Origin of the sequence: Pseudarthrobacter oxydans (genome assembly GCF_030812335.1) — a bacterium.
In the GTDB taxonomy this organism is placed as follows: Bacteria; Actinomycetota; Actinomycetes; order Actinomycetales; family Micrococcaceae; genus Arthrobacter; species Arthrobacter oxydans_B.
This window is the reverse complement of record NZ_JAUSSN010000003.1, coordinates 399,049-491,160: the sequence shown is the minus strand read 5'-3', so window position 1 is coordinate 491,160 and position 92,112 is coordinate 399,049. Positions and strand designations below refer to the sequence as shown.

Annotated in this window: 88 protein-coding genes (1 of these 88 only partly in view); 50 read left to right on the top strand and 38 right to left on the bottom strand. The window is 66.3% G+C overall.

Annotated features, from left to right (window positions below):
* Positions 1-746 precede the first annotated feature (746 nt).
* The 12 genes from rplN (at position 747) to map (ending at position 7,899) form a co-directional block, all read left to right on the top strand.
* On the top strand, positions 747-1,115 hold the full coding sequence (rplN, locus tag J2W14_RS07505) for a 50S ribosomal protein L14 (RefSeq protein ID WP_003803789.1): 369 nt from the start codon (positions 747-749) through the stop codon (positions 1,113-1,115).
* 3 nt (positions 1,116-1,118) lie between these two features.
* Positions 1,119-1,478 (top strand): 50S ribosomal protein L24, encoded by a 360-nt coding sequence (gene rplX, locus J2W14_RS07500; RefSeq protein ID WP_307460561.1) that lies wholly within the window; start codon positions 1,119-1,121, stop codon positions 1,476-1,478.
* Positions 1,478-2,059 carry a 50S ribosomal protein L5 gene (rplE, locus tag J2W14_RS07495; protein WP_024366124.1) on the top strand — a complete coding sequence of 194 codons (582 nt, stop codon included), beginning with the start codon at positions 1,478-1,480 and terminating at the stop codon, positions 2,057-2,059. The genes rplX and rplE overlap by 1 nt, the downstream gene beginning before the upstream one ends.
* Positions 2,060-2,149: 90 nt before the next feature.
* Entirely contained in the window at positions 2,150-2,548 is a 399-nt protein-coding gene (gene rpsH, locus J2W14_RS07490) for a 30S ribosomal protein S8 (protein ID WP_307460559.1), read from the top strand.
* Between the two features lie 18 nt (positions 2,549-2,566).
* Positions 2,567-3,103, top strand: coding sequence for a 50S ribosomal protein L6 (gene rplF / locus J2W14_RS07485; protein WP_301226749.1), 537 nt, complete (start codon positions 2,567-2,569; stop codon positions 3,101-3,103).
* 2 nt (positions 3,104-3,105) lie between these two features.
* On the top strand, positions 3,106-3,489 hold the full coding sequence (rplR, locus tag J2W14_RS07480; RefSeq protein WP_307460555.1) for a 50S ribosomal protein L18: 384 nt from the start codon (positions 3,106-3,108) through the stop codon (positions 3,487-3,489).
* Positions 3,490-3,515: 26 nt separating this feature from the next.
* The gene (rpsE, locus tag J2W14_RS07475) at positions 3,516-4,196 is read left to right on the top strand and encodes a 30S ribosomal protein S5 (RefSeq protein WP_307460639.1); all 681 of its coding nucleotides are present in this window, start codon (positions 3,516-3,518) and stop codon (positions 4,194-4,196) included.
* Position 4,197: 1 nt separating this feature from the next.
* Positions 4,198-4,404: a 50S ribosomal protein L30 gene (gene rpmD / locus J2W14_RS07470; RefSeq protein ID WP_307460552.1), complete on the top strand. Its 207-nt coding sequence runs from the start codon at positions 4,198-4,200 to the stop codon at positions 4,402-4,404.
* On the top strand, positions 4,404-4,895 hold the full coding sequence (gene rplO / locus J2W14_RS07465; RefSeq protein WP_091563112.1) for a 50S ribosomal protein L15: 492 nt from the start codon (positions 4,404-4,406) through the stop codon (positions 4,893-4,895). Before rpmD ends, rplO begins: the two co-directional genes overlap by 1 nt.
* 186 nt (positions 4,896-5,081) lie before the next feature.
* Positions 5,082-6,392 carry a preprotein translocase subunit SecY gene (secY, locus tag J2W14_RS07460; RefSeq protein WP_307460546.1) on the top strand — a complete coding sequence of 437 codons (1,311 nt, stop codon included), beginning with the start codon at positions 5,082-5,084 and terminating at the stop codon, positions 6,390-6,392.
* 5 nt (positions 6,393-6,397) lie between these two features.
* Positions 6,398-6,967 carry an adenylate kinase gene (locus J2W14_RS07455; RefSeq protein ID WP_307460636.1) on the top strand — a complete coding sequence of 190 codons (570 nt, stop codon included), beginning with the start codon at positions 6,398-6,400 and terminating at the stop codon, positions 6,965-6,967.
* 104 nt (positions 6,968-7,071) lie between these two features.
* Positions 7,072-7,899, top strand: coding sequence for a type I methionyl aminopeptidase (gene map, locus J2W14_RS07450; protein WP_307460543.1), 828 nt, complete (start codon positions 7,072-7,074; stop codon positions 7,897-7,899).
* Between the two features lie 325 nt (positions 7,900-8,224).
* On the opposite strand, the gene J2W14_RS07445 is transcribed toward map, so the two are convergent.
* From J2W14_RS07445 to J2W14_RS07435, 3 genes are all read right to left on the bottom strand, one after another.
* Positions 8,225-9,571 (bottom strand): ABC transporter substrate-binding protein, encoded by a 1,347-nt coding sequence (locus J2W14_RS07445; RefSeq protein ID WP_307460541.1) that lies wholly within the window; start codon positions 9,569-9,571, stop codon positions 8,225-8,227.
* Positions 9,572-9,640: 69 nt separating this feature from the next.
* Positions 9,641-10,495 (bottom strand): carbohydrate ABC transporter permease, encoded by an 855-nt coding sequence (locus J2W14_RS07440; protein ID WP_307460634.1) that lies wholly within the window; start codon positions 10,493-10,495, stop codon positions 9,641-9,643.
* Positions 10,496-10,569: 74 nt separating this feature from the next.
* Positions 10,570-11,520 carry a carbohydrate ABC transporter permease gene (locus J2W14_RS07435; RefSeq protein WP_307460538.1) on the bottom strand — a complete coding sequence of 317 codons (951 nt, stop codon included), beginning with the start codon at positions 11,518-11,520 and terminating at the stop codon, positions 10,570-10,572.
* Positions 11,521-11,784: 264 nt separating this feature from the next.
* Here J2W14_RS07435 and J2W14_RS07430 point away from each other — a divergent pair, with 264 nt between their 5' ends.
* The 8 genes from J2W14_RS07430 (at position 11,785) to J2W14_RS07395 (ending at position 17,102) form a co-directional block, all read left to right on the top strand.
* Positions 11,785-12,801, top strand: a complete 1,017-nt coding sequence (locus J2W14_RS07430) for a P1 family peptidase (RefSeq protein WP_307460535.1) — start codon at positions 11,785-11,787, stop codon at positions 12,799-12,801.
* Between the two features lie 177 nt (positions 12,802-12,978).
* Positions 12,979-13,200, top strand: coding sequence for a translation initiation factor IF-1 (infA, locus tag J2W14_RS07425; RefSeq protein ID WP_011775571.1), 222 nt, complete (start codon positions 12,979-12,981; stop codon positions 13,198-13,200).
* Between the two features lie 68 nt (positions 13,201-13,268).
* A complete protein-coding gene (rpmJ, locus tag J2W14_RS07420) occupies positions 13,269-13,382 on the top strand; it encodes a 50S ribosomal protein L36 (RefSeq protein ID WP_009358722.1) in 114 nt (37 codons plus the stop codon).
* Between the two features lie 175 nt (positions 13,383-13,557).
* Positions 13,558-13,932 (top strand): 30S ribosomal protein S13, encoded by a 375-nt coding sequence (rpsM, locus tag J2W14_RS07415; RefSeq protein WP_024366110.1) that lies wholly within the window; start codon positions 13,558-13,560, stop codon positions 13,930-13,932.
* Positions 13,933-13,973: 41 nt separating this feature from the next.
* Positions 13,974-14,375 carry a 30S ribosomal protein S11 gene (gene rpsK / locus J2W14_RS07410; RefSeq protein WP_018773682.1) on the top strand — a complete coding sequence of 134 codons (402 nt, stop codon included), beginning with the start codon at positions 13,974-13,976 and terminating at the stop codon, positions 14,373-14,375.
* Between the two features lie 132 nt (positions 14,376-14,507).
* Complete coding sequence (locus J2W14_RS07405; protein WP_024366109.1) at positions 14,508-15,518, top strand: DNA-directed RNA polymerase subunit alpha; 1,011 nt, start codon at positions 14,508-14,510, stop codon at positions 15,516-15,518.
* Positions 15,519-15,595: 77 nt separating this feature from the next.
* Positions 15,596-16,180 carry a 50S ribosomal protein L17 gene (rplQ, locus tag J2W14_RS07400; protein ID WP_307460530.1) on the top strand — a complete coding sequence of 195 codons (585 nt, stop codon included), beginning with the start codon at positions 15,596-15,598 and terminating at the stop codon, positions 16,178-16,180.
* A gap of 31 nt (positions 16,181-16,211) precedes the next feature.
* Positions 16,212-17,102 carry a tRNA pseudouridine synthase A gene (locus J2W14_RS07395; protein ID WP_307460526.1) on the top strand — a complete coding sequence of 297 codons (891 nt, stop codon included), beginning with the start codon at positions 16,212-16,214 and terminating at the stop codon, positions 17,100-17,102.
* Positions 17,103-17,883: 781 nt separating this feature from the next.
* Here J2W14_RS07395 and J2W14_RS07390 read toward each other — a convergent pair.
* From J2W14_RS07390 to J2W14_RS07380, 3 genes are all read right to left on the bottom strand, one after another.
* Entirely contained in the window at positions 17,884-18,366 is a 483-nt protein-coding gene (locus J2W14_RS07390) for a hypothetical protein (protein WP_307460524.1), read from the bottom strand.
* 703 nt (positions 18,367-19,069) lie between these two features.
* Positions 19,070-19,411 carry a hypothetical protein gene (locus J2W14_RS07385; RefSeq protein WP_307460521.1) on the bottom strand — a complete coding sequence of 114 codons (342 nt, stop codon included), beginning with the start codon at positions 19,409-19,411 and terminating at the stop codon, positions 19,070-19,072.
* Between the two features lie 610 nt (positions 19,412-20,021).
* Complete coding sequence (locus tag J2W14_RS07380; RefSeq protein ID WP_307460517.1) at positions 20,022-20,891, bottom strand: sensor histidine kinase; 870 nt, start codon at positions 20,889-20,891, stop codon at positions 20,022-20,024.
* 216 nt (positions 20,892-21,107) lie between these two features.
* Between J2W14_RS07380 and J2W14_RS07375 the strand changes: the two genes are divergently transcribed.
* Positions 21,108-21,878, top strand: a complete 771-nt coding sequence (locus J2W14_RS07375) for a response regulator transcription factor (RefSeq protein ID WP_307460515.1) — start codon at positions 21,108-21,110, stop codon at positions 21,876-21,878.
* Here the strand turns inward: J2W14_RS07375 and J2W14_RS07370 are convergent.
* The 18 genes from J2W14_RS07370 to J2W14_RS07285 form a co-directional block, all read right to left on the bottom strand.
* Complete coding sequence (locus J2W14_RS07370) at positions 21,875-22,345, bottom strand: Hpt domain-containing protein (RefSeq protein ID WP_307460510.1); 471 nt, start codon at positions 22,343-22,345, stop codon at positions 21,875-21,877. The two genes, J2W14_RS07375 and J2W14_RS07370, sit on opposite strands and share 4 nt — an antisense overlap.
* A gap of 130 nt (positions 22,346-22,475) precedes the next feature.
* Complete coding sequence (locus tag J2W14_RS07365) at positions 22,476-23,360, bottom strand: type II secretion system F family protein (protein ID WP_307460631.1); 885 nt, start codon at positions 23,358-23,360, stop codon at positions 22,476-22,478.
* A 7-nt stretch (positions 23,361-23,367) separates the two neighbouring features.
* Entirely contained in the window at positions 23,368-24,297 is a 930-nt protein-coding gene (locus tag J2W14_RS07360) for a type II secretion system F family protein (protein WP_307460628.1), read from the bottom strand.
* 13 nt (positions 24,298-24,310) lie between these two features.
* On the bottom strand, positions 24,311-25,801 hold the full coding sequence (locus tag J2W14_RS07355) for a CpaF family protein (RefSeq protein WP_370871212.1): 1,491 nt from the start codon (positions 25,799-25,801) through the stop codon (positions 24,311-24,313).
* Positions 25,798-26,991, bottom strand: a complete 1,194-nt coding sequence (locus tag J2W14_RS07350; protein WP_307460507.1) for an AAA family ATPase — start codon at positions 26,989-26,991, stop codon at positions 25,798-25,800. Before J2W14_RS07350 ends, J2W14_RS07355 begins: the two co-directional genes overlap by 4 nt.
* Positions 26,988-27,755, bottom strand: a complete 768-nt coding sequence (gene cpaB / locus J2W14_RS07345) for a Flp pilus assembly protein CpaB (RefSeq protein ID WP_307460504.1) — start codon at positions 27,753-27,755, stop codon at positions 26,988-26,990. The genes J2W14_RS07350 and cpaB (J2W14_RS07345) overlap by 4 nt, the downstream gene beginning before the upstream one ends.
* A 43-nt stretch (positions 27,756-27,798) precedes the next feature.
* Positions 27,799-28,827 carry a pilus assembly protein TadG-related protein gene (locus tag J2W14_RS07340; RefSeq protein WP_307460499.1) on the bottom strand — a complete coding sequence of 343 codons (1,029 nt, stop codon included), beginning with the start codon at positions 28,825-28,827 and terminating at the stop codon, positions 27,799-27,801.
* Complete coding sequence (locus tag J2W14_RS07335; protein WP_307460497.1) at positions 28,815-29,207, bottom strand: TadE family protein; 393 nt, start codon at positions 29,205-29,207, stop codon at positions 28,815-28,817. The genes J2W14_RS07340 and J2W14_RS07335 overlap by 13 nt, the downstream gene beginning before the upstream one ends.
* 115 nt (positions 29,208-29,322) lie before the next feature.
* Entirely contained in the window at positions 29,323-29,526 is a 204-nt protein-coding gene (locus J2W14_RS07330) for a Flp family type IVb pilin (RefSeq protein ID WP_307460494.1), read from the bottom strand.
* Between the two features lie 309 nt (positions 29,527-29,835).
* Positions 29,836-30,714, bottom strand: coding sequence for a type II secretion system F family protein (locus J2W14_RS07325; protein ID WP_307460492.1), 879 nt, complete (start codon positions 30,712-30,714; stop codon positions 29,836-29,838).
* 11 nt (positions 30,715-30,725) lie between these two features.
* Positions 30,726-31,667 (bottom strand): type II secretion system F family protein, encoded by a 942-nt coding sequence (locus J2W14_RS07320; RefSeq protein ID WP_307460488.1) that lies wholly within the window; start codon positions 31,665-31,667, stop codon positions 30,726-30,728.
* A gap of 2 nt (positions 31,668-31,669) precedes the next feature.
* The gene (locus J2W14_RS07315; RefSeq protein ID WP_307460485.1) at positions 31,670-33,139 is read right to left on the bottom strand and encodes a CpaF family protein; all 1,470 of its coding nucleotides are present in this window, start codon (positions 33,137-33,139) and stop codon (positions 31,670-31,672) included.
* Positions 33,136-34,335: an AAA family ATPase gene (locus tag J2W14_RS07310; RefSeq protein WP_307460483.1), complete on the bottom strand. Its 1,200-nt coding sequence runs from the start codon at positions 34,333-34,335 to the stop codon at positions 33,136-33,138. Before J2W14_RS07310 ends, J2W14_RS07315 begins: the two co-directional genes overlap by 4 nt.
* A complete protein-coding gene (cpaB, locus tag J2W14_RS07305; RefSeq protein ID WP_307460480.1) occupies positions 34,335-35,099 on the bottom strand; it encodes a Flp pilus assembly protein CpaB in 765 nt (254 codons plus the stop codon). Before cpaB (J2W14_RS07305) ends, J2W14_RS07310 begins: the two co-directional genes overlap by 1 nt.
* A gap of 48 nt (positions 35,100-35,147) precedes the next feature.
* Positions 35,148-36,212 (bottom strand): Tad domain-containing protein, encoded by a 1,065-nt coding sequence (locus J2W14_RS07300; protein WP_307460478.1) that lies wholly within the window; start codon positions 36,210-36,212, stop codon positions 35,148-35,150.
* Positions 36,200-36,670 carry a TadE/TadG family type IV pilus assembly protein gene (locus J2W14_RS07295; RefSeq protein ID WP_307460475.1) on the bottom strand — a complete coding sequence of 157 codons (471 nt, stop codon included), beginning with the start codon at positions 36,668-36,670 and terminating at the stop codon, positions 36,200-36,202. Before J2W14_RS07295 ends, J2W14_RS07300 begins: the two co-directional genes overlap by 13 nt.
* Positions 36,671-36,699: 29 nt before the next feature.
* A complete protein-coding gene (locus J2W14_RS07290; protein WP_307460473.1) occupies positions 36,700-36,894 on the bottom strand; it encodes a Flp family type IVb pilin in 195 nt (64 codons plus the stop codon).
* A gap of 271 nt (positions 36,895-37,165) precedes the next feature.
* Positions 37,166-37,831, bottom strand: a complete 666-nt coding sequence (locus J2W14_RS07285; RefSeq protein WP_307460471.1) for a prepilin peptidase — start codon at positions 37,829-37,831, stop codon at positions 37,166-37,168.
* A 292-nt stretch (positions 37,832-38,123) separates the two neighbouring features.
* Here J2W14_RS07285 and rplM point away from each other — a divergent pair, with 292 nt between their 5' ends.
* The 3 genes from rplM to glmM all read left to right on the top strand — a co-directional run bounded on the left by rplM (position 38,124) and on the right by glmM (position 40,641).
* Positions 38,124-38,567: a 50S ribosomal protein L13 gene (rplM, locus tag J2W14_RS07280; RefSeq protein ID WP_024367145.1), complete on the top strand. Its 444-nt coding sequence runs from the start codon at positions 38,124-38,126 to the stop codon at positions 38,565-38,567.
* 36 nt (positions 38,568-38,603) lie between these two features.
* A complete protein-coding gene (rpsI, locus tag J2W14_RS07275) occupies positions 38,604-39,110 on the top strand; it encodes a 30S ribosomal protein S9 (protein WP_282379850.1) in 507 nt (168 codons plus the stop codon).
* Positions 39,111-39,279: 169 nt separating this feature from the next.
* Entirely contained in the window at positions 39,280-40,641 is a 1,362-nt protein-coding gene (gene glmM, locus J2W14_RS07270; RefSeq protein WP_307460463.1) for a phosphoglucosamine mutase, read from the top strand.
* Between the two features lie 103 nt (positions 40,642-40,744).
* Here the strand turns inward: glmM and mscL are convergent, their stop codons facing one another.
* From mscL to coaA, 4 genes are all read right to left on the bottom strand, one after another.
* Positions 40,745-41,149 carry a large conductance mechanosensitive channel protein MscL gene (mscL, locus tag J2W14_RS07265; RefSeq protein ID WP_307460457.1) on the bottom strand — a complete coding sequence of 135 codons (405 nt, stop codon included), beginning with the start codon at positions 41,147-41,149 and terminating at the stop codon, positions 40,745-40,747.
* 86 nt (positions 41,150-41,235) lie between these two features.
* Positions 41,236-43,173, bottom strand: coding sequence for a hypothetical protein (locus J2W14_RS07260; protein ID WP_307460455.1), 1,938 nt, complete (start codon positions 43,171-43,173; stop codon positions 41,236-41,238).
* A gap of 62 nt (positions 43,174-43,235) precedes the next feature.
* The gene (locus J2W14_RS07255) at positions 43,236-44,165 is read right to left on the bottom strand and encodes a M15 family metallopeptidase (protein ID WP_307460453.1); all 930 of its coding nucleotides are present in this window, start codon (positions 44,163-44,165) and stop codon (positions 43,236-43,238) included.
* A 5-nt stretch (positions 44,166-44,170) separates the two neighbouring features.
* Positions 44,171-45,136, bottom strand: coding sequence for a type I pantothenate kinase (gene coaA, locus J2W14_RS07250; protein ID WP_307460450.1), 966 nt, complete (start codon positions 45,134-45,136; stop codon positions 44,171-44,173).
* Between the two features lie 146 nt (positions 45,137-45,282).
* Here coaA and glmS point away from each other — a divergent pair, with 146 nt between their 5' ends.
* From glmS to J2W14_RS07210, 8 genes are all read left to right on the top strand, one after another.
* Complete coding sequence (gene glmS, locus J2W14_RS07245) at positions 45,283-47,172, top strand: glutamine--fructose-6-phosphate transaminase (isomerizing) (protein ID WP_307460448.1); 1,890 nt, start codon at positions 45,283-45,285, stop codon at positions 47,170-47,172.
* A gap of 4 nt (positions 47,173-47,176) precedes the next feature.
* Positions 47,177-47,524, top strand: a complete 348-nt coding sequence (locus J2W14_RS07240; protein ID WP_024366340.1) for a holo-ACP synthase — start codon at positions 47,177-47,179, stop codon at positions 47,522-47,524.
* Positions 47,525-47,588: 64 nt separating this feature from the next.
* A complete protein-coding gene (locus J2W14_RS07235; RefSeq protein WP_307460444.1) occupies positions 47,589-49,103 on the top strand; it encodes an NAD(P)H-hydrate epimerase in 1,515 nt (504 codons plus the stop codon).
* Positions 49,104-49,214: 111 nt separating this feature from the next.
* A complete protein-coding gene (gene glgX / locus J2W14_RS07230) occupies positions 49,215-51,578 on the top strand; it encodes a glycogen debranching protein GlgX (protein WP_307460442.1) in 2,364 nt (787 codons plus the stop codon).
* Positions 51,575-53,905 carry a malto-oligosyltrehalose synthase gene (gene treY, locus J2W14_RS07225; protein WP_307460438.1) on the top strand — a complete coding sequence of 777 codons (2,331 nt, stop codon included), beginning with the start codon at positions 51,575-51,577 and terminating at the stop codon, positions 53,903-53,905. The genes glgX and treY overlap by 4 nt, the downstream gene beginning before the upstream one ends.
* Before the next feature lie 29 nt (positions 53,906-53,934).
* Complete coding sequence (treZ, locus tag J2W14_RS07220; protein ID WP_307460623.1) at positions 53,935-55,707, top strand: malto-oligosyltrehalose trehalohydrolase; 1,773 nt, start codon at positions 53,935-53,937, stop codon at positions 55,705-55,707.
* A 15-nt stretch (positions 55,708-55,722) separates the two neighbouring features.
* Positions 55,723-56,769, top strand: coding sequence for an L-glyceraldehyde 3-phosphate reductase (gene mgrA / locus J2W14_RS07215; RefSeq protein WP_307460435.1), 1,047 nt, complete (start codon positions 55,723-55,725; stop codon positions 56,767-56,769).
* Positions 56,770-56,957: 188 nt separating this feature from the next.
* The gene (locus J2W14_RS07210) at positions 56,958-58,043 is read left to right on the top strand and encodes an inositol-3-phosphate synthase (protein ID WP_307460432.1); all 1,086 of its coding nucleotides are present in this window, start codon (positions 56,958-56,960) and stop codon (positions 58,041-58,043) included.
* A 136-nt stretch (positions 58,044-58,179) separates the two neighbouring features.
* Here the strand turns inward: J2W14_RS07210 and J2W14_RS07205 are convergent, their stop codons facing one another.
* The 3 genes from J2W14_RS07205 to mshA all read right to left on the bottom strand — a co-directional run bounded on the left by J2W14_RS07205 (position 58,180) and on the right by mshA (position 62,505).
* Positions 58,180-58,962 carry an endonuclease domain-containing protein gene (locus J2W14_RS07205; protein ID WP_307460429.1) on the bottom strand — a complete coding sequence of 261 codons (783 nt, stop codon included), beginning with the start codon at positions 58,960-58,962 and terminating at the stop codon, positions 58,180-58,182.
* A 335-nt stretch (positions 58,963-59,297) separates the two neighbouring features.
* On the bottom strand, positions 59,298-61,160 hold the full coding sequence (locus J2W14_RS07200) for a formate--tetrahydrofolate ligase (RefSeq protein ID WP_307460427.1): 1,863 nt from the start codon (positions 61,158-61,160) through the stop codon (positions 59,298-59,300).
* A gap of 58 nt (positions 61,161-61,218) precedes the next feature.
* Positions 61,219-62,505 carry a D-inositol-3-phosphate glycosyltransferase gene (gene mshA, locus J2W14_RS07195; protein ID WP_307460424.1) on the bottom strand — a complete coding sequence of 429 codons (1,287 nt, stop codon included), beginning with the start codon at positions 62,503-62,505 and terminating at the stop codon, positions 61,219-61,221.
* Positions 62,506-62,636: 131 nt separating this feature from the next.
* On the opposite strand from mshA, the gene J2W14_RS07190 reads away from it, so the two are divergent.
* On the top strand, positions 62,637-63,173 hold the full coding sequence (locus J2W14_RS07190) for a GNAT family N-acetyltransferase (RefSeq protein ID WP_307460421.1): 537 nt from the start codon (positions 62,637-62,639) through the stop codon (positions 63,171-63,173).
* 10 nt (positions 63,174-63,183) lie between these two features.
* Here the strand turns inward: J2W14_RS07190 and J2W14_RS07185 are convergent, their stop codons facing one another.
* A complete protein-coding gene (locus J2W14_RS07185; protein WP_307460419.1) occupies positions 63,184-64,623 on the bottom strand; it encodes a family 4 glycosyl hydrolase in 1,440 nt (479 codons plus the stop codon).
* 82 nt (positions 64,624-64,705) lie between these two features.
* On the opposite strand from J2W14_RS07185, the gene J2W14_RS07180 reads away from it, so the two are divergent.
* From J2W14_RS07180 to J2W14_RS07155, 6 genes are all read left to right on the top strand, one after another.
* Positions 64,706-65,797: a PfkB family carbohydrate kinase gene (locus tag J2W14_RS07180; RefSeq protein WP_307460416.1), complete on the top strand. Its 1,092-nt coding sequence runs from the start codon at positions 64,706-64,708 to the stop codon at positions 65,795-65,797.
* Between the two features lie 446 nt (positions 65,798-66,243).
* Positions 66,244-67,479, top strand: coding sequence for an alanine racemase (gene alr, locus J2W14_RS07175; protein ID WP_307460414.1), 1,236 nt, complete (start codon positions 66,244-66,246; stop codon positions 67,477-67,479).
* Complete coding sequence (gene tsaE, locus J2W14_RS07170; protein ID WP_307460412.1) at positions 67,476-68,099, top strand: tRNA (adenosine(37)-N6)-threonylcarbamoyltransferase complex ATPase subunit type 1 TsaE; 624 nt, start codon at positions 67,476-67,478, stop codon at positions 68,097-68,099. The genes alr and tsaE overlap by 4 nt, the downstream gene beginning before the upstream one ends.
* Positions 68,099-68,770 carry a tRNA (adenosine(37)-N6)-threonylcarbamoyltransferase complex dimerization subunit type 1 TsaB gene (tsaB, locus tag J2W14_RS07165; protein ID WP_307460409.1) on the top strand — a complete coding sequence of 224 codons (672 nt, stop codon included), beginning with the start codon at positions 68,099-68,101 and terminating at the stop codon, positions 68,768-68,770. Before tsaE ends, tsaB begins: the two co-directional genes overlap by 1 nt.
* 107 nt (positions 68,771-68,877) lie before the next feature.
* On the top strand, positions 68,878-69,357 hold the full coding sequence (gene rimI / locus J2W14_RS07160; protein ID WP_307460620.1) for a ribosomal protein S18-alanine N-acetyltransferase: 480 nt from the start codon (positions 68,878-68,880) through the stop codon (positions 69,355-69,357).
* Positions 69,354-70,526, top strand: coding sequence for a tRNA (adenosine(37)-N6)-threonylcarbamoyltransferase complex transferase subunit TsaD (locus J2W14_RS07155; protein ID WP_307460406.1), 1,173 nt, complete (start codon positions 69,354-69,356; stop codon positions 70,524-70,526). Before rimI ends, J2W14_RS07155 begins: the two co-directional genes overlap by 4 nt.
* A gap of 104 nt (positions 70,527-70,630) precedes the next feature.
* Here the strand turns inward: J2W14_RS07155 and J2W14_RS07150 are convergent, their stop codons facing one another.
* Positions 70,631-71,782 (bottom strand): glutamate--cysteine ligase, encoded by a 1,152-nt coding sequence (locus J2W14_RS07150; RefSeq protein WP_307460402.1) that lies wholly within the window; start codon positions 71,780-71,782, stop codon positions 70,631-70,633.
* 124 nt (positions 71,783-71,906) lie between these two features.
* Here J2W14_RS07150 and J2W14_RS07145 point away from each other — a divergent pair, with 124 nt between their 5' ends.
* Positions 71,907-73,673 (top strand): glycoside hydrolase family 3 N-terminal domain-containing protein, encoded by a 1,767-nt coding sequence (locus tag J2W14_RS07145; RefSeq protein ID WP_307460399.1) that lies wholly within the window; start codon positions 71,907-71,909, stop codon positions 73,671-73,673.
* A gap of 72 nt (positions 73,674-73,745) precedes the next feature.
* Complete coding sequence (locus J2W14_RS07140) at positions 73,746-74,564, top strand: shikimate 5-dehydrogenase (protein ID WP_307460398.1); 819 nt, start codon at positions 73,746-73,748, stop codon at positions 74,562-74,564.
* Positions 74,565-74,649: 85 nt separating this feature from the next.
* Here the strand turns inward: J2W14_RS07140 and J2W14_RS07135 are convergent, their stop codons facing one another.
* Complete coding sequence (locus tag J2W14_RS07135) at positions 74,650-75,894, bottom strand: class I SAM-dependent methyltransferase (RefSeq protein WP_307460397.1); 1,245 nt, start codon at positions 75,892-75,894, stop codon at positions 74,650-74,652.
* 56 nt (positions 75,895-75,950) lie between these two features.
* Here J2W14_RS07135 and J2W14_RS07130 point away from each other — a divergent pair, with 56 nt between their 5' ends.
* The 4 genes from J2W14_RS07130 to J2W14_RS07115 all read left to right on the top strand — a co-directional run bounded on the left by J2W14_RS07130 (position 75,951) and on the right by J2W14_RS07115 (position 80,279).
* Entirely contained in the window at positions 75,951-76,382 is a 432-nt protein-coding gene (locus J2W14_RS07130; protein WP_307460395.1) for a hypothetical protein, read from the top strand.
* Between the two features lie 241 nt (positions 76,383-76,623).
* On the top strand, positions 76,624-76,920 hold the full coding sequence (gene groES / locus J2W14_RS07125; protein ID WP_069949240.1) for a co-chaperone GroES: 297 nt from the start codon (positions 76,624-76,626) through the stop codon (positions 76,918-76,920).
* Positions 76,921-76,997: 77 nt separating this feature from the next.
* The gene (groL, locus tag J2W14_RS07120) at positions 76,998-78,608 is read left to right on the top strand and encodes a chaperonin GroEL (protein WP_307460391.1); all 1,611 of its coding nucleotides are present in this window, start codon (positions 76,998-77,000) and stop codon (positions 78,606-78,608) included.
* Between the two features lie 147 nt (positions 78,609-78,755).
* Positions 78,756-80,279, top strand: coding sequence for an ATP-dependent DNA ligase (locus J2W14_RS07115; RefSeq protein WP_307460390.1), 1,524 nt, complete (start codon positions 78,756-78,758; stop codon positions 80,277-80,279).
* A gap of 6 nt (positions 80,280-80,285) precedes the next feature.
* Here J2W14_RS07115 and J2W14_RS07110 read toward each other — a convergent pair whose 3' ends face one another.
* Entirely contained in the window at positions 80,286-81,254 is a 969-nt protein-coding gene (locus tag J2W14_RS07110) for a DUF389 domain-containing protein (RefSeq protein ID WP_307460388.1), read from the bottom strand.
* A 153-nt stretch (positions 81,255-81,407) separates the two neighbouring features.
* On the opposite strand from J2W14_RS07110, the gene J2W14_RS07105 reads away from it, so the two are divergent.
* From J2W14_RS07105 to J2W14_RS07095, 3 genes are all read left to right on the top strand, one after another.
* On the top strand, positions 81,408-83,480 hold the full coding sequence (locus tag J2W14_RS07105) for an acyltransferase family protein (protein ID WP_370871221.1): 2,073 nt from the start codon (positions 81,408-81,410) through the stop codon (positions 83,478-83,480).
* Positions 83,481-83,661: 181 nt separating this feature from the next.
* On the top strand, positions 83,662-85,173 hold the full coding sequence (gene guaB, locus J2W14_RS07100; RefSeq protein ID WP_307460383.1) for an IMP dehydrogenase: 1,512 nt from the start codon (positions 83,662-83,664) through the stop codon (positions 85,171-85,173).
* 109 nt (positions 85,174-85,282) lie between these two features.
* Complete coding sequence (locus J2W14_RS07095; RefSeq protein ID WP_307460380.1) at positions 85,283-87,124, top strand: ABC transporter ATP-binding protein; 1,842 nt, start codon at positions 85,283-85,285, stop codon at positions 87,122-87,124.
* Positions 87,125-87,142: 18 nt separating this feature from the next.
* On the opposite strand, the gene J2W14_RS07090 is transcribed toward J2W14_RS07095, so the two are convergent.
* The 3 genes from J2W14_RS07090 to J2W14_RS07080 form a co-directional block, all read right to left on the bottom strand.
* Positions 87,143-87,649 carry a hypothetical protein gene (locus J2W14_RS07090; protein ID WP_307460377.1) on the bottom strand — a complete coding sequence of 169 codons (507 nt, stop codon included), beginning with the start codon at positions 87,647-87,649 and terminating at the stop codon, positions 87,143-87,145.
* Entirely contained in the window at positions 87,646-88,296 is a 651-nt protein-coding gene (locus J2W14_RS07085; RefSeq protein WP_307460374.1) for a hypothetical protein, read from the bottom strand. The genes J2W14_RS07090 and J2W14_RS07085 overlap by 4 nt, the downstream gene beginning before the upstream one ends.
* A 62-nt stretch (positions 88,297-88,358) precedes the next feature.
* Positions 88,359-89,285, bottom strand: a complete 927-nt coding sequence (locus tag J2W14_RS07080; protein ID WP_307460371.1) for a WXG100 family type VII secretion target — start codon at positions 89,283-89,285, stop codon at positions 88,359-88,361.
* A 301-nt stretch (positions 89,286-89,586) separates the two neighbouring features.
* Between J2W14_RS07080 and J2W14_RS07075 the strand changes: the two genes are divergently transcribed.
* Positions 89,587-90,723, top strand: coding sequence for a GuaB3 family IMP dehydrogenase-related protein (locus J2W14_RS07075; RefSeq protein WP_307460367.1), 1,137 nt, complete (start codon positions 89,587-89,589; stop codon positions 90,721-90,723).
* Between the two features lie 74 nt (positions 90,724-90,797).
* Positions 90,798-92,112 carry the 5' portion of a glycerol-3-phosphate dehydrogenase/oxidase gene (locus J2W14_RS07070; protein WP_307460363.1) on the top strand. It continues 437 nt past the right edge of the window, so only the first 1,315 of its 1,752 coding nucleotides appear in the window; its start codon is at positions 90,798-90,800; the stop codon falls past the right edge of the window.

Below are 92,112 nucleotides of genomic sequence, written 5' to 3'. Positions count from 1 at the left end.
GGCCCGACCTCGACGCCGGAGGGCCGGGATTCCGGGGGAGTGTGGCACCAACGGGGCCAAAAGACTGCCGTGCGTGACGACGTCGGGCGCTGCTGGGCCGTGCTGCCTGTATAGCTCCGGTCGGCCTGGCTGCCGCCGGACCCACGCCGCGGGCCGGGCGTCATGCCCGCGCGCCCGCGCTGCAGGCCGCGCCCACGCCCACGCGTCACGCGTCACGCAGAGCAGGGTTTCGGCCCGACCTCGACGCCGGAGGGCCGGGATTCCGGGGGAGTGTGGCACCAACGGGGCCAAAAGACTGCCGTGCGTGACGACGTCGGGCGCTGCTGTGCCGTGCTGGCTTGTACAGCTCCGGTCGGCCCTGCTGCCGCGCTGGCTGTGTTGCCCTGGACTACCCCGGACTGCCGCGGGCTGCCCCGAACTGCCCTGGACTTTCCGGCATTGGCCTGTGCTGTGGCGGCGAAGCTGTGATATGGGGATACGCCCGAAACGTGCTAAGATTTTGAGTTTGTATGGCGCCCTCTGTGCGCTGTCATCAACCTCGTAAACAATCGTGCCACGGCATAGTGCCCCCTAGCGCCCCGATTCGTCGGAAGCCGCCTGGGAAGCAAATGTTTTTGGCACGGGAGTTTAGGCCTGGTCTGGCAAAATCCAGGCAGGTCAAGAGACACCCCGATCAACCGTTCCGCAAGGCTCATTCCGTAGGAAGATTTTCGGTCTGAGAACCAGCGCGACGCAAGGAGTAAATAGTGATTCAGCAGGAGTCGCGACTCAAGGTCGCCGACAACACGGGTGCTAAGGAAATCCTTACCATTCGCGTTCTCGGTGGATCTGGCCGTCGCTACGCAGGCATTGGCGACGTCATCGTCGCTACCGTCAAGGACGCAATTCCGGGCGGCAACGTAAAGAAGGGCGACGTCGTCAAGGCTGTCATCGTCCGTACCAAGAAGGAACGCCGCCGTGCGGATGGTTCCTATATCAAGTTTGACGAGAACGCAGCTGTGATCCTGAAGAACGACGGTGACCCCCGCGGTACCCGTATCTTCGGACCGGTTGGTCGTGAACTTCGCGATAAGAAGTTCATGAAGATCGTTTCTCTGGCTCCGGAGGTGCTTTAGTCCATGGCTAAGATCAAAAAGGGTGACCTCGTTCAGGTCATCACTGGCGCCAAGGCTGAGCGCGGCGGCGACAAGGGCAAGCAGGGCAAGGTTCTGCGCGTTTTCCCCGAGACCAACCGCGTGCTGGTCGAAGGCATTAACCGCGTAACCAAGCACACCAAGGTCGGTCAGTCGCAGCGCGGCACCAAGACCGGTGGCATCGAAGTCGTCGAGGCTACGATCCACATCTCCAACGTGGCTCTGGTTGACCCGTCCACCAAGAAGCCCACCCGCGTCGGTTTCCGCACCGAGACCGTTGAGCGCGATGGCGTGAAGCGCGACGTGCGCGTCCGCGTGGCCAAGAGCTCAGGGAAGGACATCTAATGACTGAGACTCTCGAGACTCCGGCAAGCAAGATCGTTCCTCGTCTGAAGACCAAGTACGCGGATTCCATCAAGAGCACGCTCGTTGAGGAATTCAAGTACGAGAACGTCAACCAGGTTCCCCGTCTGGTCAAGGTCGTTGTGAACATGGGTGTTGGAGATGCCGCTAAGGACTCCAAGCTGATCGACGGCGCTGTCCGCGATCTGACCCTGATCACCGGCCAGAAGCCGCAGGTAACCAAGGCCCGCAAGTCGATCGCACAGTTCAAGCTGCGCGAAGGCATGCCGATCGGTGCACACGCAACTCTGCGTGGGGACCGCATGTGGGAATTCCTGGACCGTCTGGTCACGCTGGCTCTGCCGCGTATCCGTGACTTCCGGGGCCTCAGCGGCAAGCAGTTCGACGGCAACGGCAACTACACCTTCGGTCTGACCGAGCAGGTTATGTTCCACGAGATCGACCAGGATTCCATCGACCGCGTACGCGGCATGGACATCACCGTCGTGACCACTGCCAAGACCGACGACGAAGGCCGCGCGCTGCTCAAGGCGCTTGGCTTCCCGTTCAAGACCGAAGATTAATCTAGCTACGTAAAAGGTCCGACCGTGCTGGTTTCCCTCCGGGGATGACTGCACGGCGGAAACCGTTATGAGGAAGGGCAAGAGCCCACCATGACAATGACAGATCCCGTCGCAGACATGCTTACGCGTCTGCGCAACGCAAACGCGGCATACCACGATTCCGTGTCTATGCCGTACAGCAAGCTCAAGGCACGCGTTGCCGACATCCTGAAGGCCGAAGGTTACATCGCCTCCTGGAAAGAAGAAGACGCGGAGGTTGGCAAGAAGCTGACCCTCGAGCTCAAGTTCGGTCCGAACCGCGAGCGTTCAATCGCTGGCGTTCGTCGTATTTCCAAGCCGGGACTGCGCGTTTACGCAAAGTCCACCAACCTGCCGCACGTGCTCGGTGGCCTGGGTGTCGCAATCCTGTCCACCTCTTCCGGCCTCTTGACTGACAAGCAGGCCGGCAAGAAGGGCGTGGGCGGCGAAGTCCTCGCTTACGTCTGGTAACGGGAAAGGAAGAGAATAATGTCACGTATTGGACGTCTCCCCATCACCGTTCCTGCCGGCGTTGAGGTCAAGGTTGACGGCTCTGTCGTCAACGTCAAGGGTTCCAAAGGCGAGCTGAGCCACACTGTGCCCAGCCCGATCGAGGTCTCCCTGGAAGATGGCACCCTGACTGTCGCCCGCCCGAACGACGAGCGCGCCTCACGTTCGCTGCACGGCCTGACCCGCACCCTGATCGCCAACATGATCCAGGGTGTCACCGCAGGCTACGAGAAGAAGCTTGAAATCGTCGGTACCGGTTACCGCGTTCAGGCAAAGGGTTCTGACCTGGAGTTCGCTCTGGGCTACAGCCACCCGGTTAGTGTCTCGGCACCGAACGGCATCACCTTTGCAGTAGAGACCCCGACCAAGCTCTCTGTTTCAGGCATCTCCAAGCAGCAGGTCGGCGAGGTTGCTGCCAACATTCGCAAGCTGCGGAAGCCGGACCCCTACAAGGGCAAGGGCATCCGTTACGCAGGCGAAGTCATCCGCCGCAAGGTCGGAAAGGCTGGTAAGTAACCATGGCGATCGCAATTAACAAGAAGCGTACGAACAAGAGCAAGTCTGCCCAGCGCAGCCGCCGCCAGCTTCGTATCCGCAAGCGCATTTCCGGAACGGCTGTACGTCCTCGTCTGGTCGTCAACCGTTCCGCACGCCACGTATTCGTCCAGGTTGTCGATGACACCCAGGGCCTGACCGTAGCGAGCGCCTCCACTTTGGAAGCCGACCTTCGTGCATTCGACGGTGACAAGACTGCCAAGGCCAAGCGCGTTGGCGAGCTCGTCGCCGAGCGTGCCAAGGCTGCCGGAATCGAAGCTGTTGTCTTCGACCGCGGTGGTAACAAGTACCACGGCCGGATCGCCGCCGTCGCTGACGGCGCACGTGAAGGTGGGCTGTCACTGTGACCGAAAATAACGAAAAGGACATTCAGGTGACTGAAGCTGTAGCTGCTCCGGCAACTGAGACCGCTGCGCCTGCTACCACCGACGCCGCCCGTGGTGGCGCTCGTCGTGGCGAGCGTGGCGACCGCGGCCAGGGCCGTGGCGACCGTGGTGGCCGTGGTGGCCGCGATGGTGGCCGCGAAGCCGAAAAGAGCCAGTTCGTAGAGCGCGTCGTAACCATTAACCGTGTTTCCAAGGTCGTCAAGGGTGGTCGTCGCTTTAGCTTCACCGCCCTCGTCGTCGTCGGTGACGGCAACGGTATGGTCGGCGTCGGCTACGGCAAGGCCAAGGAAGTTCCCGCCGCCATCGCGAAGGGCGTTGAAGAAGCCAAGAAGTCCTTCTTCCGCGTTCCCCGCATCGGCAGCACCATTCCGCACCGCGTTCAGGGTGAAGCGGCCGCAGGCGTCGTTATGCTGCGTCCGGCTTCCGCCGGTACCGGTGTTATCGCCGGCGGTCCGGTCCGTGCAGTACTGGAGTGCGTGGGCATCCACGACATCCTCTCCAAGTCGCTCGGTTCCTCCAACGCCATCAACATCGTGCACGCGACCGTTGACGCGCTGAAGCGCCTCGAAGAGCCGGCAGCAGTGGCAGCACGCCGCGGCCTCCCGCTCGACGAGATCGCTCCGCCGGCAATGGTGAAGGCGCTTTTGAACCAGAAGGCAGGTGTCTGAGTTGGCTAAGAACGTGCTTGTCTCCGACGCAAAGTTGGAGATCACTCAGATCAGGTCGTCTATTGGCGGCAAGCAGAACCAGCGCGACACCCTGCGGTCCCTCGGCCTGAAGCGGATCGGACACACCGTTGTCCGCACCGCCGACGCCGTGACCGTCGGGATGCTCAACACGGTTCCGCACCTGGTAAAGGTAGAGGAGGCGAAGTAATGGCAGAGAAGAACACCGCCGAGAAGGCACAGGGCGCCGCTGAGAAGCAGAACGCACTGAAGGTTCACCACCTGCGTCCCGCCCCGGGTGCCAAAACCGCCAAGACCCGTGTTGGTCGTGGCGAAGGCTCCAAGGGTAAGACCGCTGGTCGTGGCACCAAGGGTACGAAGGCCCGCTACCAGATCAAGGCTGGCTTTGCCGGCGGCCAGCTGCCGCTGCACATGCGCCTGCCGAAGCTGCGCGGCTTCAAGAACCCGTTCCGGGTTGAGTACCAGGTTGTAAACCTGGACAAGCTCAACGAGCTGTTCCCGGAAGGTGGCGCAGTCACCGTGGAGAACCTGGTCGAAAAGGGTGCCGTTCGCAAGAACCAGCCCGTCAAGGTGCTTGGCACCGGCGACATCACCGTCAAGGTTGACGTCACCGTCCACGCATTCTCGGCCAGCGCCGCAGAAAAGATTGCTGCAGCAGGCGGAAGCACCACCGCCCTCTAACGAGGCGGCGGGGCAGTTGCCCGTTGTTGGAAACTCCCGGTACCCGGGGCTCAGGCCCAGGGTGCCGGGAGTTTTTCTATTTTCCCGGCCCTGCGATTGTCCGCAGGGCGCGTCCACCCGTTAGACTCGGTTGTTGGGTTTATTTGACCTATCTCACACGACTTTACTTATTACTCAGGAGGACGCTTGCTTAGCGCATTTGGCCGGGCCTTTCGCACGCCTGATCTGCGACGCAAGTTGTTGTTCACGCTGGGAATCATCACAATCTTCCGCTTGGGTGCCTTCATCCCCTCGCCTGGTGTGAACTACCAGAATGTCCAGCAATGCTTGCAGAACGGTCAGACCACGGGCGGCATCTACCAGCTCGTCAACCTGTTCAGCGGCGGTGCATTGCTCCAGGTGTCTGTCTTCGCCCTGGGCATCATGCCGTACATCACGGCCAGCATCATCGTCCAGTTGCTCCGGGTGGTCATTCCCCGCTTCCAGCAGCTGTACGAGGAGGGCGCCTCGGGCCAGTCGAAGCTGACGCAGTACACGCGTTACCTGACGATCGCCCTCGGCCTGCTCAACGCCACGACCCTTGTGTCGCTCGCACGTTCGGGCCAGCTGCTGCCGAACTGCCAGCTGCCGATCATCCCGGACGACAGCATCGTCACCACGATCCTGATCATCATCACGCTGACGGCCGGCACCGGCCTCATCATGTGGATGGGCGAGCTCGTGACCGAAAAGGGTGTCGGCAACGGCATGTCGCTGCTCATCTTCACCTCGATCGTGTCCAGCTTCCCGGGCTCGCTCGGCGCCATCTGGACCTCGCAGGGCCCCGGCACCTTCTTTATGGTCCTGGTCATCGGCCTGCTGACCGTGGCCGCGGTGGTCTTCGTGGAGCAGTCCCAGCGCCGCATTCCGGTGCAGTACGCCAAGCGGATGATCGGCCGGCGGACCGTGGGCGGCACCAGCACGTACATCCCGATCAAGGTGAACATGGCCGGCGTCGTGCCCGTCATCTTCGCTTCCTCGATGCTGTACCTGCCGGGACTGATCTCGCAGTTCAACCAGCCCCAGCCCGGCGAGCCGATTGCACCCTGGGTGGAGTGGATCAACAACAACCTGGTCCGCGGTGACCAGCCGATCTACATGGTGCTCTACTTCGCCATGATTGTGTTCTTCACTTACTTCTATGTTGCGATCACTTTCAACCCTGAAGAAGTTTCTGACAACATGAAGAAGTACGGCGGCTTCATTCCGGGTATCCGTGCCGGCAAGCCGACCGCAGACTACCTGCAGTATGTGCTTTCCAGGATCACGCTCCCCGGTGCCATTTACCTGGCTTTTGTGGCACTTATCCCGCTGGTCGCACTGGTCCTGATCAATGCCAACCAGAACTTCCCGTTCGGTGGCACCTCGATCCTGATCATGGTCGGCGTAGGTTTGGAGACCGTCAAGCAGATTGATGCGCAGCTACAGCAGCGTCACTACGAAGGGCTTTTGCGATGACGAGAATGTTGATTATCGGACCTCCCGGCTCCGGCAAGGGAACGCAGGCGGAGCGCATTTCGGAGCGCCTCGGCGTGATTGCGATCTCCACCGGGGACATCTTCCGCGCCAACGTCAAGGGTGAGACGCCGTTGGGCATCGAAGCCAAGACGTACATGGATGCGGGCGACTTTGTCCCGGACAGCGTGACCAACAAGATGGTCCGCGACCGGCTCAGCGAGGGCGACGTGGAAAACGGCTTCCTCCTGGACGGCTACCCCCGCACGACCGCGCAGGTGGACTACCTCGACGGGATTCTGGCCGACGGCGACCAGAAGCTCGACGTCGTCCTGCAGCTCACGGCCGACGACGAGGAACTCGTCACCCGCCTGCTGGGTCGCGCCAAGGAAACCGGACGCACTGACGACAACGAAGCCGTCATCCGGCACCGCCTTGACCTCTACCACGAGCAGACGGAAGCCGTGGTCGCCAAGTATGCCGACCGCGGCATCCTGACCCGCGTCGACGGCATTGGCGGCATCGACGAGGTCACCGACCGCGTTATGCAGGCCATCAAAGAGGCCCAGGCGGCCTGACCGGCCCGCGCACCTCGAGGCCCCTCCCGGAACATCGGGAGGGGCCTCAGCCATTTGGCCGGCGGCCTTCCCGCGCCGGCACACCCATTGAAAGGAAGTTGCGGATGGCATTCGGCCAGCCACGCATCGAATACAAGACCAACCCCCAGATGCGCTCCATGCACGAGGCGGGGCTTGTCCTCAGCCGGGCCCTCGACGCCGCGGTTGCGGCGGCCGCGCCGGGGAAGACCACCAAGGACCTTGACGCCGTGTTCGCCGCAGTGCTCAAGGACGCCGGTGCCACGTCGAATTTTCTGGGCTACCACGGCTTCCCCGCCACGATCTGCACCTCGGTCAATGAGGAGGTCGTGCACGGCATCCCGGGGGACCGCGTCCTGCAGGACGGGGACATCCTCTCGATCGACGGCGGCGCGATCCTGGGCGGCTGGCACTCCGACTCCGCCCGCACCGTGATCGTGGGCACCGCGGACCCCGAGGACCAGCGGCTCTCCGATGTCACCGAGGCCGCGATGTGGCACGGGATTGCCGCGCTGGCGACCGGCAAGTTCATCGGCGACATCGGCAACGCCGTGGACGACTACGTCTCCTCCGTGCCCGGCAAGGCCCTGGGCATCCTCGAGGACTACGTGGGCCACGGCATCGGCTCCGAGATGCACATGGCCCCGGACGTCCCGAACTACCGCACCAACCACCGCGGGCCGAAGATCCGGCCCGGGCTGTGCCTGGCCATCGAACCGATGCTGGTGCGCGGCAGCATCGAAACGGCCGTGCTGGAGGACGACTGGACCGTGGTGACCACCGACGGCCAGCGCTCCTGCCAGTGGGAGCATTCCGTCGCGGTCCACGACAAGGGCATCTGGGTGCTCTCCGCGCCCGACGGCGGAGCCGCGAAGCTGGCCCCGCTCGGCGTCGTGCCCGTCCCGATCCCCTAAGCCCCCGAACGCGGAGCAACGCTGGCTACGTGCGTTGGCGCCGCACTGGCGACTCGCATTGGCGCCGGCGATGCGCGTTACGGCCGGCGACGCAAAGAATCCCTGGCGACGCCGGAATGTGGCAGCGTCAGGGATTTAGCGCGTCGGCGGAAAGTTGGTGCCGCGAAATTGGCCCCGCTCGGCGTCGCGCCCGTCCCGATGCAGTCTGCGATGCGCATTGGCGCCGGCGACGCGCACCATGGCCGGCGACGCGAAGAATCCCTGGCGTTGCTGGAAGACCGGCAGCGCCAGGGATTCGTCGTAGCGGCGGAGACCGTGCGGGCCGTCAGCTCTTGAGCTTGGGCTTCACGTCTTTGGTGTAAATGCCTTCCAGGGTGGCCTTGAGCGCCGTCATGGTGGCCTGGACGTCGCCCTGCTGGGTGAGGATCGCCGCCGCGGACTTGGCCATCTCCTGGTCCGCGCCCGGCAGGAACACGCGGGCGTTGTCCTGCACGCGGGTCACGGCGAGCTGGTCCATGGCGGTCTTGATCTGCGGGGTGGCTGCCAGTACCGCGGTCATGTCGGCCGAGGTGCGGGTGGGCATGTAGCCGGTCGCCGCGGAGAACTGGGCCGTGTTTTCTGGTTCCGTCATGAACTTCAGGAAGGTCGCGGCGGCGAGCTGCACTTCCTTGCTGACGCCGCTGGGGATGCCCAGTCCTGCGCCGCCGGTGGGGCACACCGGGCTTTCGTTCTTCGGACCGCCCGGCAGGTAGCCGACGCCCACGTTGAACTTCGCGGACTTCAGCACCCCCAGCAGGGAACCCGTCGAGGAAATCGTTGACGAGGTGATCCCCGCCGCGAAGTCATCAGCAGCTTCCTTGGACGAGACCCCGGCCCACTTGTCCTTGAAGATGGAATCCTGGGCCCACTGCAGCGCGGCGACCGACTCGGCCGAATCGCAGTTGAACTTCCACTCGTCGGACCAGCTGCCGCCCCAGCCCCACAGGTTGTTCTGCAGCGTCCAGCCCGCGTAGCCGGCCAGCGCCGGGTAGATGTAGGCGTACTGGGCGCCGGAACTGGCCTTCAGCTTGGGTGCCCACTCGGCAAACTCCTGCCACGTCTTCGGGGCACGGTCCGGCAGCCCGGCGGCCTTGAAGTGGTCCTTGTTGTAGTAGAACAGCGGGGTGGAACGGCCGTAAGGCAGCGCCCACTGCTTGTCCTCGTACTGGTAATCCGCGATGAGGGACTTCTGGAAGTCATCGACCTTGACGTCCAGCTGCTTGATCAGGCTGTCCAAGGCGATGATGTTGCCGTTGGAGTAGTACCGGAACCACCAGACATCCGAGAGCACCACAAGACCCGGAAGGCCGGACTTCGCGGCCTGCGAGGTCTGGAACTTCTGGGCGATTTCCTCATAGTTCGCCCCGGCGGTGACCAGGTTGACCTTGATCTCCGGGAACTTCGCGTGGAACTTCTCGATGATCGCCTTCTCCACGTCCTGGGACTTGCCCGGGTGGTTGGACCAGAAATCGATCGAGGCTGCGGGCTTGACGCCGCTGAAGTCGATGTCGGCGGCCGCGGTCGCAGGCGCGGGGCCTGCGGTGGACGGGCCTCCGCAGGCCGACAGCGCGGCGGCGCCGGCGCCGGCACCTGCCAGTCCCAGGAAGTGCCTGCGGTCAAGATTCAATGCCATGGTGGATCCTCTCGATGATGCTGACTCGTTGAAATGGCTGTGTTTGAGTTGGAGCTTTCGACGGCGGCGTCACCCGGTGACGCTGCCCTGGGTCAGGCCGGCCACGATGTAACGCTGCAGAGCCGCGAATACCAGCAGGATGGGGACGATCACGAGCACGGCGCCGGCCATCAGGATGCCCCAGCCGGAGCCGTTGCCCTCGGAGTTCTGCAGCAGCGTCAGGCCCACCGGCAGGGTCATCGTCTCGGGCCGGTCCGTGATGATCAGCGGCCAGATGTAGTCGTTCCATTCGCTCACGACGACGACGAGGGCCACCGTGGCGATCGACGGTCCGGAGACCGGCGCCACGATCTGCCAGAGGCGGCGCCAGTGGCCGGCGCCGTCGATCTCTGCCGATTCCAGGATGGACGCGGGCAGCGTCATGAAGTGCTGGCGGAGCAGGAACGTGCCGAACGCCGTGCCCAGGCCCGGGAGGATGATGCCCCACAGGGTGTTCTTGCCGCCCATCCCTGCGATCAGGATGTAGTTGGGCAGGATGGATACCTGCGGGGGGACCATCAGGGCCACCAGGATCAGCACGAAAATGATGTTCTTGTAAGGGAAACGGACAAACACGAGCGCGTAGGCGGTCAGGATGGCCAGGAGGACTTTGATGGTGGCGCCCACGGTCGTGACAATCAGGCTGTTCATAAAGAACTGCGCGAACGGGACCGTCGTCATGGCGATGTTGTAGTTCTCGAGGTTCAGGCCCTCCGGCAGGATCTTCAAGTCCATGGTGATGATTTCGCCGGGCTGCTTAAAGGAACTCAGCACCATCCACAGCAGCGGCAGGAAGACAACCAGGGTGCTGAGGATCAGCGGAAGGTAGCCGCCGGCGATGGTCTGGGTCAGGTTGGCCCGCGAGAACGGCCGGTGACGGTGCAGGGGGATGTCGGGCCCTGCGCCGGAGGCGGGGCCGGCATCGGCGGCGGGGTCGGGGCTGACGGGGGAGAGCAGGCTCACGAGTAGTGCACCTTCCGTTCGACGAACCGCAGCTGCAGCACGGTGATGATGAGCAGGATGGCGAACAGGATTACGGAGATGGCCGCCGAGTAGCCGGCCCGGTTGAACGCGCCGAAGGCCTGGAGGTAGGCCTCGTAGATCAGCGTGCTGGTGCCGTTGCCCAGCGGGGTCATGATCCGGATCAGGTCAAACGCCTGCAGCGAGCTGAGCATGGTGGTGATGAGCAGGAAGAATGTGGTGGGGGAGAGCAGCGGCAGGGACATGGTCACGAAGCGCTTGAAGCCGTTGGCCCCGTCGAGTGATGCGGCCTCCATGACATCCTGCGGGAGCGACTGCAGCCCGGCGAGGTAGACGACGGCGCAGTAGCCCAGGTTTTTCCAGACGTAGACGATCATGACCATGACCAGGGACAACTGGGGATCATTGATCCACTGCGGACTCTGCTGGCCGAGCCCGCGCAGCAGCCAAGCGAGCACCCCGTAGCCGGGATCGAATATGAACAGCCAGACGAGGCCGACGCCGACGCCGCTGAGCACGTAGGGGGCGAAGACGGCCGAGCGCGCGAACGTTGTCCCGCGGATCCTGGAGTTCAGGGCCAGGGCCACCAGCAGGCCAAGGACCATGGACCCGCCGACCGTGACCAGGGTGAAAATGGCGGTGGTGCCCAGGACCTTGGTGGCGTCCGAACTCGTGAAGAACGTTACGTAGTTATCGAGGCCCACCACCGTGGCCGAGGCGGAACCCAGCGTCCAGTCCAGCGTGGAGTAGTAGATGTTGTTGAAGAGCGGGAGGTAGGTGAACACCGCAATCAGGAGAAGGTTGGGCAGGGCCAGGGCCAGGAAGACGAAGAAGTCCCGGCGGGTTCTGGCGGACCAGCGGGCACGTGGCGTCGCGGCCGGTTTCGCCTCGACGACGGCGCGGGGCCGGTCGGTCAATTGTCGCGTCATTCAGGTCTCTAACGGGTCCGTGCCTGCCGGGGCAGGCGGGTGGGCGGGGATACCTTGCTATCACTTCACCACACGGTTGGTGGGCAGAACCCCGCACGAGACACCAGTAGAGCTTTGTTGTCCTAGGCTTCGTTGCCCGTTCACGCTGTGTTGCATGCAGTATTACATAACGATCGTTTGGACCACAGACATCTGGGGGCGATTCTTCCAGACGATGGAAAAGCCGACCAGGCGGCGGCGGTCGGCGGGGAGCACAATAGAGCCATGACTGCAATTACTGATGTGCCCGGCCTGAGGGTGGGCCACGCCGGCAGGACGGATGAGGGCTGGCTGAGCGGGGTGACGGTGGTGCTGCCTCCCGTCGGGACGGTGGGCTCCGTCGATGTCCGCGGCGGCGGCCCCGGAACCCATGAGACCGACGCCCTGGACCCCACGACCCTGAGCCGGACCGTCGACGCCGTCGTGCTCACCGGCGGAAGCGCCTTCGGCCTCGCCGCTGCCCACGGCGCCCAGCAATGGTGCGAGGAGAACGGCCGGGGATTCGCCGTGCCCGGCGGCGTGGTCCCGATCGTCCCGGCCGCCGCCATTTTCGACCTCGGCCGCGGCGGGGACTTCGCCGCCCGCCCGGACGCGGCCATGGGCTACGCGGCCACCGCGGACGCCGCCGCCCGCAAGATCGAGCACGACGTCGAACGAGGCAACGTCGGCGCCGGCACCGGAGCCCTCATAGGCAGAGGGACGTACAAAGGCGGGGTGGGAACCGCATCCATCACTTTAGACAACGGCGTCGTCGTCGGAGCCCTCGCAGTGGTCAACGCCCTCGGGTTACCTTTTGGCACATCGCCGCAACAGCCGGAACCCGGCAGCGTGCGTCTAAGCGAGGAACGAGCGAGCACGCCGAGGGTTGCGGCTGCTGCGGCGGAAGCCGCACCGGAATCTGCGCAGCAGGTGCCGCCGCCCGCGCTCAACACAACCCTTGTCGTCGTCGCCACGAACGCGATCCTGGACAAGGCCGAATGCAAACGGACCGCGTCGGCAGCCCACGCCGGGCTGGCCCGGGCGCTGAATCCCAGCCATACCCTCGCGGACGGGGACACCGTCTTCTGCCTCGCCACCGGCGCGCTCGCGCTCGACCGCAGCAGCGAGGCCGCCCGTAACGCGAGCCTCATCACCCTGCAGAGCGCGGCAGCCGACGTCGTGCGTCTGGCCATCCTGGACGGGGTCGCCTGCGCGGAGGCCGTGAGCACGCCGGCGGGCGAATTTGGTGCATACGGACGCTGAGTGCGCTACGCTTGCTGGATTTAACATTCGGGCCGTGATGGCGTAATGTTGTCTGTTGGTTGTCTGCCCTGTTGTGCCCTTTTGGGGCCGGGAGGCATCAGCCAATCAATCAAAAACGTCCGCGGTGATTTCCGGTGCAAGCCGAAGGGCTGCGGCAAACAACAGTTAGCGGAGGGTATGGCCAAGAAGGACGGGGTCATTGAGATCGAGGGCGTTGTGACTGAGGCGCTGCCTAACGCGATGTTTCGCGTTGAGCTCACCAACAAGCACGTCGTTCTGGCACACATCTCTGGAAAGATGCGCCAGCACTACATCAGGATTCTCCCTGAGGACCGGGTAGTGGTGGAGCTGAGCCCGTACGACCTGACACGTGGTCGTATCGTCTACCGCTACAAGTAAACACTGGGCGGCCAGAGCAATAGCCGAAGGCCGGTCCAGCTGACCACTGCAACACGCAAAGGAACGCCATGAAGGTCAAGCCGAGCGTCAAGCAGATCTGCGAAAAGTGCAAAGTGATCCGCCGTAATGGCCGGGTCATGGTGATCTGCGAGAACCCGCGCCACAAGCAGCGCCAGGGCTAATTTCCCTCTTCGGGAAATCCTGGGTTGCTAACCCACGCAAGTAAATAAAAGGCAGCACAAGCTGATCTGGGACGTATGAGCCCGTACAGCTAACCCCCGGTCGGAGGCTGGGGCCGCACGGAATGTGCGGGTGTACTGCCTACGACCTCCGGTTTATTCAAGGAGCACTGCCTCTATGGCTCGTCTCGCTGGCGTAGACATTCCCCGCGAAAAGCGGTTGGAAATTGCGCTTACTTACATCTACGGCGTGGGCAAGACCCGTGCACACGAAACCCTGGCTGCCACCGGCATCAGCGCGGACGTTCGGGTCAAGGACCTGTCCGACGCCGAGCTCGTCCAGCTGCGTGATTACATTGAAGGCAACTACAAGGTTGAGGGTGACCTTCGCCGCGAAGTAGCAGCAGATATCCGCCGCAAGGTTGAAATCGGCAGCTACGAAGGTATTCGCCACCGTAAGGGCCTGCCAGTGCGCGGACAGCGTACGAAGACGAACGCACGTACCCGTAAGGGTCCGAAGCGCACCGTTGCAGGCAAGAAGAAGACGCGCTAAACCGCTCGTCTTCCCCCCGATAACTTTCTGTAGGAGAAATAATGCCCCCGAAGACTCGTGGCGCGGTTCGCAAGCCGCGTAAGAAGGACAAAAAGAATATCGCGCTGGGCCAGGCGCACATCAAGAGCACCTTTAACAACACCATCGTGTCCATCACGGACCCGAACGGTGCTGTCATCTCCTGGGCTTCGTCCGGCGAGGTTGGCTTCAAGGGCTCACGTAAGTCCACCCCGTTCGCAGCCCAGATGGCCGCCGAAGCCGCCGCAAAGCGTGCGCAGGAGCACGGCATGCGCAAGGTTGACGTATTCGTCAAGGGCCCGGGTTCGGGACGCGAAACGGCAATCCGTTCACTGCAGGCCGCTGGCCTTGAGGTTGGATCCATCCAGGATGTAACCCCCAGCGCCCACAACGGCTGCCGTCCGCCGAAGCGCCGCCGCGTCTAAGGCTTTCCAGCGCACCGGTGCTTGCCCGGACCTTCGCGGGTCCGGGCAAGCCCAGTCGCGTTAAGTCTCAGACCGATCTTTCCACCACCTGTGTTGCGTCATATAGCGGATGCTCGCCGAAAGGAAACCTAAGTGCTCATTGCACAGCGCCCCACCCTCTCCGAAGAGGTCGTCTCCGACAACCGCTCCCGTTTCATTATTGAACCGCTGGAGCCCGGTTTCGGTTACACCCTCGGAAACTCCCTCCGCCGTACCCTGCTCTCCTCCATCCCCGGTGCCTCTGTCACGAGCATCCGGATCGATGGCGTGCTGCACGAGTTCACCACGGTTCCGGGTGTCAAGGAAGATGTCACCGAGATCATCCTGAACATCAAGAACCTGTCGGTTTCCTCCGAGCACGACGAGCCGGTTGTTGCTTACCTGCGCAAGCAGGGCCCGGGAGTCGTCACCGCCGCGGACATCGCTCCGCCGGCCGGCGTCGAATTCCACAACCCGGATCTGCACATTGCCACGCTGAACTCGAAGGGCAAGTTCGAACTCGAACTGACCATCGAGCGCGGCCGCGGCTACGTTTCGGCAGCCCAGAACAAGTCCGGCGACTCCGAGATCGGCCGTATTCCGGTCGACTCGATCTACTCGCCGGTGCTGAAGGTTACTTTCCGCGTGGAAGCTACCCGTGTTGAGCAGCGCACTGACTTCGACAAGCTCATTGTCGACGTCGAGACCAAGCAGGCCATCGCCCCGCGCGATGCCGTTGCTTCGGCAGGTACCACCCTGGTGGAACTGTTCGGTCTGGCCCGCGAGCTGAACACCGCAGCTGAAGGTATCGAGATTGGCCCGTCGCCGACGGATGCTGCCCTGGCAGCAGACATGGCCCTGCCGATCGAGGATCTGGACCTCACCGTCCGTTCCTACAACTGCCTCAAGCGTGAGGGCATCCACACCGTGGGTGAACTCGTGGCCCGCTCCGAGGCCGACCTCATGGACATCCGTAACTTCGGTGCGAAGTCCATCGATGAGGTCAAGGCAAAGCTGGTTGAACTGGGCCTGTCCCTCAAGGACTCGCCTCCCGGTTTTGACCTCGCAGCACGCGCCGCAGCAATTGAAGAGGACGACGCCGCTTTCAGCGACGACGAGCTCTAACAAACAGATCTTGGCCTGCCGGCTGGATGCACCACGGTGTGCGCAGCCCAACGGCTTCCATATGAGGAGAAACTATTATGCCTACCCCCGCTAAGGGTCCGCGCCTCGGAGGCGGAGCGAGTCACGAGCGTCTGATGCTCGCGAACCTGTCCGCCGCACTGTTCGAGCACAAGCGGATCACCACCACGGTGACCAAGGCCAAGCGACTGAAGCCGTACGCCGAGCGCCTGGTGACTTTCGCCAAGCGTGGCGACCTGGCTTCCCGCCGCCGTGTACTCGGCTTGATCAGCGACAAGGGCATCGTCCACGAGCTGTTCACCGACATTGCACAGGCAGTGGAGAACCGCAACGGCGGCTACACCCGCATCACCAAGATCGGCAACCGCAAGGGCGACAACGCTCCCATGGCTGTCATCGAGCTGGTTCTTGAGCCGGTTTCCGCCAAGCAGGCAGTTGTAGCCGAGGCTACCTCCGCCGCCAAGCGCGATGCCGACAAGAAGGACGCCGACAAGGCAGAAGCTGCTCCGGTCGCCGAGACCGAAGCCGCTGAAACCGAAGAGGCTCCGGCCGCTGAAGCGACTGAGACTGAAGCAGCAGCAACCGAAGAGGCTCCGGCCGCTGAGGAAGCCCCCGCTAAGAAGGACGAGAAGGAAGCGAAATAATTCGCTGATTTCTTCGCATAGACTTAAGTCTATGAACGACCAGAAACCCGCTGCCCCCGTTAGAGGGGGCGGCGGGTTTTTGCGTGTCCGGCTTGATCTTGCGTACGACGGCGGACCCTTCAGCGGGTGGGCCGTCCAGCCCGGACGCCGTACCGTCCAGGGCACCCTGGAGGAAGCCCTGGCCCTGCTCATCCGCCGGCCGATCCGGGTCACCGTCGCCGGACGGACCGACGCCGGGGTGCACGCCCGCGGCCAGGTGGTCCACGTGGACTTCACGGAGGCCGAGTGGCTGGGCCTGAACCGCGGCGTGGAGCTGGATCCGGCCGTCGCGCTGCTGAGGCGGCTCCGCGGCGCCCTCAGCCGCGGGCTGGGCGACCTCACCGGGTCCATCGAGGTCCACAAGGTCACCATCGCACCCAAAGGCTTCGACGCGCGGTTCTCCGCGCTCTGGCGCCGCTACAGCTACCGGATTGCGGACGGCCCGCTCCTCTGGGACCCGCTGGGCCGCTCCGCCACGCTGTGGCATCAGGAACCGCTCGATGTCGGTCTGCTCAACGAGGGCGCCTCCCAGCTGCTGGGACTCCAGGATTTCCGGTCCTACTGCAAGCCGCGGGAAGGTGCCACGACCATCCGGGAACTCCAGCGTTTCGAGTTCGCCCGCGGCGCCGACGGCGTCCTGGTGGCCACGGTCCAGGCCGATGCGTTCTGCCACAACATGGTCCGCTCGCTCGTGGGATCGGCGCTGTTTGTAGGGGCCGGCATCGAGGCGCCCGGCTGGCTGCACGAACGGCTGATTGCCCGGCAGCGGGACGCCAAGTCCGTGCTGGCGGCCCCGCATCCGCTGGTGCTGGAAGAGGTGGCCTACCCGACGGCCAGCGGGCTGCTGGCCAGGGCCGAGCTGACCCGCGCTAGGCGCCAGTAGCGCCGCCCGCGTCCGCCGGACCCAGGGCATGTCTGTGGGCCAAACGCTGAAGTGCCGGGCGGCTGCGGCCTGGGTGATGTGAAGCGCCAGGCGCCGCGGTCGCAAGTCGTTCGTTGCGGGAGCAGGCCTGGGATTTTGTAGCACCCGATAGATTAAGGTCCCCCAGCTGGAGCCACTAGGCTTTCTCGTAACCCTAGGGATTCGATTCACAACGGTTATGAGACAGGCCAGGCCGGACCAGGCGCAGGGTGGGCCGCCCCAATAGAGTTAGATGTACGGGCTCTTAGCTTCAGGGGACTCCATGCGGAAACAGATATTCACTCCATTACTGGTGGTGCTGCTGGCGGCTTGTGCGCCAGCTGCGCCAGCAGACTATCCGCGGGCCGCCTCTGCCGACGGCCGCTGGAGTGTCGCTGTTGGTTTCCCGGTCTATGAATCTTTGGATACGTGCGCGGACGACCCAAGCGTAGAAAGTGCCATCACGAGCGCCGACATGCCCACTTCCCACCTTGCAGTACGTCTGCATGCAGGATCCTCTGAGGCCGATGCCGTGCGAGTCGCAGAATGCGTGGATCATGCGCTAACCAGCGGGGAAATCACGATCTTTCCCCCCGTATCTGATGCCCCCCGGCTCCTTGGTCGCGAGCTAGTGGCTACCACGTTTCCTTTAGTCCTTCGGGCGCTAACTAGATGCACGAGATGCCTCGCGAAGTAACCTATGGCGGCCCGCAGCTGAACCTCGTGCGGGATGCTCGGTTAGCTAGGGGCCGGAATACTACAGCTAGTCGAGTTCTACGATGACTTTCCCGCCCTCGTAGAAGCCTTCCCCATCCGCCTGGATCATTGCGCCGTTGTTGTTCACGAAGTAGGTCAGAACATGCCCCAGGGCGGCGTAGCCATCCTCGTCAATGTCGGAGCTGGGCAGCTGGGCTGAGACGATAAACCGCGTACTCCGCAGGTGTTTCTCAACGCGCCTTCGGTTCCTTGTGTTTCGCACGTCCTCGAGTAACTCTATGAACTCTTCGATCTCTTCGCGCATGTCGGACTCATCTTTTCCATCGTCGCGATTAATTTCGAACAGGATCGGCGCCTTGTGATCCTTGTAGGCAATACCAACCTGCTCCCAGCTGCCCTCGTCAAGGGAAGACTCGCTGACCGGCGGATCGAGGGCAAGAGATGCTCCACATTCAGCGGCGTATTCAAGGACCGGCCGCAACGGTGAAGGTTCGCCCTTAGTGCAAAATGCTCTGACGTAGTAGCCCACGGCTAACACGATACCGTCGGCAGGAGCGAATGGCACTACCTCAACCGGGTGTCCGACTGGCGATCGTGCACGTTGGCCTGCAACACTCTGGCTTATTCTCCCAACTGATTGAGCACCGTTGGGCTCATTGGGCCTGGGCGGTCCCCGAAGCTCACCCATGCCAAAATAACGACAACTACGATGACCACCAGTAGAAGAGCAACAATAAGAATTACGCTAGGTTTCATACCTGAAGACTAATTAGGGCAGTCCCGTCGCTCACAGCGTCCCGCCGGGCCCGGTTTCGAACCCGTCCCGACAGCCGGTCGGTGACTAGGCGCCCTCTCCTTCCCTATAGGCGTCCTGTGGCGTTCATTCCCTGGCAGCAACGTATAAATCTGGCGCCGGACACTTCGAGCTCCAACGCGGCCTTGTCAGCGACAGCAATTCCCGTGATGCCACGCTCGGCCAACGAGCCGATCACCGAAGCTCGAGTCCGGGCCTGTTCTCACGCAGCATCCAACATCGTCTGCTGCCCATCCGGAACAAATGCGGTCAGGATCAGCATCCATGGCTGCCTCCTTTGGGAACAGGAGTACCGAACAAAAGCACCTTAGTGCAGGGGACGTATCGACGGGCCAGCGTTCAGAAGTCCTCTTCGCAGATCCTGGAACCATAGGGAAGTTTGTGCAGTCAGCTTCTGAAAACGGCACCACGAGCGCCGCTAACCCTGTTTCGAGTTGAGGGTGTAACCGAAGTCTTTAAGAGTGTAAATTCTCCCATCGAGGTCAACGCGGGTGTAGCTAAGATGTGGAAGATTCAGTCCGTTATAGCCGGACCCGAACACTAATAGGGCCTCGGCTGCAGTCTTCATCCAGTGCCGCTTTTCGGTTTCATCATCGAAGGCGCGGTTGACCAGATCTTTAGTATTTCTGTGCGCTTTCGGGGCGCTCCCAAAAGTTAGGAATTTGAAGACAAAGAATGGCAGGCCTGTTCCAGAGTCCACGCCTTCCTCACGCACCGTCGTAAAGGGAATGCTGCATTCGGAATCTACGAGTTTGAACACTCAGTGAAGTATGGGCCGCCCGCGACTAGCCACTTCAAGTAGACGTCAGTGGCCCTGTCGATGACGCGGTGTTCGCGGCCGTCTTTGGTCACTTCGACTTCAAACATGTGTGAATCTCCCCCAGCTAGCGCAGTGCCAGCTATTTGAACCCCCCGGCCAGAGAGCCAGAACCAGGCTCATCCTTACAGGTCAATCTGGTTCCTGTCACCAATACGTCCTCGTCCTGCAGTGGCCAGCCGACTCGGAGGCCGACTATGACGCCCTCATCGGCATGGAGGACGCGCTGGAGGGCGCACTCCCCGCTGCCCATGGCTTCGTGGATGGGCACGACTTCGGCGCAGGCGAGATGAACATCTTCGTCCACACTGACGAACCCCACGAAGCGTTCGGGGACGCGGCGACGTCCCTTGGTGCTGAGCCAAGATGGGCTGAGGTACGGGTGGCGTACAGGCCGACAGGAGGTGATCGCTATGTCGTCGTGTGGCCGGAAACGCTCCAGGACTTTTCGGTGTCGTGATGCATCGTACCTGCTCATCATCCTGGAGACTTCGAAGCCGTAAGGCCGCTCCTTCCCGCGGTAACAACGTCGCGCGGGTTGCAAAAATCGACGCTAGAAGGCAGGCGCCGCCGCTTTGGCGGGAAGCTCCATTGTGAAGGTGCTCCCGTAGCCGGGGCGTGTGCTGCAGGAAATGGTGCCGCCGTGCCGTTCGACGATCGCTTTCGTTATGGCCAGCCCCAGCCCGGCTCCGGGGATCGGGCCCTCGCGGACCGCGGGGCTGCGGAAGAAGCGGGCGAAGACCCGGTCGGCGTCGGCGGCTGTCATGCCCATTCCGTCGTCCTTGACCTGTAGCAGCACCCGGCCTCCCTCGCAGCTGGCCGAGACGTGGACGGTGCCGCCGTCGGGCGAATACTTGATGGCGTTGGAGACGAGGTTGTCGAGGGCCTGGCTGATCCGCAGCGGATCCACCTCGGCCCAGAGCGGAGCCGGAAGGTCCATGGACAGCGAGACCCGGGCGGCCTGGGCGTGGGCCTGGGCCGAACCGAGGCTGGCTTCGACCAGGCTAGCCAGGTCGGTCCGGCGCGGGTGGACGTGCACCGCGGTATCGGCGGACATCATCAGGTCCGAGACCAGTGCCAGCAACCGCTCGGCATTCCGCTGCGCGACTTGGATCCGGCGCACGGTGGCAGGGGAGAGCTCGTCGGATTCGCCGAGGACCAGGTCCAGGTTGCCGATGATCGAGGTCAGCGGGGTGCGGAACTCGTGCGAGACGGTGGAGACAAGGCTGTCCTTGGCCATCAGGGCATCGGCAAGCGCGGTGACCTCCTCGGTGAGCAGCCGTTCGCGGTCGCCGCTGTCCGCGAGCAGGGCGTGAAGCTCGGCTTCCCGGGACCCGGTCAGCCGGACGAGGGCCAGCTGCGCACGCCGCGGCATCCCCGCAAAGAATCCTTCCGGGTTCCGGACCTGTTGCTGTTTACTCAATGAAGCCGCGCTCCTTCCTCGCTGCTCCAATTCAACAGCATGCGTCACGCTAGCTTGACACAGGATGAATATTTGTGGCCGCGGCTGTGCCTAAACGGTGATTCGCGCCATAGCGTGGGTATTCTGACACTACTGTCGCACTTTCAATGCGCTGCAGTACCGACGCGGCCTCTATTGGGGGGTGGATGCCGCATCATCAGAATGTAGAGGGGGACCATGACTGACTTGGGAGTAGCAGTCGTCGTTGAGGACGACGAAGACGTACGTAACCTCGTCGAAGCGGTGCTGAGCCAGGCGGGATTCGACGTCCACGGCGCCGCCAGCGGGCGGGAAGGGGTCGAGGTGGTGCGTAGCCAGAAGGCCAGCGTTGTCACCTTGGACATTGGCCTGAACGACATTGACGGGTTTGAAGTGCTGCGCCAGATCCGGCAGTTCAGCGACGCTTATGTTGTCATGCTGAGCGGGCGGACGGATGAGCTGGACACGCTGACCGCGCTGCACACCGGCGCCGACGATTTTATGACCAAACCGTTCCGCCCGCGCGAGCTCCGGGCCCGGGTAGCCGCGATGATGCGCCGGCCCCGGCAGGAATTCGCCAAAGGCACGCCCCCGGAGCCGAGGACGGCGCCGTCGGCGAGTCTTGTCCTGCCCCAGGATGCAGTGTTTCGGCACAACGGCCTGGTGCTGAACCCGCACACGCGTTCGGTCACCCTTGATGGCATGCCCACCAGCCTGACCCGCAGTGAGTTCGACCTGCTGCACGCACTGCTGAAGGCGGCCGGTGCTGTCCGGACCAAGGTCGATCTGGTGCGGGTGGTGCGGGGAGAGTACTACGGCGCTGATGCGTACATCAGTGAATCCGACGAGCGTGCTGTCGAGGTCCATATCGGCAACCTCCGGCGCAAACTGAAGGAGGATCCGCTGCAGCCGCGCTGGCTTCAGACGGTCCGCGGCGTGGGGTACCGGCTCGCACCGGCGGTGGACTAGCTGTCCTTGAGGTAGCTGAACTGCAGTTCGTCCACGGTTTCGTTACCGCTTTCGGCGACTTCCTGCAGGAGCAGCCGCGCGCGGTTGGCGTCGCGGACACGGATGGCGTCCTCCAGCTCCCGGGCGAGCCCGGCCAGCCGGACCCCGCCGACCATGGCTGAGGACGTCTTCAGGCTGAGCACGGCGTCCAGGGCTGCTGCCTCGTCCCCGCTGCCTAGGGAGCTGGCGAGGGACTGATAGCGCCGGTTCCACATGTTGGTGTAGTCCCGCGCGAATCCCCTGGCCACGGCCGGGCTCTCCAGCTGGGACCCGAGCTCCTGGAGGGCGGTGGGGTCCACGAGCGGGGGCGTCATGTCAGGGCCGGTGTCCTTGGCCCCGGCGGGGGCTAGCCCCGCACCGCCGGGGGAGGCGTCGGCGGAGAGGCCGATGGTTGCGTCGCCGTCGTCTGGAGCACCTTGAAAGGACATGTGTTTACGCTACTGCCTGCCCCGGCCGCTGCCGTGGTCTCCGGGCGAACCTGCGCAAACCCTTGCGCTATCCCGATGGCTTCCTGAGGGTTCCGCCGGAGGTTTCACCCTGCCCGGGAGCTTGTTGCCGTTACCCGCCGCTAAACGTCTCGATCGCGTTGATGACGGCGGGGCCCAGGATGGCAATAAAAAGGACCGGGAAGATGAAGAAGAGCAGGGGGAACAGGATCATAACCGGAAGCTTCATGGCCTTTTCCTCGGCCCGCTGCCGCCGCTTGACCCGCATGACCTTCGCCTGGATCCGCAACACCCTGCTGATGGCAATGCCGTAGGTATCCGCCTGGACAACGGCCTGGACAAAGCTGCGCAGTTCGGGGACGCTGGTCCGCTCCGCGAGGGCCAGGTATGACTCGCGGCGGCTCCTGCCCACCTGCATGTCCTGCAGCGTCCGGACGAGTTCCTCGGCGAGCGGGCCCTTGCCGTTTTCCCCGGCGCGGGCCATGGCTCCTTCGAAGCCCAGACCGGCCTCTACCGAGATGAGCATCTGGTCGAGGGTGTTGGCCAGTTCCAGCTGCATGGCCGTCTGGCGCTCCTGCCCCTTGCTGTAGAGCAACAAATCGGGGATGAAGTAGCCCAGCAGGGCCACAAAGATCCCCACCAGCTTAATGATGGGGGTGGAACCCGTGGCGCCAATGTACAGGCCCAGCAGGGCACCGGCCAGGCCCAGCAGGGGCTTGGCGGCCAGCACACGACCGAGGGGAAGGGAGACCGGTCGGCCTGCCAGGGAGAGCAGCTTGTCGAGTTTGCGGACATATCCGGCCGGCGTCAGACGGTAGCCGATTCGTTTCAGCAGCGAGGTCCGCTGTGCCTCGCTGAAGTCAGCGGTCTCCGTGCCCGCCGCGAGCAGCTCGCGGATGGCCCGGTGGGACTTCCGGTCAACGGAGAGTGCTGACCAGGTGAGATAGCCGAGCGGCAGGGAGACCAGGAGCAGAGCGAGCAGTACCGATGGATCCATGAGCATCTCAGAACTTCAGATCAATGATTTTGCGCATCCACAGGCCGCCGATGGTCATCATGATCATGGACGCGCCGATCATGACCCAACCCAGCAGGCTGGTGAACATGGAGTTCATATAGCCCGGGTTGGCCAGCATGAGCATCGCGACGATGCCGAACGGCATAGCCATCAGGATGTACGCAGAGAACTTTCCCTCCGCAGCCAGGGATTTGATGTGACCCTTGATTTCACTGCGCTCGCGGATGGTTTCGCCCACCTGGTCCAGGACTTCGGCGAGGTTCCCGCCCACTTCCCGGTTGATCTGGATGGCCTGGGCGATCCAGACAAAGTCATCGCTCCGCATCCGTGCGGCAGTGTCGGTGAGGGACGACTGGAGGTCCCGGCCGAGGCTCGTTTCGGTGATGACCCGGCGCATCTCTTCCGCCGTGGGACTTTGCGATTCTGCTGCGGCGGCGTCAATGGCGCGAAGGATGCTGTGGCCTGCCCTGAGGCCGCCGGAGAGCAGTTGAAGCGTGTCGCCGAGTTGCTGGTCAAACATGACACGACGTTTGCCGGTGAGGTAGCCGATCACCAGGTGCCCCGCCAACGGCGCCAGCAGCACGAACAGGACTGCCAGCAACGGGCCCGCGACGACGAAGCCTGCCAAGGCGCCGACGAAGGCGCCGGCCAGCACCAGCACAAAGAAGTCGGACTGGCTCATCCGCAGTCCGGCGTTTTCGAGTGCCTCCCGGCTGAAGAGCCGCACTTTTCGCTGCGCAAAGTATCCATCGACGAGGTTGACCGCCGAGCCGGCGAACCGGGTCAGCTGCGAGTCCGTTTGGATCTGGGCTGGCTGGCGGCGGTCCAGCGGCACGCGTGCCCTCCGCGGGGCGAGCAGGACGAAACCAAGCAGAAACAGGGCAGCTGAGAACAGGGCAACCCCGATGGGCAGCATCGTCAAAACTGGTTCACTGCCTTCCGGCCGGCGCCACGGGAGCGGCGAACACGCTGGGTGAGACGTGGATGCCAAAATCCTCGAAGCGGTCGATGAACCGGGGGCGGATGCCGGTGGGGACCGGTTTGCCCAGGAAACGGCCGTGGGCGTCCACCCCGGCGGAGTAGTCGAAGACGAACGCGTCCTGCAGGGTGACGATGTCTCCTTCCATGCCCTGCACCTCCGTGACGTGGGTGATGCGGCGGGTGCCGTCCCGGAGTCGGGAAATCTGGATGATCAGGTTGACGGCGGAGGCGATCTGCTCACGGATGGCGCGGAGCGGCAGGTCCATTCCCGCCATCAGGACGAGGGTCTCCAGACGGGCGACGGCGTCCCGGGGCGAGTTTGAGTGCACCGTGGACAGCGAGCCGTCATGGCCGGTATTCATGGCCTGGAGCATGTCCAGTGATTCCCCGCCACGTACCTCGCCGACCACGATTCGGTCCGGGCGCATACGAAGGGAATTCCGCAGAAGCTCCCGGATGGTGACCTCGCCCTTGCCCTCGGTGTTCGGCGGCCGGCTTTCCAGCCGGACGACGTGGCGTTGCTGGATTTGGAGTTCGACGGCGTCCTCGATTGTCACGATGCGCTCGTCGTGGGGCAGGAACGACGAGAGAACGTTCAGCAGCGTGGTCTTGCCGGTGCCCGTGCCGCCCGAGACGATGATGTTGAGCTTTGCCTTGACACAGGCGTTGAGGAGCTCCGCCATCTCAGGCGTCAGGGTGCCGAACTCGATGAGGTTCTGGACCGTGAGCGGAACTTTGCTGAATTTTCGGATCGTCAGCGAGGAGCCGCCCACCGCGAGCGGCGGGATGACGGCGTTGACGCGGGAACCGTCTTCGAGGCGCGCATCCACGAGCGGGGATGACTCATCGATGCGGCGCCCCACCTTGGAGACAATACGCTCGATCACCTTGCGCAGGTGGTCTTCGGAACTGAACCGGGACTCGGTGAGCGTGAGCTTGCCGTGACGCTCAACGTAGATCTGGTCCATGCCGTTGACCATGATCTCTGTCACCGCGGAATCATCGAGGAGGCGCTGCAACGGTCCGTAGCCGAGCACATCGTCGGCCACGTCCTGGACCAGCCGGAGCCGTTCCTCTCCGGACAGCGGGACCTGTTCTGCGTCGATGATGCGGATGAGTTCTTCCCGGGCGGATGAGCGCAAATCATCTTCCGTGACGGCGGAATCATTAAAACGGGCGCCCATGCGCTCGAACAGGGCGGTGGCGGCGCGCTGCTTGAGGGCAGCGAAGACATCCACCGGCTGCTGGCCAAACGGTCGGTGCGCGTCCGTTAGCTCTTCGAAAGTAGGTGCTGCGGTTGGCGTGCGCTGCCGTTCCACGGGGGGAGCCTTGCGTATTTGGGGAGGCGGGGCGGGGGCTGCGGGAGCGGACTCGGGAACGAGCTTGGGAGCAGCAGCGGACCCGCCCTCCGCAGCAGCGAGCCGATCAGTGAGCTTCACTGGACCACCACCCTGCGGTGCAGTTTCTTCTTTGCCCTGGCACGCCAGGCAGGATCGAACCGTTCAACCAGCTGCCGCAGCCCTTTGACGGCCGGGTCCCTGCGAGCCTCCTGAAGCACCGGTATGCCCCGGTTCGTGGACAACGCCACAGCCTTGGACCGCGGAATACTGACATCAACGGGCGCACCGATGGTAGCTTCGACATCCTGAACACTGAGCCCGGATGCGGAATCGGCCAGATTCAGCACAACATGGCGCGTCTCCGGCTGGAGGTCCAGTCGTCGGAGGATTTCGAGGCCGGACCGCAGCCCGCGGATGCTGGGAACATCCATGGCGGTGACCCAGACAATGTCTGTGCACTGCTCCATGGCCGCCAAGCCCACCTCCGGTAACCCCGGGGCCGTGTCCACGATGACGTACTGGAACTGTTGCGCGAGCTGCCCGAGCAGGCGCGACACCTGCTCGGGTGTGATGTTGTCCGCTTCTTCGGGGCTCCTGGGCGCGCAGAGAGCATAGATATTGCCGGGGTGCACGGTCAGGAACGCCTTCAGGACGAGGGAATCGTGGCTCGCGGCGGGGGAGACCGCATCGGTCACAGTGTGCTCCGGGTGGAGGTATAACCCTGAGGCGACATCGCCGAACTGCAGGTCCAGATCCACGATCACGACGCTCATGGGGGCCACCTGACCCAGCCCGATGGCGATGTTGGTGGCAATGGTGGTTTTGCCTACTCCGCCCTTGGGCGAGAAGACACCGATCACCAGACCCTTCGGGGCGTCCGGGTGCTGAACGGCTGTGGACCTGTTCTTGCTGACAAAGGACTGGCAGGCCCGTTCCAGCATGACGCGGATCTGGGCTGCATCGGCGTGGGGGCTGAGAATATCCCGGATGCCGGCACGCATCGCCAGGAGCAGGAAATCGGGGTCCGGTTCGCCCACCAGGATGACGCTGAGCTCGGAGAGCTGCACGTCAAAGATCGTGGCCAAACGTAGGGCGTCATCGACTGGGACATCCGGTCCCAGAATGAGGACCTCGGGACGCTGCTGGTCAAGCTTCGCGAATAACTCCTCGGGATCTGAAGGATTGACGAAGGCGAAGGTCTGCAGACCGCCCGGCAGGCTTCCGGCCAGGGCTAGGCGCACGCGGGACTCGAAGTCGGCATTGGGCGTGATCAGTACAAAACGGCTCATTTGTAGATCTCCGGTTTCGTCATGATGCCAGGGCGGCCGCTGTCCGTGGCGTTGAGCGGCTCCTTGCTGAGCCAAAGCGTGCCGAATTCGGAGCCGTAGACGATCTTGGTGGCGTCCACGTCGTTCACGGCGACTGTCAACAGCAATGATCCGGTGGGTAGGGACGTGTCCTCGACCGTGGCTCCGGAGCCGCTGGCAGTAGGTTCGGGAGACGGGGCGGCGCTGGCAGCCCGCTGCACTGACGTCACCAGGACCTTGTGGAGGGTCAGTTGCGTCGTCTCCTTGTCTGGCTTGGCCTCGATGCCGCCATTTTTCAACGAAATGAAGATGCCGATGTGGTCTCCGGCGGTCAGCCGTCCGCCGACAACGCGCTGCGGGTCCAGCTGGAAGGAGACCTCCTGATGCCCCTCCGGCACCTGCACGGCTCCGCTGGCCTCCAAGGATTCCGGCGCGGTAAGCCGTTCCTCGACGAGCTGCTCACCCGGAAACAATTCGACGGCGGTGACCTTGCCGGCCAGGCCGTCGAGGCTTAGTACCGCGGACGTGGCAACGGCAGTGCCTGGCAGCGTCCGGGCTGTGAGAAAGGGCAGAAGGCTTTCCACGGCGGTGCCGGCCGGCACCGGCTTCGCCACGACGAGGACGTCCACGGGCTCAAGACTCTTGACGGCCCGCTCGTCGGCACCGCTGGCGTAGGACATCACGAGAATGGCTCCGACGAGGGCAAAGACGACGGCGGCGATCCCGGCCAATAAGCGTGACTTCAAAAACTGCTCCTGAACTGGTTAACGGATCGGTGGTGCTGAGGGATCATTGCGTAAGTCGGACTATGGTGGCGCCGTTGCTATCCACCGGGCCGAGCGCAAAACCTTGCGCCAGGGAAACGTATTTGATGAAGCTGCCAATGATGCCCCTGCAGTTGCCATCGCAGGTCACGGAGGAGGACGTGCTGCGGAAGGACTTGGGAAGATCGCTATTGCCGCTGAACTTCCAGCCGCGCACCTTGAACGCGGCAAAGGACGTGAGCCCGTAGACGGCGCCGGACCCCGTGCCGCTAACTTCGTCGAAGACCGGCAACAGAACGACAACGTCCTTGCCGGCGCTGAGGTCGTCAGCCCAACGCTGCAGGGTCGCCAAACAGACGTCCGGGGCGCCGTTGTTGCCTGGGTCGCTTCCTGCTTCGGCCAGATCGAGGTCTATTAGACCGCCGCAGATACCAGCATCGTTGGGCAACCAGCCGAAACCGCCTGACACCGGTGCTCCGGATGGGCCGTAAAAGCAGTCGGGGTTAGCGTTGCTCCCGTGGTTTTGCAGCAGTTGGAGTGTGCCGTCGACGTGATTCTTCACTTGGCAAATCGAGAAGGCGACGGGAAACGCGACCGGACCCGCCAGCGGGCTGCCCCATTCGACCGCGGACGAGGCAGTCACCTCGGTTGTGTTGATACCGAGGGCGCGAGCGAAAAGCAATGAAACGCGGTTCGGCTCCTTCCCTGCTTCCTGGGCTCCGGCGGTGACGGTGACCCTGCGGGCCGTCTTGTCGAGCGCCAGTGATGAGACGTTGCTGAGTCCATCGCCAGCATTACTGCTCGTGAGGCTGCGAGCCAGCGTCGACGTAGCCGAGCAATCGGGGTCGTTGACGTCCTTTGCGCACTTCTGAGCCACCGCGATGGCAGCCGCGTCGGCCCCATTCCGCAGTTGGACCTTCTCGGTGTAGAGCATTCCGACGTCGACGGCGAGTGCGGCGAAGCCCAGCAGCGTCACCATAAGAACGGCAACCATGATGCTGATGGCCCCGCGCTCGCGGTCCCTGGACGGGATGACGTCAGCTAGCCGCCGCATAGCATCACACCTTTGCCTTCCATCGGGAACGGCCCCGCGATGCGTGTCATGGTGGAGAGCGTGTACGTGATCTTGAAGGTCACCTGCGCGCCAGTGGTGCAGCTTGCCGGGCTGATGCTGAAGCTGGCGTCCGTCAGCGTGGGTTGCAGCCCTGCGGCCGCATTCTTGGCTGCGGTGCGGGCATCAGTGGGGTTGTTGCCGATTGCCATGACACGCACGCCTTCGCGTGCGGCACTTGAAAGCGAGATCTGCGCGTTGTAGGCACGGCCGAATTCCATGATGCCGAGCAGCAGCAGGATCATGACGGGCGCCAGGAGTGCGAACTCCACCGCCACAGCGCCGTGCTCCCTGCCGTCACGCATGCGCGGAGGACCTTTCATCGGAGGGATACTATGGCCCGGTTAACGCTGCGACGGGAGGCTACGAACGAAGGGTGCGGTGAAGGAATGACGCCCTCACCGCACCAACCGGTGTGTCCTGAGTAGAAGTCAGGCGCTACGGCGCGTTCACCAAACCAGTCGTGACGCTGTTAAAGAGAGTGATCAACTGGTCGCCCAAGAGGCCAACGGCGACGATGATGGCGACGGCGATAAGGGCAACCATAATTCCGTATTCCACAGCGGTTGCACCTTTCTCGTCGCGAAGGCGGTTCTTGGCAGTGAACCCAAGGGTCTGAAGGGTTGCGATAAGAGAAAGCATGGACGCTCCTGAGCGAGTTTGTCGGCTGGTCCAGCACCAGCGCTGAAAGGAACTTAGCAAGCTCCGACACGCCGACGATCCGTTTTTGTGGCATCCTGCGCCAAGACTTCCCAAACTGCACGTTCCCTGTATTTTCCCTGCGCGAACCCTGCGCGTGACCTGCGGTCGGCCCGTTGATAGTTGCCGGATGCAAGAAAGGACCCCCTCGGTTCTGGGGTCCGAGGGGGTCCGGCTTGTGGAGGACCCCCTCGGTTCTGGGGACCGAGGGGGTCCGGTATTTGGGGCGCTGGGAGCGCGGTGTGACGTGTGCTAGCTGAAGGCAGCGATGATGTTGATAACGGCAGGTCCAAGTAGGACTATGAACAGCACCGGGAAGATGAATAGAAGCAGCGGAAACAGCACTTTCACGGGCAGCTTCATTGCCTTTTCCTCGGCTCGTTGCCTGCGCTTAACTCGGGCCTGTTTAGCCTGCGTCCGGAGGACCTTAGCTATGCCGATTCCATACTTGTCTGCTTGAACGACGGCGCGGACGAAACTGCGGAGGTCCTGTACCGAGGAGCGGTCTGCCAGTGCCTGATAAGCCTCCTGCCGTGCCCGGCCGACCTGAATGTCCTGGAGTGTGCGTATCAGCTCTTGGGCGAGTGGGCCCTTGCCGTTTTGGCCCGCCCTGGCCATGGCTGTTTCAAAACCGAGCCCAGCCTCCACGGAAATCAGCATCTGATCCAAGGTATTTGGCAATTCCAGCTCGATCTCCTCCTGGCGTTTGATCCCTTTGTTGTAGATCAAAAGATCGGGCAGGAAGTAAGAGAAAACGGTCAGAAAAACGCCGATACCAAGGTTTTTCGGCGATGGATCGCCGCTGAACAAGTAGAACCCAATGACCGCGCCTACCAACGCGAGCGTGGGCTTAGCAACGATCAACTTCTCCAGCGGAATGGATTGAGGGCGGCCTGCGAGGGATAGCCAACGGTCCAGCTTGGCAACGTAGCCCACAGGGGTCAGTCTCTTCGAGATGTCGAGCAAGGCCGGAGCTCGGAGAACGTTCACGCTGCCGTTCTGGCCGAGGCCTTGTCCAAGATTCGCTTGGACAGCTATAAGAGCCTTCCGGTCGGCTGTCAGTAGCGCCCAAGCAAGATAAGAACACGGCAGGACTACCACGGCGATGATGAGCCAACCAATTGGAGTCATGATGGCCTTCCCTAGAACTTGATCTTAACGATGCGGCTCATCCAGAAACCGCCGACGGCAAACATGATGAGACTTGCGACGAGCATTGCAATTCCGATGGGCTCGGTGACGAATACGTCCGTGTAGCCGGGATTGATAAAGCTGAACATTATTGCGACGACAATTGGCATGGCCATCAGTATGTAGGCTGACATCTTGCCCTCGCCGCTTAGCGCCCGCACCTGTCCCTTGATTTCGCTACGTTCCCGTATAGTGCCAGCCACTTGCTCCAGGACTTCAGCCAGATCTCCGCCGACCTCGCGGTTTATCTGGATAGCTTGACCGATCCATCGGAAGTCTTCGCTGTCCATGCGCTGGGCTGCTTCGTCGAGAGCCAGGTGGGCGTCCTTGCCGATACGGACTTCATTGACGACTCGGCTCAGCTCCTCCGAAGTAGGTGCGTCGGCCTCGGTTGCTGCTGCTTCAATGGAACGCATGATGCTGTGCCCCACACGCAGGCCACCGATGAGCATTTGTATGGTGTCGGTGAGCTGGGCCTCGAACTTTCCGCGGCGTTTGTCTGTCATTAGGGATAGGCCGATTTTGGCTAGGAACGGACCTGCAACTGCTAATAAGATGCCGATAAGGCCGTTCGTAAGCAGCGCACCAAGAGTTCCGCCGACAAGTGACGCGACCGCTACCATGACAGTGAAGGTCGCCGGATCTGACTTCACACCCGCGTTGTAGAGAACCGTCCGGTTGAACGGGCCGCCAGAGTCTCCCAGCACTCCACCCATGGCAGCCACAGCCGTTTGAGAGACCTTTCCCAGCGAGGACTGATCTGGCTGCGAATCCGGCCGTCTGCGTTCGATTGGTATGCCGGAGTAGCGCGGTGTGAGCACGAAGACAAACAGTATTATCACCGCACCGAGGCAGAGGACCGTGGCTGCGATAAAGAGGACCGGGGTATCCATGTTTATCGCATCCCCAGAGGCGCCAACGTCGGCCCGAAGACCGCCGGCGACACCGAAATACCAAGCTCAGCGAAACGATCCAAGAACCGAGGCCTGATGCCAGTGGCAATGGGCTTGCCCAGGAAGCGCCCTTGCTCATCCATCCCGGCGGCGTAATCAAACACAAATGCGTCTTGGAGCGTGACGATATCGCCTTCCATGCCCTGCACTTCGGTTACGTGAGTCACCCGCCTGGTTCCGTCACGGAGCCGTGTCACCTGAACCAATAGGTCCACCGCGGACGATACCTGCTCGCGAATGGCACGGAGCGGCAGATCCATGCCGGCCATGAGTACCAAGGTTTCCAGGCGTGCGATTGCGTCACGCGGCGAATTGGCGTGCACGGTGGACAATGAGCCGTCGTGGCCGGTGTTCATTGCCTGGAGCATATCCAGCGACTCGCCACCACGAACTTCGCCGACGATGATGCGATCGGGGCGCATACGCAGTGAGTTACGCACGAGCTCGCGAATGCCCACGGCCCCTTTGCCCTCAATATTGGGTGGCCGGCTTTCCAGTCGCACGACGTGTTCCTGTTGCAGCTGCAGCTCCACAGCGTCTTCGATGGTGACTATCCGGTCCTCTTCCGGGATGAACGAGGACAAGACGTTTAGCAATGTTGTTTTTCCTGTGCCAGTACCACCGGAGACGATAATATTCAGCCGTGCCCGGACGCACGCGCTCAACAGTTCGGCCATCTCGGGTGTGATCGAGCCCCATTCAATAAGGTTCTGCACGGTCAACGGCACGTGACTAAACTTGCGAATTGTCAGAGAAGGGCCGTTAACGGCCAGTGGAGGAATGATGGCGTTTACTCGGGACCCATCTTCCAGCCGTGCATCCACCAATGGCGAGGATTCATCGATCCGGCGGCCTACGCGGGACACGATCCGCTCGATGACTTTCCGCAAGTGGTCATCAGAACTAAACTGTGATCCGGTCAATGAGAGGTGGCCATGCCGTTCAACATAGATCTGGTCGAAACGATTGACCATAATCTCGGTGACAGACGGATCCTCCAGCAACCGCTGAAGGGGTCCATAGCCCATCACTTCGTCGGCAATCTCCCTAATGAGACGCCGACGTTCTTCGGGCGAGAGCGGTACTTGTTCCTGGTCGATGACCAAGGACAACTCTTCAATGGCACTGGCCCTGAGCTCCTCCTCTGAGGATGAAGTATCACCAAAGCGCGTGCCCATTCGTTCAAACAGGGCTAAGGCGGCGCGCTGCTTCAAGCCAGCCAATGCGTCCACGGCCGGCTGCACGGGCGCTCCCCCGAGAGAACTGGATGAAGTCGGTACCGGGCGAACAGTTTGGCCGGTGGTGGCTACCTTGGTTTCCAAGGCATGGTCCTCCCGTTCGCTGTCGGCGAGGGAAGGCGTCTGAAGATCGACGTCAGCCTGCGTGCGGGAAAGTCGGGCTGACAGTTTCATGACACCACTACCCTTCGGTGAAGCTTGTGGTGACCCGCGGCCACCCATTGGGGATCGAAGCGCTCAACGAGCTTCTTGAGTCCTTTGGAGGCCGGCTCCCGGGAGTTGCTTTGCAGCACGGGCACTCCCCGATTTGTGGAAAATGGCAGAGTTCGAGAACGGGGGATGACGGCATCAATGGGGACGCCGATCGTAGCTTCGACATCCTGGACCGTGATGCCGCTCTTCCGATCCGCGAAATTCAGGACTGTATGGCGTCCTTGCGGCAACAGTTGCAGCTCCCGGAGGACCGCAAAACACTTGTGGAGGCCACGGACGCTGGGAACGTCCATGCCGCAAACCCATACTCCGTCAGTTGCCTGCTCCAGGGTCGCCAAGACATGCTCGCCCAGCCCTGGTGCCGTATCAACGACGACATACTTGAACTCGCTTGCCAGTTGATTGATGAGACGACCCACGTGCTCAGCCGTGATGAAATCCGATTCCGCAGGAGTGCGCGGGGCGCACAAGGCGTAAATTCCGGCCGGGTGGACAGTCAGATACGCCTTGAGCACCATCGAGTCCTGGGCAGCGGCGCCGTGCACGGCATCAGAAATAGAATGCTCCGGCTCCAGCAGCAACCCTGTGGCGACATCCCCAAACTGCAAATCCAAGTCCACGATAACCACGCCCATGGGGGCAACCTTGCCCAAGCCAATGGCCAGGTTCGTGGCGACGGTGGTCTTTCCAACCCCACCTTTGGGAGACATAACAGCGATGACTCGTCCCCTCTCCTGACCGGATTCAGGGGCTGCCGACATCCCGCGGCGCCGGCTTGCGGATGCCAGGCATGACCGCTCCAATAAGACGCGGAGGTCGTTCACGCCAATTTCAGACGTGACCACGTCCCGTATGCCCGAATGCATGGCCCGCAGCACCAATTCCGGGCTGGGTTCGGCGACCAACAGGAGACTGACCTCTGGAAATTGGAGGTCGAACACCGTCGCCAGCTTTAGTGCATCATCGGGAGCAACGCCGGGTCCCAGGATGAGTACCTCGGGCGGAGCGCCGTTCAGCTGTTTGAAGACGTCATCAGGTCCGCCCTTGAGGACATCAGGCGACAGTGTTTGCAGCTCGCCGTGGAGAGCCCCGGAGATAGCCTGACGGACTCGACCTTCGAAATCCCTGACCGCTGTGATTGCGACGAATCGACTCATCAGTACAGCCCTCCAAACGTGGTGATTGGAGGATCGTTGTTGGTAGACGAGGGGGTTTGCTTGGATAGCCACAGGGTGCCAAACTCAGCGCCGAAGACCAGCTTGGCGGCGTCCGAGTCGGTCCTCGCAACCGTCACGAACGCCGATCCGTTGGGCATTTCCACCCCGGATTCCGTTCCGGCCGAATTCTTAGTCTCCGCGGCCGCTTTCTGAACAGCAGTGACCAGGACGTCCTGGAACAGCAGGCCAGTGGACTGCTTCCAGCCTTTCACTTCAGGCGGCACGGTAGCATCCGCCGGCATGCCCTCTTCGGTCTTGAACGAGGAGTAGACAGTCACGATGTCTCCTGCTTCGATCCTGCCGCCGAGGAGACGTTCAGGCGCCAGCAGAAGCGTGACCTCTTCCAGCCCGTCGGGCACCGGCACAGTGCCTGGAACGAGATCTCGAGGATCAATGAGCCGTGAGGCCAGGAGTTGTTCTCCCGGTTGCAGATCGACGGCGGTGACTGTCCCTTCCTTCTGATTGAGCGTCTCCAGTGCCCCCTCGGGGACTGCAGTCTTGGGGATCGCTTCAGCGCGGACCCTGGTGCCCAAGTCTGATGTCTTGGTGCCCGCAGGGATTGACTCTTGAACAACCAAGACACTGACCGGCTCCAGCCCGGCCTGTGCGCGGGCGGCCGCGCCTTGCACATAAACAAACAATAAGATGGCTCCGACAACGGCCAATACCAAAGCCGCAATGCCTCCCAGTAGGCGTGACTTCACTGTGTTTCTCCTTAGTCGATAGAACAAGATGATGGAGCGGTGCGTCCGCTAACCGGTGAGCTCAACCTTGGATGCCCCAAAGTTCGGCACGCCCCCGCTAGCGATCTGACCCTCCTCAAGAGTGACGAAGCGGGTGAAGAACCCTTGAAGACCACGGCACATTCCGGTGCAGGATGGGGCGCTCGTGTCGGCATGCGTTAGTTCCGGACCGCCCCCGAACTTGTACCCCGTGACCTGAAAGGCTGCGAATCCGATAAGTGTGTACTGCGTTTTGTCGCCGCCGCCGTTGATGGCTGAACTGAAGAGCGGGATGAGGACCGGCTCGTTTAGGAGTCCTTTGAGAACGTCCTGACAGACCTTGTCCGAGCCTCCTGTTTTGGGAAACGCGTTGCCGGGTTGGCCTTGCACTATCCCGCCGGGAATAATGTCAGCGGAACAGTCTGCGTTTGCTTCCAACCACCCGAAGCCGCCAGGCTGATAGCCGTTCTGCGCTTCGCATCCTTCGTAGTCCGGGGTCTTTTCGTCATAGCGGAGCAATATGTGGGTCGCTATTGGATCGCCGGCAAAGTTGCCCGTTGAATCCAGCTCGGCCCGCTGGCTGGCTGTGAGGAAATCTCGAAATACGCACTCGCTCACCGTCCAAGGAAGCGTCGAACCGGAATCCGGAGGACCCCAGGAGGCTTCAGCAACGGCGTGAATCTCCGTCGAGTCGAATCCCATAAGCCTCGCGAAGAAAAGTGAAAAACTGTCCGCATCGGAGCCAGCTGCGCGGGCGAAGGTTTCCACGCGAACAGTGGTCGCGGCCGGGAAGGTCACGGACGTGACGCCGCTGGCGGCGTCATTGCTGTTCGAATCGGCAAGGAGAGCCGCGGTTGCGTCCGTGTCGCCGCAAGTACCGCCGGCGCAGTCGCCGGCGATGGCCAGCGCGCCGGCGTCAGCCGCATTTTGAACCTGGGCTTTTTCCGCGTACATCGCTCCCACATCAACAGCTAGTGCTGTCATCCCCAGGAGTGCCACCATCATGATCGCGACAACAATTGTGGCTGCTCCACGTTCGCCGTCGCTAGTTGATCGCACGTCGCTTGTAGCTCTTGTCGGTTTTACCCGCCGCATCTCATTACCCCCACTCCAGTTAAGTTCATCGGAAATAGTCCCGGTCCGCCAAAAAAGCCGGCGTCAAGAAATCCGGATAATGAGGGCAAGGCGACGGTCGTGGTTACTGTGACATTTGTGCCCTCTGCGCAGCCACCTGCATTATTGGCGACCGCGACACCCAGGCCGGCTAATGAAGGAGCCGCTGCGAGAGCTGCCCCTGTAACATCAAGGGATGCGTCGTCATGGTGTATGGCGGCATGTCGGGCTCCTTCGCGGGCTGCTTGCGTCAGGGAAACCTGGACATTCAGGACGCGGCCAAACTCGATGGTTCCGATGACTATCAGCAGCAATAGCGGCAGGATCATTGCCATTTCCACGGCCACCGCGCCGCGTTCTTTATGCTTCGTATTCAACACCGCTGTTCCCCAGTTCGCTCCGTTGACCTCAATAAGAGGTTTGGCGGCGGAGAATAGCACTCCGCCGCCAAACGCCGCTTCCAGCCCTGTTACAGATCGGCGGTGACGCCGGCGAACAGTGCCGCGATTGCGACACCAAGAGGGCCGACCGCCACCATGACGATGACAGCGATGAGGGCAACCATAATGCCGTATTCCACCATCGTTGCGCCTTTTTCGTCGGATTCCATCTTGTCCTTGACGCCGGCGACGAATGCGAGCATTGAAACCATGAGACCAGTCATTTTGAAGTTCCTTTTCCAGAGTTGTGAATGTCAAACGAAATTCCAGCAAATCCCCTGTTGCTAAACCCCCCGGAGTTCCGTTGGGACAACAGTGGCATGGCGATTAACGGCACAGCAATGAATCGGAATACCCGAATTTTTGGGACGGAAAAGGGGGCGCTACTTGCGTCCATGCGGAGGTGTACTCAGTTTTTTGATAACTCTTGGGGCACACTACTTGTATTGATGCGTTTGCTTGCCAATGGGAGCAGAGATACTGCAGTGACTGGAGTTACGGCATGAGCAGGATGACAGCGAGCACTGCTGCGAGCATCGAGGGGCCGTAGGCAACCTCTTTTGGCTTGTTTTCGCGGTTTTTCAGCACGAGGAAGACCGAGGCAATGCCGCCTAGAACGAAGGCAAAGGCCCCTCCATAGAACACTTGCGACCAGCCTAGGTAGCCTAAGTACAGTCCAAGTGGTGCCGCGAGCTTCACGTCGCCCATTCCCAGGCCGTTTCGGCTGGTCAAGGCAAGAATTAAGTAAGAAACGAACAAGATTACGGACCCGGCGACTCCGCGATAGAGGTCACCCGCAGCCCCCTGCGCCAGGGCGGCGACCGCCAGAAGTGCAAGGCCGGCCCCCAAGAGGGGCCCGACGAGCCGGTTCGGCAGCAAATGGTGCACAATATCGATCCGGGCCAGCGGAACAGCGAAAATGCCCAGTAATACGTACGCGGGAAGCTCGGCTGCGCTCCCGAAGCGCCAGGCCAGCAGGGCCGCGAGGACAAAAGTGACCGCCGCCGTCGTGATTCGCAGCCTGGTGGTGGCCTTGCCGGCCAGCTGGGGGAGTGCCCGCCGGACCAGGGCGTCGGCAATGAGTCCCAGGCACGCCCCGGCGAATCCGACCCCGGCAATAAAGAGCGGCGAAGCGGAGCCAGCGGCGGCGGTCTCGAACACGGTTCCTCCAGGGATGCACGGGGCCGGCGGCGGGCAGAATGCATCCGGATACCCCATTTTGACCCAGTGACACGTCGTCCGCTATTATTGGTAGTCGTTGTGCGTGTCCTTCTCGATGATGCGTGCCCGCTGGGGATCCGGTTGCAGGATGACTACCCAACGTGCACATTCGAGACTCAGGACGACTGGTTACATAGAGCCCTCACCTCTGTTCCGGTAGCGCATAGATAGTAGGTGCACCTTCGCGTGACGCCTAAAACAAGAACGCCAGAACAAGAACGAGGCAAACACCGTGCGTACGTACACCCCGAAGCCCGGCGATATCAACCGCCAGTGGCACGTCATTGACGCCACAGACGTTGTCCTTGGTCGTCTTGCGAGCCAGACCGCAATCCTGCTGCGCGGCAAGCACAAGGCCACCTTTGCGTCCCACATGGACATGGGCGACTTCGTCATCATCATCAACGCTGAGAAGGTTGCCCTCACCGGCGCCAAGCTGGAGCAGAAGCGCGCTTACCGCCACTCCGGTTACCCGGGCGGCCTGACGTCCGTCACCTACGCGGAGCTGCTGGAATCCAACCCGGTCCGCGCCGTGGAGAAGGCCATCAAGGGCATGCTCCCGAAGAACTCCCTCGCTGCACAGCAGCTGGGCAAGCTGAAGGTCTACAAGGGTGCCGAGCACCCCCACGCCGCCCAGCAGCCCAAGACTTACGAAATCACCCAGGTCGCCCAGTAGTCCTGGCCACCAACAAACTTTTAATCAAGGAGAATCGTGGCTCAGAACGAAGAGACCACCGAGGCCGTTGTGGCTGAGGAAAACCTGACCAGCTACACCTCGGAAAGCGGTCCTGCGGAAGCAGAAGCGCCCAAGAAGGAACGCCCGGCCCTCACGGTTGCCGGCGCAGCAGTTGGCCGTCGCAAGGAAGCCGTCGCACGCGTTCGCATCGTGCCCGGCACCGGCAAGTGGATCATCAACGGCCGCGAGCTGGCCAACTACTTCCCGAACAAGCTGCACCAGCAGGACGTCAACGAGCCCTTCAAGATCCTTGATCTTGATGGCGCCTACGACGTTATCGCCCGCATCCACGGTGGCGGCATCTCCGGCCAGGCCGGTGCCCTGCGCCTCGGCATCGCCCGTTCACTGAACGAGATCGACACCGAGAACAACCGCGCCACCCTGAAGAAGGCCGGTTACCTGCGTCGTGACGCCCGCGTCATCGAGCGCAAGAAGGCCGGTCTCAAGAAGGCCCGTAAGGCTCAGCAGTACTCGAAGCGTTAATCACGCTTCCAGGCGCCCCTGGCGCTTGCACGAAAGCCCGTTCCGCCCTTGTGGCGGGGCGGGCTTTCGCCGTTTAACCAGCGCAAACACCTGGGTATCAGCGGCGCCGCGGGTCCGCCACATGGTCCCGGGGCCGGGAGCGCCCACCTCATCGTCTAAACTTGACCCGATGTCTAGATTATTTGGAACAGATGGTGTCCGGGGTTTGGCGAACGGCCTGCTGACGGCCGAACTGGCGATGCAGCTGGCCCAGGCCGCCGCCGTCGTGCTTGGCCATGACCGCAATACCAGCGGAACACGGCCTCGCGCCGTGGTGGCCCGCGACCCCCGCGCGAGCGGTGAGTTCATTGGGGCTGCCGTGGAGGCGGGGCTGTCCAGCTCCGGGATCGACGTCTATGACGCCGGCGTGCTGCCCACCCCGGCCGCGGCGTACCTGGTTGCAGACCTGGACGCGGACTTCGGCGTGATGATCTCCGCCTCGCACAATCCCGCCCCGGACAACGGCATCAAGTTCTTTGCCCGCGGCGGCCAGAAGCTCCCCGACGACGTGGAAAACGCCATCGAGGCGCTGCTCGGCCAAGAGCCGCGCCGCCCGGTCGGCGGGGACGTCGGCCGGATCCAGCGCTTCTCCGACGCCGAGGACCGCTACATCGTCCATCTGCTCGGCACCCTCCCGCACCGCCTGGACGGACTCAAAGTCGTGCTGGACTGCGCCCACGGCGCCGCGAGCGGATGTTCCCCGCAGGTCTTCAAGGATGCCGGCGCCGACGTTATTGTCATCGGCGCCGAACCGGACGGCCTGAACATCAACGACGGTGTCGGGTCAACCCACCTGGGGCCGCTGGCCGAGGCAGTCCTGGCGCACGGCGCCGACCTGGGCATCGCGCACGACGGCGACGCGGACCGCTGCCTCGCCGTGGACCACGAAGGAAACGTCGTCGACGGCGATGAGATCATGGCCATCCTCGCCGTCGCGCTGAAAGCCTCGGGCAAACTCAAGGACAACGTCCTCGTGGCGACCGTGATGAGCAACCTCGGACTCAAGATCGCACTGCGCGAGGCGGGCATCAGCCTGCGCGAAACCGGCGTGGGTGACCGCTACGTCCTGGAGGGGATGCGCGAAGGCGGTTTCAACCTCGGCGGCGAGCAGTCCGGCCACGTGATCTTCGCCGACCACGCCACCACGGGCGACGGCGTCCTTACCGGCCTGCAGATCGCCGCCCAGGTGGCCCTCACGGGCCGTCCGCTGAAGGATCTGGCCAAGGTGATGACCAAGCTTCCGCAGGTCCTGATCAACGTCAGGGGCGTGGACCGCACCCGGGTCACCGGTGATGCAACCCTGGCCGCTGCCGTTGCCGTCGCCGAAGCCGAGCTCGGCGACACCGGCCGCGTGCTCCTGCGCCCCTCCGGCACCGAACCGGTGGTCCGCGTCATGGTCGAGGCGGCATCGCAGGAGACCGCCCAGGCCGTCGCTGAGCGCCTGGCGCAGGTGGTCCGGACCGAGCTGGCCCTGGAGCTCGTCGCGGACTGAGGATCGACGCAGCCCCTTCTCACGTAAAAGAACGGCCCGCCCTTCAGGGGCGGGCCGTTCTTTTATTGCGTCGGTTGGTGAGTGATTGTCAGGGTTGCGTGGACTACAGCTGGCGCTGGTGCAAGGCGTCCCGGATTTCGGTCAGCAGGGCGATCTGCGGATCCTCGGCTGCCTCTTCCTTGACGTCCGGTGTGATGCCGAGGCGGCGGTTGCGCCGTTCGATCATGTGGTTCATGGGCACAACGACAACGAAGTAGATGGCGGCAGCGACCAGGAGGAAGTTGACGATCGCCGTCAGCAGCACGCCGAACTTGATGTCATTGCCGTTCAGGGTCACCACGGCGAAGCTGTCGAAGTTGGGCGAACCCACCAGTCCCGCGATGAACGGCATGAGGACGCTCTGGACCAGTGCCGTGACCACGGCGCCGAACGCGGCGCCGATGACGACTGCGACGGCAAGGTCCACGACGTTGCCCTTGAGAATAAAGTTCTTGAATCCTGTCAGCATGCCCCCAAGCTATCCCAGCGCCGTGAACAGGACGTGACGGCCGGGTTATATCGGCGGGCTGGCGGCGGGACGTCCGCCCCGGGGTCCTACCGCAGAATCAACATAAGAAGCAACGGGCCGGCCGCCGCGCACAGGAGCACTATCACGACCAACCCGCGGGTTATCTGACTCCGGCGGTAGCGGAGGAAGGCCGAAGCTGCGGGTGCCAGGGGAGGCCGAGGCCGCCGCTCGTATTCCAACGCCTCGTTTTCATAGTCCGTGCCTTCCAGCACTGCGTCCTGACGCAACAACAAGTGCATGCGTTCCTTCGTCTCAGGGGTCATTTGTCGTATCCCTGGCCGGGACATGCCCGGGCCGTCAAGCGAGCTGAGCGTCCGCATCCCCTGCAGGAGCGCCAGTGCTGCCTTGACGGGGTCAGCTTCCAAAAATGTGCGTGTGGTCCAGGCAACCTTGGCGCGTTCGAGGGGGAACTTCAGCTCGACATCCCTGCCGTCCTTCCGAACCACGAGGACCACGCGCTGGCCGTGACCGCGCTTGGGCTGGCGGCCGCGGACAGGCGGTTCCGCGAAAATCTGGCGCACATGCAGCCAGTGAAATGCTGCGACTACAGACGGCTGGGTGTTGCCTCCAAGCAGCAATGCTCCTTCCTCGTCGAAGCAGACTGTGAACAGTCGTGGCAGGCCTGCCGTCGCCGAGCGGTCAAACAGGCCGGGGCGAAGAACACGCAGGGCCCGGAGGAATTCCCTGTCCCGCCGGCCCTGCAGCACCGTGTAGCGGGTCAGCTCGCGGGCCACCTGGAAAAACCCGCTGACCCGAAGCTCCAGCCAGGACGAGATTCCCATGGCGATCAGGCTTCCGCCCAGGGCGGCGGTAAGGACAAATACAAAAAGTCCGGTCCACCCGGCGCTTCCGGGTCCTGCCAGTAGTTCCCCCAACGCCGGCCAGGCCATCCAAAGGTAAAGGCCGACAAAGGCGAGCGGACAGGCAACCCACGCCGCGGCGCTTAGCCGTCGGATGACGAGGTTGGATTCCCGGCGGGAAATGTGTTTCTCGAAGGCGTCTCCGGCCGTCGCGGGATTGCGCGCAGTCGGCGGGATAGCGACGTCAAAACTTCCCTTCCCGCCGTCGTCGAGCTCCGATAGATCGGGTCGGCGACGCTGACGCCGCTCCGAGGTGCCGCTGCCGACGTGCCCGGCGTGGAAACTTCCAGTGTCGACGTCGGGCAGGGATCCGGCCACCGCGGCAACGTCCACCTTGGCGAGCTCCGCCCGAAGTTTCTCCGGATCCAGCTCGGCCGGTGATATCCCATACTCGGCCAGCCGTCCGTTGGCGGCCAGGGCCGCGAGCTTGGCAAGGGAGGGGTCGGTCTTCAAGATCCAGCGGGCGAAGGCGGCCGTCATGAAGTGGCAGTCGTCCACGGCATCCGCGTGAGCGTCCAATCCTGCGTAACCCATCCGGGGCGTGATGTGGGCCGATGTTTGGCTGAACTGCAGGTCTGCCAAAGACACTGAAATGTGCAGCAGTGAAACTATGCCGCGGGCACCGAATCGGGCGACGCCGTGTTCCGCCAGACTGTCTTCTGGGCCGAGGCCGAGGATGGCTTTGACGCCGTTCAAGCACCGGTGGTACATGCTGCTGCCATGAGCGAGCCGGACGTCCCGCAACATCAGCAGGTCCAGCAGTGACGCCTCGATGGCGTGCGCGGAGCGCGGAGAGCTGTACGGGCCGTGGGTCTGCGAACACACTCGGACGAGGAACCTGGCCACGCCTGGTTCGCCCGACTGCCCCCGGCCCTGGGGTCCCGCGGTTGCGGGGCTGTCCGGCCGGGCGAGGTCCTTTTCCAGGGCCCGGAGGGTGCGGAGCCTGAGCTGCGGCAGGAATTCGAGCGCAGCGCTGAGTTCGGCTGCCAGCTCCGCGTCGGGGCCACTTCCGCCCAGCCGCTCATCGGCATGCGCCCGTGCGGCGATACGCCCCACGATGGCGTCGATTTCGTCGCGCGCGCGGCCGTCCGCGGTGTCCCCCATGCGGACAATGTACACGGCCTGAGGCGGAGCCCACCGCGGGCTTGCATCCGCGCGGCGCAGTCCTACAAGTAACCCGGTGCCGGTTCCAGCCCGAAGTACTCCTCGAGGGTCGCGATGCCCCGTCTGTTCATCTGGCCCGCCGTCTCCACACCGACGTAGCGCAGGTGCCAGGGTTCGTAGTAATAGCCGGTGATCTCATGGAACATCCACGGGTAGCGCACCACGAAGCCGAACAGGTGGGCGTTGGCCTTGACCCAGACCGCTGCCGGTTGATTGGCGAACGCGGGGGTGAAGCTGTCCCGGCCGCTGCCGTCGCCGATGTCGAAGGACCAGCCGGTCTGGTGCTCCGAATAGCCGGGCCGTGCGGAGGCGGTGTCCGCCGCGGCCTGCCCCTCCGCGTTCACCCACCGGTTGTAGGTGGCGATCTGGGTGTTGAAGGAGCGGTAGCCGCTGGCGAGGGTGATGACGACGCCAGCCGAAGCGGCCGCCGCGAACATCTTCTCCGCCGCGGCCGCCGTCGTGCTGTTGAGCAGGGCCGACTCACCGGAGGTGGCCAGGCGCACCCGCGGCTGGACCAGATCGGCCGGTACATAGCCTGCGGGGGAGAGCGGCCGGTGCTTGTTCACGACCACCCAGGGGCTCGCCGGGTCGGTGAGCGAATGCTTGGCTGCAGGCGCGGCAGCGGATGGCTCCGCGGCCGGCGGCGTGTCTGCCGGCACTGTCGCGGCGGGACTGTCCGGCAGGGGCTCAGCGGAGGGCTCAGCGGAGGGCTCGGCGGAGGCCGAAGCCGTCGCGGTGGTATCCGCCGTCGTCGTTGCCAAGGACGGGGAGGCCGTGGCGGACGCCGTCGGACGGGCCTCTCCCGGGGAGCAGGCGCTCAGGGCTGCAAGGCCCGAGCCGGCCAGCAGCAGGCGGCTGAAGGCCCGCCGGCTGGGCGGGTCGGGGACGGCCTCCGGCGCGGCCGGATGCTCAGCGGACCCGTCGTAGCACACCTGTGCTAGACCTTGCGGAGCAGCATGCGGCGGATGGAGTGGTCGGCGTCCTTGGTGAGGACCAGCTGCGCGCGGCCGCGGGTGGGGAGGACGTTTTCCTCGAGGTTCGGTTCGTTGATGCGCTTCCAGATCTCGCGGGCAGTCTCCTCCGCCTCGGCATCCGAGAGCGTGGCGTAGCGGTGGAAGTAGGACTCGGGCTGCGCGAAGGCCGTGGTCCGGAGTTTGCGGAAGCGGTCCACGTACCACTCCTCTATGTAGGACGTTTTGGCATCAACATAGATGGAAAAGTCGAAGAAGTCACTCAGCGCCAGTCCCTGCCGGCCGTCGTGCCGCGGCCGGGCCGGCGCCAGGACGTTCAGGCCCTCGACGATCAGCACGTCGGGGCGGCGCACCACCACTTCCTTGCCCGGGACGATGTCATAGGTCACGTGGGAGTACCAGGGCGCCCGGACTTCCTCGGCGCCGCCCTTGATCTCGCTCACAAAGCGGAGCAGGGCGCGGCGGTCATAGGACTCGGGGAAGCCCTTGCGCTCCAGCAGCTGGCGCCGCTTGAGTTCGGCCAGCGGATACAGGAAGCCGTCGGTGGTGATGAGCTCAACATTGGGGGTGCCGGGCCAGCGGCGGAGCATCTCGCGGAGCACCCGGGCGATGGTCGACTTGCCCACGGCCACCGAACCGGCGACGCCGATCACAAACGGGGTGCGCTGGGTCTGCTCGCCCAGGAAGGTGGTGGTTGCCGCATGAAGCTGGCCTGCCGCCTCGACATACAGGTGCAGCAGCCGGGACAGCGGGAGGTAGACCTCGCGGACTTCCTTCATGTCCAGGGGATCGCCGAGGCCGCGGAGACGGAGTACGTCCTCCTCGTTGAGGGGCTGCTCCATCTGGGCAGCGAGCCGGGACCAGGTCTGGCGGTCCAGCTCCACGAACGGGGAGACGCCGTCGCCGTTCGCTTCATTGCGTTGCAAAGTCACTATAGAGATTCTGCCCTCCGCCGGGCCGAGAGCGAAATGGACCGACCTGTCCGTGCAGCAGGCGCGCCCCGCCCTGGGCCTCGGACGGCGTGTAATGGGCGCTGGTCCTACGTCCTCTGTCCGGGAAACCCGCTAGGCTTGGGTCCATGTGTGGAATCGTTGGATATGTGGGCCACTCCGCTGGCCGGGTAAATACTGGACACAATGCCCTGGACGTTGTCCTTGAGGGACTGCGGCGACTGGAGTACCGGGGCTACGACTCCGCAGGCATCGCCGTCGTGGCTGACGGAACCATTTCGTCCCGCAAGAAGTCGGGCAAACTGAGCAACCTGATCGCCGAACTCGAGGCCAGCCCGCTCCCGGATTCGCTGACCGGCATCGGTCACACGCGCTGGGCGACCCACGGTGGCCCGACCGACCTGAACGCCCACCCGCATCTCGCGGATGAGGGCAAGCTGGCCGTGATCCACAACGGCATCATCGAAAACTTTGCCGAGCTCAAGCTGGAGCTCGTGCGCAAGGGCGTGGACTTCAAGTCCGAGACCGACACCGAGGTCGCCGCCGCGCTGCTGGGCGACATCTACCGGAACCAGGTCCACGGCTCGTCCAAGGGCGACCTGACCAAAGCCATGCAGCTTGCCTGCCAGCGCCTCGAAGGCGCCTTCACCCTTCTCGCTATCCACGCGGACCAGCCCGACGTCGTCGTGGCGGCCCGCCGCAATTCCCCGCTCGTCGTCGGCCTCGGCGACGGCGAGAACTTCCTCGGCTCCGACGTCTCCGGCTTCATCGACTACACCCGCCGCGCGGTCGAACTCGGCCAGGACCAGATCGTCACCATCACCGCCGACACCGTCGAGATCACGGACTTCTACGGCGCCCCGGCCGAAGGCAAGGAATACCACGTCGACTGGGACCCGGCCTCGGCGGAAAAGGGCGGCTTCCCGTCCTTCATGGAGAAGGAAATCCACGACCAGCCGGACGCCGTGCTGCAGACTCTGCTGGGCCGCTCCGACGTCAACGGCCGGCTGACCCTCGATGAGCTCCGGGTTGATCCGGAACTGCTCAAGCATGTGGACAAGATCATCGTCCTGGCGTGCGGAACCTCCGCCTACGCCGGACAGGTCGCCAAGTACGCGATCGAGCACTGGTGCCGGATCCCCACCGAGGTGGAGCTCTCGCACGAATTCCGCTACCGCGACCCGATCGTGGACGAGAACACCCTGATCGTCTCGATCTCCCAGTCCGGCGAGACCATGGACACGCTGATGGCCGTCCGCTACGCCAAGGAACAGGGCGCGAAGACGGTCTCGATCTGCAACACCAACGGTTCCACGATCCCGCGCGAATCCGACGCCGTGCTCTACACCCACGCAGGCCCGGAAATCGCCGTCGCCTCCACCAAGGCCTTCCTGGCGCAGATCACCGCCGCCTACCTCCTGGGCCTCTACCTGGCCCAGCTGCGCGGCAACAAGTTCCAGGGCGAGATCAAGGACATCCTCGCGGACCTCAACAAGATCCCGGCCAAGATCCAGCGGATCCTCGACAACGAGGCCCAGATCAAGGAGCTCGGCCAGTCCATGGCCGACGCCAAGTCAGTGCTGTTCCTGGGCCGCCACGTCGGCTTCCCGGTCGCGATGGAGGGCGCGCTCAAGCTCAAGGAGCTCGCCTACATCCACGCCGAGGGCTTCGCCGCGGGTGAGCTCAAGCACGGCCCGATCGCGCTGATCGAAGAGGGCCAGCCGGTCTTCGTAGTGGTTCCCTCGCCCCGGGGCCGCGACTCGCTGCACGCCAAGGTCGTCTCCAACATCCAGGAAGTCCGAGCCCGCGGCGCCAAGACGATTGTCATCGCGGAAGAAGGCGACGAGGCCGTCAAGGCCTACGCCGAGCACGTCTTCTACATCCCGGAGACCCCCACGCTGCTGGCCCCGCTGCTCAGCACCGTGCCGCTGCAGATTTTCGCCCTCGCCCTGGCATCCGCCAAGGGTTACGACGTGGACCAGCCTCGCAACCTGGCCAAAAGCGTGACCGTAGAATAACGCCATGATTGTTGGCATTGGCGTAGACGTCGTAGACATTGAACGGTTCGGCCGGCAGCTGGAGCGCACCCCCGGGTTGCGCGACAGGCTGTTCGTCCCCGCGGAGCGGGAACTGAACACCCGCTCCCTGGCGGCCCGGTTCGCCGCCAAGGAGGCCGTGGCCAAGGTCCTCGGCGCCCCGGCCGGCATGAACTGGCAGGACTGCTGGATCGGGCTGGACCAGAACGGTCCCACCGTCCAGGTCAAGGGCACCGTGCTGGCCGTGGCCGAGTCGAAAGGCGTCAAACGCTGGCACCTGTCCATGAGCCACGACGGCGGCATCGCCACGGCGACCGTCATCGCCGAAGGCTGAGCGTCACCAGCGACGAACCACGCCGCACTTCCCCCAGCGACTGCACCGCGAACGGACTGAAACGATGATCAGCGCCTACACCGGAACCCAGATTAGAGAGGCTGAACAGCCTTTTCTTATCTCCGGTGCGGGCGCTGTTCTCATGCAGCGGGCCGCCCACGGGCTGGCCAACGCGGTGGTCCGCGAACTGCGCGCCCGCGGGGAGCGCCTCTACGGCGCCAGCGTCACCGTGCTCGCCGGCAAGGGCAACAACGGCGGGGACGGCCTGTTCGCGGCCGCCATGCTGGCCGGCCGCGGCATGCGGACGACGGCGGTGCTCACCGCCGGGGAGGCGCACCCGGAAGGGCTTCGGGCCTTCGAAAAGGCCGGCGGCCGGGTGATCCGACTGACCCACGGGAACGTCGCCGATGCGTCGGCAGCCGCCACGGCGTCCGGCGTCGTCCTCGACGCGGTCCTCGGCACCGGCGCGCAGGGCGGGCTCCGCGGCCCGGCCGCGGAGCTGACCGAGGCGCTGGAACGCGCCCGGCCAGGGCTCGTGGTGGCCTGCGACATCCCCAGCGGGGTGGACGCCGACACCGGGGAAGCCCATCCCCCCGTGCTCCGCGCGGAGCTGACCGTGACGTTCGGCGCTGCCAAGGCCGGGCTGCTGGCCGATCCCGGGGCAGACTACGCCGGGCGGGTGCAGGTGATCCCGATCGGGATCGAGACTGCCCTGCCGGACCCGGCGCTGCGCCGGCTGCAGTCCGCGGACCTCGCCGCACTCCTGCCCCACCCCCAGCGGCGCTCCCACAAGTACTCCCGCGGCGTCCTCGGCGTCGTGGCCGGCTCGCAGCAGTACCCCGGCGCCGCGGTGCTGGCCTGCCGCGGCGCGCTGGCCGCCGGGGTGGGCATGGTGCGTTACCTCGGCCCCCCGGACGTCGCCGACCTCGTCCGCCGGTCCTGCCCGGAAGTCGTGTGCAGCTCCGGCAACGCCGCGGACGCCCACGTCCAGGCCTGGCTGCTGGGACCGGGGATCGACGAGCAGGCCCACGAGCAGCTCGAACGCGTGGCCGACGCCGCGGCCACCGGGCTTCCCGTCGTGGCCGACGCCGGGGCACTGCCTGCCCTGCACCGGACCCTCGCCCCGCACTTCGTGCTGACACCGCACGCCGGCGAGCTGGAAACCCTGCTGGCCCGCTACGGTGCCGCCCCCGGACGCCCCGGAGTGGAGGGCGCCACGCTCGCTGCCGCCCGGCGGGCTAGCGAACTGACCGGGGCTACGGTCCTGCTCAAAGGCGCCACGACGCTCGTGGCCGCTCCCTCGGGAGCCGTCTTCAGCCAGGCCGACGCGACCCCGTGGCTGGCAACGGCCGGCAGCGGGGACGTGCTGGCCGGCATCCTGGGGGCCCTGCTCGCGCAGCTGGCCGGAGCCCCCGGCACGTTCACTTCCCTCGGGATCCGCGCCGATGACCGCTGGGCCGGCATTGCGGCGCTGGCCGCCAGCGTCCACGGCCGGGCCGGAAGCCTCGCCTCGGACGGCGGGCCGGTGACGGCGTCGGACGTCGCGCAATCCGTGCGGGAGGTCATCGCCAAGCTGTAACAAACGCGCACACCGAGTGCGCCGAGTCAATTAGTAAACCTACTTACAAGTAGGCTGTCTAGAGAATTTTTTGTCTGTCTAGAGAATTTTCGCCACGCACGAGGAGTACACATGGAAGTCTGGCCCGGAACGGCATACCCGCTGGGAGCCACCTTTGACGGCACCGGCACCAACTTTGCCCTGTTCAGCGAACGCGCGGAACGGGTGGAGCTTTGTATCCTTGCTGATGATTTGTCTGAGACGCGCATTGAGCTGACCGAGGTGGACGGCTATGTGTGGCACTGCTACCTGCCGCACATCCAGCCCGGCCAGAAGTACGGCTACCGTGTCCACGGCCCGTACGAGCCCGAGAACGGCAACCGCTTCAATCCGAACAAGCTGCTGATGGACCCCTACGCCAAGGCCGTCCAGGGCCAGATCGACTGGGACCCGGCGCTGTTCACCTACGAATTCGGCGACCCCGATTCCCGCAACGACAGCGACTCGGCGCCGCACACCATGCACGGCGTGGTCATCAACCCGTTCTTCGAATGGGACGGCGACCGCCAGCTCCGCATCCCCTATCACGAATCGGTCATCTACGAGGCCCACGTCAAGGGCCTGACCGAGCTCCACCCGGAGGTCCCCGAAGACCAGCGCGGCACGTACGCCGGAGTGTCGCACCCGGCGGTGATTGACCACCTGAAGAAGCTCGGCGTCACCGCGATCGAGCTCATGCCCGTGCACCAGTTCGTCAACGACGGCACGCTGGAGGAGAAGGGCCTCACCAACTACTGGGGCTACAACACCATCGGCTTCTTCGCCCCGCAGAACACCTACAGCTCCTCCGGCGACGTCGGGCACCAGGTCCAGGAATTCAAGGCCATGGTCCGCGAGCTGCACAAGGCCGGCATCGAAGTAATCCTGGACGTGGTCTACAACCACACCGCGGAAGGCAACCACCTCGGCCCCACCCTGTCCTTCAAGGGCATCGACAACCAGGCCTACTACCGCCTCGTCGACGACGACCTGAAGCACTACATGGACTACACCGGCACCGGAAACTCCCTCAACGTCCGGCACCCGCACTCCCTCCAGCTGCTGATGGACTCCCTGCGCTACTGGGTGACGGAAATGCACGTCGACGGCTTCCGCTTCGACCTCGCCTCCACGCTCGCCCGCGAGTTCTACGACGTCGACAAGCTCTCCACCTTCTTCGAACTCATCCAGCAGGACCCGATCGTTTCCCAGGTCAAGCTCATCGCCGAACCCTGGGACATCGGCCCGGGCGGCTACCAGGTGGGCAACTTCCCGCCGCAGTGGACCGAGTGGAACGGCAAATACCGCGATACGGTCCGCGACTTCTGGCGCGGCGAGCCGTCCACCCTGGGCGAGTTCGCGTCCCGCCTGACCGGCTCCGCGGACCTCTACGAAAGTTCGGCGCGGCGCCCGGTCGCCTCGATCAACTTCGTCACCGCCCACGACGGCTTCACCATGCGCGACCTGGTGTCCTACAACGAGAAGCATAACGACGCCAACGGCGAGGGCAACAACGACGGCGAATCCCACAACCGGTCCTGGAACTGCGGCGCAGAGGGTGACACCGACGACGACCGCGTGCTGACCCTCCGGGCCCGCCAGCAGCGCAACTTCATCGCCACCCTGCTGCTCTCGCAGGGCGTCCCGATGCTCCTGCACGGCGACGAGCTCGGCCGCACGCAGCAGGGCAACAACAACACCTACTGCCAGGACTCCGAGCTGAGCTGGATCCACTGGGACGCGATGGACCAGCCCCTGGTGGAGTTCACCGCCGTCGTCAACAAGATCCGCCACGACCACCCGACGTTCCGGCGCAGCCGGTTCTTCGACGGCCGCCCGGTCCGCCGCGGTGAGGGCGAGAAGCTGCCGGACATCGTCTGGCTGAAAACGGACGGCACCGAAATGCTCCCGGAGGACTGGGACAGCGGCTTCGGCCGGACCATCGGTGTGTTCTACAACGGGCACGGCATCCAGGAGCAGGACTCCCGCGGCCGCCGGATCACCGACGACAGCTTCCTGCTCGCTTTCAACGCCCACGACGACGACGTGGACTTTGAGCTGCCGGCCGAGGAATACTCCAAGTTCTGGGACGTCCTGGTGGACACCGCGGATCAGGCCGACACCGCGGAACCGCTCAAGGCCGGCTCGGTGATAGGGCTCGCTGCCAAGTCGATGGTGGTGCTCCGCGCGCACTCCGGCCCCGAGGTGGAAGTGGACTACTCCGCCGCCGCGTCGCTGGCTGTGATGGCCGAGCACGAGGAAGAGGGTTCGGCAGCGGCTGCCGCCGAGCTCGAGGCTGCCGCCGCCGAGGAGGCCGCCGCCGCCGAGGCTGCCGCCGCCGAGGAGGCCGCTGCCGCCAAGGCCGCCGCCGCAAAGGCCAAGGCACCGTCGGCCAAGGGGGCCGCCCGGAAGAAGCCGGCCGGGAAGCCGAAGGATTCGAAGGGGCCCGCCAAATGAGGACCCCGGTTTCCACCTACCGGCTTCAGATCCGGCCCGGCTTCACCCTCCAGGATGCTGCCGAGACCGTGCCCTACCTGAAGTCGCTCGGCGTGGACTGGATCTACCTCTCGCCGATCCTGACCGCGGAGCAGGGCTCGGACCACGGCTATGACGTGACCGACCCCTCCGCGATCGACCCCGACCGGGGCGGCGCTGAGGGACTGGCCGCCGCGTCGCGGGCTGCGCGGGAAGCCGGGATGGGAGTGCTCGTCGACATCGTGCCCAACCATGTCGGCGTCGCGACCCCCGTGCAGAACCCGTGGTGGTGGTCCCTGCTCAAGGAGGGACAGCAGTCCCGCTACGCCCCGGCGTTCGACGTCGACTGGGACTTCGGCGGCGGCCGGATCCGGATCCCCGTGCTGGGATCGGACGCCGACGTCGAGGCGCTGGAAGTCAAGGACGGGGAGCTGCGGTACTACGACCACCGCTTCCCGCTGGCCGAGGGCAGCTATACCGAAGGGGACGACCCCCGCGAGGTCCACGACCGGCAGCACTACGAGCTGGTCGGCTGGCGCCGGGCCGACAACGAGCTGAACTACCGCAGGTTCTTCGCCGTCAACAGCCTGGCCGGCATCCGGGTCGAGATCCCGGAGGTCTTCGACGAGGCCCACGCCGAGATCGTGCGCTGGTTCCGCGACGGGCTGGTCGACGGCGTGCGGATCGACCACCCGGACGGCCTGGCCGATCCGGAGGGCTACCTGCGCCGGCTCCGCGAGGTCACGGGCGGCAGCTACCTGCTGATCGAGAAGATCCTGGAACCGGGGGAGGTGCTCCCGGCGGGCTTCGACTGCGAGGGGACCACCGGCTACGACGCCCTCGCGGACGTGGACCGGCTTTTCGTCGACCCCGCCGGGCAGGACACCCTCGACGCGCTCGACACCGAGCTGCGCGGCGGCCAGGCGGCGGACTACGAGGAGATGATCCGGGGCACCAAGCGCCGGATCACCGACGGGATCCTCCACTCCGAGATGCTCCGGCTGGCCCGGCTGGTGCCGTCCGGAACTGGTCTCACGGTTGAAGCGGCCGCCGATGCCCTGTCCGAAATCATTGCCGCCTTCCCGGTGTACCGCAGCTACCTGCCCGAGGGCGCGGATGTCCTGAAGGAGGCGTGCGAACTTGCCGTCCGCCGCCGGCCTGAGCTGGCCGACGCCGTCGGGCTGCTGCTGCCGCTGCTCCTCGACGCCGGCCCGGAGCCGGACGCCGAGCTGGGACGCCGCTTCCAGCAGACCTCCGGCATGGTTATGGCCAAGGGCGTGGAGGACACCGCGTTCTTCCGCTACACGCGGCTGGGCACCCTGACGGAAGTCGGGGCCGATCCCACCGAGTTCTCGGTCGACCCCGACGAGTTCCACCACCGGATGGCCCGGCGGCAGGCCGAGCTTCCGCTGTCCATGACGACGCTGAGCACGCACGACACCAAGCGCAGCGAGGACACCCGGGCCCGGATCTCCGTGCTCGCGGAGATGGCCTCCCAGTGGCGGGCCGCCCTGGCCCGGCTGCAGGAACTGGCGCCGCTGCCCGACGGGCCGCTCGCCAACCTGCTGTGGCAGGCCATCGCCGGCGTCTGGCCCGCGGACCGGGACCGGCTGCAGTCCTACGCGCAGAAGGCGGCCCGGGAGGCCGGCAACTCGACCGACTGGCTGGACCCGGATGCCGAATTCGAGGAGAAGCTGGCCGCCGCCGTCGACGCGGCCTTCGACAACGCCGACGTCCGGGCGGAACTGGAGTCCTTCGTGGACCTCCTGGCGCCGTACGGGGCCGTCAACTCGCTGGGCGCCAAACTGGTGCAGCTGACCATGCCCGGGGTCCCGGACGTGTATCAGGGCACCGAGTTCTGGGACCGTTCGCTGACGGATCCGGACAATCGGCGGCCGTTCGACTACGGTGCGCGGCGCACGGCCCTGGCCGCGCTCGAGGCCGGCGAACGCCCGGCGTCGTACACCGATGACGCGGCGAAACTCCTGGTCACCTCGCGGGCGTTGCGCCTGCGCCGCGACCGCCCGGAGCTGTTCACGGGCTACCGCCCCGTGGCGGCAACCGGCTCGGCCGCCGGGCACCTGGTCGGCTTCGACCGGGTCGGCGCCGCAGGCACCGGGGCCGTCACGCTCGCGACCCGGCTGCCCCGCGGACTGGAGCAGCAGGGCGGCTGGCGGGACACCGCCATCCAGCTGGACGGCGCCATGACCGACGAACTGACGGGCGCCACCTTCGGCCCGGGCGCCGTGGAGGTGGCCGCCATCCTGGCCAGCTACCCGGTTGCCCTGCTGGTCCCCGCCAAGCACTGATTGAAACCACCGATAGACGGAAAGCTGTGATCACTTTGCTCGCGAACGGAAATGAACGCTTCGACCTCTGGGCGCCGGAAGCGGGCACCGTGACGCTGCTGGCCGACGGCCGGCACTACCCGATGACCCGGCGGACCGGCGTCGGGGCCGGCCCTGACGGGTGGTGGACCGCCCCGGAGGCCCCGGCCTCCGGGGACGTCGACTACGGCTACCTGCTCGACGGGGACACCACCCCGCTGCCGGACCCCCGGTCCCGGCGGCAGCCCGAGGGCGTCCACTCCCTGTCGCGCACGTTCGACGCCGGCAGCCACGAGTGGGCGGACGGGCAGTGGCAGGGCCGCGGGCTGCAGGGGGCCGTGATCTACGAGCTGCACCTGGGGACCTTCACCCCCGAGGGCACGCTGGACGCGGCCATCGGGAAGCTCGACTACCTGGTGGACCTCGGCATCGATTTTGTCGAGCTGCTGCCGGTGAACGGCTTCAACGGCACCCACAACTGGGGCTACGACGGCGTCCTCTGGTACGCCGTGCACGAAGGCTACGGCGGACCCGCCGCTTACCAGCGTTTCGTGGACGCCGCGCATGCCGCCGGGCTCGGCGTCATCCAGGACGTCGTCTACAACCACCTCGGCCCCAGCGGGAACTACCTCTCCCGGTTCGGGCCGTACCTGAAGTCGGGGGAGGGCAACACCTGGGGCGACTCGGTGAACCTCGACGGCCCCGGCTCCGACACGGTGCGCCAGTACATCCTGGAGAATGCTGCGATGTGGCTGCGCGACTACCACGTGGACGGGCTGCGGCTCGACGCCGTGCACGCCTTCAAGGACGAGCGGGCCGTCCACCTGCTCGAGGAGTTCGGTGCGCTCGCGGACGAAGTGTCCGCCGAAACCGGCCGTCCCGCCACGATGATCGCCGAGTCGGACCTCAACGACCCGCGGCTGCTCTACCCGCGCAACCTCAACGGCCACGGCCTGGCCGGGCAGTGGAGCGACGATTTCCACCACGCCGTCCATGTCAACGTCAGCGGGGAGGCCACCGGCTACTACGCCGACTTCGAATCCCTCGAGGCCTTGGCCAAGGTCCTGGTCGACGGCTACTTCCACGACGGCAGCTACTCCAGCTTCCGCGGGCGCCACCACGGCCGGCCCATCAACACCGGCCTGGTCCACCCGGCGGCGCTGGTGGTCTGCAGCCAGAACCACGACCAGATCGGCAACCGGGCCACCGGGGACCGGCTGTCGCAGACCCTGGGGTACGGACAGCTGGCGCTCGCCGCCGTCGCGACCCTGACCTCGCCGTTCACGCCGATGCTGTTCATGGGCGAGGAATACGGCGCCACCACGCCGTGGCAGTTCTTCACCTCGCACCCGGAGCCGGAGCTCGGCAAGGCCACGGCCGAGGGCCGGATCCGCGAGTTCGAGCGGATGGGCTGGGACCCCGCCGTCGTGCCCGACCCGCAGGACCCGGAGACCTTCACCCGCTCCCGGCTCAACTGGGCCGAAGCCGCCGAAGGTGACCACGCCCGGCTGCTGGAGCTGTACCGGCAGCTGATCGCGCTGAGGCGCGCGACGCCGGAACTCGCCGGCCTGGGCTTCGAGGACACCGCGGTGGCCTTCAGCGAAGCCGACCGCTGGCTCCGGCTGCGCCGCGGCAGCGTGGAGGTCGCGATGAACTTCTCCGCCGCACCGAACCGGCTCGCCGTTGCCGGCAGCACTATCGCCCTGGCGACCGACGGCGGCGCGCGCCTCGCGGACCGCCAGCTCGACCTCCCCGGCCACAGCGCCGCCATCATCTCAAAATAGGACAGGACAGTACGCATGACTTACGTAGCAGCAGACACCCGGTATGACTCCATGCCCTACCGCCGCGTGGGACGCAGCGGGCTGAAGCTCCCCGCCATTTCACTCGGCCTGTGGCACAACTTCGGCGACGACAAGCCCTTCGAAACCCAGCGCGCCATCCTGCGCCGAGCCTTCGACCTCGGCGTCAACCACTTCGACCTGGCCAACAACTACGGGCCGCTGGCCGGCTCCGCCGAGACCAACTTCGGCCGGCACCTCAAGGACGACTTCGCCCCCTACCGGGACGAGCTCATCATCTCCACCAAGGCCGGCTACAACATGTGGCCGGGCCCGTTCGGCGAATGGGGCTCACGCAAATACCTGCTCGCCAGCCTGGACCAGTCGCTGAACCGCATGGGCCTGGACTACGTGGACATCTTCTACAGCCACCGTCCCGACCCGGAAACGCCGATGGAAGAGACCATGGGCGCCCTGGACCACGCGGTCCGCTCCGGGAAGGCGCTGTACGCCGGCATCTCCTCCTACACCCCGGAACAGACCCTCGAGGCCGCCCGGATCCTGAAGGAGCTCGGCACCCCGCTGCTGATCCACCAGCCCAGCTACTCCATGCTGAACCGCTGGACCGAAAACGGCAGCCCCAACCTGTACGAGGCGCTGGAACAGGTGGGGGCCGGCTCGATCGCGTTCTCGCCGCTGGCGCAGGGCATGCTGACCGACCGCTACCTGAACGGGATCCCGGCCGATTCACGCGCCGCCCAGGAGAAGTCCCTGGCCGAGGACAGCATCACCGAGGACAAGCTGGACCGGGTGCGGGGACTGCACCGCATCGCCGAGGGCCGCGGGCAGACCCTCGCGCAGATGGCCATCGCCTGGATCCTGCGCGACCAGGGCAAGGGCACCTCCGTGACCTCCGCCCTGGTCGGCGCGTCCAGTGTCCGCCAGCTCGAGGACACCCTGTCCGCGATCAACAACCTCGGCTTCACGGCCGCGGAACTGACGGCGATCGACGAGTTCGCCGTCGAGTCCGACATCAACCTGTGGGCGCAGAAGTCGACTGCCTAGCCTGCCCCGCCCGCCGTGCCTGCCCCGCCCACCCGTCATACGGGCGGGCGCGGCGGCCGGGAACAACTCGGGTCCCCGCGCCGTTGACTAGAATGCTAAGGGCGCCGTACGGCGCCGTGCCCGTTGCCGCCGTCGTGCATCAGAGTACTTCCGCGCCGGGCACATGAAGTTGTCCCCAAAGGAGTTCCGTGTCTTCACATCCGATTCGTGTTGCAATCGTCGGCGTAGGTAACTGCGCCACCTCGCTGGTCCAGGGCGTCGAGTACTACCGGGAGGCCGACCCCAAGGCCACGATTCCGGGGCTGATGCACGTGGAGTTCGGCAAGTACCACGTCAACGACGTTCAGTTCGTTGCCGCGTTCGACGTCGACGGCAAGAAGGTGGGCCTGGACCTGGCCGACGCCATCCTGGCCAGCGAAAACAACACCATCAAGATCGCCGACGTCCCGCCGACCGGTGTCACCGTCCAGCGCGGCCCGACCCTCGACGGGCTCGGCAAGTACTACCTCGAGACCATCGAGCAGTCCACGGAGGAGCCGGTCGACGTCGTCCAGGCCCTCAAGGACGCCAAGGTCGACGTGATGGTCTGCTACCTGCCGGTCGGGTCGCAGGAAGCCGCGGAATACTACGCCCAGTGCGCGATCGACGCCGGTGTGGGCTTCGTCAACGCCCTGCCGGTCTTCATCGCCGGCACCAAGGCCTGGGCGGACAAGTTCACCGCCGCCGGTGTCCCGATCGTGGGCGATGACATCAAGAGCCAGATCGGTGCCACCATCACGCACCGCGTCATGGCCAAGCTGTTCGAGGACCGCGGCGTCACCCTGGACCGCACCTATCAGCTGAACGTCGGCGGCAACATGGACTTCAAGAACATGCTGGAGCGCGACCGCCTCGAGTCCAAGAAGATCTCCAAGACCCAGGCCGTCACCTCCAACGTCGAGGCCGACATCGCCCCGCGCGACGTCCACATCGGCCCGTCGGACTACGTCCAGTGGCTCGATGACCGCAAATGGGCCTTCGTCCGCCTCGAGGGCCGCAACTTCGGCGACGCCCCGGTGTCGCTCGAATACAAGCTGGAGGTCTGGGACTCGCCCAACTCCGCCGGCGTGATCATCGACGCCATCCGCGCCGCCAAGATCGGCCTGGACCGCGGCATCGGCGGCCCGCTGCTCTCCGCCTCGAGCTACTTCATGAAGTCCCCGCCGGAGCAGTTCAACGACGACCTCGCCCGCGACAAGGTCGAGGCCTTCATCCGAGGCGACCTGGAGCGCTAACCCCCGCTTCCCCTGCTCCGCCGACGCTCCCGCACCTGTGGTGTGGGAGCGTCCTGCGTCTCAGACGCTCCCGCACGTCTGGCAGCTACCACCCCGATCCTCCCTCACGTTGTGCAGGTATCGCCGGATCGCTCCCTCAGGTGGGGCTGGAAAAACCTGCGGCCGACGACGGGCTGAGATACGCGGTGCGGAGGATTCGCTTGATCTTGGCGGTGGCGTCGGCGAAGCCGTCCGCAAGGTCCTCATTTGTCAGGACGAGCACCGTCCATCCCGCTGCCTCGAAGGCTTTGTCACGACGGCGGTCGCTGTGGATCTGGGCGGGCAGCAGGTGGTGGGCGCCGTCGTATTGGACGGCCAGCCGACGACGGCGGTACCCCAGGTCCGCAGTCGGGGAACCAGGCCTCTCCGGACGAAGGGGGAGCTGGAGCTCCGGCTCCGGGAGGCCTGCGTCGCATATCGCCAGGCGCAGCAGTGTTTCCTGACCTGAATCGGATCCCACCCGCATCAAGTCCAGGGCCGCCCGGGCGCGGACGATTCCCTGAAGGTTCGGGTGGCGGTTCACCATTGAACGCAGCCCGTCGATGGTCGCGAAGGGCTCGCTCCGGCCCTCCAAGCCGAACCGGGGAATCCGAACGAGTTCGTCACCCATGCAGACCAATTCGGGAAGGCTCAACCGCCGGGCAAGGTCGAGCCATGTCCGCGGAGGCGTGCTGATCCGGATGCCGTCCGCCGATTCGACCTCATCTTCCCAGGCCAGGACCGTGTGCCCAATGATGCCCTTGCGCCGGACCTCGGGCAGCGCCCGCGGCTTGCTCAGGTGAAGCTCCTCAGAGTCCGAGAGCCACGGAGGCAGGAGCTGACATCGGAGTATGGCGGCGGTGACGTGCGAGATCCAGGCCCCGGGCGTCGCAACGGACAACGACCGAGCCGCCGCCTCCAACCCGAAGCTCCATTCCACGGGCCGGTAGAGACCTCTGCTGACATGACTTATGTCAGAATGCCTGAGCCTGGTTCTCGGCACTCCCAGGGACCGGGCATCGGCGATTGTGAAGGGTCCTGCGCCGAGTGGACTTGGAAGCTCCGTTCGCTCTCTCATGCTGGAATTGTGAACCCAAACGGATAACCGTGTAGAAGTTATCCACAGGCGCCCCGGATCAGCGCGTGGCAGTAGGTTCGGTTTCCGACGATCCCCTTGGAGCGCCGCGCCGAATGTGAGGGAGGGTTGGTTGGAGGGACGCCGGATGTGAGGGAGGGTTAAAATAGGCCGACGGGGTTTCCTTCGGCGTCGACGTCCATGCGCATCGCGGCCGGGACTTTCGGGAGCCCCGGCATGGTCATGACCGCGCCGGTCAGGGCCACGATGAAGCCGGCGCCGGTCTTGGGGATAAGGTCGCGGACGTGCACGGTGAACCCCTTCGGGGCGCCGAGCTTGCTCGCGTCGTCGCTGAAGGAATACTGGGTCTTCGCCATGCAGACCGGGAAGCCGGACCAGCCGTTCTTCTCGATCTCCGCGAGCCGCTTGAGCGCCGGGACGGAGAAATCCACGCCGTCGGCGCCGTAGATCTCCTGCACGATCGTTCGGATCTTGTCCTCCACCGACATCTCCAACGGGTACAGGTGCCGGAAGGTGTGCGGCGCCTCAATGGCCGCGGCGACCTTGGCCGCGAGTTCGTCGCCGCCGTCACCGCCGCCCCCGCGGCCCCAGACATCGGCCACGGCCGCCTGGACGCCCTCCGCGGCGCACCATTCCAGCAGCCAGTCCAGCTCCTCCCGGGTGTCCGTGGCGAACTTGTTGATCGCCACGACGGGGGTGATGCCGAACTTCTCCACGTTCCGCACGTGGCGCTGGAGATTGACGACGCCGGCGGCCAGCGCGTCCAGGTCGGGCTCCTTGAGCTGGTCCTTGGGGAGGCCGCCGTGCATTTTCAGGGCCCGCACGGTCGCCACAATGACGACGGCGGACGGGGCGACGTCGGCGACGCGGGACTTGATGTCCATGTACTTTTCCGCGCCCAGGTCGGCGCCGAACCCGGCCTCGGTGATGACGATGTCGGCCAGGCTGCGGGCGGTCTGGGTGGCGATGAGGGAATTGCAGCCGTGGGCGATGTTCGCGAACGGTCCGCCGTGGACCAGCGCCGGGGTCCCGGCAATGGTCTGCACCAGGTTCGGTTTGATGGCGTCTTTGAGCAGCATGGTCAGGGCGCCCTGGACACCCAGCTGGGCGACCGTGACCGGCTGCCGGTCGTAGGTGTACCCGAAGGTGATCCGGCCCAGCCGTTCCCGGAGGTCCGCGAGGTCCGTGGCGAGGCAGAACACCGCCATGATCTCCGAAGCCACGGTGATGTCGAAGCCGTCCTGCCGCGGGATGCCCTGCGTCGGGCCGCCGAGGCCGATCACGACCTCGCGCAGCGAACGGTCGTTCATGTCCAGCACCCGCTTGAAGGTAATCCGGCGCGGGTCGATGTTCAGCTCGTTGCCCTGGTAGATGTGGTTGTCCACGAGGGCCATCAGGGCGTTGTTCGCCGAGGTGACGGCGTGGAAATCGCCGGTGAAGTGCAGGTTGATCTCGTCCATCGGCAGCACCTGGGAGTAACCGCCGCCCGTGGCGCCGCCCTTCATGCCCAGGATCGGCCCGAGCGACGGCTCCCGCAGTGCAATCATCACCTTGTGGCCGGCGCGGGCGAGGGAATCCGCCAGCCCCACCGTCGTGGTGGACTTGCCTTCACCGGCCGGGGTGGGGGACATCGCCGACACCAGCACCACCTTGCCGGGGGCGCCGGGCGCAGCGCCCGTTGACCCGGCGAGCTTGGCAGGGTCGATCTTGGCCTTGTAGCGGCCGTGGAAGTCCAGCGCCTCGGCGTTGATCCCGGCGGCCGCGGCAATCTCCTCGATCGGCCGCATGGTGGCCCGCTGCGCGATCTCCAGATCACTCAGCACGGCGGCGGCTCCATCGGCCGGCTCGGCAGTGCCCGCGGCGCCATCGGCCGACTCGGCGGCGCCGGCAGCTCCGGCCGGCTCGACAGCTCCGGCGGCGCCCGCGACACCGGCACCTCCCGCAACACCGGCGCCTCCCGCGGCTGCTGTGGCGGCTGATCCGGGAATCGTGGTTTCAGACATCGTCGTCCTTTGGCTCGTGGCGGCGGTGGGTGTGCCGGCCAGTGGGTTCAGGCCGCTGTTACCGGCCGATGGTTCCGGGTGCGGGCGTATGGCCCACCGGAATGGTCAGGTTTCCAAAGTACTGGCTCAACGCCGTGTGGTAGCTCTCCAGCGTGACCGCGGCGGTTCGGTGCCAGCCGAATCCCTCCGCGTGCAGGGCGGCCGCGCGGCCCATGTCCGCACGGGTTGCCGGGTCGTCGTACAGGGCTTCGAGCGCGTCGGCCCAGTCGGCGGCCTTGTGGCCCTCCACGAGCATCCCGGTCCGGCCGTCGAAAACGGCACGGGACAGCCCGCCGACCTTGGTGGCGACCACCGGCGTGCCGCAGGCCTGGGCCTCCAGCGCCACAAGACCGAACGATTCACTGTAGGACGGCATCACCACGACGTCGGCGGAACGGAACCAGCCGGCCAGCTCCGGTGCGCTGACCGGCGGATGGTGGGTCACGACGTCGTCCATTCCGGCGGCGCTGATCAGCGACTTCAGGTCAAAGTCCTTGGCCCCGCTGACCGCGCCGACGATGGTCAGCTGCAGGTCGATGTCCGGACGCCTGTTCCGGAGCAGGGCGGCGGCCTTGACCAGGATCTGCGGCCCCTTGAGGCGCTGGATCCGGCCGGCGAACAGCAGGTGGAACCGGCCCGGCGGGATCCCGTGGGCGGTCCGGGCCCGGCTGCGGAAGGCCGGGGTGAAGATGTCCAGGTCCACCCCCGGCGGGGCCACGTCGATGTGGTCGTTGTCGGCGTGGTAGTGCGAGACCAGTTCAGCCGCTTCGGTGCCAGTGTTGGCGATTAGCCGGGTGGCGCCGTCGACAATCCGCTGTTCGCCGTCCTCGCGCCGCCGCGGCTCGGGCTGCTCGCCGGAGACCAGCAGCAGGTTCTTGACCTTGGCCATGGTGTGCATGGTGTGCACGAGCGGCAGTCCCCACAGGCTGGCGAGCTCCAGTCCGGCCACCCCGGACACCCAGTAGTGCGAATGGATCACGTCGTAGCGGCCGTGCGGCTGGAGCTGGCGGATGCGGTCGATTTCGGCGACCATGCTGTGCAGCAGTTCGGGAAGTTCTTCCTTGGGCAGCTTCCGGGCCGGGCCGGCCATGACGTTGTGCACGCAGACCCCGGGGGAGGGGTGCTCGACGGCGGCCTGGCCGGCGGAGGTGGACCGGGTGAAGATCTCGACCTCGACGCCGGTGTCGGCGAGGGCCGCGGCGAGCGCGCGGATGTACACGTTCATGCCCCCGGCGTCGCCGGACCCGGGCTGCTCCATCGGGGAGGTGTGCAGGGAGAGGAACGCGACGCGGCGGATCAGCGACATTCTTTTCCCTTCCTCCTGGAACACGCCCGGAACTGCATTTCGATAAAACACTACTCCTGAAAATCCCGCGGGTTCATAGGCCGGTGGGCGGCGCCGGTCACAGCGCCGGGCATGCTGCTAACGTGACGGCTGTGAGCACACGCGAAGAGACCGATTCCACCGCCCCGGGCTGGGACATCCGGCCCGCCGCCGGGACGGACTGGCCGGCGATCTGGGGGATCCTGGAACCTGTGATCAGGGCCGGGGAGACCTTCACCTGGGACCGGGACACCACCGAGCACCAGGCCCGCGAACGGTGGTTCAAACAGCCCCCGGGGCAGACCTTCGTCGCCGTGGGCCGCGGGGAGCTCGACGGCGTGGTGCTGGGCACCGGGGAGCTGCACGCGAACCAGGGCGGCGGCGGAAGCCACGTCGCCAATGCCGGGTACATGGTCCACCCGGCGCACGGGGGCAAGGGCGTGGCCCGCGGGCTGTGCGCCTACTCGCTCGACGCGGCGCGGGCGGCCAGATTCCGCGCCATGCAGTTCAACGCCGTCGTGGAAAGCAACGTCCGGGCCGTGGCCGCCTGGCAGTCCCTGGGCTTCGAGGTGCTGGCCACCATCCCGGAAGCGTTCCTGCACCCTCGGCTGGGCTATGTGGGCCTGCACCTGATGTACCGCAGGCTGTAGCGCCGGGCACTCAGGGCTCCCCGCGCCAGAGCTCCTTCAGCTCCGGGAACGCCGCCTCGTACCCGGCCAGCAGTTGGCCCGCGAGGTCCGCGGAGCCGACCAGCGGGTGCCCGGCGAACGCCGCCAGCGCCGCGTCCCGGCGGCCCTGGCCCGTCGACCCGGCGTCCCGGCTGGTCGCCGTCACGACGAGCCGTTCGACGTCCTTGACCTGCCGGAGCAGTGCCAGCTGGGCCGGGGCCGGGCGCTCCTGCGGCAGCGGCACCACGCCGTCGGGCGTCACCCGGCAGGGAACCTCGACGACGGCGTCCGCGGGCAGCCCCGGGATCGCCGGCGCCGCGGTGCCCCCGCCGGAGCCGCCAGCATTGTCGTTGGGGGTGTTGGGGGTGTTGGGGGTGTTCAGGATCAGCTCCGCTGCGCCGCCGCCGGAGAGTGCGCGCATCACCGCGAGGGCGACGCGTTCGTAGCCGCCGCCGGCCAGGTCGGTCTCGTCCCGGCGCTCGCCGGCTGCACGGGCCTCGGCAAGATAGCCCTCCTCGCGGGAACGGCGCGCGGCGTCCCACAGCCGGAAGGCCTCCGGCCCGGCCGCCGCGAGCCGCGGATAGAGCTCGGACTGCTGCCGGTCGATGGACTCGCCGCGGGTCGTGGGGGAGGACCGGATGCCGGCCAGGGCGCGTCCGGTCTCGTAGTAGTAGTACAGGTACTCGTTCGGCAGGCACCCCAGCTTCGCCAGGAAGGGCTGCGGAAACAGGCGTCCCTCCTCGAAACCGGCCAGGGCGTCGGCGTCGGCCAGCAGCCCCGGCAGCGCGTCCCGGCCACGGGAGACCAGCCGGTACAGCCAGCCGAGGTGGTTCAGGCCGTAGTAGCCCACGCCGTCGAGCGTGCCCTCCGGCAGCGCGACGCCGGCGGCGTTCGCCGCCCGGTGCACCAGGCCGCTGGCCGAATCGCAGATGCCCACCACCTTGCGGCCGAGCACCGGGACCAGGGCTTCGGTGACCATGCCGGCCGGGTTCGTGAAGTTCAGCAGCCACGCGTCGGGGCAGTGGTCCCGCATCCGGGTGGCGAGATCCAGCATGCGGGGGATGGACCGCAGCGCGTAGGAAATGCCGCCGGCCCCCGTGGTCTCCTGGCCCAGGAGTCCGAGGTCCAGGGCGACCCGCTCGTCGGCGGTGCGGCCGGCTGTCCCCCCGGGGCGGATCGCGGCAAAGACCAGGTCCGTGCCGTGCAGCGCCTCGGCCAGGGAAGTGGTGGCGCGGACCGCGGGAAAGGCGGCGGCGCCGGGCGGGTGCTGCCCCGCGAGGGAGGCCAGGACGGCGTTGATGGCGGCGAGCCGGGCGGGATCGACGTCGTACAGCACCAGTTCCCGGACCAGCCCGGCGAAGGGGCCCGCGCAGAGCGCCCCGTAGACCAGCGGTACCCGGAATCCGCCGCCTCCGGCAATCATCAGCCGCATGCCGACAGTCTATGCACTGCGGCAGGTTCCCGGGCCCGGCAGGCGCCTTTCCAGCGGTCCCGGGACGGCGTACTGTGCATACATGGACGCGATACCGACGCGGCGTTTTGACCCGCTTGCCTCCGTCCGAACCCCGGGTGCGGAGGGCTTTGACCTGCTGCTGACCGGGACCGTTTTCCAGGACATCATCTTCACCGGGCTCCCGCACGCGCCGGTCGCCGGCACCGAGATCTGGAGCGACGGGATGGGCAGCTGCCCCGGTGGTGTGGCCAACCAGGCCATCGCCGCGGCACGGTTGGGGCTGCGGACCGGGCTCGCGGCAGCGTTCGGTGATGACGGCTACGGCGACTCCAACTGGAAGATCCTGGCCGGACAGGAACACATTGACCTGTCGCTGTCCCGGAAGATCGCCGGCTGGCACTCCCCGGTCACGGTGTCCCTGAGCGTGGAGCACGACCGGTCCATGGTGACGCACGGCCACCCGGCGCCGGTGAGCTCCAGCGAACTGGTCGGCTGCCCTCCGCCGGCGCTCGCCGCCGTCGCGGAGCTCGGCGAGGAGCTGGAGCCGTGGGCGCTCGACGCGCACAAGGCCGGGGTCCGGCTGTTTGGCGACGTCGGCTGGGATCCCACCGGGGTCTGGTCCTCGGCGCGGCTGGACAACCTGCGGTACTTCCACGCCTTTATGCCGAACCAGCACGAGGCGATGGCCTTCACCGGGCACGACAACCCGTGGGCGGCGCTCTACGCGCTGGCGGACAGGGTGCCGGTCGCCGTGGTGACCCTTGGGCCCCAGGGCGCCATGGCCGTGGACTCCGAAACGGGTGAAGAGGAGTGGGTGCCGTCGCTGCCGGTGTCCGCCTACGATCCGACCGGCGCGGGGGACTGCTTCGGCGCCGCGTTCATTGTCGGCTGCCTGGCCGGCTGGCCGCTCGGCGACCGGCTGCGGTTCGCCAATCTCTGCGCCGCCCTGGCCGTGCAGGAGGTCGGCGGCTCGCTCGCCGCCCCCGGCTGGGGGGACATCGCCGACTGGTGGCAGCGGGCCAACGCCCGGAAGGAACGCCAGAGCAGCCAGTGGCTCCGGCGCTACAGCTTCCTCGCGGACATCGTCCGTGACGTGCCGCCGGAAGCGCAACGGCGGGCGACGGCGACTATCGCGCACCTTTCGGACGCGTAGCAGGCTCCCCTCCGCTGGACATGCCCTCCCTGCGGACCTAGGAGCGGGCATAATGCCAATGTGCCCAGCCACGGGCTCGAACACTGGACATGTCCCCGAGCGAGCACGTCCCTGAGCGAGCGTGGGCGTGCGCGGACCTGGATCCGGGGCTGGACCAGGTGGCAGCTGGACATGCCCTCCCCGCGGGCTCAGGAACGGACCTGATGCCATTGTGCCCACTCGCGGTCTCGAACACTGGGCATGTCCCCCGGGGAGCGTGGGGGTGCGCGGACCTGGATCTGGGCATCGACCAGGTGGCCGCTGGACATGCCCTCCCTGCGGGCTCAGGAGTGGCCATGATGCCATTGTGCCCGCTCGCGGGCGCGAACACTGGGCATGTCCCCCAGGGGGGTGGTACGGGGAGGCCCGAATTCAGCCGCATGCGCAGCCACCCCTAGAATCGTTACGTGACTTACCCAGCAGCAACAGGTGACTTCCGGCCCGTCCCGCAGGCTCCGCCGGCCTACGCCGATGAGCGTTCGGCAATAATCGACCTTGAAGCCATCCGGCACAACGTCCGCCGCCTGGCGGCCGTCGCCTCACCGGCCCAGGTGATGGCCGTGGTGAAGGCCGACGCCTACGGCCACGGCGCCGTCCCCGTCGCCCGCGCCGCGCTCGCTGCCGGTGCCAGCTGGCTCGGAACCGCCCACATCTCCGAAGCGCTGGCCCTGCGCGCCGCCGGCATCGAGGCCCCCCTGCTGGCCTGGCTGCACACCCCGGAGAGCAACTTCGCCGCCGCCGTGGCCGCCGGCATCGACATCGGCTGCTCCGGCTGGGAACTGGAACGCATCGTTGCGGCGGCCCGCGAGCAGGAACGGCCGGCCCGCGTGCACCTCAAGGTGGATACCGGGCTGGGCCGAAACGGGGCGACGCTGGAGGCCTGGGACAGCCTCGTGGGCGAGGCCATGGACTTCCAGGACCAGGGTCTGCTGCGGGTGGTGGGCATCTTCTCCCACCTGGCCGTCGCGGACGAACCCGAGCGCCCGGAAACCGACGACCAGCTGGCAGCTTTCCGCGACGCCCTCGCCGTCGCCCAGGACGCCGGCGTGGACCCCGAGGTGCGCCACCTCGCCAACACCCCGGCCACGCTGTCCCGGCCCGACACCCACTTTGACCTGGTCCGCGTCGGACTCGGACTGTACGGACTGTCGCCGTTCGACGGGCAGAGTTCGGAGGAGCTGGGCCTGCGCCCGGCCATGACGGTCCGCACCGTCGTATCGCACTGCAAGGATGTGCCGGCCGGCCAGGGCGTCTCCTACGGACTGAACTACCGCACCGGCGGCCCCAGCACGCTGGGGCTGATCCCTCTCGGCTACGCCGACGGCGTCCCCCGCATCGCCACCGGGGGACCGGTCCGCGTCGGGGGCGTGAACTACCCTGTGGTGGGACGCATCGCGATGGACCAGATGGTGATCGACCTGGGCCCGCTCAACGTCTCCGCCGGCGGCCCCAGCGTCCTTGGCGCCGAAGCCGTGCTGTTTGGCAACGGCGACGACGGCGGGCCCACCGCCGAGGACTGGGCCCGGGCGGCCGGCACCAACAACTACGAGATCGTCACGCGCATCAGTCCCCGGGTGCCGCGCCGCTACATCAACGAGGAACCTGTTAACGAAGAACCTGCCAGCGGCGAGCCGCGGCCGTGAGCGCACCGGCCTGGGTACGGACCCTGCGGGTCGGCACCGCGGACGAAACGCACGCCCTCGCGGCAGTCCTCGGCGCCCAGCTCCGGGCCGGTGACCTGCTCGTCCTCACCGGCGAGCTGGGCGCCGGAAAAACCACCTTCACGCAGGGCCTCGGCGAGGGCCTCGGGGTCCGGGCCGGCATCATCTCACCGACCTTCGTGCTGGTCCGGATCCACCCGAACCTGCCCGAGGGTCCGCGGCCGGGCGGCCCGGACCTGGTGCATGTGGATGCGTACCGGCTGGGTTCGGCCTCGGAGATCGACGATATCGACCTGGAAAACACGATGGACAGCGCCGTGACCGTGGTGGAATGGGGCCGCGGCCGGGTGGAGCACCTGAGCGAGAGCCGGCTGGAGGTGGACCTGGTCCGCAGCCTCGGCGGCGCCCAGGCGCCCGCACCTGCCCGCGTCCCGGATCCCGCCGAGGCTCCGGCAACAACGGGAGACGCCGAGGTGCTGGACTTTGACACCGACGACGACGAGCCCCGCACGATCGTGATCCGCGGCTTCGGTCCCCGCTGGGTGCACCCGCCCGCCCTCCCCATGCCACAGCCCCTGCCCCACACCCCGGAAGGGACCTGATGCTGATCCTTGCCATCGACACTTCGGCGGTGGCCAGCGCCGCGCTTGTCTCCGATGACACCCCGGAATCCCTCGTGGGAAGCTTCGCCACCGAAGACACCCGGAGCCACGCCGAAGTGCTGGCGCCGGGAATCGAGGCCCTCCTCGCCGAGGCCGGCCTGAACGGCGCCGACATCGACGCCATTGTCACCGGGGTGGGGCCGGGCCCGTTCACCGGCCTGCGCTCGGGGATCGTCACGGCCCGCACGCTCTCGTTCGTCTGGGGCAAACCGCTCTACGGGCTGATGAGCCTGGACGCCATCGCCCTGGAGGTCGCCGAGTCCACGGATGCGGCGCCGGAGTTCATCGTCGCCACGGATGCCCGGCGCAAAGAGGTCTACTGGGCCCGGTATGCGCTCAGCAGCGGCCAGCTGCCGCAGCTGCTGGACGGCCCGCACGTCGGTTTCGCCGCGGACCTCCCCGACCGCCCGGTCTACGGCGCCGGCGCCGGCCTGTACGCCGACGTCGTCAAGGCCGTCCCGGAGTTCCGCGACCGCCAGCCGGAGGCCCTCTCGCTGGGCCAGTTCGCGCTCGCACGGCTCGCCGCGGGGGAGCACCTGCTGGATTCCACCCCGCTGTACCTGCGCGAGTCCGACGCCCAGGTCCCCGGCCCGCGGAAGAGGGCGCTGTGAACACAGAGTCCGCAGGACAGAACTTAGGACAGAACCCAGGACAGAACCCAGGTCAGGGCCTCGGGCAGGGAACGCGCGCAGTGCCGGCGGGGCTGCCCGGCGGGGTGATGCTCCGGGACATGACCCCGGCGGACATCCCGGCCGTGCATGAGCTGGAGTGCAGGCTGTTCCCGGTGGACGCCTGGCCGCTGCAGATGTTCGCCGCCGAGCTGGCGCAGGCCGAAACCCGGCGTTACCTCGTGGCCGAACGTGCCGGGCTGATCGTGGGCTACGCCGGGCTGATGTGCATCCAGCCGATCGCGGACGTCCAGACCATCGCCGTCGTGCCGGAGCAGGAAGGCCGGGGGATCGGCTCGGCCCTGCTGACCGAACTCATCCGGGAAAGCCGGCTGCGGCGTGCCGAGGACGTGCTGCTGGAGGTCCGGGCCGACAACCCGCGCGCCCAGCAGCTCTACCGCCGCTACGGATTCGAACAGATCCACGTCCGGCCCCGCTACTACCGCGACGGCGTCGACGCGCTGATCATGCGCCTCCGACTCGGCACCGCCGGCTCCACCACCACCCCGAGGGAAGCAGACCGCCCATGAACAGCACCCAGCACGACCGGCCGCTGGTCCTTGGCATCGAGTCCTCCTGCGACGAGACCGGCGTCGGGATTGTCCGCGGAACGCAGCTGCTGACCAACACCGTGTCCTCCTCCATGGACGAACACGTCCGGTTCGGCGGCGTGATTCCTGAGATCGCCTCCCGCGCGCACCTGGACGCCTTCGTCCCCACCCTCCGCGAGGCGCTGGCCGAAGCCGGGGTGACCCTGGACGACATCGACGCGATCGCCGTCACCTCCGGACCGGGGCTGGCGGGCGCGCTGATGGTCGGCGTCTGTGCGGCCAAGGCGCTCGCCGTCGCGACGGGCAAACCGCTCTACGCCATCAACCACCTCGTCGCCCACGTCGGCGTCGGGCTGCTGCAGACGGACGACGGCGGCCGGCATCCCTTCGCCGGCGCCCCGCGGCAGACCCCGGAGAACACCCCGCAGTCCAACGCCCACCCTGAGAACGCTTTGCCGGCCAACGCCCTGCCGGAAAATTTGGGCGCCCTGCTGGTCTCCGGCGGGCACACCGAGATCCTGCGGATCCGGAACATCACCGGGGACGTCGAGCTGCTGGGGTCCACGATCGACGACGCCGCCGGCGAGGCCTACGACAAGGTGGCGCGGCTCCTGGGCCTCGGGTACCCGGGCGGCCCGGCCATCGACACGCTGGCACGCACGGGCAACGCCAAGTCGATCCGCTTCCCGCGCGGCCTCAGCCAGCCCAAATACATGGGGACCGCGGAGGAACCCGGCCCGCACCGCTACGACTGGTCCTTCAGCGGGCTCAAGACCGCCGTCGCCCGCTGTGTCGAGCAATTCGAGGCCCGCGGCGAGACCGTGCCGGTGGCGGACATCGCCGCGGCCTTCCAGGAGGCCGTCGTGGACATCATCACCTCCAAAGCAGTGCTGGCCTGCCGGGAGAACGGCATCACCGAACTGCTGCTCGGCGGCGGCGTGGCGGCGAATTCACGGCTGCGTCAGCTCACGGAACAGCGCTGCAGCGCCGCGGGCATCCGGCTGACCGTCCCGCCGCTGGCGCTGTGCACGGACAACGGCGCCATGGTAGCGGCCCTCGGCGCCCAGCTGGTGATGGCGGGGATCGCGCCGAGCGGCATCGGCTTCGCACCGGATTCCTCCATGCCGGTCACCACCGTCTCGGCCTGAGACGGTCCGGCGACGGCGGCCGCCCCGGGTAAATCTGACTGGCAGCTCCGGGGCGTTTAGAGCGCTGAAAACGGCTTCTGCTGCCAGTCAGTTGGGCGCCCGGTCTAGGCTTCGGGGCCCTTGCGCATCTGCTGGACCAGATCCAGGACGACGGCGCGCAGGTCGCCGCCGTGCTCGGCGGCCACGCGCCGCTGCCGCTGGTACCCGGCGCCGCGTTCAATGATCTTCAGGACGTCGGCGAGCTCCGTTGCGCAGCCCAGCTTCACCGCGACGGGTTCCAGCCGGGCGACCGTTTCGCGGATGTGGTCCGTGACGAGCTGTTCGTTGCCGGCGGCGTCCAGGATGATAATGGCGTCCAGCCCGTAGCGGGCCGCACGCCATTTGTTCTCCTGCACATGCCAGGGCGGCATGGTGGGGATGGTGCCGCCGTTGTCCAGCGTCGTGGAGAACTCGTCGACGAGGCACTGGGTCAGGGCGGCGATGGCGCCGACCTCCTCCAGCGTGGCCAGGCCGTCGCAGATGCGCATCTCGATGGTGCCGAAATGCGGGACAGGCCTGATGTCCCAGCGTATTTCGGAGAGCGAGTCGATCACGCCGGTGGTGAACATGTCCTGGGCGTAGGACTCGAAGTCCTCCCAGCTGCCGAACTGGAAGGGCAACCCGGCGGTGGGCAGCTGCTGGAACATCAGTGCGCGCTGCGAGGCGTACCCGGTGTCCTCGCCGCCCCAGAACGGGCTTGAGGCGGAGAGCGCCTGGAACTGCGGGAAATAGTTGACCAAGCCGTCCAAGACGGGGAGCACCTTGTCCCGGCTGTCCAGGCCCACATGCACGTGGACGCCGTAGATCACCATCTGGCGGCCCCACCACTGCGTGCGGTCAATGAGCTTGGCGTAGCGTTCCTTGTCGGTCACCGGCTGCAGCTGCGGCGGGCTGAAGGGGTGGCTGCCGGCGCAGAAGATCTCGACGCCCATCGGATCGGTGACGTCACGGACCGCGGCGAGGGAACTGCTCAGGTCCGCTTTCGCTTCCGCCACGGTGTTGCAGACCCCGGTGACCAGCTCCACCGTGTTCAGCAGCAGCTCCTGCTTGATGTGCGGGTGCTCGTCGTCCTCGTTCAGCTCGGGATGCCGGGCGGCGACCCCGCGGAGGACCTCCTTGGCCACGGAGGCCAGTTCCCCGGTTTCCGCATCCACGAGGGCGAGTTCCCATTCCACACCAAGAGTTGATTGCCTGGATGAAGCGAAATCAATCTTCATGTGGTCCCTTCATTGTTTTGCTGTCCGTTTCCCCGCCCCGTCCGGCTTTCGTCTTGGGCGGAATTGCCGGACAGTTGGCGAGGCAACGGTGGCTCAAGTCTAGTGCAGGGGTAGCATCGAGCCGGTGGTGAGATTGCAGCGAAGACGTGAAAGTGTTCACAAAACTACGCGGACCGCGACGGTTCTGACGGCGATTCTGGGGCTTGTCCTCGGAACCGCCTCCTGCTCCGGGACCCCGACGCCGGACCCCGCGGCGGATTCCGCAGCCCCGGCGGCCCCCGCAGCGACCGCACCCACCGCCCCGGTGCCGCCTCCGGCGCCCCCGTCAGATACGTCGGATGCGTCCGCGACGCTGCCGGACGATCCGGATACCTTCCCCCGCGTCGGGACCCGGCCGCTCGGCTGGGGGCCGCAGCAGCGGGACGCGACCGCCGCGGCCCGGGCTGTGGCCGCGATGACCCCCGAGCAACGCGCCGGGCAGGTCCTGCTGCCGTTCTACCGCGGACTTGACCACGAGGCCCAGGCCGCGCGAATCGAGCGCCTGCACCTGGCCGGGTCCATCATCATGGCCGACAACGTCCCGGGAACACCGGACGGACGGGTGGACACCGCCGCGATGCACGGCGTCGCCAGCCGGCTCCAGGCCGCGGCACAGGCCGGCGGCCGCAGCTGGCCCGGGCTGATCGGCGTCGACCAGGAAGGCGGCGTGGTGGCACGGCTGCGGGCGCCGCTGACCGAATGGCCCGCCCCGATGAGCTACGGCGCGGCGGGAAGCGGGCCCCTCGCCGGCGAGGCCGGCCAGGCCATGGCCTCCGAACTCGCGGCCCTGGGCTTCAACACTGACTTCGCCCCGACCTCCGACGTCACCATGGGCCCGGCCGATCCGACCATCGGAGCCCGGTCCATGTCCGGGGACGCCGACGCCGCGTCCGGCTTCGGCGTCGCCTTTTCCCAGGGGATGCTGGCCGCGGGGCTGCTGCCGGCCGCGAAACACTTTCCCGGCCACGGCTCGGTCAGCGTCGATTCCCATGCCCGGCTGCCGGTCCAGGGCGCCAGCCTGGAGCAGCTCCGGGCCAGGGACCTGAAGCCCTTCCAGGCGGCCATCGACGCCGGCCTGCCGATGGTCATGACCGGCCACATCGCCGTGCCCGCGCTCGAGCCCGGCGTTCCCGCCTCCCTGTCCGGGGCGGCGTACGCCGAACTGCGCAGCATGGGATTCCAGGGCGTGGCCGTCACGGACGCGCTCAACATGGGCGCGGTCCAGGGACCGTACCCCCACGACTCCGCCGCTCCGCTGGCCCTGGCCGCCGGCGCCGATCTGCTGCTGATGCCCGCCAACGTGGAGGCGGCCCATGCAGCGATCATCGCCGCGGTGCGCAGCGGCGCCCTGCCGCCCGAACGGCTCGCCGAGGCAGCGCAGCGCGTAGTCACCATGATGATCTGGCGCGCCCGCACCGGCGCCGGGCCCGGAACGGCCCCCGGCAGCGGCAGCGGCCTGTCCCGGGAAGTCTCCGCGGCGGCCATCACCGTGCTGGCCGGGCCCTGCGACGGACCGATCGTGCCCGCCAGCGTCCGGTTGACGGGCGGCTCGGCCCAGGACCGGGCGCGGTTCGCCGCCGCGGCCCGGAACGCCGGCATCAGCATCGGTGCGGGGCCGCTTGTCTCGCTGATCGGCGCACCGGCCGCCCCACAGACGCCGGCGGACGTGGCGGTCGCTCTCGACGCGCCCTGGCCGCTGGCACACTCCACGGCCCCGGCCCGGATCGCCCTCTACGGCCGGAGCCAGGGCGCTTTCGACGCGCTGGCCGCCGTGCTGGCCGGACACGCCAGGGCCCCCGGCAAGCTTCCGGTCGCCGTCGGGGCCCAGCATCCGGGAACCGGCTGCGCCTGAGAACCGGCCGGCGCGGGCCGGCCGGCGCCGGGAGCGCGACAGGCCGGGCCCGGCCTGTCGTTTAATGGAGGGGTGCCCATCCTGAATAAAGACATGACCCTCTGCATCTCGCTCTCGGCCCGGCCGAGCAACAACGGGACGCGCTTCCACAACCACCTGTATGACCAGCTTGGCCTGAACTGGATCTATAAGGCCTTCGCCCCCACGGACCTCGGCCAGGCGATCGCCGGCGTCCGCGGCCTCGGGATCCGCGGCTGCGCCGTGTCGATGCCGTACAAGGAGGACGTCATCGCGCTCGTGGATGTGATGGACCCGTCCGCGAAAGCCATCGACTCGGTCAACACGATCGTCAACGACGGCGGTACCCTCACCGCCTACAACACCGACTACACGGCCATCGAGCAGCTGCTGCAGCGCAACGCCGTGCCCGCGGCGTACTCGGTGCTGCTCCGGGGCGCCGGCGGCATGGCGAAGGCCACCGCCGCGGCCCTGCGCGACGCCGGCTTCCGGGATGTCACCGTGATCGCGCGCAACGAGGAGGCGGGACGGGCGCTCGCCGGGCTCTACGGCTTCGCCTGGCGCGCCGACGTCGATGCCCTGACGGCCGACATGATCATCAACGTGACCCCCATCGGGATGGCAGGGGGCCCCGACGCCGAAGCCCTGTCCTTCCCGCAGGAGGCCGTGGACGCCGCGAAGGTGGTGTTCGACGTCGTCGCGCTGCCGGCCGAGACGCCGCTGATCAAGGCCGCCCGCGCCGCCGGGAAGACCGTGATCACCGGTGCGGAGGTGGCGACCATCCAGGCGCTGGAGCAGTTTGTGCTGTACACGGGGATCCGGCCCAGCGACGAGCAGGTCCGGGCCGCCGAGGACTTCATGCGGGCCCAGTAGCCTCCAGGGAATCCGGGAATCCGGGAATCCGCGAATCCGGGAACCGGCCGACCGGCGTTCCGGCTGCCCGGACAGCGGCCCGAAACTAGACCGGCTCCACCGAGATGGCCACCCGCTCGTCCCCGATCCGGGTGAGGACCAGGGTGGCTGTCTTTTTGCCCTTGTTCTTGCTGCCCGCAGTTTTCCCTGCAGTTTTCCCTCCGGGGAGGAGCTGTTTGCGCAGCTCCTCCGGGGTGACCGAGGTGCCGCGCTTCTTGATGTCCAGGACTCCGATGCCCTGGTCCCTGACCCAGGCCTTGAGCGCCTTGACGTTGTACGGCATCACCTCCAGCACCTTGTAGGGCCGGGCAAAGGGGGTGTCCCGCAGTTCCGGGGCGCAGATGTAGGCGATGTGCTCGTCCACGAGGTGCCCGCCCAGCAGGAGCGCGACGTCGGCCACGAGCCCCGCGCGGATGACGGCGCCGTCAGGCTCGTAGAGGTAGCCCTCGACCGGCCCCACCGGGGCGGCCGGGCCGCCGTCGAAGTCCTCGGCGCTGGTGAGCTCCGCCGCGCCCGCGGGACCGAGGAGCAGGGCAGCCCGCCGGATCCCGGGTCGCCGGACGGCGTTGAACCACAGCGCCACTTCGGTGACGTCTCCGCCCACCGACACCCACTGGGCCTCGCAGTTCCTGGGCACCGAGTCGTGCGGCATGCCCGGGCCCATCTTCACACCCACGGCCAGGCCGGCGCCGGCCAGGGACTCGACGAAGGACAGCGGCGGGGAAAAGTCCTCCGGATCCCAGAGCCGCTTCGTGCCCGAGGTGGAGGTGGTCCGGCGCGCCGGGTCCAGCCACACACCGTCCATCCCGTCGAGAGCCACTGTCGTCGCGTCGGAATGGACCACCGTGGCGTTCCGGAACGGGATCAGGTTCATCGTGGCGCAGGCCGCCGTCGTCTCATCCTTCTCCACCGCCGTGACCTGGATGTCCAGCGAGGCGAGCGCCATGGCGTCACCGCCGAGGCCGCAGCCGAGGTCCGCCACATGCTGCACGCCGGCTTCCGCGAAGCGCTGAGCATGCCGGGCCGCCACGGTGAGCCGGGTGGCCTGCTCCAGGCCCGCCTGGGTGAAAATCATCTGCCGGGCGAACTCGCCGAATTTGGCCTCGGCCTTGGTCCGCAGCCGCGACTGGGTGAGGACGGCGGAAACGAGTTCGGGGGAGTGGCCGGCCTTCCGGAGCGAGGCGTTGAGACGGAACGCCTCGTCCTCCTTGTAGGGGCCCAGCGACGCCAGCAGCTCCCAGCCCTCGGGGTTCAGCAGCGGGGCGATTTGGTCCTGCGGTGCGTCAGCCATGGGATCAAGCCTAGTTCAGCGCGGGGCGGAGCCGTGCGCCCGATAAGGTTGACGGCATGGAAGACAGCGGCACGGCAAACAGCGGCACGGACGCGTACTACGAGGAGGACGGCGCCGCCCGGCAGGACGCCGACGGCGGCCGTCCCGCCCGCCAGGGACTCGCCCGTTACGCCCGTCCGGCGCTGATCGCCGGCGGCATCATCGCTGTCGTCTGTGTGGCCCTCCTGGTCATCATCTTCTTCCTGGACTCCTTCAACGCCACCGTCTATTCCGTCGGCGGCCAGGACGTCCAGGACGCCACCGACCAGGCAAAGGCCATCCGCGAGAACTATGCCGGGGCCCGTGCCGGCGGCATCGTGTTCCTGGCCCTGGGCGTTGCCCTGGCCGCGGCCGGGGGCCTGGTGCTGTACCGGCACCGGGACGAGGCCGGCTCCGACGACGGCGACAACGGCGAGGATGTCGACTTCGAGGACCTCGGCGGACGGTAGTCACGCGTTAGTCCGACGGCGGCATCGGCGCAGGCCCAGCGTTCACCCGGAACGAATTTCTGGCACTCGCCTTGACCGAGTGCTAACTACTTACATAGAGTCGTCATTAGCACTCTCCCTAGGAGGGTGCTAATACCTGAAGCTTTACAGCCAGGCTGCTGCCGGCACCGCGACGACGGTCTGTACGCCTTGGCACCACAGCTTTAAAGTCCACGAATTTGCTGACGAAAAGGAGAGGTCATTGTCGGTCTCTATTAAGCCTCTTGAGGATCGTATTGTTGTCCGCCCGCTCGAAGCCGAGCAGACCACGGCTTCCGGCCTGGTCATCCCGGACTCCGCGCAGGAAAAGCCGCAGGAAGGCGAAGTTGTCGCAGTAGGCCCCGGCCGCTTTGACGACAACGGCAACCGCGTTCCGATCGACGTCACCATCGGCGACGTTGTTATCTACTCCAAGTACGGCGGAACTGAAGTCAAGACCGGCGGCACCGAGTACCTCGTGCTGTCCGCCCGCGACGTTCTGGCGATCGTCGTAAAGTAACTCTCTTGGACCCCGCGCCGCCGATCCTCCTTTGACGGGTCAGTTGCGCGGGGTTCTGTCTTTGAAAGGACAAAACCATGGCAAAGCAGCTCGCGTTTAACGACGCTGCCCGCCGGTCGCTTGAAGCCGGCATCGATAAGCTCGCCAACACGGTCAAGGTGACGCTCGGCCCGCGCGGCCGTAACGTCGTGCTGGACAAGAAGTGGGGCGCCCCCACGATCACCAACGATGGCGTCACCATCGCCCGTGAAGTCGAACTGGACGACCCCTACGAGAACCTTGGCGCGCAGCTGGCCAAGGAGGTCGCCACCAAGACCAACGATGTTGCCGGTGACGGCACCACCACCGCAACGGTGCTGGCACAGGCCCTCGTCAAGGAAGGCCTCCGCAACGTTGCGGCAGGCGCCGCCCCGGGCCAGATCAAGCGCGGCATCGAGGTCTCGGTTGAGGCCATCGCCGCCCGCCTGCTCGAAAACGCCCGCCCGGTCGAAGGCACCCAGGTCGCCAACGTCGCCTCCATCTCCGCCCAGAGCGACGAGATCGGCGAACTGCTGGCCGAGGCATTCGACAAGGTCGGCAAGGATGGTGTGATCACCATTGAGGAATCCTCCACCACGCAGACCGAACTGGTCCTCACCGAGGGCATGCAGTTCGACAAGGGCTACCTGTCCCCGTACTTCGTCACCGACGCGGAACGCCAGGAAGCTGTCCTCGAAGACGCCCTGATCCTGATCAACCAGGGCAAAATCTCCTCGGTCCAGGACTTCCTGCCGCTGCTGGAGAAGGCGCTGCAGAGCTCCAAGCCGCTCTTCATCATCGCCGAGGACGTCGACGGCGAGGCACTCTCCACGCTGATCGTCAACCGCATCCGCGGCACCCTGAACGTCGTTGCCGTCAAGGCACCGGGCTTCGGCGACCGCCGCAAGGCCATGCTGCAGGACATCGCCACCCTCACGGGCGCACAGGTTGTCTCGCCGGAACTGGGCCTCAGCCTGGACACCGTCGGCCTGGAGGTGCTCGGCACCGCCCGGCGCATCACCGTCACCAAGGACAACACCACCATCGTTGACGGCGCCGGTTCGGCCGAGGACGTCGCAGCCCGGGTTTCCCAGCTGCGCGCCGAGCTGACCCGCACGGACTCCGACTGGGACAAGGAAAAGCTGCAGGAACGCCTGGCCAAGCTGGCCGGCGGCATCGGCGTGATCAAGGTCGGCGCAGCCACCGAGGTCGAGCTCAAGGAAAAGAAGCACCGCATCGAGGACGCCGTGTCCTCGACCCGCGCTGCCCTGGAAGAAGGCATCGTCGCCGGCGGCGGCGCCGCCCTCATCCACGCCCTCAAGGCGCTTGACGAGGACCCGGCCGTTCAGGCCCTCGAAGGCGACGCGGCAGCTGCTGTCGGCATCGTCCGCCGGGCGCTGACCCAGCCGCTGCGCTGGATCGCCCAGAACGCCGGCTTCGACGGCTACGTCGTCGTCGCCAAGGTCGCCGAATCCGCCAACAACCAGGGCTTCAACGCCAAGACCGGCGAATACGAAGACCTGATCGCTGCCGGCGTCATCGACCCCGTGAAGGTGACGCGTGCGGCCCTCCGCAACGCGGCGTCCATCGCGGCCCTGGTGCTCACCACGGAAACCCTCGTGGTCGAGAAGCCGGCCGAGGAAGACCAACACGCAGGCCACAGCCACTAGGCTGCAGCCCACACAGTGAACCTGTGAACAGGAAACCGGTCCAGCGTCCGCTGGACCGGTTTTTTGTGTCCATGATGCCCCCGGTGGCCCGAATGGTTCCCGCCCAATCGGACTGGCCGGCGTCGGCGGGCGTGGCAGACTGGTGCCATGCTGCTGGACGAGCTCGTGATAACCAGTGATGCCGTGGCCTCGACCCGCTCCCGGCTGGAGAAAGTCGCAGCGCTGGCCGACCTGCTGCGCCGGATGGAGCCCGGGGACATCGCGACGGCCGTCGGCCTGCTCATCGCCAGGCCGCGGCAGGGCCGGGTCGGGGTCGGTTGGCGCGGTATGACAGCGGCCATGGGGGAGCCGGCTGCCGAGCCAAGTCTTACCGTCGCCGACGTCGATGCTGCGCTGGGGCGGCTGCTCGTCATGGGCGGCGCCGGATCGGCGTCGGAGCGCGCCGCCACCCTCCGGTTGCTGACCGCCGCCGCCACCGAGCGCGAGCAGGCCTTCATCGCCGGCGTGCTGCTCGGTGAACTGCGAACCGGTGCCCTTGAGGGGGTGCTGACGGATGCCATTGCCCGCGCCTCCGGCCGGCCTGTCGACGCCGTACGCCGTGCGGCCATGCTCTCCGGCGATCTAGGCGAGACCGCCCTGCTGGCCCTCAAGGGCACGGCGGACCAGCTTGACGCCGTTGGCCTCGTAGTCGGCCGTCCCGTGCACCCCATGCTCGCCGCAACCGCGGCCAGCCCCAGCGCGGCGCTGGAGGTCACGGGGAAGGCTTCGGTGGAATACAAGCTCGACGGAGCGCGCATCCAGGTGCATCGCGCGGGCGACGAGGTCCGCATCTATACCCGCACCCTGGCCGAGGTGACCCACCGGCTGCCCGAGGTGGTGGAATTCGTCCGCCGACTGCCGGTGCGCGATGTGATCCTCGACGGCGAGACCCTCGCCCTCGACGAGGACGGCGGCCCGCGACCGTTCCAGGAGACCATGGCGCGGTTCGGGGCCGACGCGGCGCGCGCCACCGTGCTGCATCCGTGGTTCTTCGACGTTCTCCACATCGACGGGCGCGACCTGCTTGACGAGCCGCTGTCAGTGCGCATCGAGGTGCTCGAACGCATCGCCCCTGAGCACCGGATCCCCGGGGAGATCACGGCGGACGCGGCCGTCGCTGAGAGAGTGTCCCGCGATGCGCTCGCCTCAGGCCATGAGGGTGTGGTTGTGAAGGCGGTCGGATCGGCCTACGCGGCCGGCCGGCGCGGTTCCAACTGGATCAAGGTGAAGCCGGTGCTTACCTACGATTTGGTGGTGCTCGCCTGCGAGTGGGGGTCCGGGCGGCGTACCGGACTGCTGTCGAACCTGCACCTCGGAGCCCTCGACCCGGCCGGGGAGTTCGGCGAACCCGGCGGCTACGTGATGGTGGGGAAGACCTTCAAAGGCCTCACCGACGCCCTGCTGCGCTGGCAGACCGAAAGATTCCAGGAACTCGAGGTGCGGCGCACCGCGGGCACCGTCTGGGTGGAACCAGCCGTCGTCGTTGAGATCGCGATCGACGGTGTGCAGCTTTCCCCGCGCTACCCGGGCGGAGTCGCGCTGCGGTTCGCACGGGTCAAGCGCTACCGCGACGACAAGACGGCGGCGGAGGTCGACACCATACAGACACTGCGCGGGCTGCTGCGCTCCTAGCCGCCGTCAGCCGCGGCTCCGTCGCAGCTGCCGCCTGAGCCGAAGAGCAGTCTCTTCGGGCAACCGTTTGGTGATGAGGCGGTAGAAGAGGAGGACCGCAACGGCCGCCGCCACGATGCCCACCAGGTTCAGCGCCAGCTGCAGGGCGGAACCTGCCGCCTTCTCAAACTCGCCCAGCACCAGCGCCACGGCCACGAATCCGGCCGCAGGCACCGTGGTCACGGAGATGAAGACGCCGGTCAGCGCCGCGGAGCGCCCGCTGATCACGGACAGCATCCCGGCGATGCCGGCCAGCACGGCGACAATCAGCGAATACGGCCCCGGGTGGTAGATGAATTCGGCGGCGGAGCCGCGGTCCAGGACGTCGGCGGGGAAAAGGCCCAGGGGCACGGAGAGCCACGCCGTGAAGGCCGCGGCCAGCATCGCGACGGGGAAGCCGACGCCCAGGGCCAGCGCGGCACTCCGGCCCAGCTTCCATTGCCGCTGCACAATCGCCACGGCCAGGGCCGCCAGCGGGCCGAACTCGGGACCGACCGCCATCGCGCCGACGATCAGGATGGTCGAGTCCGTGACGATGCCGATGCCCACCAGCTGGGTCGCCAAAATAAGGAAGGCCAGGAAGCTCCAGGTGAGCCGCGAGTCTTCGCCCGTCTGCCGGGACACCTCGTCCCAGATCACGGCGTCCGCGCCTTCGCCGGGCGCGTCCTGCGTGGCCTTGTCCGCCCGGTCCGAGAGCACCACCTCCGGCATGATGACCGAGATCGAGCCCTGTTCCTGGACCTTCAGGACATGGAGTTTCTCCACCAGCCGCTCCACGGACTCCCGCGCCAGCAGGACATGGATGACGTCCCCCGGCGGAAGGACGGACGCCCCCGGCTGGCGGGAGACTTCGGCGACGCCGACCTCTCCGGTGGAGCAGTCCATCACGGCGTCGGACAACTGTTCCGGAACACAGATGCGCAGCTGTGCGATCATGATGCGGCCTCCTCTGGCTCGTTACAGGGTAGCCTCCGGGACGGTCCGGGACCGGCGACCGGGCGGCTGCACGCGCCGCCGTGATTGGCCAGCGAAATTGCGACTCGGTAGCATTGATGCTTTGGAAACCGGTCTGGAGGGTCCCGAGTGTCGATTGAGCGAACCACGGCCAGCCTGCCGGCAGCGGAGGCGGGTTCGCAGCCGCGCGCCAAATCGGGCTACCGCCCCGAAGTCCAGGGCCTGCGTGCCCTCGCGGTCCTCATGGTGGTCACCTACCACGTGTGGCTCGGGCGGGTCTCCGGCGGGGTCGACATTTTCCTGCTGATTTCGGCGTTCCTGATGACGCTCAGCTTTGCCCGCAAGGTCGAGGCCGGCAAGCCCCTGCGGCTCCTGAGCCACTGGCTCCACCTGCTCAAGCGGCTGTTGCCCGCCGTCGTGGTGGTCATCCTCGGCGTGCTGGCCGGCACCCGCGTCGTCCTGCCCCAGAGCCGCTGGCCGGACGTCCTCGACCAGGCCTGGGCCTCGCTGCTGTACCGGCAGAACTGGCTGCTCGCGGACACCGCCGTCGACTACTACGCGCAGGACCACGCCGGGGCCAGCCCGCTGCAGCACTTCTGGTCACTGTCCATCCAGGGCCAGGTGTTCCTGCTCTGGCCGCTCGTGTTCGCCGGGGCGGCCCTGCTGCTGCGGTTCCTGCGCCGGACCCCGCTGGGGGACCGGGTGAGCTATCCCGCGCTCCTGGCCGCGGCGTTCGGTGCGATCTTCGTGGTGTCGCTGGTGTTTTCGATCGAGCAGACAGTTACGAACCAGTCCTACGCCTACTTCGACACCCGCACCCGGCTCTGGGAGTTCGCCCTCGGCTCGCTGCTGGCGCTCGCGCTGCCGCACCTCAGGCCCGGCAAGGCGCTGCGGCTGGTCCTCGGCTGGGCCGGCCTGGCCGCGATGCTCTCCTGCGGGCTGCTGCTCACCGTGGACCGCTCCTTCCCCGGCTTCATTGCGCTGTGGCCGACGCTGGCCGCGGCTGCCATCATCGTCGCCGGACAGAGCGGCAGCCGCTTCGGCGTGGACCGCCTCCTGGCCTGGAAGCCGCTGGTGGCGCTCGGGGACAACTCCTACGCCCTGTACCTCTGGCACTGGCCGCTGCTGGTCCTGGCCCTCGCCGCGACGGGCGTCACCGCCCCGAACCTGGTCCAGGGCTTGGCGATCGTTGCCGCCTCGATCGTGCTGGCCGTGCTGACCACCCGGTTCGTGGAGAAGCCGCTGCGCGAATGGCACTGGCCCCAGCGCCGGGCCTGGCGCACCGCCGTCGTGATTGCGGCGTGCGGGGCGCTCCTGGCGGGCCCCGTGTCCGTGTGGCAGAGCAGGCTGCTGGCAGACGAGGCCGCGGCCGCGGCACAGCCGAGGGAACTGACCCCCGGCGCGGCGGCCCTGGCGCCCGAGAACGCTGGCAAGCCGACGCCGGACGCGAAGATCATCCCGGCTCCGGCCGCCATGAAGAACGAGTGGGCGGACATCGACGGACTGTGCACGGACGGAAACGTCCCGGGGGATCCGCTACTCGCGGGATGCCTGCAGAACAGCCGCCCGGACACCGTCACCAAACGCATCGTGGTGCTCGGCGACTCCCACGCCCAGCAGTACATGGCCGCGCTCGGACCGATTGCCCGCAGCCACGGCTGGGAAGTCGTAGCCCTCCTGAAGGGCAACTGCCGCTTCGGCGGCGACTCCCCGGAGCGGGACGCCGAGTGCAACGCCTTCAACAAGGCCAGCGCCCAGTACGTCCTGGACCACCGACCCGACGCCGTCTTCACCGTCGCCTCGCTGACCCACAAGGACGCACCTTTCGAAACCGAGGTGCCGCAGTACCTCGAAGGCATCAAACCCCTCACCGATACCGGCATCGAAGTCGTCGGCATCCGCGACAACCCGCGCTTCAGCATGAACATGCCCGAATGCGTCCAGAAGCACGGTCCGGAGGCGCCGAAATGCCGGGTGCCGCTGCAGGAATCCCTGGCCGGGTCCTCCCCGCTGGACGCCTACCGGGGGAGGGTGCCGCGGCTGCACCTGATGGACCTGAGCGACTTCATCTGCGCCGGCGGGATCTGCCCGGCCGTCGTCGGGAACGTGTACGTCTACAAGGACGACAACCATCTGACCAAGACTTATGTCCAGAGCATGATCCCGATGTTCGAACAGCGACTGCTCGCGGCCACCGGCTGGACCTGACCCGGCGGCGTGCCGGCCGGCCGGTGCCGTTGCTCACATTACCGCCCCGGAATATGGGGATCGCCGCCAAGGTTCTACTATTTATTCAACACTTCTGCACAGGCCATGCCCGTAATGACGGGCTGGTCATCTGTTGCAACCCCTACCCGTGAAACCCATACCCAAGGTAAGAGGCGCACTCATGACCCAGCCCGAACACGACCCCTTCGGCTTTATCGGCCTGACGTACGACGACGTCCTTCTGCTGCCCGGCCACACGAATGTCATCCCCTCCGAGGCCGACACGTCCTCCCGGATCTCCAAGCGCATCACGGTCCAGACCCCGCTGCTGTCCGCGGCGATGGACACGGTCACCGAGTCGCGGATGGCGATCGCCATGGCCCGCCAGGGCGGCCTCGGCGTCGTGCACCGCAACCTCTCCATCGCCGACCAGGCGGATCAGGTGGACCGGGTCAAGCGCAGCGAATCCGGCATGATCACCAACCCGCTGACCATCGGCCCGGAAGCGACCCTGGCCGAACTCGACGAAATCTGCTCGCACTACCGGGTCTCCGGCCTGCCGGTCGTGGACGAGGGCATGCGGCTGCTCGGCATCGTCACCAACCGCGACACCCGCTTCGTCCCGGAGGCGGACTTCCCGATCCGCCTGGTCAGCGACGTCATGACCAAGATGCCCCTCGTCACCGGGCACGTCGGCATCAGCCGCGAGGAAGCCTCGCACAAGCTGGCGACCAACAAGATCGAAAAGCTCCCGCTCGTTGACGAGCAGGGCCGGCTCAAGGGCCTCATCACCACCAAAGACTTCACCAAGGCCGAGCAGTACCCGCTGGCCACCAAGGACGACGAGGGCCGGCTGCGTGTCGGCGCGGCCATCGGATTCTTCGGCGACGGCTGGGAGCGGGCCATGGCGCTGATCGACGCCGGCGTGGACGCCCTCTTCGTCGACACCGCCAACGGCCACTCCCAGGGTGTTCTGGACATGATCCGCCGGCTCAAGTCCGATCCGGTGGCCGCGCACGTGGACATCATCGGCGGCCAGGCCGCCACCCGCGAAGGCGCCCAGGCGCTCATCGACGCCGGTGCCGACGGCATCAAGGTCGGCGTGGGTCCCGGCTCCATCTGCACCACCCGTGTGGTCGCCGGCGTCGGCGTCCCGCAGATCACCGCCATCTACGAATCCGCCAAGGCCGCCATCCCGGCCGGCGTGCCGCTGATCGCCGACGGCGGCCTGCAGTACTCGGGCGACATCGGCAAGGCCCTGGTGGCCGGCGCGGACACCGTCATGCTCGGCTCCCTGCTCGCCGGCTGCGACGAGTCCCCGGGTGACCTGATCTTCGTCAACGGCAAGCAGTTCAAGCTCTACCGCGGCATGGGGTCCCTCGGGGCCATGCAGACCCGCGGGAAGAACACCTCCTACTCCAAGGACCGCTACTTCCAGGCCGACGTCTCCGGCGATGACAAGCTCATCCCGGAAGGCATCGAGGGCCGGGTTGCCTACCGCGGCCCGCTCGCCTCGGTCGCGTACCAGCTGGTCGGCGGCCTCCGCCAGACCATGTTTTACACCGGCGCCCCGACCGTGCCCGAACTGAAGGCCCGCGGGAAATTCGTCCGGATCACCCCGGCCGGGCTCAAGGAATCCCACCCGCACGACATCCAGATGACGGTGGAGGCCCCGAACTACGGTTCGCGCTAGACCGCGCAGGCTGATTCACCCAACTGACTCGCAGCAGGGGCCGTTTTGGACGCTCATAACGGCCCCTGCTGCGAGTAAGTTGGGCAGGCCTGTGTCCTAGGCTGGAGGCATGTCCGAACTCAGGCCCGCCCGTGAGCCGAAGCGCAAACTGGCGCTGCGGCCCTATGCCCGCGCGGTGGCGCAGGTGCTGCGCGTCAGCTTCCGGGCCTCGCCCGCCGCCGTCGTCATGAAAGTGGCGGGCTCGCTGATCTCGGCACTGCTTCCGCTCGTCACCACCTACTTCGCCGCCCTGACCACCACGGCCCTCGCGGCCGCCTACGCCGGCGACGCCGCCGCGGGGCAGCAGGCCATCGTCTACGTCATCATCACCGCCGCGCTGGGCCTGTTCTGGGGCGCCTTCAGCAGCGTGGACCGGTACATCCAGCAGCTCATGAGCTTCAAGGTCGGCGCGATCGTGGGCGACCTCATGTACGAGCGGTTCCTGGCGCTGGAATTCTGGCGCTACGACGACAAGGAAACGGTGGACCTGTACGACCGGGCCAAGCGCTTCTCCGATTCCTACGCCCGGGTCCTGGACCGGATCGCGGCCATCTTCACCCAGCTGGTCTCGGTGATCCTGGCGATCGGCGCTCTGCTGCTGGTCAGCTGGTGGATCGCGGTGATCGTGCTCGTGGCGATCGTGCCCAGCGTCTACCTGCAGTTCAAGCTTTCCCGCGAGCAGATCGCGCACTGGAACACCCAGATCGATTCCCGCCGGCAGCGGCGGATGATCGAGACCAACCTCCTGCGCCCGCAGCACATCGCCGAGATGCGCCTCTACGGGATCGTCGGATACCTCATGGACTTCCGCTCCCGGCTGCGCGACGCGGATGAGCGGCGGCGGCTGGATTTCCAGAAGCGCTACATCCCCAAACAGCTCGCCGCCGACGCCCTGCAGTACGGCGCCGAAGTCGTGTCCCTGATCTGGGTGGTCGGGCAGATCATCGCCCGGGCCCAGCCGGTGGGGCAGTTCCTCTACGTCCAGCAGATCGTCAGCCGGGCCCTGTCCACCGCCAACAGCCTCGTCTCCTCCCTCAGCTCCATTGACGAGGACCTCGCGAACCTCAAGGACTACGAGCTCTTCATGGCGCTGCCGGTGCACTCCGACCACGCCCCGCCGCTGCTGCAGGCGCCCACGACCGTGGAACTGCGGGACATCCGCTTCACCTACACCGGCAGCGACCTGGAAGTCATCAGGGGCATCTCGCTGACCATCCGCGAAGGCCAGCACATCGCGATCGTGGGGGAGAACGGCGCCGGCAAATCCACCCTCATCCGCATCCTCGCCGGGCTCTACCGCCCGGACTCCGGGCAGGTGCTGCTCGACGGCGTTGACCTCGCCGCCGTCGACGTCAAGTCCTGGCACCGCCATCTGGCGGTGCTCAGCCAGGAGTTCCTGAAGTACGAGTTCGCCACCGCGGCGGAGAACATCTTCTTCGGCGACGTCGATTCACCGCGCGACGACGGGCGGATCCGCCGCGCCGCGGCCGACGCCGAAGCCCTCGAGTTCATCAACAAGCTGCCCAACGGCCTGGATAACCACGTCAGCAACTGGATGGAGGATCCGCGCGGGCGGAAGGGCAGCGGGCTGTCCGGCGGGCAGTGGCAGCGCCTCGCGATGGCCCGGAACTTCTACCGCAATGCCCCGTTCATGGTCATGGACGAGCCGACCTCGGCCATTGACGCGCTCGCGGAGCACCGGATCTTCACGCGGCTCTTCGACGACCGCAGCAGCACGATCATCGCCATCAGCCACCGCCTCGCCACCATCGAGAAGGCGGACGTCGTCTACATGCTGGAAGACGGCCGGATCGTGGAGCAGGGCACCCACAAGGAGCTGGTGGCCCTGCGCGGCCGCTACTTCCGGATGTTCGAGTCCCAGCTCAGCGTGGACGAGGCCGAAGGCGTTTGAGGGCCCGGCCTGGCGCTTTTAGCGGCGTTCCAGCCACCGCGCGTAGAGCCCGGCGCTGTTCATCATGAGCCGGCGGGTGTAGGCAAGGCCCGCGGCCAGGCCCAGCGGCCAGGTCACCAGCATGGCCAGCAGCGGCAGGGATTCCGGTGAGCCGCCGTTGGGCGTGAACAGCACCAGGGCGCCAACACCCAGCCCGCTGGCGATCAGGATGGTCCGGATCATTCCGCGAGTGATCCGGATACCCTGTTCCACCCGCGGGATATCCGCAGCGGGCCTGGGCGGCTTGCGGGTGAACCGCGGCCAGGCCGTGAAGGCCCAGCCCAGGGCTGAGCCGGCCACTCCCAGGATTGCCATGACAACTCCCGTTTCCGCGCTCTGCCCCAGGGCCAGGGCGAGTCCGGCATAAACGGCCCCGGAGACGGCCAGCACGGCGGGGTACCACCAGGCGGAGAACACCAGGGACCGGCGCTGGGCGAAGCCGAACGCCTCTTCGCGGGGAACCACTCCGGCGGCCGCGCCGGTCACGCCGGCACCGAGAGCACGCCGCGGACCGCGGAGCCGGGCTGTTCCGTCTCCGTGAGGTCCCTGACCGTCAGCTGGCCGGCCGGGTCGAGCGGGGCCGCCGCCAGCTTGAGTGAGCCGTCGTCGAGGACCTTGATGTTCGCCACGGACGGTTCGGCCGCGCCGTCGTAGCGCCGGGAGGTGACGATGCCTCCGCCGGGCTGCCGCGCGGCGGCGACGGCGTCATTGACGGTCGCTTCCACCATGTCCAAGGTGGCGGCGTCCTCATTCAGGGGCAGGCACACATACTCGCTCAGGGGGCGCAGGAACATCGCCACCCGGCCGGCCGGTGATTCGACGATGTAGGCCGGCGCGACCGCGTCCGGGCCGACCCTGGTGATGTCGAACCACATGGTCGAGGTGCTGAAGACCTCAGCCAGGTAGCCGGCCGGCCCCTTCAGTCCCACCTGCTCGCCCTCAATCGAGACGGTGTCCCGGACGTTCAACGTGCCGATGCCGGCCCGGACCAGGTCGTGGTCATCCGGGAGGTCGGCGAGTGCCAGCACCCGGCGGGTCAGCGCCGTCCCCGGTCCCGGCGCGAAGGCGAGGAGGGCGAGGATCTCGTGGCTGGTGACCCGGTAGGCCGTGTCGGGCAAAATCTGTTCAGTCATCTGGTCCTTGTGTTGTCCGCTGGTGCTGTGTCCGTGGCGCCGGCCGGGGCCGCCGCTGTCGTTTAGCCGAATCCGAGCCTACCGCCGACCCACCCGACGGCGTCCTTGGCGCCGTCAGCCAGATCCCTGACGCCGCTGGCCGCTCCGGTAGCCAGGTCCTGGACGCCGCCGACGACGCCCGCACCGAAGTCCCAGATCCGCTTGGTGACCGGGACGTCCCCGGACGCCATGGAGGCCAGACCCCACAGCAGGCCGGCGCCGCCGATGGCGGCCGCCACGGGCAGGCCCACGCCCGTGGCCGCGGCGACGGCGGCGGCTACGGCAAGACCTCCGCCCACCGCGCCGTCCGCCACCCGGAACGGATCACGGTTTTCAATGCCGGAGGCGATGTCGAGTCCGCCGAGGACGATCCCCAGTCCCACGAGGCCTTTGCCGACGCCCTTCATGGCATCGAAGAACTTGCTGGTGCCCGCCTCGACCTTCGCCAGATCGAGGTTCCAGCTGAACTTGTCAGCGACGAACTGCAGGCCGCTGGCGATCGCCGCCGGACCGTTGCCGTCGTCGGCCCCGAGCTTTTCCAGCAGCCACTCCAGGCCGGAGGGCGCATGTTGGTAGTTCGGGTCGGTGAAGGCGTCTCCCCAGTTCCGTTCCGGGGCCGACGGGCCGGGGGAGGCCGGGGTCTGTCCGGGGGTCTGCCCGGGCGCTGCGGACGGTCCCGCGGGAAGGCTGGCCCGTTCCTGCTCGTTGGCCTGGGTCAGCAGAACCTGCGACTGGTTCTGCAGCGTGGCGGCGGCGCGGTTGAGCATGGGCCGGAGGGAGGAGCTCCATTCGCTGCGGAACCTGTCGCCGTCCGATCCCTTCCACGCGGCTGACTGCACGAGGGAATTGACAGTGGATTCAACCGAGGTGAGCCGGTTCCCGGATTGCCCCAGCGATTTCGACAGGGTGCGGAGCTGCGTGATGTCCGCTCCAAAAAAGCCCGGCGCCATTGATTCCCCCAACGTTGTTCCGGCACAGGAAACGGCCGGACTCTGCTCCCAAACTAGTTCATCCCGGTTGTCGCCGCGATGGGGACTCCTTCCCATCGGCGGCCGGCTGCAGCACGGTGGTGCGGACCCGCGCCAGGCTGGGCTCCGGTGGGACGCTGCTGAATCCAAAGGTGACGGCGGACCGGATGGCGGACAGCCCGCCCGCGTCCCAGCCGACGCTTGCCCAGTCAAAGCGGCGCAGGCGGGCCGCCGCGGGGCGGTGCATCGGCTCCGCGCGCGTTCACTGGGATAACCTAGAGCAGTGACTTACGAGATTGAGATTGGCCGTGGCAAGCGTGGGCGTCGTGCCTACTCCCTGGATGACATTGCGATCGTCCCCAACCGACGTACGCGTGACCCCAAGGAAGTGTCCGTCGCCTGGCAGATCGACGCCTACAAGTTCGACATGCCGGTCATCGCCGCTCCGATGGATTCGGCCATGTCCCCGGAAACCGTCATCGCCCTGGGCCGGCTCGGCGGACTCGGCGTCCTCGACCTCGAGGGCCTCTGGACCCGGTACGAGGACCCGCAGGCCGTGCTGGACCAGATCGGCGCGCTCGAGGACGAGACCAACAGCCCCGCCGTCACCCGGCGCATGCAGGAGCTCTACCAGGCCCCGATCCAGCCGGAGCTGATCACCACCCGGCTCGCGGAGATCCGCGCCGCCGGCGTCACCGTCGCCGGCTCGCTCACCCCGCAGCGGACCCAGGAACATTACAAGACCGTGGTGGCCGCCGGCGTCGACATCTTCGTGATCCGCGGCACCACCGTCTCGGCCGAGCATGTCTCGAAGGCCCACGAACCGCTGAACCTGAAGCAGTTCATCTACGAACTCGACGTCCCGGTCATCGTCGGCGGGGCCGCCGGCTACACCCCGGCCCTGCACCTCATGCGCACCGGGGCCGCCGGCGTGCTGGTCGGCTTCGGCGGCGGCGCCACGAGCACCACCCGCCGGGCCCTCGGCATCCACTCGCCGATGGCCTCCGCCATTTCCGACGTCGCCGCGGCCCGCCGCGACTACATGGACGAGTCCGGCGGCCGCTACGTCCACGTGATCGCCGACGGCGGCATGGGATCCTCCGGCGACATCGTCAAGGCGATCGCCATGGGCGCCGACGCCGTGATGCTCGGCAGTGCCCTGGCCCGCGCCGAGGAAGCCCCGGGCAAGGGCTGGCACTGGGGCCAGGAAGCGCACCACCTCGAACTTCCCCGCGGCGACCGGGTCAACGTCGGCACCGTCGGGCCGCTCGAGGAGGTCCTCTTCGGGCCGGGCCACCACACGTCCGGAACGTCCAACCTGATCGGTGCGCTGCGCCGGTCCATGGCAACCACCGGCTACTCGGACCTGAAGGAATTCCAGCGCGTCGACGTCGTCGTCTCGCCCTACGCCGGCAACTGACAGCCCCTGCCCATCCGGGGAAGTTGGAAGTAGTGTGGGTGCACTACGAGCTTTGAGACGGATGGAGGCGTGACATGAACAGTTTTCCCGGCGGTTCTCCCAAGGCCGGCGGTGCCCTTGGGCCTGCGGAACGCGAAGCTTCACTCGCGGTACTCAGGGGCACCACCGAACCGGGGAAGGAACTCGACATCCTGATCGTCGGCGGCGGCATCGTCGGCACCGGCGCGGCCCTGGACGCCGTCACGCGCGGCCTGAGCGTCGGCATCGTCGAGGCCAACGACTGGGCCGCGGGCACCTCCTCCCGCTCCTCCAAGCTGATCCACGGCGGCCTGCGCTACCTGGAGATGCTCGATTTCGCCCTGGTCAAAGAGGCGCTGCACGAACGCGGACTGATTCTCTCCGCGCTCGCCCCGCACCTCGCCCGGCCCGTTCCCTTCCTGTACCCGCTGACCAAGCCGTTCCTTGAACGGCCCTATGTGGGCGCGGGCATCGCCTTGTACGACGCCATGTCCATCTCCACCGGCCAGCGCCGCGGCGTGCCGTTCCACAAGCACCTGAGCCGCCGGGGGACCCTGCGGGCAGCGCCGAGCCTGAAGGACGATGCGTTCGTCGGCTCGATCCGGTACTACGACGGCCAGGTCGACGACGCCAAATACTGCGCCAACCTGGTCCGCACCGCGGCCTACTACGGTGCCCACGCGGTGAACCAGATGTCCGTGGTGTCCTTTCTCCGCGAAGGCGAACGCGTGGTCGGCGCGAAGGTGGTCAACCACGAGGACGGGTCCTCGTTCAACATCAAGGCCAAGCAGGTCATCAATGCCACGGGCGTCTGGACCGACGAGACCCAGGCCATGGTGACCGACCGCGGCCAGCTCAAGGTCCGCGCCTCCAAGGGCATCCACCTGGTGGTGCCGCGGGACCGCTTCCAGTCGACCGTGGGGCTGATCCTGCGGACCGAGAAATCCGTCCTGTTCGTCATCCCCTGGGGCCGGCACTGGATCATCGGCACCACCGACACCGACTGGCACCTCGACAAAGCCCACCCGGCCGCGTCCAGCAAGGACATCGACTACATCCTCGAGCATGTGAACCGGGTCCTGAAACGCCCGCTCACCCGCGAGGACGTCGAAGGGGTCTACGCCGGGCTCCGCCCGCTGCTGGCCGGCGAAAACGACTCCACCGCCAAACTGTCCCGCGAACACGTCGTGGCCCACCCGGTGCCCGGCCTCGTCGTTGTGGCCGGCGGCAAATGGACCACCTACCGGGTCATGGCCAAGGACGCCGTCGACGAGGCCACCCGCAGCATGGACGAACGTGTCCCGCCCAGCTGCACGGAGTCCATCCCGCTGCTGGGCGCCACCGGATTCAAAGCCGCGTGGAACAAGCGGA

Excerpts from the sequence above, each read along its gene's own strand:
- rplX (WP_307460561.1), top strand. The coding sequence starts at position 1,119 with ATGGCTAAGATCAAAAAGGGTGACCTCGTTCAGGTCATCACTGGCGCC.
- rplE (WP_024366124.1), top strand. The coding sequence starts at position 1,478 with ATGACTGAGACTCTCGAGACTCCGGCAAGCAAGATCGTTCCTCGTCTG.
- rpsH (WP_307460559.1), top strand. The coding sequence starts at position 2,150 with ATGACAATGACAGATCCCGTCGCAGACATGCTTACGCGTCTGCGCAAC.
- rplF (WP_301226749.1), top strand. The coding sequence starts at position 2,567 with ATGTCACGTATTGGACGTCTCCCCATCACCGTTCCTGCCGGCGTTGAG.
- rplR (WP_307460555.1), top strand. The coding sequence starts at position 3,106 with ATGGCGATCGCAATTAACAAGAAGCGTACGAACAAGAGCAAGTCTGCC.
- rplO (WP_091563112.1), top strand. The coding sequence starts at position 4,404 with ATGGCAGAGAAGAACACCGCCGAGAAGGCACAGGGCGCCGCTGAGAAG.
- J2W14_RS07455 (WP_307460636.1), top strand. The coding sequence starts at position 6,398 with ATGTTGATTATCGGACCTCCCGGCTCCGGCAAGGGAACGCAGGCGGAG.
- map (WP_307460543.1), top strand. The coding sequence starts at position 7,072 with ATGGCATTCGGCCAGCCACGCATCGAATACAAGACCAACCCCCAGATG.
- J2W14_RS07445 (WP_307460541.1), bottom strand. The coding sequence starts at position 9,571 with ATGGCATTGAATCTTGACCGCAGGCACTTCCTGGGACTGGCAGGTGCC.
- J2W14_RS07435 (WP_307460538.1), bottom strand. The coding sequence starts at position 11,520 with ATGACGCGACAATTGACCGACCGGCCCCGCGCCGTCGTCGAGGCGAAA.
- J2W14_RS07430 (WP_307460535.1), top strand. The coding sequence starts at position 11,785 with ATGACTGCAATTACTGATGTGCCCGGCCTGAGGGTGGGCCACGCCGGC.
- infA (WP_011775571.1), top strand. The coding sequence starts at position 12,979 with ATGGCCAAGAAGGACGGGGTCATTGAGATCGAGGGCGTTGTGACTGAG.
- rpmJ (WP_009358722.1), top strand. The coding sequence starts at position 13,269 with ATGAAGGTCAAGCCGAGCGTCAAGCAGATCTGCGAAAAGTGCAAAGTG.
- rpsM (WP_024366110.1), top strand. The coding sequence starts at position 13,558 with ATGGCTCGTCTCGCTGGCGTAGACATTCCCCGCGAAAAGCGGTTGGAA.
- rpsK (WP_018773682.1), top strand. The coding sequence starts at position 13,974 with ATGCCCCCGAAGACTCGTGGCGCGGTTCGCAAGCCGCGTAAGAAGGAC.
- rplQ (WP_307460530.1), top strand. The coding sequence starts at position 15,596 with ATGCCTACCCCCGCTAAGGGTCCGCGCCTCGGAGGCGGAGCGAGTCAC.
- J2W14_RS07395 (WP_307460526.1), top strand. The coding sequence starts at position 16,212 with ATGAACGACCAGAAACCCGCTGCCCCCGTTAGAGGGGGCGGCGGGTTT.
- J2W14_RS07375 (WP_307460515.1), top strand. The coding sequence starts at position 21,108 with ATGACTGACTTGGGAGTAGCAGTCGTCGTTGAGGACGACGAAGACGTA.
- J2W14_RS07370 (WP_307460510.1), bottom strand. The coding sequence starts at position 22,345 with ATGTCCTTTCAAGGTGCTCCAGACGACGGCGACGCAACCATCGGCCTC.
- J2W14_RS07365 (WP_307460631.1), bottom strand. The coding sequence starts at position 23,360 with ATGGATCCATCGGTACTGCTCGCTCTGCTCCTGGTCTCCCTGCCGCTC.
- J2W14_RS07360 (WP_307460628.1), bottom strand. The coding sequence starts at position 24,297 with ATGCTGCCCATCGGGGTTGCCCTGTTCTCAGCTGCCCTGTTTCTGCTT.
- J2W14_RS07350 (WP_307460507.1), bottom strand. The coding sequence starts at position 26,991 with ATGAGCCGTTTTGTACTGATCACGCCCAATGCCGACTTCGAGTCCCGC.
- J2W14_RS07340 (WP_307460499.1), bottom strand. The coding sequence starts at position 28,827 with ATGCGGCGGCTAGCTGACGTCATCCCGTCCAGGGACCGCGAGCGCGGG.
- J2W14_RS07335 (WP_307460497.1), bottom strand. The coding sequence starts at position 29,207 with ATGAAAGGTCCTCCGCGCATGCGTGACGGCAGGGAGCACGGCGCTGTG.
- J2W14_RS07330 (WP_307460494.1), bottom strand. The coding sequence starts at position 29,526 with ATGCTTTCTCTTATCGCAACCCTTCAGACCCTTGGGTTCACTGCCAAG.
- J2W14_RS07325 (WP_307460492.1), bottom strand. The coding sequence starts at position 30,714 with ATGACTCCAATTGGTTGGCTCATCATCGCCGTGGTAGTCCTGCCGTGT.
- J2W14_RS07320 (WP_307460488.1), bottom strand. The coding sequence starts at position 31,667 with ATGGATACCCCGGTCCTCTTTATCGCAGCCACGGTCCTCTGCCTCGGT.
- J2W14_RS07315 (WP_307460485.1), bottom strand. The coding sequence starts at position 33,139 with ATGAAACTGTCAGCCCGACTTTCCCGCACGCAGGCTGACGTCGATCTT.
- J2W14_RS07310 (WP_307460483.1), bottom strand. The coding sequence starts at position 34,335 with ATGAGTCGATTCGTCGCAATCACAGCGGTCAGGGATTTCGAAGGTCGA.
- J2W14_RS07300 (WP_307460478.1), bottom strand. The coding sequence starts at position 36,212 with ATGCGGCGGGTAAAACCGACAAGAGCTACAAGCGACGTGCGATCAACT.
- J2W14_RS07290 (WP_307460473.1), bottom strand. The coding sequence starts at position 36,894 with ATGACTGGTCTCATGGTTTCAATGCTCGCATTCGTCGCCGGCGTCAAG.
- glmM (WP_307460463.1), top strand. The coding sequence starts at position 39,280 with ATGTCTAGATTATTTGGAACAGATGGTGTCCGGGGTTTGGCGAACGGC.
- mscL (WP_307460457.1), bottom strand. The coding sequence starts at position 41,149 with ATGCTGACAGGATTCAAGAACTTTATTCTCAAGGGCAACGTCGTGGAC.
- J2W14_RS07260 (WP_307460455.1), bottom strand. The coding sequence starts at position 43,173 with ATGGGGGACACCGCGGACGGCCGCGCGCGCGACGAAATCGACGCCATC.
- glmS (WP_307460448.1), top strand. The coding sequence starts at position 45,283 with ATGTGTGGAATCGTTGGATATGTGGGCCACTCCGCTGGCCGGGTAAAT.
- J2W14_RS07240 (WP_024366340.1), top strand. The coding sequence starts at position 47,177 with ATGATTGTTGGCATTGGCGTAGACGTCGTAGACATTGAACGGTTCGGC.
- J2W14_RS07235 (WP_307460444.1), top strand. The coding sequence starts at position 47,589 with ATGATCAGCGCCTACACCGGAACCCAGATTAGAGAGGCTGAACAGCCT.
- glgX (WP_307460442.1), top strand. The coding sequence starts at position 49,215 with ATGGAAGTCTGGCCCGGAACGGCATACCCGCTGGGAGCCACCTTTGAC.
- treY (WP_307460438.1), top strand. The coding sequence starts at position 51,575 with ATGAGGACCCCGGTTTCCACCTACCGGCTTCAGATCCGGCCCGGCTTC.
- mgrA (WP_307460435.1), top strand. The coding sequence starts at position 55,723 with ATGACTTACGTAGCAGCAGACACCCGGTATGACTCCATGCCCTACCGC.
- J2W14_RS07200 (WP_307460427.1), bottom strand. The coding sequence starts at position 61,160 with ATGTCTGAAACCACGATTCCCGGATCAGCCGCCACAGCAGCCGCGGGA.
- mshA (WP_307460424.1), bottom strand. The coding sequence starts at position 62,505 with ATGTCGCTGATCCGCCGCGTCGCGTTCCTCTCCCTGCACACCTCCCCG.
- J2W14_RS07185 (WP_307460419.1), bottom strand. The coding sequence starts at position 64,623 with ATGCGGCTGATGATTGCCGGAGGCGGCGGATTCCGGGTACCGCTGGTC.
- J2W14_RS07180 (WP_307460416.1), top strand. The coding sequence starts at position 64,706 with ATGGACGCGATACCGACGCGGCGTTTTGACCCGCTTGCCTCCGTCCGA.
- tsaB (WP_307460409.1), top strand. The coding sequence starts at position 68,099 with ATGCTGATCCTTGCCATCGACACTTCGGCGGTGGCCAGCGCCGCGCTT.
- rimI (WP_307460620.1), top strand. The coding sequence starts at position 68,878 with ATGCTCCGGGACATGACCCCGGCGGACATCCCGGCCGTGCATGAGCTG.
- J2W14_RS07155 (WP_307460406.1), top strand. The coding sequence starts at position 69,354 with ATGAACAGCACCCAGCACGACCGGCCGCTGGTCCTTGGCATCGAGTCC.
- J2W14_RS07150 (WP_307460402.1), bottom strand. The coding sequence starts at position 71,782 with ATGAAGATTGATTTCGCTTCATCCAGGCAATCAACTCTTGGTGTGGAA.
- J2W14_RS07135 (WP_307460397.1), bottom strand. The coding sequence starts at position 75,894 with ATGGCTGACGCACCGCAGGACCAAATCGCCCCGCTGCTGAACCCCGAG.
- J2W14_RS07130 (WP_307460395.1), top strand. The coding sequence starts at position 75,951 with ATGGAAGACAGCGGCACGGCAAACAGCGGCACGGACGCGTACTACGAG.
- groL (WP_307460391.1), top strand. The coding sequence starts at position 76,998 with ATGGCAAAGCAGCTCGCGTTTAACGACGCTGCCCGCCGGTCGCTTGAA.
- J2W14_RS07115 (WP_307460390.1), top strand. The coding sequence starts at position 78,756 with ATGCTGCTGGACGAGCTCGTGATAACCAGTGATGCCGTGGCCTCGACC.
- J2W14_RS07110 (WP_307460388.1), bottom strand. The coding sequence starts at position 81,254 with ATGATCGCACAGCTGCGCATCTGTGTTCCGGAACAGTTGTCCGACGCC.
- guaB (WP_307460383.1), top strand. The coding sequence starts at position 83,662 with ATGACCCAGCCCGAACACGACCCCTTCGGCTTTATCGGCCTGACGTAC.
- J2W14_RS07095 (WP_307460380.1), top strand. The coding sequence starts at position 85,283 with ATGTCCGAACTCAGGCCCGCCCGTGAGCCGAAGCGCAAACTGGCGCTG.
- J2W14_RS07085 (WP_307460374.1), bottom strand. The coding sequence starts at position 88,296 with ATGACTGAACAGATTTTGCCCGACACGGCCTACCGGGTCACCAGCCAC.
- J2W14_RS07080 (WP_307460371.1), bottom strand. The coding sequence starts at position 89,285 with ATGGCGCCGGGCTTTTTTGGAGCGGACATCACGCAGCTCCGCACCCTG.